Below are 102,592 nucleotides of genomic sequence, written 5' to 3'. Positions count from 1 at the left end.
CCAGAAGGCTGCTTTCCCCCGAGAATGCCCTTCGTGCCGCCCTTGAGGCCTGGCTAGGTCAACGCGCAGGAAGCAGTACCCCACAGAACCACCCCGCTTGTTGTGTTTTCTGACTCGGCTTGAGGTAAGTGTGTCTACGCGGCACCGGTTCGAGGTCGGATTTCGATCAGTTTCGTTCGGATTTCTCCAGAACGGTCCCGAGATCGCTCGGGTGCCGACCCTGCATTCGGGAGCGGAGTAGAAGCGGAGTCGAACCCTTCAACTCTTCAATATTCGGGTGGGATTTCGAGTAGACCGAGGGCTGCTTTCCCCCGAGATTCCCTTGAGTAGAGCAGACGTCTCGACCTTGCCCTAGAACGGAAAGAACACCGGGATCAACAAAGTCATCATCGCTAGCAGGACGATGGTGAGGGGCGTGCCCACTCGCAGATAGTCCATGGAGCGGTAGCCGCCGGCACCCATGACCAGGAGGTTGGCTTTGTGGCTGAAGGGGGTCATGAAGGCGGCCGAGGCGGCGACGCTGGCGCCCATCATGAACGGGTAGGGGCTAACTCCCATAACTTCAGCGGTTTGCAGAACAACGGGGGTGAGGAGCACCACCGCCGGGGCGCCGTCGAGACCTTGGCTGAGTAGGCTGGAGAGGACGATCAGGGCGGCCAGGACGGCGTGGGGGCCGTAGGGGCCGGCCAGTTCGCTGACCTGGTCGGCGATGAGCTGGGCGGCGCCGGTGCGCTCCATGGCAAGGCCGATGGGGAGCACCGCCGCCACCAGGAAGATGGCCCGCCACTCGATGGCTCGGTAGGCCTCCTGCATGGTGACGGCGCCAAAGAGCACCACTAGGGTGGCACTGGTGAAGGCGGCGACGTGGATGGGCTGGTAGCCGGTGACCACCATGCCGATCATCACCAGCAGGCCGCCGATGGCGATGGGGGCTTTGCGGGTACGGCGGGGCACTTCGGCGCCGGGGGAGAGCACCACGAAGTCCGGATCCGCCACCAGCCGCTGGATGCGTTCCCGGGGCCCCTGGAGGAGCAGGGCGTCGCCCACCCGCAGGGCGAGTTGCGCCAGGCGGGTGTGGATCGGCTGGCCCTCGCGCCACACGGCGAGCACCTGCAGGCCGTAGCGGTCGCGGAAGCCGAGGGCACCGAGGGTTCCGCCGACCACCGCCGAGCGCGGGGCGACGGTGGCTTCCACGATGCCGACGTCGTCCGATTCGAGGGCGTCGCCGGGCTTGCCCACTCCTTCTTCGAGTTCGATGTCGCCCAGGTCGACCAGGCTGGCCAGGCGGTTGGGCATGCCGGTCAAGAGCAGCCGGTCGTCCTCCTGGATGACCTCGTCCGGCGACAGAACGAGCAAGATGGAGTCGCTGCGCACGATGCCGGCGATGGCCGGGCCGGCGAGGTCGCCGAGGCGGCTGTCGGCCAGGCTGTTGCCGGCCAGCGGTGAGCCGGCGGGTACCCGGATCTGGAAGAGCTGATCGCGCATCGCGCTGAGGGCGGCGAAGCCCAACTCTTCGATCTCGGCATCCGGGATCTGCTGGATGCGTTCGAGGTCCTCCCGCGTGCCGAGGGCGAGGAGCCGGTCTTCCGCCTGCAGCTCTTCGGATCCCACCTGCCGCACGTGCAGCTCGTCGCCGCGCTGGAGGCCTATTACCACCAGCCCGTGATGCTTGCGGAAGTCGAGCCCCTTCAGAGTCTTGCCGACGAAGGCCGAGTTCGCCGGCAGGCGCATGCGGACGCCGCCGGACCCTCCCGAGGGAAGCGGAATGTCGGTGGTGGCGGCGGGGGTGACCTCGATGTCTTTGAGCTCGAGCATGGTGCGCAGGTCGCGCAAGCTGCCCTGCACCAGCAGGGAGTCTCCGGCCCGCAGCAGGGTGTCCGCCGCCGGCGCGGGCCGGCGTCTGCCGCGCCGCTCGATGGCGACCACCTGAGTGCCGAGGGCGGTGCCGAGCTTGGCTTCGCTCAGGGTCATGCCAGCGAGCGGCGAACCCTCTCGAACGCGTAGGGTGAACAGTTCCTGGTCGAGTTGGTAGACCTGCGCCAGTTCGCCGGCTTCGTGGAGCGCCGGGCCGTGGGTGTCGCGGGTGGGCAGCAGCTTGCGGCCGAAGGTGATCATGAACAGCACGCCGACGGCCAGCACCGGTAGGCCGATCGGCGCGAAGGAGAAGAGCGAGAAGGGCTCCATGCCGCGCTCTCGCAGCATCTCGGCGGCGAGGATGTTGGGCGGTGTGCCGACCAGAGTGGTGGTGCCGCCCAAGATGGCGCCGAAGGCCAGCGGCATGAAGAGGCGCGACGGCGACAGTTTCGCCTGCCGAGCCAGGGCCGCCACCGCCGGCATCAGCACCGCCGTGGCGGCGATGTTGTTCATGAAGGCGGAGAGCACGCCGGCGATCAGCATGAGGGTGATGATCAGCGGTATTTCCTGGGCGCCCACCCAGCGGTGGATGCGCGCTCCCACCATGTCCGCCAGCCCCGTGTGCAGCAGCGCCGCGCTGACGATGAAGATCGACAGCATGGTGATCACCGCTGACGAGGCGAAGCCCGTAAACGCCTCGTTCGGCTGCAGATAGCCGGTGAGGATGAGAAGGACCAGGCCGGCGAAGGCGGTCAAGTCGACGGGCAGTTTTTCGGTCAGGAACAGATAGACCATCGCCGCCAGCAGGACGAACAGGAAGCCGATTTCTAGGGTCATGACGCTCTCCGCGGGCTCAGCCGGCGACCTCTACTGCGCAAACACTTTCAGCGTCTTGCCGACGGTCTCCAGGATGTTGCGCAGTTCGTCGTAGTCCGGGTGGCGCATGCGCACCCAAGCGTTCGCCATGTAGCCGCCCTCGACCGGCTGGGTGGGGCTGCCCGGCGGCGGCAGGTGGGTGTCGATGACGCATTGGCCGTAGCGCCGCTGGAGTTCGTCGATCCCCTGGTAGCCGGCGATCCGCCCGTCGCGGTTCGGGCGCAGGGCGAGCATGCCGGCGGAGAACTGCCGCGAGGCCCGGTCGCCGCGGTGGCCGTGGACGATGGTCATCGCCCACTCGCGGTAGAGGTCGAGGCCGTTGGCGGCGGAGTAGATGTCCCACACGCCGACCCCCGGTGGCCGGCAGCCGATCTCCGAAAATTTGAGGCCCTTGGGCCCGAAGAACCACTCCATGTGGGTGGCGGAGGTGCCGATGCCGAGGATGCCCAGCACCTTACGGCCGAGGGTGCGCACCTCGCCGTAGCTTTCCGCGTCGACTCGGTTGGTGGTGATGAAGTAGGGGTTGATGGAGCGGTGCCGCATGGCGTCGAGCACCCGCGGGTAGTAGTGGGAGATGAACTCGTGCTCCGGCTTGCCGTCCACCGCCAGGGTGTCCCAGAAGCCTTCGTGGCCCTCGATGAATTCCTCGATCGCCACCGTGCCGCCGTGCCCCAGACGGTGTTCGTTGATGGCGTGTTCCAGGTCGCGGTCCGAGTCCACCCGCTGGGTGCCGGCGGCGCCGGCGCCGCTGCGGGGTTTGAAGATCAGCGGATAGCCGACCCGTTCGGCGAAGGCGCGGGCCTCCTGCGGGTCGTCGGTGCCGGTGGACTGGGCGCAGGGGATGCCGCCCTGACGCAGGGCTTCTTTCATCGCCGGTTTGTCGCGGCACAGCCAGGCGGTCTTCACCGAGGTGCCGGGAATGCCGCAGGCTTCGCGCACCTTGGCGACGGGCAGAATATGCGCCTCGACGGAGGCCTCCAGCCGGTCCACCCAGGGACCGCGCTTCTGGATTTTGCGCACGGCGTCGAGCATCGCGCCCTCGTGCACCACCGAGGGCACCTGCTCGTAACCGTCGAGCCAGGACTTGACGTCGTCGGACAGGTAGTCGACCGGCCGCTCGCCGATGCCGGTGACCCGCGCGCCGACTTCCTTCAGGGCGCGGACGTGCTGTTTCTGGTTGTAGGGAAAGCTCGGTTCGACAAAGAGAACATGCACGGGCGTTTCTCCTTTCCTATCCTATTCAGCCTGCCAGCCTTCGGTACAGTTCTTCGTAGATCTTGCCCTGGCGCCGCCAGGAGAAATCCTCGGCCATGCCGGCCCGCTGGATGCGCCGCCAGCTCTCCGGCCGGCCGTAGGCTTCGAGGGCCAGGTGTAGCGCCCAGTGGAAGCCTTGTTCATCGGCGTGTTCGAAGACGAAGCCGGTTCCTTCGCCGCTACCGGGATTCCACGGGCGGACGGTGTCCGCCAAACCGCCGGTCTTGCGCACGATGGGCGGCGTGCCGTAGCGCAGGCTGTACATCTGGTTGAGGCCGCAGGGCTCGTAGCGCGAAGGCATCAGAAAGATGTCCGCCGCCGCCTCGATGCGGTGGGCGATCTCTTCGCTGTAGGCGCGGATGAAGCACGCCTGGCCGGGGAATCGCCCCTGGAGAGCCTGGAAGCGCTTTTCCAGGCGCCGCTCGCCGGTGCCCAGCGCCACCAGCTGCACCCGGCCGGCGGCGAGCTGCTCCGAGAGGGCGTTGAAGGTCAGGTCGAGGCCCTTCTGGTGGGTCAACCGGGAGACCAGCCCGAGGAGCGGCCGGCCCTGGCGGTACTCCATGCCGAGGCCCTCGAGGAGCGACTGTTTGTTCTTCTCCTTGCCGGAAAGGTCGTCCGCCGTGTAGGGGTGGGGCAGGTAGGGATCGGCGGCCGGGTCCCAGTCGCCGTAGTCCACCCCGTTGACGATGCCGACCAGGCGATCCGAGCGCGCCCGCAGCAGTCCGTGCAGGCCGAAGCCGTAGGCCTCCGTCTGGATTTCCTGGGCGTGGGTGCGGCTCACCGTCGACAGGGCGTCGGCCCACAGGATGCCGGTTTTCAGGTAGCCGATGCGGCCGGCGTGGAGGTCGTCCTGGTGCAGGCGGCGGGCTTCCGAGCCGAGGCCCAGGTCGTCCAGGACCTCCGCCGAGAACACGCCCTGGTAGGCGATGTTGTGGATGGTCAGCAGGGTCCTTGTGTGGTCGAACAGCCGGTCCCAGCCGTAGAGCGCTTTCAGGTACAGCGGGATCAGCCCGGTGTGCCAGTCGTTGGCGTGGAGGATCTCCGGCGCCCATCCCATGCGCTGGCAACTCTCGATCACCGCCCGGCTGAAAAAGGCGAAACGCAGATGCTCGTCCGGTCCGTCGCCGTACAGGCTCGGCCGGTGGAAGAGGGCCGGGCAGTCGATCAGGTACACCCACAGGTTCGATTCCGGCAGCGGGGTGGTGAAGACGGAGTAGCGGAAACCGTGGGCTCCCAGGCGGATGGGCACATCCGTCAGGAAATCCACCCGATGGACCGGCGCGTCGCCCAGATCGATGCGCGAGTGGAAGGGCAGGAACAGGCGAACGTCGTGTCCGGCGCCGGCGAGGTAGCGGGGGAGGGCGGCGGCAACGTCCGCTAAGCCGCCGGTCTTGGCGAAGGGAGTGACCTCCGAGGCGGCGATGCAAATGCGCATCCAGGACCCCTAGACGACGGTGCCGGGCGGGATGGAGGCGCCGCGGTGGACGACGATCACCCCGTCGCGAATGGACCAGCCTTCGCCGTCCCCCTCTTCGATGCCCTTCTCGTTGGTCAGCACGCAGTCGTCGCCGATGCGGCTGTTGAGGTCGACGATGGCGCCGCGGATCCGGCAGCCGCGGCCGATGCCGACGGGCACCTTGTCGCGCGGGTCTTTCTCGAAGTCCGTCGCGCCCATCACCACGCTGTCCTCGATCACCGTTTCTTCGAGGATGATGGACCGGATGCCGACCACCGAGCGCGACACCTTGCTGGCGGCGACGATGCTGCCGTCGGCCAAAATGGAGCGGGTGGCCTCGCAGTTGCGGATCTTGCAGCCGGGCAGGAAACGCGGGTGGGTGAAAATCGGCCGGTCGGGGTCGTAGAGGTTCAGTTCCGGTACCGGCGTGGTCAGCTCCAGGTTGGCGCGGTGGAAGGTGCCGATGGTTCCGATGTCGCGCCAGTAGCCGCGGTGGATGAAACCGTAGCCCCGGTGGCTTGCCAGCGCCGCCGGGATGACCTCGCGGCCGAAGTCGTCATCCTCGCTGCCGTCGAGTAGCTCGTCGAGAACGCCGCGCTTGAAGACGTAGATGCCCATGCTGGCGAGGAGCATGCCGGGCTCCGCGTCCAGGGAGAGGGTGTCGACGGTCTCTTTGTCGAGGGTGAAACGGTTGATGACCTCCGGATCCTTCGGCTTCTCGACGAACTCCACGATCCGGCCGGTGCGGTCGAGGCGCATCACGCCCAGGCCCTGGGCTTCCGCTCGGCTCACCGGCTTGACCGCCACGGAGAAGTCCGCCTGGCGCTCCCGGTGCTCGCTGACGAAACTGTACAAATCCATTAAGTAGAGCTGGTCGCCGGACAGGATCAGGGTGTCTTCGGGGCGGTTGTAGTGCAGGCGCCGCAGGTTCTGGCGCACCGCATCGGCGGTGCCCTGGTACCAGTCGCGGTTGTTGAGGCTTTGCTCCGCCGCCAAGATGTTGACGAAGCCGGCGCTGAAATTATCGAAGCGATAGGTCTGGGCGATGTGCCGGTGGAGGCTGGCGGTGTTGAACTGGGTCAGGACGTAGACCTGTTCGATGCCGGCGTGCAAACTGTTGGAGATCGGGATGTCGATCAGCCGGAATTTGCCGCCGATGGGGACCGCCGGTTTGGCCCGATAGCGGGTCAGAGGCCATAGGCGAGTGCCCTGCCCTCCGCCGAGGATTGCGGTGACGACCCCTTTCATTTGGCACCCATTTGAGGGGCCGATCTTACCTAGAATCAAGGCGTTCGGCTAGTCCTTTGGGCCGGTTCGTCGGGCAGGGGAAGGGTGCCGGGGTGTTGTCGTGGGCCGGTCCATCGGGGGGACGGGTCGTCTGGGGCCGCGCGGGGCTTCTCGAACTACGGCGGGCTGGTCCCGCGCGGCGCGCCGCGAGCGCAGACCTTCCACGGCCTGCGACGATTCTTCTGAGCGCCCGCGGCCAGCTCCCTGACGACCCGTCCCCCCGACGGACCTCCGATGGTGGTTCCGGGGGGCACGCTGTGAGCGCTCGAGGTCCCAAGTTCCAGACGAAATGCTCCGCTTTCTTAAGGGTGGACTACTGGGAAGTAGGGTTCTGAAGGGGCCGCTCGCGAGCCTCCCTGGTTTGGGCTGGGGAAGGGCCGGTCAGGAGATGGGGCCCAGGGTCACTTCGACCATCTCTTTCGTCAGCCGGCCGCGGATGATTTCCACCACGGTGCCTTCGGCGTTGAGGAGGATGGTGTAGGGGATGGCGAGACCGCCCATTCTTTGGAAGACGGTTTCGTTGCCGATGAGCACCGGGTAGGGGAGGTGGCGGTCGGTGACGAAGGGCTGGACGATGTCGCGGCCTCGTTCGTCGAGGGCGATGCTGACGAGGTGGACTTTGGGGCTGGCGTGGAGCTCCTTGAGGAGGGGGATCTCACGGATACAGGGCTGGCACCAAGTGGCCCAGAAAGAGACGACGGTGGGGCGATTGGGAAGGTCCTGGGAGCGGACTCGCTCTCCGGTGAGATCTTCTAGGGCGAAGGTCGGAAGCGGGGCGCCCTCGGCGATCTCGCTCGATGGACTGCTGCAGGCCAGGGTCAGGGCGGCGAGGGCGAGCCCGAGTGGGCTGAGGGTGAGTCTCGGCGTCATGTCGGGTCTCCGAGGACGGGGCTCGGTTCGTTGGGGAAGATCTTGCCGCGGAAGATGCCGGGCCGTCTCCGGTAGAGCGATTGTAGATGGTCGGCCATACGCTGGCGCACCCGGGTGTTGATCGCGCGATAGGTGCCGGGGTCGTCGGCCGCCTCGGGACCGTACTCGCTCGCCAGGTCGATCGGCTCCAGCACTTCGATGTGCCACTTCGAGGGCAGCGGCAGGAGCGAAAGGGTCGGTGTGACCGGCAGGGTGGGCCATTCGCTCAGGCGCTTCCACCACGTCCAGTCGAGTTTGCCGAGGATGGGAAAGATCTCGGCGCTGCCGACGATGGTGATGGGGATGATCGGTACCCGGTGGCGCAGGGCGAAGCGCACGTAGTCGGGCCGAAATCTCGCCAACTTGTGAGCTTTCCGGTAGCTGCGAAAGGCGCCGCGGATGCCCTCCGGAAACACCGCCAGCAGCTCCTTTTGGGAGAGCGCCCAGTCGCCGTTTTCGCGGCACGCGTGGACGCCGCCGCAGCGGCTCATGTAGGGAGCCAGGTGGGGGAACTTGACCAGCGCCGGGTGGATCAGGAAGCGCGGATAACGGCCGAGGTCGCGGGCCAGGCGGTGGAGGATCATCACCCCGTCCCACGGTTGATGGCCGCGGTGGTTGCCGACCAGCACGGCGGCGCCCTGGCGCGGGATGTGCTCCAGGCCGCGCCACTCGATGCGCCACCAGCGGTTGTGCAGAAAACGGAAAAGGGTGCGGCCGAGGCGGTCGATGTAGGCGCGGTCGAGGCTGAACGGGTCGTACTCCAGCTCGTGGACTGGTCGGTCGAGGGTGGCCGGGGGAGCGCTTCCGGCCATCGCGCCCCGCCGGGCCGCGTCGCTGACGGTGAAGGGGTACCGCAGGGCCTCCACCGCGTCCGGCGCTTCGCCGCGCAGGCGGCAGACCGCGCGCAGAACGAAGGCCGGGAGCGGTAGCGGCCGGACGCCCGCCTGGCGCAGCGCTTTGCGCAGGGGGATCACGCCGTTCGGCGCCAGGTGCCAGGTGCCGGTGGGCCATTCGCCGGCGAGGGCGGCGCGAATTGCCGCGATCAGATCCTCCAGGGATAGGAGCTGCAGGGGCGGATCGAAGCCCGCCGGCACGGCGGAAAAGGAGCCGCCGAGGAGTCGGCTGAACAGGTCTTCGCCCTTTCGCAGGGGGATCGGGGTGGGGCGGAGGACGGTCACTTCAGCCTGCGACCCTGCCGCTTCGACGAGCGCTTCTTCGATCCGCCGCCAGCGGCGAGCGACGGGACGGCTCGGCGGCCGGCGGGGCAGGGCGTTTTCCGCCAGGTGGCCCGGCTGGCGGTGGCTCGGTTGGTGGACCAGGGCGCTCGAGACGAGAAACAGGCGGCGGGAGGTGTTGTTCCGGCTCCAATATCGGAGCTGGTCGAGGAGGACGCGGTCGGAATCCGAGAGGCCTTCGGCGAGGCGGCGAGGCGTGGTGCGGTCCGGCAGGACGAGGAGGGCGGCGCCACCCGCCGGCTCGGCGGCATCGAGGCATTCGACCTCGTAGGTTGGAGCGGCGCCGTCCGGTGGTCTTGCCAGAGCCTCGGCCAGGGCGTCGCCCAGAGCGTCTCCGGCGTGGGCCAGCAGCAGCCGGCGCGGTGAGTCGTCACGGACCGCGGCGACGGTGCTCACCGGTGGATCATCCGGCCGAGGTGACGCCGGGGGGCTCCGCGGCGCCGTCGACGGTGCGGACTTCGAGGCCTTCTCCTTCGACGATCTTCATTCGCCGACGCACCGGCAGGTTCTCGAAGGTATCGACCGCGCCGCTCGGCCAACGCACCGTCAGGCGATCGACCTTGGGCCGGTCGCCGAGGCCGAAGGACAGGCGGCGGTGGTGCTGCGAGGCATAGCTCGAGCCGGCGGCGACCACCTGGGTCTGGATGAGGTCGCCGGCCTCGAGGGTGACCTGGGCGCCGTAGCCGGAACGGTTGCTGGCTCGGCCTACCAGGTCGATGGAGATCCAACCCCAGCGCTGGCCGACGTCGTTGCGCAGCAGGGTGGGAGCGGCGCGCTCGACCCTGCCGCTGTCGCCGGGGTTCTGGTTGATGGCGAGGTCGAGATCGCCGTCGTTGTCGAAGTCGGCGATGGCGAGGCCGCGGGCGTCCTTGCCGTCGTCGGCGCCCAGGGCCATGGCGACGTCCGTGAAGCGCGGGATGCCGTCCTGCCCCAAGCCTTCGTTGCGCAACAGGTTGTTGGTCTCGTAGCCGTTCCACGACATCTCGCCGCGAAACTCGTCGCTATAGAAGGTGCCCTTTTTGTACTCGTCGATGTGCGCGACCGCGCCCAGGATGTAAGGCAGTCAAAGATCGTCGTAGGTTCTGCCGCTGATCCAACCGTTGTTGGCGTAGATGTCTTGGAGGCCGTCGTTGTCGTAGTCCAGGAAGGCCGAGCCCCAATACCAGCCGAAGGGGTTGGTGCCGGCGGTTTCGGTGACTTCCCGGAAGGCGCCGTCGCCGTCGTTCAGGAGCAGCGAGTTGCCCTTGACCATGCGGTCGCCGTAGTCGTGCCAGTCGGCCCCGGCGTAGCCGAAGATCTCCTGGTAGAGGGGGAAGTCCTCCCGCACGGTGCCCTGGCGCACGCTGTTCATCAGGTAGCCGTAGAGGGTGGTGGATTGGCCGTACCAGCGCTGGCCGGAGTGGACGTTCGAGATGTAGAGGTCGAGATCGCCGTCGTTGTCCGCGTCGCCCCAAGAGGCGCTCATGCCGAAGCCGAAGTCGAGGGCGCCGGCCTCGTCGCTGACGTCTGAGAAGCGCACGCTGCCGGTTGGGTCGGCCCCTTCGTTGCGCAGCAGGGCATTTCGGCCGAAGTCGTTGGCGACATAGAGGTCCTGGTCGCCGTCGCTGTCGTAGTCCGCCCAGGCGACGCCCAGGGTGAGACCGCCTTCCCGCACCCCGGCTTCGTCCGTCACGTCGGTGAACCGGAAGCCGCCGTCGTTTCTCAAGAGGGAGTTGCCCTGGCCGTTGCGGGTGTAGAAGAGAGTGGTCGGCAGGTCGACTCGCGGGTCGAGGTAGCGGCCGAGGTAGAGGTCGAGGTCGCCGTCGGCATCGTAGTCCGCGGCGCTCGCCACCACCACGAACTGCCGGCCGAGCTCCACTTCGCCGCTCAGGTCCGTGAAGCGGGGGATGCCCGAGGCGTCCGGACCGTCGTTGCGCAAGAGCAGGCTGCCGTCCATGAAGCGGCCGAGGAAAAGGTCGTCGTCGCCATCGTTGTCGAGGTCGAGAAACAAGGCCACGTTGACCGCAGAAATCTCCGCCGGCAACCCCGCTTCGGCGGTAATGTCGGCGAACTGGAGGTCGCCTTCTGAATCCGGACCGAGGTTCTTGTAGAGCCGCGGCTCGATGCCGTCGGCGAAGTAGAGGTCCACCCAGCCGTCGTTGTCGACGTCCGCGGCCGACACGCCGGCGGAACCGTAGGGCAGGATTTCGAAGACTTTCGGATCCCACTCGGGGGTCTTGAAGCGTGGGTTGAAGCGCGCCCGGTGGCCGATGCCGGCGGCCGCCGCAATGTCCGTGAAGCCGCTGCCCGCGCCGCGGGTGGTCACCCCTTCGAGGAGTTCCTGGCGGACGATGGCCCAACCTTCCGCCGAGGCGTTTTCGGAGCGCGCCAAGTGGAGGCGGAGCTTGGCCTGGCTTTCGAACCGCTTGCCGTCTTCGCCGCGGCCCCGCAGCCAGAGCACCGAACGCACGACGGCGTCGTCGTCGCCGTCCATGGTTTCGACCCGGCCGAGCTTGAGCTTGGCCTTCTCGAAGCTCTCGACGCCTTCGAACAGTGCCGCCATCTGCGCCACCGCCGCGCCGCGGTCCACCGCCGCGCCGCTCTCGGCTTCGCGCCAGTGGGCAACCTCGACGCCGCCGCGGTTGGAAACCGGTGCGGCAATCCAGCGGCCACCCTGTGGGTGGGAGTAGTCGTCCGCATAGCAGGCGGCGATGCGCTCGATATCTTGCTCTTTCAAGCCGGCGCCGAGTTCGTTCAGCAATTGGATGGCGGAGGTGCCAGTGGTAGCCAGCCGGTCCGCCCGCTCCTGGACGCGGACGGTGCTCCAGGCGACCGCGGCGACCAGCAGCAGAACCGGCAGAACGAAAAGCAGCATTTTCTTGCGTTGGTTCATGGCATAGGGGTCGCCCATCGGACGGAATCGTTCATGGGGAGGTCGCCTCGCTCCATTCTAGGGTCGTCGAAGCCCGGGCCGCGTTACTTGCGGCGGCACCGGCGAAGATCCGCTGTGCGACCTGCTGAGCCGAGACGATCACCGGAGTGATTCCGCCGCCGGGCCGCACCCAATGGCCCACCCGGTACAGGCCTTCGGCGGCGCCCTCGAGGCCCGGCCGGTCACTGCCGAGCTGGTCCGGTGACATCTCCCAGCCGAGCATCGCACCTTGGGTATTGCCGGTAAAACGCCAGGATGTGTGGGCGGAGGCGGCGGAGCGCACCACCACCCGTTGTTCGATGCCCGGCATCACCCGCGCCAGATGGCCGAACATCTCCGCCTCGACGGCCGCCTTGTGCTCCGCCCAGCGGCCCTCCGCCTCCAGTCGGGGGTAGTCGATCTCCTGGACCTTCTGCAGGATCACGATCTGCCCACCTTCCGGAGCTAGGGAGGGATCGTAGAGGGTCGGCGAGAAGATTTTGCAGATCAAGCCGTCGCGGCCCACCCGGTCCGGGTCCCAGTGGCGCCAGTAGTAGCCCTGGGCCTCGGCCAGCTCCGCCGGCGAGACGTCCGACAGGCCGATGTGGACGAGAAAGCACGGATAGCTCGGCCGCAGGTGTCGGTAGGTGCCGTCGCCGGTGGACTTCGGCCGCGAACCGCGATCGGTGGCGAGGAGGGTTCGGTCCGTGTGCAGGAGGTCGCCGTTCGACACCACCACCGGTGCCGCCACCCGGTACTCGCCGCGCAGCGTTCCGCGGTCCGTCGTCAACCGCACCCCCGCCACCCGGTCGCCCTCCACCTCGATGCGCTCGGCGGCGGTGCTCATCAGGATGTGCCCGCCGCGCGCCTCGAAGGTGCGGGCGAGTTCGTCGGCGAAGGCCTGGGAGCCACCCACCGGGTAGTAGTTGCCGAGGAAATACGACAGCCGCAGCATCGAGTCGAACACGAAGGAGGTGCGTTCCGGCGGCGATCCCCAGTGCGGGCAGTCGGCGGTCAGCAGAAGGCGGAGCTTGGGGTCGGAGATATGACGGTCGAGGGCGTCCGTCACGGTGAGCGGCGCCAGGTCGCCGAGGTGGGTCTCCGGGCGCTCGCGGAAGTACACCATCAGGCCCTTGGCGTAGGCCCGGCGGACGGCGGCGAAGAACTCATCTAGGGCTTGCCGCTGGTGGGGGAACTCATGGTCGAGGCGGCGGCGGTAGACGTCGAGTTCCGCCGGCACTTCGAATCGGCTGCCGTCTGGAAAGTGGAAGGTGTCCACCGGGTCCATCCGCACCCAGCGGGTGCGCACTCCGAGGTTCAACAGCAGCTTGCCGGTGAGGGTTTCCGGGTTGCCGAGGAGAGGGTAGAAGTGCGAGGCCGCGTCGAAGGTGAAGCCGCCGCGGCGGAAGGTGCTGCAGTAGCCGCCGACCATGTAGTGGCGCTCGACCAGCAGCACCGACAGGCCTTGCCGCACCAGCAGGTTGGCGCACACCAGGCCGCCGACGCCGGCGCCGATGACCACCGCGTCGTAGCGATCTTCGGGAGGTTGCCGGCGGAGACCCTTGAACCGACGCCTCATGAGCCTTCCGGGCTTTCCTCCGGGCGGTTGCGGCCATAGTGCTCGTGGGCTCCGACGAACTCGCCGCTGGCGATGGCGGCGGCCATCGAAAGATCGCCCGCCAGCAGGGTGGCGGCAGTGATCTCGGCCAGTTTGCGGGCGCCGCCGGTACCGGCGCAACGGAGCACCTCCAGGCATTCCCGCCCGGTGCCCGCGCCGGTGCCGCCGCCGACGGTGCCGAGGGTGAGGGAAGCGAGGGTGACGCTCGCTTCGAGATCGCCCTCGGTGGTGGCTTCGAGCTGGGTGAGGCCGACGCAGGAGTTGCCGACATTGGCGACGTCCTGACCGCAGGCGATGAATAGGGCGGTCAAACCGTTGGCGTAGTGCCCGCAGTAGCCCAGGGAGCCGCTGGTGAAGTGGCCGGCGACGGTGTCCCGCCACAGCGAGGCCATGTCCTCTGCGGTGGTGCCGAGGACCGTCCGCACCACTCGTCGGGGAAGCCGGGCGCCGGCCACCACCTTCTTGCCCTTGCCGCCGCGCAGCAGGGAGCCGGCCGGCCGCTTCTCGGCGCTGTAGCCGGAAAACACCAGGTAGCGCTCGCCGCCGACGCGCTGCAGGATCACCCGGCAGGCGGCGTCCGTCGCCTTGACGATCATGTTCATGCCGTGGGCGTCGCCGGTGGAATAGACGAAGTCCACGATCACCTTGCGGCCGGCCGGCAGGCAGGTCACGTCGAGCAGCCGGCCGTGGTGGGTCGTCGCCTCGGCGGCGGCGCGGATCTCGTCCAGGTGTCCCGGGAGCGCTCGGGCGAAATCGTGTGCCGCCGCGATGTCCGAAAAGTGGAAGATCGGGGAGACTCGGTTCGAGTCCAGATGGATCCGCGCCTGGGCGCCGCCGGAGCGGGTCAACGCCACCATGCCGCGCTCATAGGAGCGCACCAAGGCGCCTTCGTTGGTGGCGAGGGGGACATAAAACACCCCCTGGGCATGCTCGCCATGGACTTTCAGCGGGCCCGCCACCCCGAGGGGCGTCTGGGCCGCCCCGATGGGATTCTCGACATTGCCCCGCATCGCCGGGGCATCGACGGAAAACCGGCCGACGTGCTCCAGCCGCGCCCCGGTCCGTTCCTCCACCCACCGCCGACGTTCGTCGACCTGCGGCCGCTCGTAGCCCTGGCCTTCGTAGCGGGGAACGAGGCGAGCCCGCCGGGGCTTCAGAAGGATTTCGTCGTCAGGGTCCATTGGAGAGGCGGAGGTCACAGAGCGAGTATAGCGAGGAATATGTACGTATTTATTCTGCTTGGCGTTGCTAGGGAGAATCCAGGCTTTGTAGGAAGTCGCGAAGCGCAGACTCCAGCACCGGCAAATCTCTCGTGACGACCTCCCAGATGGTGTCTAGCTGGACCTTGCCGTATTCGTGGACGAAGTGGTTCCGAATCCCTTTGATTTTTCGCCATTCGGTTCCGGTTAGGCGAGCTTGAGTTTCGGCAGATACTCGATTGGACGCTTCGCCGAGAATCGCGATCGCATGCTGGACCGCATACGCCAGCTTCTTGTCGCGGGCCAGTTCGTCCAAAGAAAGCTCGCCCAAGAAACTTTGAGCGTCGCTAGCCGCTTCGAGCATCTCCCGAAGATAAGTCTCGTCTCTACGAGGCAACATAGGCGAGTTCGAGTTCGTTGCGGACCACGTCTTCGCGGAAGTATCGGCTGAGCTCCGGCACGGTGCGCAGGTTAACCTTTCGCTCCACGAGCGCGGTCAGATCTTGTTCGATTCCAACCAGATCGAAGAGGCTGATTCGGGCGTCGGACTCAAACTCCACCAGTACATCGATGTCGCTATGGGGTCCAAACCCGTTGTTGCGATCCGAGCCGAAGAAACCAAGTTTTCGGATCTTGTGTTCGTCGCAAAAAGCACGAAGGCGGTTCTCCGAAACCGGGAGACGGCTGAGCGGAAGGAGGGGGGGAAGAGTCTCCCCCGTGGGCACCGGCAGGAGATATCCGCTTCCTGTGACGTCGAACAGGAGCACCCGGTCTCGGAGGACGGAAACCTCGGAAAACTCTCGAGCGTTGGATTGCAAAGCGGGTTCTTCCCGGATCGCCGCCGCCAGCCGGGCCGGCAATTCGTGGACCGTCCAAGCTGTCGACACCCTCCATTCGGAATTGTCGTAGAGGAGCAACCGGTAGGCTGGGAAGGCGCGGTAGTCCTTCAACTTGGTGGACTTCTTCATCACCGAGGCGAGCGCCTCTGCTGTCCACCTACGTTCCGGCTCGTCGCCAAACGCGATCGGACCGTCCATGGCGATGCCCGGAAGCCGGACCGTTGTCCCTTCGAGGAGGGATCCCTCGGGTGCCTCCTCGAGTTTCGTCCTCGCTCTGGCGAACTCCTGCGAGATCACCTCGACAATCTCTAGCCCGAAGCGGTTGGAGCCCGCGATGACGTCGCAGTCCGGACTCTCGCCTTGCGAAATCCGTAGCGGAAAGTCGACCAGCCCGTGAGTCTCCAGGGTCCGCAGATAGTGGACGATGCAATAGCGTTCGCGGGCTTCGGTCGTTCGACCCTCCGTTTGGCGAGGAACGGAGATGTCGAGGGTACCCAGTTTCGCGCGCAGTTCTTGGCCGGTTTCTGCGGCCAAGGTGTTTCCGAAGGTTCCGAAGAATCCGTCCTCCATACCGCCATTTTAGCGCGGACACCGTTCGTTTCCGGTGTCCGCCAGGCCAGGTTTGCAGTGAAGAGTCTCGCGGCCCTCTGCCGGTGGGCCTAGTGAACAACTGCGCTGTCGCCGCTGCTGGACTCCGCCGCCGGCGGTGGGTCCGGTAGGGGCTCCAGGTGGCCGGTGCCCTTCAAGGTCGCCAGATCGATGGTGCCGTGGCAGCGCACCCGCTGGTAGTCGAGGGTGAGGTCGCCGACCAGCTTGACTTCGCCCTCGCCGGCGTCGAAGTCGGCGGCGGAGAGGTCGCTCGCCTCCGGGTCGAGGCGGACGCCGAGTTCGGTTCCGCCGCGGGTACCGGTGAACTTGAGATGGACATAGCCGCGGTCGAGACAGGCCTTGAAGAGTTTCAGGCTCGGCTCCGGCCGGAGGCTGGCTTCAATGGGCTGTTCGGTGGTCAGGCGTTCTACGAGGTCGCTCATGGGGGTCGATCTCCAGGGAGAGTTTTGACCGGCCGTACCGGTCTAGAGATAAATTGTGATACGACTATACAACGTGAGCCGAAGGTTTGCTTCTGCTCAGAGGTGAAGTTTTGGTCTTCAGTAGGTTCAGGTACTTCTGCGCGCTGTCGGCCGGAACGGTGGTTGACGTCGCTTCGATCGGAGCCGGCGCGGGCGGAGGAACACGGCAAGGTAGAGCACGGTAAAGGGGTCAGAAATGAAGTTTCTTCGCTTCATCGCCAGCCGGTCCGGCCGGGCGCGATGGATTCTCGCGTCGGCGGCGGCGATCGGTATTTTTAGCGGTGCCGCCAGCGTAGCGCTGATCGCCGTCATCCAGGCAGCCTTGAACGCCTCCGGGCCTCGGTTGGCGGGCATCGGCTGGACCTTCGCCTTTCTGTGCGTGTTGATCACCGCCACGCGAGTGCTGTCGGTGGTGTTGCTGGCCAAGCTCGGCCAGGGGGTGGTGCGGGAACTGCGGGTGGATCTCAGCCGGCAGATCGCTGCGGCGCCGCTGCGCCAAGTCGAAGAGCTCGGTCCCAACCGCCTCCTCGCCACCCTGACGGACGACATCAACACCATCTCTCAGGCGTTGGTCTTCATCCCGCCGATCTGCCTCAACGGCTCCATCGTCGCCGGCTGTTTCCTGTACCTGGGCTTTTTGGACCGCGGCCTGTTCTTGCTACTGCTCGCCGCCTTCGTCCTCGGCGCGGTGACCTACTTCATCCCGGCACAGCTCGGAATCCGCAAGTTCCACGCCGCCCGTGAACAGCAGGATGTCCTCTTCGGGTTTTTCGAAGGACTGTTGCGCGGGGCGAAGGAGTTGCGCCTTCATCGCCGGCGCCGGCGGGTGTTTTCGAACCTGCTCTCCGGAGTCGCTGACCTCGCCCGCAAGCTGCGGGTGCGGGCCGCCCTGATCTACTCCGCGGCGGAGGCCTGGGGGCGTTTGCTGATTTTTGTGGTGATCGGGGTTCTGCTCTTCGCCCGGCCGGACGCTCTGGCGGCGGATCGCGCAGTGCTGACCGGCTTCACTCTGGTGCTGTTGTTCATGATGGGGCCGCTGCAGGCGCTGTTCGATTCCATTCCCTCCTTGGGCATGGCGGAAGTATCCGCCAAGAAGGTGGCGAGTCTCGGCTTTTCCTTGGACGGCGGCACCATCGAGGATCTCGAGATCCTGCCGGAGAAGCGCCGGTCGTGGCAACGGATCGATCTGCGCGGTGTGTGCCACACCTACCGCCGCGAGGGGCAGGAGCACGACTTCCGCCTCGGACCCATGGACCTGTCCTTCGAGCCCGGCGAGGTCGTTTTCCTGGTGGGCGGCAACGGTAGCGGCAAGACCACCCTCGCCAAGGTGATCGTCGGCCTCTATCCGCAGGAGGAGGGCGAGATCCTGCTCGACGGCGAGCCGGTGGGGGAGCACAACCGCGACGACTACCGTCAGCTCTTTTCGGTGGTGTTCTCGGACTTCTACCTGTTCGATTCCCTCCTCGGCCTGGAGGCGCCGGACCTCGACGAGGCGGCCGGCCGCTACCTGCGCGAGCTGCAGATCGACCACAAGGTCGAGGTGAAGGATGGGCAGCTTTCCGCCACCGAGCTGTCCCAAGGGCAGAGGAAGCGCCTCGCCTTGCTCACTGCCTACCTGGAGGACCGCGACGTCTACGTGTTCGACGAGTGGGCGGCGGACCAGGATCCGGTGTTCAAGGAGGTCTTCTACCGGCGGGTGCTGCCGGACCTCAAAGCGCGGGGAAAGGCGGTTCTCGCCATCTCCCATGACGACCGCTATTTCCACTTGGCGGATCGGGTGTTCAAGCTCGAAGACGGCGCGCTTCGGTTCGCCGGCGAGGCCGACGATTTGGTGACCGATCCGGCCGCCCTCTCGGGCCTCGCGCCGGTAGGCTTCTGAAGCCCTTCGGTGGCGCCATCTTGTCCCGCTCGTCCCGTTGATGAACACCCTGATTATGTATAATTGGCTCTAGGCAGAATTATGTATTAAAAGGCAGGCATATTGTCATATAAGCGCACTTGCACGGATCAGCATATGAGGCCAACTTCCAGTCTCGGCGAGGCTTAGGCCGCTCCGGATGCGAAAGGAAACCATCGCAGCAATGAAAATACAGAAAGTAGATTCCGAGAAGTTCTACACGGCCTACGGTATCCGGTGCCAACAGGTGTATCCGTGGCAAGGCGTCACCGATACTCCCTTCTTCACCGCTTGGGCCGTGGTTCCGCCGGGCGGCATTGCCCGCGCCCACAAGCACCAGGAGCACGAGAGTTTCGTCATCGTCAAGGGCCGCGGCCGGATGACCATCGACGGCGAGAGCCGCGAGGTGGAGCCCGGCGACGTGGTCTTGATGGAGCCCTTCACGACCCACGAATTGGTCAACCTTTCGGACGACGAGGAGTTGATGTTCCTCGACCTCGCCTGGGAGGACTTGATCGAGGCGGTGGGGCGCAACGACGCCGCCCTAGCCAACGGCCACTCAAGCGGCGAGCCGACCCGCCGGGTGCTGGCGACGGCGACACCGCCGACGCCCAATGGCGATCTCCACGTGGGGCACCTGTCCGGTCCCTACCTGTCGGCGGATCTCTTTACCCGCTACCACCGCATGCGCGGCCGCGACGCCGCCTACCTGACGGGCGTTGACGACCACCAGAGCTACACCGAAGCCAAGGGGGAGGTGATCGGCGAGACGGCCCGTGCCGTGGCCGACCGCTTCGGCGACGCGATCGAGGGCACCCTCGAACTTGCCGACATCCGTCTCGACGTCTTTGCCCGGCCAAAGACGTCGCCGTACCACGTCGAGCGCACGCAGGAGGTCTTCCGCCGGATGGTGGACAACGGTTCCATCGTGGCGCGCGAGGCGCCGACGCCGTACTGCGTCTCCTGTGAGTGCTACCTCTTCGAGGCCTACATTGTCGGCCGCTGCCCGCACTGCGGCGAGAGTTCGCACGGCAACGCCTGCGAGCCCTGCGCTCGGCCCAACGACTGCGCCGACCTGCTGGACGCCACCTGTGTCCACTGCGGCAACACTCCGGAACTGCGGCCCTACAGGCGTTTCTACTTTCCCCTGGCGCCCTTCGCGGAGCGCCTCGAAGCCTTCTGGGATCGCACCCACATGGGGCCGCATCTGCGCGCCCTGTGCGACACCATGCTCGACGAAGGCCTGCCGGACATCGCCGTCAGCCAGCAGACCGACTGGGGCGTTCGGGTGCCGATCGAGGGCTACGAGGACCAGGCGATCTACGTCTGGTTCGAGATGGCACCGGGCTTCCTGGCCGCCACTGAAGAATTGGGAGAGGGGCGCGAGGACGCCTTCTGGCGCACCGACGATGCGGAGGTGGTGCAGTTCTTCGGCTTCGACAACGGCTACTTCTTTGCCGTTCTCTTCCCGGCCATCTTCATGGCCTACGACGAGGCCATCCGGCTGCCGACGACCTTCGTGACCAACGAGTTCTACCGCTATGAGGGTTCGAAGTTCTCGACCAGCCGGAACCACGCCATGTGGGGCCGGGAGCTGCTGGATCGGGTGCCGGCCGACGTCGCCCGCTTCTACCTCGCCTGGGACGGTCCCGAGACGGAGCAGACCAACTTCACCTTCGCGGAACTGCAGGACACCGTGGACCGCGAGCTGTCAAACCACTGGCAAGGCTGGCTCCACGATCTGCACGGGAAGCTGGCCGACAGCGACTACACGGTGCCTTCGACGGGCGCCTGGTCAGATGACCAGCAGCGCTTCTTTCAACAGTTGATCGATCTGGTGGCGGAGGCGGCCGCGGCCTATGAGGCGCGTTCCTTCTCGCCTCAGCGGGCGGCGAGGGTGGCCGTGGAACTGGTCCGCCTGGCGCGCCGCTTCAGCGCCGCCCAGACCCACTGGAAGGGCCTGCCCGGACGCTACGAGATATGGCGCACGGCCCTGGCCCTCGAGGTCCTGGCGGCCAAGACGCTGGCGATGATCACAGCGCCGTTGATGCCGTCCTTCGCCGACCGGCTGTGGCGCACTCTGGGGCAAGAAGGCTCCATCGAGAATGCCCGCTGGGAGGAAATTCCACAGTTTGTGCCCGGCGGCCGGCGGGTGAAGGGCCTGGATGCGCCCTGGTTCGCCGCTTCCGAAACCCTCGAGGTCGCGGCGAGCTAGTGCGCTCTCGCGTCTCGGACCGGAGGTGACGGATCCGATGGCGAATGCTTTCGACGGCTTGCCCGGCTCGGATTTGAATCGTCCGGCCGGGCAAAACTCAGATGGGTCCGGTGGCGGCGCTTTCACGCCGCCTTGGCCGACCCTCGTCCACCTGCTGAGGCAGCGCTCGAAGGGGAGTCTGGCCAGCAAAGCGGCCTACACCTTTCTCCACGATCAGCCGGGGGACGGCGGTGAGGAGCGGATCGCCGGCCGCCTGACCTTTGGTGAGCTGGATCGCCGCGCCCGGGAGATCGCGGCAGCGCTCCAGCAAGGCGATCTGCGCGGCCAGCGGGCGTTGCTGCTCTACTCCCCGGGCATCGATTTCGTGGCGGCCTTCTTCGGCTGCCTCTATGCCGGGGTGATCGCCGTGCCGGCCTTCCCGCCGACCTCCGTCCGCAGCCTGCCGCGCTTGCTGGCGGTAGCCGAGGACGCCCAGGCCGGCGTCGCCCTGACCACCGCTGAATTGGCGGCGCGCTTTCAAGGTCTCGCCGGGGCGGCGCCGGGGATGGATCGCATCCACTGGATCGCCACGGACACCCTGCCGGACGGCGCCGCCGACGCTTGGCGCGACCCGCGGGTGACCGGCGAGGACCTGGCCTTCCTGCAGTACACCTCTGGCTCCACCTCGGCGCCCAAGGGCGTGATGGTGTCGCACGCCAACCTGCTGCATAACGAGGAGCTGATCCGCCGCGCCTTCGGCCAGTCCGAGGAGTCGGTGATCGTCGGCTGGCTGCCGCTTTATCACGACATGGGGCTGATCGGCAACGTCCTGCAGCCGCTCTACGTCGGAGCCTCTTGCGTGCTGATGTCGCCCTTCGCCTTTCTCAAGGCACCGATCCGCTGGCTGCGGGCCATCAGCCGCTTCCGGGCGACCACCTCCGGCGGACCGAATTTCGCCTACGACTTGTCCGTCCACAAGGTTCCGCCGGCGCTGCGGCAGGGGCTGGACCTTTCCTCTTGGCGGGTGGCCTTCAACGGCGCCGAACCGGTGCGCGCAGGCACCCTCGAACGCTTCGCCGCCGCCTTCGAGCCGCACGGCTTCGACCGCCGCGCCTTCCAGCCGTGCTACGGCCTGGCGGAGGGGACCTTGTTCGTCACCGGGGAGCCGATCGCCGAGGAACCTCGGGTGCGGCCCTTCGATACGGCGGCCCTCGAGGAGGGGCGGGCGGCAGGAGATCAAGACGGCCGGCCGCTGGTTTCGAGCGGCAGCCTGGCCGCCGGCGTCGAGGCCGGTCAGCGGCTGTTGGTGGTCGATCCCGAGAGCGGCCAGGAACGGCCGGCCGGCGCTGTGGGCGAACTGTGGCTCACCGGCCCGAGCGTCACCGGCGGCTACTGGCGGCGAGAGGACGCGACGCGCGAGGTGTTCGGCGCCCGCCTCGCCGACGGCGACGTGACCCGATTCCTGCGCACCGGCGACCTGGGATTCGTGGAGGACGGCCGGTTGTTCGTCACCGGCCGCCTCAAAGACCTGATCATCCTGCGCGGCCGCAATCACTACCCGCAGGACATCGAGTTGACCGCCGAGACCAGCCATCGGGCCCTGCGGCCGGGCTGCTCTTCGGCCTTCGGCGTCACCGTGGATGATGAAGAGCGCCTCGCCATCGCCCTCGAAGTGCGGCCGGAAGTGGCCGAGAAGGGCGACCGCGAAACCCTCGCCGGGATTGTCGAAACGGTGCGCCGGGCGATCGTCGCCGGTCATCAGGTGGATCCCCACCGGGTGGTCCTGCTGGCGCCGCGCTCGGTTCCCAAGACCTCCAGCGGCAAGGTGCAGCGCCGTCTGTGCCGCGCCCGTCTGCTCGCCGATGAACTGCCGGTGGTGTACATGAGCGGCGGTGGTGACGAGGCACCAGACGATCCAGAGAATCCTTCCGGCGGCGGCGGAAGCGAACCGCCGGCCGATCCGGCTCAGCTCCGGATGCTCGAAGGGGTCTTGCTGCAGCAGGCGGCGAAACTCCTCAAGGTCGAGCCCGAAAGCCTCGACCGTGAGCAACCCCTGCCCCTCGACTCCCTGGCGGCGATGGAGGTGCAAGAGGCCGTCGAGGCGGCCTTCGGCGTGTCGCCACCGCTCGAAGAATTGTTCGACACGCCGACCGTCGCCTCCCTGGCGGCATGGATTCTGGAGGCGCAGAAAGCTCCGCCGGAGAAGCCGCCCTCCGCAGGACCGGCGCCGTCCACCGCGGAAGGGGCACCGGTTTCCGCGGCGCCGCGAGAGATTCCGCTGTCCATCGGCCAGCGCGCCCTGTGGTTCCTGGAGCGGGTGACGCCGGACGGTGACTCGAACCACATCGCCTTCGGCGGGCGGGTGGTCTCGGGCCTGGACTTTGAGACCTTCGCGGAGCCCTGGAGGCGAGTCGTGAAGCGCCATCCGCTGCTCTCCGCCCGGGTGGTGGAGGAGGGCGGCGAGGCGCGCCTGTCGATCGATCCGGAGATGGCTGTGGACCTCACCCGGGACACCTCCGGCGACCCGCTCGACGAGGTACTGCGGCGGGAAGTGCGCACCCCCTTCGACCTCGCCGAAGGTCCCCTGGCTCGCTGCCGCTGGATCGAGCGCGCGGGAGCGCTTGAGGATGACCGGCCGGTGCTGCTCTTTGTCTTCCATCACCTGGTGGCGGACCTCGGCTCGATGGCGGTGATCGCTTCGGAACTGGCGACCCTGCTGGAGGATTCAGCGGCCGAGCTGCCCGCTCCGGACGGCGCCTACGGCGAGTTCGTGGCCCGCGAATCCGATCGTCTGCTGGGAGCGGAGGGGCTGGCCGGGCAGGACCTAGCGCCGGAAGGCGAGCGCCTGGCCGGGTTCTGGGCCGCGGAGTTGGCCGATGTGCCGGCGCAGATCGAGCTGCCGGCGGATCGCCCGCGGCCGCCGGTGCAAAACTTCACCGCCGGCTACACCCGCTTCTTCGTCGCCGCCGACACGGTTGCGGCGTTGGGCCGTGCCGCCCGGGCGCAGAAGGCGACGCCCTTCGTCGCACTGCTCGCCGCCTTCCAGGCGTTCCTCGGCCGGTTGACCGGCCAGCGTGACTTCTGTATCGGCGCGCCGTCCTCCGGCCGCACGGCGGCGGAGGCTTCGCTGGTCGGCTACTTCGTCAATCCACTGGTCTGGCGGGCGGATCTGTCGCCCGTTGCGGACGAGGCGCGGGAGCCGACCTTCGGCGAACTGATCGCCCGCGCCCGGGGCCGGGTACGGGCCGGCCTGGACCACGCCGGCATGCCCTTCCCGATGCTGGTGGAGCGGGTGCGCACGGAGCGAGATCCCAGCCGTTCGCCGCTCTTCCAGGTGTGGCTGTCGCTGGCCCAGGGCTCTCCTTCCATGGACCGCGGCCTGGGCGCCTTCTTCCTGGGGGCCGACGGGGCCGCCCTCGACATCGGGCCCCTCACCCTCGACGCGGTGCCTCTCGAGCCGCTGGCGGCGCCTTTCGATCTGTCTCTCTCCCTGGCGCCGCTGGCGGATGAGGCCGGCGGTCGCGGCCTCACCGGCCTCTTCGCCTTCGCCCGAGAGTTGTTCGACCGCACCACCGTCGAGCGCTGGGCGGCGGCCTTCGGTCGCTTCCTCGAAGCGGTTGTCGCCGAGCCGAACCGCCCGGCCGCCGAGGTCTCGTTGTTGTCGCCGCCGGAGCGGCAGCAGGTGCTGCGCGAGTGGAACGAGCAACAGCCGGCTGCGGCGACGCCGAGCGGCATCCTCGAGCCCTTCCGGCGGCAGGTGGCGGCGCGGCCCGCAGAGATCGCCGTGTCGCAGGGCGACGACACCCTGACCTACGCCGAGTTGGACGCCGAAAGCGATCGCTGGGCGCGCCATTTCTTGAGCCTCGGCGCCCGGCCGGAAGAGCTGATCGGGGTGGCCTTGGAGCGTCGCCCGCACCTGCTGGTGGCCCTGTTGGCGGCGCTCAAGGCCGGCGTCGCCTATGTTCCCATCGACCCGACCTACCCGGCCGACCGGCTGCGCATGATGATCGAGGATTCCGCCCTGCGCTGGGTGGTCAGCCAGGGCGATCTGGTGGACCATCTGCCCCTCGGCGATGCCCAGCCGCTCCTCATCGACGGACCGCAACCGGCGAACGGTGGAGAGCCCCTCCCGGCTCTACCGTCCGCCGAGCGCGCCGCCTACGTGATCTTTACCTCCGGTTCCACCGGCCGCCCGAAAGGGGTGGTGGTGAGCCACGGTGCGTTGATCAACTTCTTGCTGGCGATGGGCGAGGCGCCGGGTCTCGGTGCGGACGATCGCTGGCTGGCGGTGACCTCCCTGTCCTTCGACATCTCGGCGCTGGAGCTGTATCTGCCGCTGGTGGTCGGTGGGCGGGTGGAGATCGCGCCGCGCGACGATGTGATCGACGGCCGCCGCCTGGCAGAGCGCCTCGCCGCCTGCCGAGCGACGGTGATGCAGGCCACCCCGGCCACCTGGCGGATGCTGATCGAGGCCGGCTGGACGGGCTCCTCGTCCCTAAAGATCCTGTGCGGCGGCGAGGCGCTGCCGCAGGATTTGGCGAAGGACCTGCTCGCCCGGGCCGCATCCCTGTGGAATCTCTACGGGCCGACGGAAACCACCATCTGGTCCGCCCGCTACCGCTGCCGGACGGCGGACGACGGGCCGCCGCCGATCGGCCGCCCGATCCGCGATACCCGCCTCGTCCTGCTCGACCGCCACCGCCGGCCGGTGCCGGTGGGGGTCGCCGGCGAACTGCTGATCGGCGGCGGTGGGCTGGCCCGCGGTTACCTCGGCCGGCCGGCCCTCACCGCCGAACGCTTCGTTCCGGACCCCTTGGCGGGCGCTGCGGGATCCGGCAACCGCCTCTACCGTACCGGCGACCTCGCACGTTGGCTGCCGGACGGCACCGTCGAATTCCTCGGACGCCTCGACCACCAGGTCAAGGTGCGCGGCTTCCGCATCGAACTGGGGGAGATCGAGACGGTGCTGTCGGCGGTGCCGGGGGTGGCGCAGGCGGTGTGTGCCGCCCGCGGCGACGGTGGCGCGGCGCGGCTGATCGCCTGGGCCACGGCGGACGCCGGCGCAGGCGTTGCGCTGCCGGACGAGGCGGACCTGCGCGCGGCCGCGCGCGCCCGCCTGCCGGAGTACATGGTGCCGGCCCGGGTGGTGCTGCTCGACGCCCTCCCGCTCACCCCCAACGGCAAGATCGACCGCAACGCCTTGCCGTCGCCAGAGCGCGAGGGCGGCGGCGAAGGCTTCGTCATTCCCTCCGCCGGCCTGGAGGAGACCGTTGCCGGCATCTGGTGCGAGGTCCTCGCTTTGGAAGCGGCGGGGGCGGACGACAACTTCTTCGATCTCGGCGGTCACTCGCTGCTCCTCGGGCGAGTGCGGGCGCGGCTGGAAGAGGAACTCGGCCGCTCCCTCTCGCTGGTGGAGCTGTTCCGCTATCCCACCGTGGCGACTTTGGCGGCCTTCCTGCGGGACGGCGCCGAGGACGGCGCGGCGGTCGCCGAGCGGGGCCGCCGGCGGGCCTCCCGACGACGCCGTCTCGGGGGGTCGGGGGCGGGCGGATCCGGAGCGGTGGCGGTGGTCGGCCTCGGTGGCCGATTCCCGGGGGCCGACGACCCGGCGGCCTTATGGCGCCTGCTGGTCGAAGGTCGGGAGGGAATCCGCGATCTCGACGACGAAGAGCTGGCCGCCGCCGGGGTGACGCGCCGCCAAGCCGCCCACCCGGCCTACGTCCGCCGCGCCGGCATCCTCGCCGACTTCGACCGCTTCGACGCCGGATACTTCCAGTACACGCCGCGGGAGGCGGAGCTGCTCGACCCGCAGCAGCGGGTGTTTCTGGAGTGCGCTGTGGCGGCGCTCGAAAACGCCGCCCTCGACCCCAGCCGATTCGACGGCGCCGTCGGGGTGTTCGCCGGCGCCGGCCTGAACGGCTATCTGCTGCATCAACTGATCGGCGAAGCGGGGAAGGACGGTGCCGCTGCATATCAAGTGATGATCGGCAACGACAAGGACTTCCTCGCCACCCGGCTTTCCTACCTGCTGGATTTGGCCGGCCCGAGCGTGGCGCTGCAGACCGCCTGTTCGACCTCCCTGGTGGCGATCCACCTGGCCTGCCGCAGCCTGCTGGCCGGTGAGTGCGACGCGGCGCTGGCCGGCGGCGTGTCCATCGCGGTGCCGCACCACGCCGGCTACCGATACGAGAACGGCATGATCCTGTCGCCGGACGGCCGTTGCCGGCCCTTCGCGGCGAACGCCGCCGGCACGGTGCGCTCGAGCGGCGCCGGGGTGGTGGTGCTGCGGCGCTTGGAGGACGCCCTGGCCGACGGCGATCCCATCCGGGCGGTGGTGCGCGGCACGGCGATCAACAACGACGGCTCGCGCAAGATCGGCTACACGGCGCCCTCCGTCGAGCGCCAGGCGGAGGTGATCGCCGAAGCCTGGGCCGCCGGCGAGGTGGATCCGGCGACGGTCGGCTACGTCGAAGCCCACGGCACCGGCACCGACAAGGGCGACCCCATCGAGCTGGAAGCGCTGGAGCAGGTGTTCGGGACAGCCCTTGGAGATCGCGAGACCCCTTGTGCCCTGGGCTCCGTCAAGTCGAACCTCGGCCACACCGATGCCGCCGCCGGGGTGACCGGCTTCATCAAGGCGGTGCTGGCGCTCGAGCACGGCGTGCTGCCGCCCAGCCTGCACTGCGAGGAGCCTTCGGAGGCGTTGCGCCTCTCCTCCTTCGAGGTGCCCGGCGAGGCGCGTCCCTGGGCCGCCGGCGAGGGTCCCCGGCGCGCCGGCGTCAGCTCCTTCGGCATCGGCGGCACCAACGCCCACGCGGTGCTGGAAGAGGCGCCGCAACGGCGGCCCTCCGAGGCGGAGCTGCCGGCCCGGCCCTACGAACTGCTCACCCTGTCGGCGGCGGATCCTGCAGCCCTCGACGAACTGGGTGAAGCTCTCGCCGACCACCTGCGCTCGCATGACGGAATCGCCCTGGCGGATGTCGCCTACACCCTGCAGGCCGGCCGCCGGGCCTTGCCGCACCGGCGCATCGTGGTCGCCCGGGATGCCGCCGACGCGGCCTCGGCCCTCACTCCGCTGGATGCCTCGCGGGTGCTCGAAGGGCAGAGCCCGGGCACTCCGCCGAAGGTCGCCTTCCTGTTCCCCGGCCAGGGCACTCAGCACGGCGCCATGGGCCGCGAGCTGTATGAGTCGGAGCCCACTCTCCGGCGCGAGATGGAGCGCGGCTTCGAGCTGCTGGCGGCGCGCTGCGATCTCGATCTGCGCGGTTTGCTGCTCGACGGTCTCGAGGTGGAGCGGCTCGACGAAACCCGCTGGACGCAGCCGGCCTTGTTTGTGCTGGAACACGCCTTGGCGGCGCTGTGGGAAAGCTGGGGGGTGAAGCCGGTGGCGATGCTCGGCCACTCCCTGGGCGAGTACGTGGCGGCCTGCCGGGCCGGTGTCTTCACCTTCGAAGAAGGGCTCGAACTGGTGGCCGCCCGCGGCGCTCTGATCCAGGCCCTGCCCGGCGGCGCCATGGCGGCGGTATCGCAGGCGGCGGAGGAGACCGAGCCTTCGCTGCCGGCGGAACTGTCCCTGGCGGCGGTCAACTCGCCGGATTCCTGCGTTGTCTCCGGACCGGCCGAGGCGCTCGCCGCCTTTACCGCCAACCTCGGGGGCGAAGGCGTCCGCTGCCAGCCGCTCCATACTTCCCACGCCTTCCACTCGGCGATGATGGAGCCGGTGCTCGAACCCTTCCGGCAGGTGCTCGCCGGGGTCGAGCTGAAGGCGCCGACGCGGCCCTTCGTGTCGAACGTCACCGGCACCTGGATCACCGCCGCCGAGGCGACAGACCCGGCCTACTGGGTGGAACATCTGCGCCGGCCGGTGCGCTTTGCCGCCGGCCTCGCCACCCTTGCCGAAAGCGGGGCGCTGGTGCTGCTGGAAGTCGGCCCCGGCGATTCCCTTGGTAACCTGGCCCGGCGGCAGGGCGAGGCGGTGAAGGCGTCGCGGGCGGTGCCTTCGATGCCCCATCCGAAGCGCCCGCAACCGGAGGCCGAAGCCCTCGCCACCGCCGTTGGCCGCCTGTGGCTGGCCGGCATCGCCACCGAGGCGGAGGGGCACTGGGCCGGTCGCCCTCACCGCGCCGTGGCCCTGCCGACCTACCCCTTCCAACGCCGGCGCCATTGGGTAGAGGCCGCTGCCGTGAGCCCTCGGCAGGCCGCCGGCGAAGGTCTCTTCGTGCCCTCCTGGCACCGCTCCGCGGCCCTGCCGGCGAAGGAGGTGCCGGAAGGTCGTTGGCTGGTGTCGACGGCAGGCACGGGATTCGGCGAGGAGCTGATCCGATGGCTGCGGGAGCGCGGCGGCGAGGTGGAGCTGATGCGCACCGCGGACGGGGCCTTCGACGGTGCCCAGGTCCTTTCCGGCGGCCCGCGCCAGATGGTGTTCCTGGCAGTCCCCGGAGCGCCGGAGGCGACGTCCGCCTTCGACGCCTGGATGGACCTCTGCCGTGCCCTTGCCGCCGGCTCGCCGCCGGAGGGGACGACCTTGACCTTGGTCACCGCCGGCGCCCATGCGGTGACCGGCGGCGACGGGCCGGATCCGGATCAAGCGGCCTTCGGCGGCCCCTGCCGGGTGCTGCCCCAGGAACTGCCCGGCCTCACCTGCCGGTGGATCGATCTCGACTCCCAAGAGCTGTCGGTCGACGGCCTCGGTGAGGAGTTGATGTCCGCCGGTGCGACGGTGGCGCTGCGCGCCGGCTATCGCTGGCAGCCGGCCTTCGAGGCGCTGCTCTCGGCCGACGAGGTCGTGGAGACCTTGCCCGCCGGCGGTACCTACCTGGTTCTCGGCGGCTTCGGCACGGTGGGCCGGTCGCTGGCGGGGGAACTGGCGCGCCGCGGTGCCGGCCGGCTGGTGCTCGTCGGCCGTTCAAGTCCCGATGCGGAGACCCTGGCGGAACTGCAAGCCCACGCCGTGGAGATCGTGCCCCGGCAGCTCGACGCCAATGATCCGGCGGCTCTCGCCGGTCTGCTTCGGGAGCTGGCGCCGGCGGGCTCCCTGCGCGGCATCGTGCACGCCGCCGGTCCCTCCGGCCGCGCCTCGGTGCGGCCCCTCGCCGCCGAGTCGCCGGCTACCTGGAAGGCCGCTCTGGCCGAGCGCCGGGCGGCCCTGAAGGCCCTCGGCGAAGGGCTGCGGGCGCTCGGCGATGCGGCCGGGAAACTCGATTTCTGTCTCGTTTGCACCTCCCTGTCGGCGGAGCTGGGCGGCGTTGGCTACGGCGCCTATGCCGCGTCTCACCGCTGGGCGGAGGCCTTCTGCGAGCGCCGCCGGCAGGAGGGCTCGGTGCGCTGGGTGGCTCTCGCCTGGGACCACTGGCTGGCAGCGGGTGAGGGCACCCCCGGTGGTGACGGCGGCGCTGAGGGAGGTCTCGGTCGCGCGGCGGCGGCGGAGTTGTTCTCGGCGGCCCTTGACCATCTCATCGCCGGTCCTCGGCTGCTGGCCGTTGCCGGCGATCTGACGGCGCGCTACGAGCGCTGGGTGGAGTCGCCGCCCCGCCCCAGCGCGGCGGTGGAGCGCCATTCCCGGCCGGATCTGCTCAATCCCTATGTAGCGCCTACCGGTGCGGTGGAGGAAGCGTTGGTGGCGGTGTGGGGCGAGGTGCTCGGGGTGGACCGGGTGGGTGTTCACGACAACTTTTTCGAACTCGGCGGCACCTCGCTCCTCGGTGTGCAGGTGATCAGCAGCGTCAACCAGCGTTTCGGGGTGGAGGTGCCCGCCGTCGGCCTGTACGAAGGGCCGACGGTCCACGCCCTCGCCCGGCTGGTGGAGGCGGCCGAGAACCCCGCGCCGGCGGACGAATCCCCGTCCGCCGGTGGCGAAACCATGGAACAGAGCCGCGACCGCGGCGAGATGCGGCGCCGGGCGGCAGCGCGAAGACGGACTCGAGCGTTCGCCCCGGTGCCGGCAGGGGGAGGTCGGTCATGAGAGGCGAGAACCGTGCCGAAGGAGATCTTTTCGGCGTCGCCATTGTCGGCATGGCGGGGCGCTTTCCGGGCGCGCCGGATCTGGGCGCATTTTGGCGCAATCTGCGCAGCGGCGTCGAGTCCATCCGCTTTTTCGATGACGACGAGCTGCGCGCCGCCGGGGTGCCTGAGGAGCTGATCGAGCACCCGCGCTACGTCAAGGCGGGCAGCGTGCTCGAAGACATTGACCAGTTCGATGCCCGCTTCTTCGGCTACGGACCCGGCGAAGCGGCGCTGATCGACCCGCAGCAGCGCCTGCTGCTCGAAACCGCTTGGTGGGCGCTGGAGAACGCCGGCTACGACGCCAAGGCCTTCGACGGCCCGATCGGTGTGTTCGCCGGCTCGACCCTCAGCTCGTACCTCTTGCACCTCGCCCTGAATGGGGGCCCTGGTGGGGGCGGGCTCGTGAGTTCTGCCTCTGCCGGCCCGGCCTTCATGGGCAACTCGCCGGATTTTCTCGCCACCCGGGTGGCCTACAAACTCGACCTTCAGGGGCCGGCATACTCGGTACACACCGCTTGCTCGACCTCGCTGGTGGCGGTGCATCTGGCCTGCCAAGCGCTGCTCGCCTACGAGACCGATATCGCCCTCGCCGGCGGCGTTTCGGTGCGGGTGCCGCACGACGCCGGCTACCTCTCCGAGGAGAGCGGCATCACTTCGCCGGATGGTCATACCCGGCCCTTCGACGCTGCCGGCCGCGGCACGGTTTTCGGCAACGGCGTCGGCATGGTGGTGCTGCGGCGGCTGGAGGACGCTCTGGCCGACGGCGACCGGGTGCTGGCGGTGATCCGCGGCTCGGCGACCAACAACGACGGCTCCGTCAAGGTCGGCTTCACGGCGCCTTCCCTGGGGGCGCAGGCGCGGGTGATCGCCGAGGCCCTGGCGGCGGCGGACGTCGATCCGGCGACGGTCTCCTATGTCGAGGCCCACGGCACCGGCACCGAGCTGGGCGACCCCATTGAAGTCGCCGCCCTGAGCCGCGCCTTCGGCGAGGCCCGAGACCGCTCCGTGCCGTGCGCCCTCGGCTCCGTCAAGTCGAACATCGGCCACCTGGACGCCGCCGCCGGCGTCTCCGGCTTGATCAAAACAGTGCTGATGCTCCGCCACCGGGAAATCCCGCCGAGCCTGCACTTCGAAACGCCCAACCCGAAGATCGACTTCGCCGGCAGCCCCTTCGAGGTGGCGACGGAGCGGCGCCCCTGGACCTCCAGCGACGGTCCGCTGCGCGCCGGGGTGAGTTCCTTCGGCTTCGGCGGCACCAACGTCCACCTGGTGCTGGAGGAGGCGCCGGCGCCGGAACCTCGCCCAGTCCAGGAGCAGGAACAGCTCTGGTTGCTCTCGGCGCGAACGGAAACGGCCCTGGCGACATCGGCGGAGCGCCTCGCGGAGCACCTCCTGGCGCGCGAAGACCTCGACCCGAACGGCGCCGCCTTCACCCTGCAGGTCGGCCGCCGGGCGCTGGCCGAACGGCGAGCGGTGGTCGCCACCGGGCGCGAGGAAGCGGCCGCCGCGCTGCGCGCGGGGCAAGGGCATACCTTCCGCTGCGACCGCGACGACCCGCCGGTGGTGTTTCTGTTCTCCGGCCAGGGTTCCCAGTACGCCGGTATGGGCCGGGAGCTGTACGAGTCCGAGCCGGTCTATCGCCGGTGGATCGACCGGGCGGCGGAGGCCTTCGCCGCGGGCGATTCCGGCGACGGCGCGCCCTTCGACCTCGAGGCGATCCTCGGCGAGGCGGACGACGAGGTTCTGCGCCGCACGGCCAACGCCCAGCCGGCGCTGTTCGCCGTCGAGCACGCCTTGGCGCGGCTGTGGATGAGCTGGGGCATTCGCCCGGCGGCGGTGCTCGGCCACTCCATTGGCGAGATCGCCGCGGCGGTGATCGCCGGCCATCTGCCGTTCGAAGGAGCGGCCCGGATGGTGGTGGAGCGCGGCCGGGCGATGGAGGCCTGCGAGTCCGGTGCGATGCTCGCCGTCGCCCTGGCCGAGGGGGCGGTGGCGGAGCGCCTGGCCGGCACGGCACTCGAGATCGCCGCCGTCAACGGTCCGGCGGCGGTGGTGGTGAGCGGGCCGGACGATGAAATCGCCGCCTTCGCCGCCGCGCTCGCCGGCGAACGGATCGACATCCGTCCGCTCCACACGTCCCATGCCTTCCACAGCCGTTCGATGGAGCCGGCGGCGGAGGCGCTGCGCAGCTTCCTCGCCTTGCAGGATCTGGCAGTCCCCGAGGGCGAGAGGGTGCCCCTCGTTTCGAACCTTTCCGGCGGTTGGATCTCTGCCGAAGAACTTGCTGCGGCGGATTACTGGGCGCGGCAGATTCGCCGGCCGGTGCGCTTCGGGGCGGGACTGGAGACGGCCCTGGCGGAACACGACGGGGTGCTGCTGGAGGTCGGCCCGGGCAACGCCCTCGGTGCCCTCGCCCGGCGCCATCCGACGGTTCGCGGAGCGGCCGGCGGCGAGCGGCCGGTCCTTTCATCCCTGCGCCACGCCCGGCGGAGCGAGAGTGACCGGTCCGTGATGCTCACCAGTCTGGGGCGGCTGTGGGGCGCCGGATGTCGGCCGAACTGGAAGGCGGTTCATGGCGGCGACTCGCGCCGGGTGGCGCTGCCGGGATACCCCTTCGAAAGGCAGAGCTACTGGGTGGGAGGCAGCGCCTCCGTCGCCACCGCGGGCGAGCGGGTGTCGGAACCTTCGATCGCCCACCAGCGGCCGGATCTGGGTCGCGCCTTCGCCGTGCCGGAGACGCCGACGGAGGAGACCCTGGCGGAGCTGTGGGGAGAGCTTCTGGGCGTCAGCGGTGTCGGGCGCTATGACGATTTTTTTGAACTTGGAGGCGACTCGCTGATCGCCACTCGCATGTTGGCGAGGGTGCAGGACCGGCTAGGCACCGCCATCCCCCTCGATCATCTGTTCGCCAGCCCGACCGTCGCCGGCCTGGCGGCGCAACTGCCGGAGAGCTCCGAGCCGGAAGCCGCGGTGACCATTCCGCGGGTTGATCGGAGCGCGGACCTGCCCCTCTCCTTTGCTCAGCAGAGCTTGTGGTTTCTTGCCCACTTCGATCGCACCGGCGGCGCCTACAACCTGCCCGGAGCGTTGCGCCTGCGCGGTCCCCTCGACGCGGATCGACTGGTCCAGGCGCTGGCGGCGGCGGTGGAGCGCCACGAATCTCTGCGTACCCGGTTCGTCGGTGAAGAAGGCCGGGCGCGGCAGGAGATCTTGCCCCAAGCCACCCTTCCCCTCCGCCGCATCGACCTGGCGGGCGCTGAGGGCGGTGAGGACGACCCGCTGGACCGGGCGCTGGCGCTGGCAGCGGAAGACGCTCGGCAGCCCTTCGACCTCAGCCGGGCACCCCTGGGACGGGCGCTGCTGATTCGCCTGGCAGCGGAAGATCATCTGTTCCAGCTCACCCTCCACCACATCATTTCCGACGGTTGGTCGTGGAACGTGCTGCGCCGGGAACTGGCCGCCTTCATGACCGGCGATCCGGAGCCGTTGCCGCCGCTGCCGGTGCACTACGTCGACTATGCCGCCTGGCAACGCGGAGCCGGCGAGGCCGACAAGGAGATGGCCTTCTGGCGTCAGCGGTTGAGCCCGCTGCCCCCGGTGTTGGACCTGCCGACGGACCGACCGCGTCCAGACGAACCGAGCTTTCGAGGGGAAACCCTGACCTTCGGGCTGGCCCCGGCCACCGTCGACGCCCTCGAAGGAGCGGCTCGGAAACAGGGCGCAACCCTCTTCATGGCGCTGCTGGCGGTCTTTGAGGTGATGCTGGCGCGGCTCAGCGGTCAGCACGCTTTCGCCGTCGGAAGTCCGGTGGCCAATCGCCAGCGCTCAGAACTCGAAGGGATCGTGGGGTTCTTCGTCAACTCGTTGGTCCTGCGGGCGGAGTTGTCCGACGATCCTTCCTTCGATCAACTGCTGACGCGGGTGCGGGACGATGCCCTCGAGGCCTATGCCCACCAGGGGGCGCCCTTCGATCGGCTGGTGGACGATTTGGTGGGGGAGCGTTCCCTCGCCCACACGCCGATCTTCCAGGTGATGTTCGGGCTGCACAATACGCCGCCGGCGGGGCGCGTTCCGGGCTTCGAAGTGGAGGTTCTGGAACCCGAAACGGGAACTGCCAAGTTCGATCTTACGGTGGGACTGCTGGCGGGACCGGACGGACTCTTCGGATCCTACGAGTACAGCACAGATCTGTTCGATCGCTCGTCGGCCGAGCGTCTTCTGGCGGAATGGCTGCATTTGATCGATGAAGTTCTCGCAGGCCCTGACGTGGCCTTCAGCGAGCTGTCTTCGATGACCCGGGCCGAGTTCCTGCAGGTGGTTTCCGACTCGAATTCGACAGACCTGTTCTGGCAGCGCACTCTGGCCGGTGCCGCGCAGGCTTTGGAGCTGCCCTGGGACCGTCCTCGAGGGGCTCAAAGCGGTGCCGCGAGCCGTATTGCCGGCGAGCTGGAAGTGCACTTGACGCCGGCCGTCGCAAGGGATCTGCGGCGCTTCGCCGACGAGCGGGAGGCGTCCCTGTTCACCGTCCTCGTGGCGGCCTTTTCCGCCCTGCTCGGACGCTATTCCGGACGTAACGACCTGCTCCTGGGATTCCTCGACGCCCAGAGCCATCGGGCTGAGCCGGAAGCTCCGACCGGGTCTCTCGTCCACCCGCTGGCCCTGCGCGTCGAATTCAGCGGCGCTCTTGCGTTCGCTGAATTGGTGGAGCGGGTCCGGGAGACCGCCCGCGCCGCCTACCAACACCGGGACGTGCCCTTCGACCGTTTGCTGGAGCTGATCGACCCGCAGAATGAGCTAGACCGCGCGGCGCCTTTCCAGGTGCTGGTGGCGACACGACCGTCCTCACCGCGGGAGCCGCTGTCGGAAGGTCATCGCTTCCCCGTCGGCGACCTGGCTCTGGAGGTCCGCCCGAACGACGCGGCGCGGCGCGATGACGATGCCGTGTCGCTGGCCTTCCGGTACTCCAAGGAGTTGTTCGACCGTTCGACCGTCGAGCGCCTCGGGGGGCATCTCGCGCAGCTTCTGACGACCGCCCTGGAGGACCCATCGCTGCCCTTGTCCCGCTTGCCGATTCTCGAGCCGGCGGAGCGCCGGGAACTGATCGCGGCGGACCGTCCGCGATGCCTCGACAGCGGCTCGGATACCGGCTCCTATGCCGGCGATGCCGCGTTGCACGAGCTGTTCGCGCAGTGCGCCAGCCAAACTCCGGACGCCATCGCTCTGACCTGGGGCAGCGAGGTGATGTCCTACGGTCGCCTGGCGGAGCGAGCGGAGCGCCTGGCTCATCGGTTGCTGGCCGTCGGCGTTCGCCCCGGGGATCGGGTGGGGCTGTCCTTGGAACGGGGACTCGACTTGCCCGTGGCCATCTTGGCGATTCTTCGTGCCGGCGCCGCCTATGTGCCGCTGGATCCAACCTACCCCGCGGACCGCCTCGCCTTCATCGTCAGCGATTCCTCCTTGGTGGCGGTGGTCGTCGTCGGGGAAGAGGCGGGGGCCTGGTTGCGGGACGAGCACGGGGATCTGCCGGTCATCGATCTCGCGACGCCCTTCAGCGAGCAAGAGCTGGCGGGGGTGAAGGAGCTTCCGCCCGGCGACCCCGATCGGCTGGCCTATGTCATTTACACCTCCGGCTCCACGGGACGGCCGAAGGGGGTGGGGGTGTCGCACCGTGCCGTGGTGCGCCTGCTGGAGACCAACTGGCCGGACTTTGCCTTCGACGCGGTGGACGTTTGGACTCTCTTCCACTCCTATGCGTTCGACTTTTCCGTCTGGGAGCTGTGGGGCGCTTTGACCTACGGCGGGCGTTTGGTGGTGGTGCCCTATTGGACGAGCCGCCAGCCGCGGGAGTTCGCCCGCCTGCTGTACGAGGAGCAGGTCACGATACTCAACCAGACTCCTTCGGCCTTCTTGCCGCTCATTCCAGAGGTCATCGCCCGGCGGGAGGAGTGGGGCGTGGCCCCCGCCCTGCGCGATGTGATCTTCGGCGGGGAGACCCTCGGAGTGCCCTTGATGAAGCCGTGGGCGGAGTGCTTCGGCCTGGAGCGGCCTCGGTTGGTCAATATGTACGGCATCACTGAAACCACGGTGGTCGTGACCAGCCGCCCGCTGGTGCCGGCGGATCTCGAGATCGGTCACCGTAGCCCTATCGGCTTCGCCCAGCGAGATCTGTCCCTGACGGTGGTGGACCGCTGGGAAGACCTGGCACCGATCGGAGTGGCCGGTGAACTGCGGGTGGGGGGGCCGGCACTGGCCTGGGGCTACCTCGGTCGCCCGGCGCTGACCGCCGAGCGCTTTGTACCGGACCCGTATAGCACTCATCCCGGCGCTCGTCTCTACCGCAGCGGTGATCTGGTCCGGAGGCTGCCCGACGGCGATCTCGACTATCTCAGCCGGATGGATCAACAGGTCAAGATTCGGGGCTTCCGCATCGAGCTGGGCGAGATCGAGGCGGCGCTGGCGGCGCATCCCTCGGTTCGCGAAGCGGCCGTGATCGCTCATCAGCCGGAGGATGGCGGGTCAACCCGACTGGTCGCCTATGTGACCTACCGGGACGCGCCAGTGGATGAAGATGAGCTGCTCGGGCACCTCGCGGAGAGCTTGCCGGAGCACATGATTCCGGCGGTCTACGTCGCCCTCGACACCCTGCCGCTGACCCCCAACGGAAAGCTCGACCGCAAGGCTCTACCGGAGCCCGAAGGGCCGCGGAGTGAAGGCGCGGGAGGTGTCTTGGAGACCTCGGCGGAGGTCCATATGGCCGAGATTTGGAGTGAGGTCCTGGGAGTGGAGAAGATCGGCCCCCGGGACAACTTCTTCTCCCTCGGCGGCGATTCCATCACCAGCCTGCAGGTCGTGGCCCGTGCCGCCGCGGCGGGGCTGCGACTCGACGTGCGTTCGATCTTCCGGCATCCCACTCTGGCGGCGCTGGCCGCCGCCGCCGATACGGCTCCCGATGGGGACTCCGGACGGCATGCGGAACAGGGCGCGGTGGTGGGCGAGTACCCCCTCTCTCCGATCCAGCGATGGTTCTTCGAAACCGCCACGGCGGATCCACAGCACTGGAACCAATCCCTGATCTTGGATGTCCACGAGGCTCTCGACATCACCGTCCTGGGCGCCGCTTGGGCCGATCTGGTGGCGCATCACGATGGGCTCCGGGCCCGTTTCGAACAGGGGCAGGAGGGGTGGTCAGTACGCATCGTGGCCTCTGCGAATCCTCCCCAGATCGCCGTATTCGAGCTCGAGTCACCGGCGGCGGACGGCTATCGGGTAGGACTGCAGGCGGTGCAGGAGAGCCTGGACCTCGTCTCGGGCCCACTGGTTGGGGTCGGTCTCTTCCGCTTCGGCGACGGTTCCGAACGGCTCCTTCTCACCGCTCACCATCTGGTGGTCGACGGTTATTCCTGGCGCGTCTTGCTAGAGGATCTGACGACCGCCTATGCGGCGCGTCTGCGGGGCGAGGAACCGATCCTGCCGCCGAAGACCACTTCCTTCCTCGAATGGAGCCGCCGGGTAGAACGGCAGTTCGACACTTCTGCCGAAGACGGTCTGTGGCGCGATCGGGAACTCGCCGAGGAACCGTATCCGGCGGACTTTCCGGCAGGTGACCGACTCGAAGCTTCGACGGTCCGAGAAGTCTGGGAGCTCTCTGAGGAAGCTACACTCGCCTTGCTCGATACGTTGACTCGGGTGACTCGGGCGGGCATCGACGAACTTCTGGTGGCCACCCTGGTCGCCGCCTTCCAACAGGCTCAAGGGAAGGTCGAGGGGAACGGCGCCGGCAACACGATGGCGTCCGAAAGGATGCGCATCGACGTCGAAGGGCACGGCCGCGATCTGCCCGTCGACGGGGTCGATCTCTCCCGCACCGTGGGTTGGTTCACCGCTCTCCACCCCCTCGACTTCGACTACCTTGAGAGCGGCGATACCCTCGACGTCCTTCGGCGGGTCAAGCAGGGGCTGCGACAGGCTGCGGCCGAAGGGAGCGGACCGGGCTGGTGGACGGCGGCGGGAAAGGCCGCCGCCGGCTCGGTGCTATTCAACTATCTCGGTCGTCTCGACGGACTCCTGCCGGAGGAGGGTCCCTTCAGTCCGACATCCGGCGATACGGGCCCCGTGCGCTCGCCACGGGAAGAGCGGCGGTACGCCTTCGAGGTGGATGCTGCCGTCTTCGACGGCCGTCTGCGGTTGACCTGGAACTACAGTTCTAGTCGGTACCGCGCGGAGACCGTGCGTGCGCTGGGCGATGAGATGGTCAGTCGGTTGCAGGCTTGGGTCGCCGAGCCGCCGCAGGTGCCTTGCCTAGTTCCGGCGGACTTCCCCTTGGCGGGTCTGTCCGCTGATGACTTGGACCGTGTTCTCGAGCGGCGGATCACGCCGCTCGATCTCTACCCGCTGACGCCGGTTCAGGAGGGCATGCTCTTCCACACTCTCTACCAGGCTGGAGAGAGCGGAAACGAGGGTGTTTTCGTGGAGCAACTGACCTGTGAGTTGGCCGGCGTCCTCGATCTCGGCCGCTTCCAAGAGGCTTGGAGCGCGGTGCAGGAGCGCCATCCGGCCCTCGCGACCTCTTTCCTGTGGCAGGGCCTCGACGAGCCGCTGCAGGTGGTCACGGAACCGCACCCTGCTGAAGTCGTGGTGCTCGAAGGGGAGGACGAAAACGCCTTCCTGGCGGCGGATCGCCGGCGGGGACTTGATCTCACCCAGTCGCCGCTCCAGCGCTGGACTCTCCTGCGGCGCGCCGATGATTCTTTCCTCTTCGTGTGGACCTTCCACCATCTGATCCTCGACGGCTGGTCCGCTGCCCGGGTTTTGGCGGAGGTCCTGGAAGTCTACGGCGGCGGAGCGGTGGAGAAGCTGCCGCCGGTGGCACCCTTCCGCGGTTATCTCGCATGGCTGGCGGAGCGAGACGGTGGGCGCGATGGGGAAGCGTCGTCGGACTTTTGGCGGCAGGAGCTCGCAGGTCTCCAGGCGCCGACGCCCCTCGGGATCGACCGCACCGCCCTCCAGGGCCGCAAAGGTGCGGGTCGCGGGCTCGCCGAGATCATCCTGCCTTCGGAGCTGGCCGGAGATCTCGCCCTCGCCGCCCGTCGCCACCAGTTGACCCTCGCCACCTTGCTGCAGGCCGCCTGGGCGCGACTGCTCAGCGCCTACTCGGGACAGCGGGAGGTGGTGTTCGGTGCCACCGTCGCCGGTCGCCCGGCGGATCTGCCGGGGGTGGAATCGATGGTCGGTCTGTTCATCAACTCGCTGCCGGTGCGACTGGAGGTACCGGCGACGGGCAACATCGTCGACTGGTTGACCGCCGTTCAAGAGCGCGCCGTCGCCCGCCGGCCCCACGAACACATCGCCCTCGGCCGGGTGCAGAGCCTGAGCGGCCTGCCGGCCGGCGAACCGCTCTACGAGAGCCTGTTGGTGATCGAGAACTATCCCTTCGACGACTCCCTGCGAGAGGCCGGCGGCCTCGCCCTCGGCGCGCCGCGCTTCCTGGAGCAGACCAACGAACCGCTGGCCCTGATGGCGACTCCCGGCGAGGAGTTCATTCTGCGCTTGGCCTGGGATCGCGCGCGCATTCCGGACGATGCGGGCCGTCGGGTACTCGATCACTTGCGGCAAGTACTCGAGGGCCTGGTGGACGCCCTCGCCGGTAACGAAACGGAAAGTGCCGCCGAGAACGACGCCGTTCGCCCGATCGATCTCGACCTGCTCTCCTCCGACGAGCGCCACCGCATGCTCGTCGAATGGAACGCCCTGGCGGGCGAAGGGTATGACGCCAGCGGGTTGCTGCAGGATCGTGCCGAATACTGGGCGCGGGAGACTCCCGATGAGATCGCCGTGGTGGGCGATGGCGAGACGATGACCTACGGCGCCCTCGACCGGTTGGCGAATCGTCTCGCCTGGCGCTTGCGGGACCTCGGCGTCGGGCCGGACGTGGCGGTGGGTGTCTCGATGGAGCGCACGCCGCGTCTGGTGGCAGCCCTGCACGGCATCCTCAAGGCAGGCGGTGCCTACCTGCCCCTCGATCCGGCCTATCCGGCGGAGCGCAAGGCGACGATGATGGCGCAGGCCGAAGCGCCGGTGCTGGTCACCGAACGCTCTTTGGCAGGCAGCTTGGAAGGGCCACAGAACGTCCTGATCGAAGAACTCACGGAGTCCGACACCGGCGAGGCCGTAACCCCTTTCCCCTGCCCGGCGACCAGCGAGAATCTGGCCTACGTCATCTACACCTCCGGTTCCACGGGTCGCCCGAAGGGCGTGATGATCCCGCACCGCGGCGTGGTCAACCGCCTGGCCTATGCGCCGTGGGTAGGTCACCTGCGCCCCGGCGACCGATATATCCACAAGGCATCCCTGGGCTTCGACGTGTCGGTGTTGGAGATTTTCCTGCCGCTCTACGCCGGCGGGCGGGTGGTGATGGCCCGTCCCGGCGGCCACCGAGAGCCCGCCTACCTGGCGGAGGTGATGCGGCGCGAAGGGGTCCATCAGGGAATCTTCACCCCGTCGCTGCTGCGGTTGCTGCTGGACGAAGAGGACTTTGCCGGCTGCGACACCCTGCACAGCGTCGTGTCCGGCGCCGAGGCCCTGCCCCCGGAGTTGGTGGAGCGCTTCTACGAACGCACCGGGGCGGTGCTCTCCAACCGCTACGGACCGACGGAGGCCTCCATCGCCGCATCCTCCTGGGACTGCGAGCCGGGGGCCGAGGAGATTCGGGTGCCGATCGGCCGGCCGATCGCCCGGGCGCTGCTCTACGTAGTGGACCGTCAACTGCGGCCGCTGCCGCCGGGGGTGCCGGGAGAACTGGTGATCGGCGGTCCGGGGCTGGCGCGGGGCTACCTGGCGCGGCCGGGCCTGACCGCCGAACTGTTCGTGCCCAACCCCTTCCCGGTGCCGGACTCCGCCGGCGGCGAACGCCTGTACCTCACCGGCGACCGGGTGAGCATTCGGGCCGACGGCGCCATCGAGTTCCTCGGCCGCCTCGACCACCAGGTCAAGATTCGCGGCCACCGGGTAGAACCCGGGGAGATCGAAGTGGCTCTGGAAGACCTCGATGCGGTCCGCCGGGCGGTGGTGATCGATCGTCGCGATGCCGCCGGAACCGTGCGTCTGGTGGCCTATCTGGAGGGCGAGGGGGCGGAGCCGATGGCGGAAGAGCTGCGCCAGGCTCTCGACCAGCGGCTGCCGGACTACATGGTGCCGGCAGCCTTTGTGGTGCTCGGCGCGCTGCCCCTCAACAACAACGGCAAGGTCGATCGCTCCAAGCTGCCGGACCCGTCCTTCGACCGCGCCGACTCCGGCCGCTCCTACGTGGCGCCGGCGACGCCGGCGGAGCAAGCGCTGGCGTCGGTGATGGAGGAGGTTCTTGGGGCCGAGCGGGTCGGCGTTGAGGACGACTTTTTCGAATTGGGCGGCGATTCGATCCTGTCGATCCGGGTGGTGTCCAAGGCGCGGCAGGTGGGCTACGAGCTGAACGTGCGGCAGATTTTCGAGGAGCGTACCGTCCGCCGGCTGTCTGGGGTGGCCGGCGAAGCGGCGCCGGAGGCGCGGGCGGAACAGGGGCCGGTCACCGGCGAGGCGCCCTTGACGCCGGTGATGGCGCGCTTCTTCGAGCGGCCGATGCCCAACCCCCAGTGGTTCAACCAGGCGCTGCTCCTCGATCTGCGCGAGGCGGTGCCGCCGGACCACCTGCGCCGTGCCCTTGCCGCCCTGGTCGAGCACCACGATGCCCTCCGCTTGCGCTACGAGCGGTCCGATGGGGAGGGGCGGCAGTGGTTCGGTCCGGTGGACGAGGCGGCACTGGCCTTCGTAACCGTCGATCTCGGCGACGTTGCCGATGAAGCCGCCAACCGGCGCATCGCGGAACACTGCGCGGCGGCCCAGGGCGGCCTCGATCTCGCCGCCGGTCCCCTGGTATCGGCGGTCTACTTCACGCCGCAGGGCGGACGGCCGGCGCGCCTGCTGCTGGCCGTTCACCACCTCGCCATCGACGGCTTCTCCTGGCGGGTTTTGGCGGAGGATCTCGAAACCGCCTGCCGCCAGCTCGCGAAGGGCGAGGATCTGCGCCTGCCCCTCAAGACCACCTCCTTCAAGGCCTGGGCGGAAGCACTCCACGCCGCGGCGATCGGCGGCGCCTTCGACGATGAGCGGGACTACTGGTGCCAGCAGGTGGCGGACGCCCCCGGCGCGGAAGCGGGCAGCGAAGCGACCGGCTGGGGACGCGTCGGCGAGGCCGAGCAGGTGGAACTCCGGCTCTCCGCCACCGACACCGCCGCCCTCGTCGAAGAGGTACCGAAGGCCTACGACACCGGCGTCGACCACGCGGTGCTGGCGGCCATCGGTGGCGTGTTGCAGGGTGATCGGCCGGAACCGCTGCGGGTGGCCCTCGAAGGCCACGGCCGCGACGCCCTAGCCCAGGTCCGGAGGGAACTCGACGTCTCTCGCACCGTCGGTTGGTTCACCACCATCTTCCCGGTCACCTTCGATCTATCCGGTGCCGATGGCCCCTTGGACCGACTGGTGCGGGTGAAGGAGACCCTGCGCCGGGTGCCCACCGGCGGCGCCGGCTACGGCGCGCTGCGCTACCTGGCGGGCGACCGAGACGGGGAGAACGAGCTGGCGGTGGCGCCGGCGCCGGTGCTGTTCAACTATCTCGGCCGGGTAGTGGCCGAGGGGTCCCTGCTGGCACCCTCCGGCGAGGATCCCGGCCCGACCCGCGACCCGGCCGGTTCGCGGCGCCACGACCTGGACCTCGATGCGGTGATCGAGGGCGATGAGCTGGTGATGCGCTGGCGGTTCCACCCGGAGCACCGCTCCGAGGCGGAGGTCCGCGCCCTGGCCGAGGCGGCTCGCGCCGACCTGCGCGCGATGATCGAAGCCTGCCGCGCCCCGGATGTCGGCGGTTACACACCGTCGGATTTCCTGGACGTGGAGCTCGACCAAGAAAGCCTGGATTCGATCCTGGCCCAGGTGGACGGCGGGACCGAGGATCCCGGAGGCGAACGATGAAGCGCCGCGGCATCGAAGCGATCGGTTACCTTTCGCCGGTGCAGCACGGCATGCTGCTGCACAGTCTGGAGGCGTCCGGAGCGGGGGTCTACATCGGGCAGACGAGCTGGCTGCTCGCAGGAGACCTCGACGTTGCGGCCTTCGATGGAGCCTGGGCGACGGTGGTGGAGCGCCACGCCGTGCTGCGCACGGCTTTCCTGTGGGAAAACCTCGACGAGCCGGTGCAGGTGGTCCACGAGAAAGTGCGGCTGCCCCTGGTGCACGAGGACTGGAGCGAGCTGCCGGCGGGGGAGCAGGAGGAACGCTTCGAGGCGTTGCTGGAGGCCGACCGGCACCGTTCCTTCGACCTCAAGAAGCCGCCGCTGATGCGGCTGATCCTGATCCGCCTGGCGGACACCCGCTTCCAGCTCCTGTGGACCAGCCACCACGTTCTACTCGACGGTTGGTCCAAAGCGTTGGTGCTCGGCGAGGTGGTGGCCGCCTACGAGGCGAAGACTGCCGGCGGTACCTTCCAGGCCCCGCGCCCACGCCCCTACCTCGACTACATCCGCTGGCTGCGGCAGCAGGACCTGGCGGCGCTGGAATCCTTCTGGCGGGACCGCCTGGCGGGCTACGACGAGCCGGTGCGGCTGGCCGAGAGCGCCCTCGCCGCGCGTACTCCCAAGGCGCCGGCGATGTTCGTCGACCAAGAGCTGGGCGAGGAGGAAACGGCCGCCCTGGAGCGCTTCGCCGCCGATCGCGGGGTCACCCTCGCTACCCTCACCCAGGCCGCCTGGGCGCTGGTGCTGCGGCGCTTCGGCGGGGTGGACGACGTGGTGTTCGGGTCCGTCATTTCCGGCCGGCCGCCGGAGATTCCCGGGATCGAGGGCATGGTCGGGTTGTTCATCAATACCCTGCCGCTGCGCCTGACGATGGCGGCGGAAGAGACCCTGGAAGGGGTGGTGCGGCAAGCGGCGGCGGAGCAGCTCCAGCTCTTGGAGGTTCAGCACAGCCCGCTGTTCGAGGTGTTCCGCTGGTCCGAGGTGGCCGCCGGCGAGGCGCTGTTCGACAGCATTCTGGTGTTCGAAAACTATCCCGTCGACCCCGACGCGGAGCGCGAGCGCGCCCTGGCCGTGGGGGAGCCGCGGGTCAACTCCACCACCAACTATCCGCTGACGGTGACCGTCGCGCCGGGAGAGCGCCTTGGCCTGGAGATCCAATTCGACGCCCGGCGCTTCGACCGCTGCGACGTGGAGCGTTGGCTGGAGCACTTCGGTCGCCTGCTGCGGGAGATCGCGGCGCAGCCGGAGCGTCCCTTGGCGGCCCTGGAGAGTCTGGCCGGAGAAGAGCGTCGGCAGGTGCTGGTGGAGTGGAACGCCACCGCCCGCCAGTATCCGTCGGCGACCTTGCCGGAACTGTTGCGCCGCCGGGGCGACGAGTGGCCCGATCGCGTGGCCCTGGTGATGGGCGAAGCGCACCTCACCTTCGGCGAACTCCTGCGCTGCGGACGTCGCCTCGCCGGCCACCTGCGAGCCGCCGGTGTCGGTCCGGAGACGGGGGTCGCCATCGGCCTGGAGCGTGGGCCGGAGATGCTGATCTCCCTGCTGGCGGTGATGGAAGCCGGCGGTTGGTATCTGCCCCTCGACCCGGCCCTGCCGGAGGAGCGCCGGCGTTTCATCTTCGAGGACTCCGGGGCGAGGCTGCTCCTGGGCAGCCGCCGGCAGGCCGGTCGCCTGCGCGCCACCTATGGTGAGGAGGTGGCCCTGTTCGCTGTCGAGGACGGTCTTGAGCACGAAAGCCCGGACGTCGCGCCGCCGGTCGAAAAGGCGCTGGAGATTCTCGGGCCGGAGCTGGCCGCCTACACCCTCTACACTTCCGGCTCGACGGGCCGGCCGAAGGGCGTGCAGGTGGCCCACCGGGCGCTGGTCAATTTCCTGGCGTCGATGGCGCGGGAGCCCGGCCTCACCGCCGGCGACACGCTGGTGGCGGTGACCACCCTGTCCTTCGACATCGCCGGCCTGGAGCTGTACCTGCCGCTCCTCACCGGCGCCCGGCTGGTGCTGGCGAGCCGCGCCGAGGCGAGCGACGGCGAGCGCTTGGGAGCCCTGCTGGAACACCATCGGGCGACGGTGATGCAGGCGACACCGGCCACCTGGCGCTTGCTCCTCGATACCCACTGGCAGGAAGCCGGCAATGGCCTCCGCCCGACGGCCGCCTTCAAAGTGCTGAGCGGCGGCGAGGCGCTGCCGCGGGAACTCGCCGACCGGCTGCTGACGGTCACCCCGGAGGTGTGGAACCTCTACGGTCCGACGGAGACCACCATCTGGTCGACGGTGGAGCGGGTGAAAGCCGGCGGCGGCGCCGTGTCCATCGGCCGGCCGATCGACAACACCGCCATCTTCCTGTTCGATCGCGGCGGCCGTCCGGGAGCCGTCGGCGTACCCGGCCGGCTGACCATCGGCGGCGACGGCCTGGCGCGCGGCTACCTGCACCGGCCCGCTCTGACAGCGAAGACGTTCGCGCCGGATCCCCTCGCCGGCAGGGCCGGCGGCGGCCCGGCCGGCGGCCGCCTCTACGACACCGGAGATCTGGCGCGCTACCGGCCCGACGGACGTCTCGATTTCCTCGGCCGCGGCGACTTCCAGGTCAAGATCCGCGGCTTTCGGATCGAACTCGGAGAGATCGAGGAGGCGCTGGCGAGGCACCCGGCGGTCGGTCAGGCGGTGGTGGTGGCGCGCGACGACCTGGCACCGGCCGGCGACGCGCGGTTGATCGCCTACCTGGTGGCGGAGGGCGCCGGAGACGAGGCGGCGCCTTCGCCGGACGACCTGTGGACTCACCTCGCCGAGCACCTGCCGGAGTACATGGTGCCGGCTCACTTCGTCGCACTCGACGCCCTGCCCTTGACCCCCAACGGCAAGGTCGACCGCAAAGCCCTGATGCGTTTGGACCTACCCGCCGATGCCCTGGCCGGCGAGGCGGAAGAGCCGCCGGCGACGGCGATGGAAGAGCAGGTGGCGGCGGTCTGGCGCGCGGTCCTGGGAATCGAACAGGTGGGCGCCCGGGACAGTTTCTTCCGCCTCGGCGGCCATTCTCTGCTCGCCACCCAGGTGGCGACCCGCCTGGCCCGTGCCCTCGGCCGGCCGGTGCCGCTGGAAACGGTGTTCGCCGCGCCGACGGTGCGAGAGCTGGCGAGCCGGCTGGAAGAGGCCTTCGGCGCCGGCGGCGAGAGTGTTGAGAAAGCGCCGGAGGACGCGCCGGCGGCGGTCGAGGATTCCCTGGCGTCCTTCCTGGCGGCCGAGCGAGAGGCCGATGGCGACGGCGATGGCTATGGGCCGCTGTCCTTCGCCCAGCGGCGCCTGTGGTTCATCGACCAGCTCGATCCTGGCGCCCCGACCTACAACATCATCATCGGCGCCCGCCTCGCCGGCCGCCTCGACGTATCGGTGCTGCGGGCCGCCGTCGGCGAGATTCAGCGACGCCACGAGGTGCTGCGGACGGTCTTCGAAGAGCATACCGGCGAGGCGGTGCAGCGGGTGCTGCCGGCGGCCGAGGCGCGGCTGGCGATGATCGATTTGACGGCTCTGCCGGAGGTCCGACGCGGGGTCGAGGCGCGGCGCCTCGGCGAGCGGGACGCCGGCATCGGCTTCGATCTCGCCCGCGGACCGCTGGTGCGCGTCCGGCTGGTGCGCCTGGCGCCGGAGAGCCACGAGCTGATGGCGACGATGCACCACATCGTCTCGGACGGTTGGTCGACGGGCCTGTTCGTGCAGGAGCTTTCGGCCCTCTACGACGCCTTCGCCGGCCGGCGGCCTTCGCCGCTGCTGCCGCTGCCGCTGCAGTTCGTGGATTACGCCCGCTGGCAGCGGCAGCGCCTCGCCGGCGCCACCGGTGAGCGCCTGGCGGACTACTGGCGGCAGGCCTTGGCCGGCGCGCCGCAATCGTTGGAACTGCCGTGGGACCGGCCGCGCTCCGCCGGCCAGGGTTCCAAGGCCCGCGGCGACAATTTGCGGGCGCCGCAGCCGGCCGCCTCGGTGCGGGATCTCCGGGCCTTCGCCGCCGGCCGGGAGGCGACGCCCTTCATGGTGTTGGTCGCCGTTCTCGCAGCGCTCCTGGCGCGCTACGCCGGCCGGGACGACCTCCTCCTGGGCACCCCCGTCGCCAACCGCAATCAGGTGGAGACGGAAGGGCTGATCGGCTACTTCGTCAATATGCTGGTGCTGCGGGTACAGCTCACCGGCGGCACCTCCTTCGAGGATCTGGTGACCTCCGTCCGCCGGCGGGCCCTGGGCGCCTACGAGCACCAGGACCTGCCCTTCGACCGGGTGGTGGAGCTGGTCGAGACGGAGCGGGAGCTCTCCCACGAGACCCTCTTCCAGGTGGTGGTGGCCGGCCAGAACATGCCGCGGGGCGAGTTCGCCCTGCCGGGCCTGACGCTCGAGCCGATCGACGAGGCCCATCCCATCGCCAAGTTCGACCTCTCCCTTTACCTGCTCGAAGACGAGGCCGACGCCGATCGCCTCGAGCTGCTCTACAACTACCCGACGGCGCTGTTTGACAACACCACCATCGAGCGCTTGGCGGGACACTTCCGGAACCTGTTGACGGCGGCCCTGGCGGAGCCCGGCCGCGCCCTCGAAGAGCTGCCGATCCTCGCCCCGGAGGAGCGCCGGGCACTCGTCGCCGCCGGCCGCGTCCGGGCGACCTTTTCCGGCGAGCCGGCGCTGCACGAACTGTTCGTGCAGCGGGCCGCCGCGGCGCCGGACTCCATCGCCGTGACCTGGCGGGACGAGGCCCTGACCTACGGCTCCCTGGCGGTGGAGGCGAACCGCCTGGCGCAGCGCCTTCAGGCGGTGGGAGTCGGCCCCGGCGACCGGGTGGGATTGGCGGTGGAGCGCGGCCTGGATTTGCCCCTGGCGGTGCTCGGCATCCTGCGCGCCGGCGCCGCCTATGTGCCCCTCGACCCGTCCTACCCGACGGAGCGCCTGGCGTTCATCTTGGAAGACTCGGCGCCCTCGGCGCTGATCGTCGACGGTGAGGTTGAGGGCGACTGGCTACCGCGCGGCGATGAGCCCGGGGCGCCGCCGGTGATCGATCTGGCGGTCCCGGTCAGCGCCGACGAAGAGGCCGCCAACGGGCGCCTACGGCCGCCGGCCGGCGACCCGGAGCGCCTGGCCTACATCATCTACACCTCCGGCTCGACGGGCCGGCCGAAGGCCGTGGGTGTGTCCCACCGCAGCGTCGTGCGCCTGTTCCAGGGGACGGAGCAGGACTTCGCCTTCGGGGCGGACGATGTGTGGACCCTGTTCCACTCCTACGCCTTCGATTTCTCCGTCTGGGAGCTGTGGGGGGCGCTCGCCTACGGCGGCCGCCTGGTGGTGGTGCCCTACTGGACCAGCCGTGAGCCGGCGGAATTCGCCGAGCTGCTCTCCGACGAACGGGTGACGGTGCTCAACCAGACCCCGTCGGCCTTCCTGCAGCTCATCCCGGCGGTGCTCGACGGGGACCAGTACTCCGATCTCGCCCTCTCCGAGGTGATCTTCGGCGGCGAGGCGCTCGACCCTTCGTCGCTCGAATCTTGGGTCGAGCAGTTCGGCATGGAACGACCCCGCCTGGTCAACATGTACGGCATCACCGAGACGACGGTGCACGTCACCTACCGGCCGCTGGAGGCGAAGGACCTCGACGCCGGGCACCGCAGCCCCGTTGGCGTACCGCTGCGGGATCTTTCGCTAGCGGTGGTGGACCGCTGGGGCGATCCGGCGCCCCTCGGCGTCGCCGGGGAGCTGCGGGTGGGCGGCGCGGGCCTGGCTTGGGGCTATCTCGGCCGGCCGGCGCTGACCGCCGAGCGTTTCGTGCCGGATCCCGCGGGTACCGTTTCGGGGGCCCGCCTCTACCGGAGCGGCGACCTCGCCCGGCGCCTGCCGGGCGACGAGATCGACTACCTGGGCCGGATGGACAGCCAGGTGCAGCTACGGGGCTTTCGGGTGGAGCTGGGGGAGATCGAAGCGGTGCTTGCCGAGCACCCGGGGGTGCGCCGGTCGGTGGTGCTGGTGGAGGAGTCCGGCAGCGCCCAGAACCTCGTCGCCTACTGGGTGCCGGTGGATGCGGAGGACCTTCCCGCCGCCGCGGAGCTACGCGCAGAGGCCGGTCGCCGCCTGCCGGACTACATGGTGCCGGGGCGTCTGGTGGCGGTGCCGGAGATCCCCTTGACCGCCAACGGCAAGGCGGATCGCGCTGCCCTCGCCCGCCTAAAGCCGCTGCAAGACGACGGTGACGAGCGACCCTTCACGGCGCCGCGCAACGCCGTCGAGGAACGCCTGGCGGCGATCTGGACGGAAGTGCTGGAGATCGAGCGGGTCGGCGTTGACGACGACTTTTTCGAACTCGGCGGCCACTCGCTGACGGCCACCCGGTTGCTGGCCCGGGTGCGGGAGTCCTTCCCGTCGGAGATCTCCCTCAGGGTGCTGTTCCAGGGACCGACGGTGGCCGCCCTGGCGAATCATCTGGCCGCCGTGCCGGGAATAGAGGGCGTCGACGCCTCGCCGGTCGCCGCTCCGCCGCCGATTCCCGAACGGGCGCCGGAGGCGGTGCTGCCGCTGTCCTTCGCGCAGCAGCGGCTGTGGTTCCTCGATCAGCTCGAGCCCGGGCGGGCGACCTACAACCTGGCGGTAGTGCTGGAGCTGGAGGGGCGTCTCGACCGCCGGGCCCTGGCCGCCGCCTGCGCCGCCATCGGCGAACGCCACGAGGTGCTCCGCACCCGCTACGTGGCCGGCGCCGACGGCCCGGTGCAAACGGTGGAGCCGGCGGCAGACCTGCCGCTGCCGTGGATCGATCTGTCGGCCTTGCCGGAGGAACGGCGCTCCGCCCAGCAGGCGATTCTCTTGGCGGCGGAAACCCGGCGCCCCTTCGATCTGGCGGCCGGACCGGTCGTGCGCCTGGTCGGCCTCCGCTTGGCGCCGGATTCCCACCGTCTCGCCCTGACCCTCCATCACATCGCCGGTGACGGCTGGTCGATGGGGGTGCTGGTCAAAGAGCTGTCGGCTCTCTACCAGGCGGCTCGCGCGGAGCGGCCGGCGGCGGCAGTGACTCCGCAACTGCCGCGGCCGGTGCAGTACGGCGATTTCACCCTCTGGCAGCAAGGCTGGCTGCGCGGCGAGGTGCTCGAAGATCAGCTCCGCTGGTGGTCGGACCGCCTCGGTGGACTGCCGCCGGTCCTCGACCTGCCGGCGGACCACCGGCGGACCTCCACTCCGAGCGCCGAGGGGAGCACCGTCTTCACCCGCTTGCCGGCGGCGACCTGGGCGGCCGTCGAGGCTTTTGGCCGGGAGCGTGGGGCCACCTCCTTCATGGTGCTGCTGGCGGCCTACCAAGGGTTGCTCCACCGGCTGACCGGCGAACGTCAGATCGTGGTCGGCAGCCCGGTGGCGAACCGCTCCCATTCGCGCCTCGAAGACTCCGTCGGCTTCTTCGTCAACACTTTGCCGTTGCCGGCGGAAGTGGCGGGCGACGCCTCCTTCGAACAACTGCTCGAACAGGTGCGCGACACCACCCTCGGCGCCTTTTCGCATCAGGACTTGCCTTTCGAGCGCCTGGTCGAGGCCCTGGCGCCGGAGCGCGATCTGGGCCACGAGGCCCTTTCCCAGACGGTCTTCGTGCTGCAGAACGCCCCCGGTGGCGCCCTCGAACTGCCGGACCTCGAGATCACCGTCCAGGAGCCGCTCCTCGGCGTTGCCAAGTTCGATCTGACCCTGCAGGGGGTCGAGGACGAGGACGGTCTGTCGTTGGCCCTCAACTATGCCACCGACCTGTTCGAGAAGCAGTCCGCCGAGGCGCTGCTCGAACGCTACGTGCGCCTCCTCACCGGAGTACTCGCCGCGCCGCGGCTTCCCCTGGCGGATCACGACCTGCTCTCCGGCGATGAACGGCGCTGGCTGTTCGAGGACTGGGGGGTGGGCGATGAACCGCCTTCGCCAGCCACCTTCGATGCCCTCTTCGGCGCCACCGCGGCGCGCATGCCGGACGCCATCGCCCTCGCCTGGGACGGCGGTGCCGTGACCTACGGCGGCCTCGCCGAGCGCGCCGACCACCTGGCTTCGGCGCTCCTTGCATCCGGGGTCAAAGCGGGAGATGTCGTCGGCACCTGCTTCCACCGCTCGCCCGATTCGGCCGTCGCCATCGTCGCTCTGCACCGCATTGGCGCCTGCTGGATGCCCCTCGATCCGGAGTACCCGCAGGATCGCCTGGCGACGATGATCGACGATGCCAAAGCCGTGCGCGTTCTGGTCCATCGGGGCCTCGAAGACCGGATCCCAGCGGACTCCTCGGTCGACGTTTCGGCGTTCGAGGAGATGTTCGACGGCAAGCCGTCGGCGGTGGATATCCCCGGCTCCAGCCTTGTCGACCGGGCCTACATCATCTTCACCTCCGGTTCGACCGGCCGCCCCAAGGGCGTGGCCGTGTCCCACCGCGGCGTGGCGGCGCTCTCCGGCATGAGCCGGCGCCCCTTCGGTTTCGACCTCGATGCCCGGGTTCTGCAGTTCGCTTCGCCGTCCTTCGATGCATCGGTGGTGGAGCAGCTCCCGACCCTCGCCAACGGCGGCACGGTGGTGTTTGCGGACCGCGAGGCGCTGATGCCGGGACTGGACCTCGTCAAGCTGTTGGAACGCCAGGCGGTGACCGCCGCGGTGCTGCCCCCTTCGGCGCTGGCGGCGATGCCGCTGATCTCCGGGGAGCGGACTCTGCCGGCCCTCTCCCACCTCACCGTCGCCGGCGAAGCGTGCCCGCCGGAGCTGGCTCGCCGCTGGGCGCGCGGCCGTATCTTCGTCAATGGCTACGGGCCGACGGAGGCGACAGTGTGTGTATCGAACGGCATCTTCGATCCGCAGGATGAGGGCCTCACCCTCGGCCGGCCGATCTTCGGTTGCCGGCTCTACGTGGTCGATACCGCCGGCCGGCCGGTGCCGCCGGGTTCGCCGGGCGAACTGTTGGCCTCTGCCGAGGGCCTGGCGGACGGCTACCTCGGCCAGCCGGCGCGCACCGCCGCCGCCTTTGTGCCAGACCCCTGGTCGGAGGTCCCCGGCGGCCGCCTGTACCGCAGTGGCGACCTAGTGCGCTTCCTCGCCGCCGGCCCCAAGCGCGGCGAGCTGGAGTTCCTCGGCCGCATCGACCACCAGGTCAAGGTGCGAGGCTTCCGCATCGAGCTGGGGGAGATCGAGGCGCGGCTGCAGGCCCATTCGGCGGTGAAGCTGGCCGCCGCCGTCGCCGCCGGCGAGGGGCTGCACAAACGGCTGGTCGCCTACTGGGTGGCGGAGCCGGGCCCGGCGGCGCCGGAGACCGGCGCCTTGAAGGCCTGGCTACAGGAGACCCTGCCGGATTTCATGCTGCCGGCGGTATTTGTGGAGCTGGACACCATGCCGCTGTCGGCCAGCGGCAAGGTCGATCGCCGTGCCCTGCCCGAGGCGCCGGCATTCGATGGTGCCGGCGCAGACTCCGGCGAGGCACCGCGCACGCCGTTGGAAGAGCTGCTGGCGGGTCTGTGGGCGGAAACCCTGCACCTCGATGCGGTGGGCGCCGAGGGTGGCTTCTTCGACCTCGGCGGCCATTCGCTGCTGGCGACGCAGCTCATGACCCGGCTGCGCGACTCCCTGGGCGTGGATCTGCCGCTGCGCACCCTGTTCGAGGCACCGACGCCGCGGGCGATGGCCGCCGCCGTCGAGCAGGCGCGCGGCGGGGTGGAGATTCCGCCGATCACCGCGGTCGCCGGCGACACCGACCTGGTGCTCTCCTATTCGCAGCTCCGCCAGTGGCTGCTGGTGCAGCTCGATCCGGAAACCTCCGTCTACAACATTCCGTCGGCGGTGCGCTTCACCGGACCGCTGGAACCGGCGGTACTCGCCGCCACCCTCGGCGAGATACGCCATCGCCACGAGTCCCTGCGCACGGTCTTCCGGCAGCATCGCGGTGAGCCCTATCAGCACATCCTGCCGCCGGCCGAGGAATGGCGCGACGAGATCGCCGCCCTGCCGCTGCTCGACCTTTCGACGCTGCCGGAAGAGCAGCGGACGGTCGAGGCCAACCGGCTGCGCAAAGCCGAAAGCAAGCGCACCTTCGATCTCGCAAACGGTCCCCTCCTGCGCACCACCTTGCTGCGCCTGACGGCGGTGGATCACGTGCTCTTGGTCACCTTGCACCACATCGTCGGCGACGGCTGGTCCCTGGGGGTGTTTACCCACGAACTCGGTGTGCTGTTCGAGGCCTTCGCGCAGCGCCAGCCTTCGCCGCTGCCGGCGCTGCCGTTGCGCTATGCGGATTACGCCGCCTGGCAGCGCCGCTGGCTCGCCGGCGAAGTGCTCGAAGGCCAGGTCGACTACTGGCGCGGCCGCCTCGGCGACGGCGGCACGGTGCTCCAGCTTCCGACCGACCGGCCGCGCCCGGCGGTGCAGACCCACCGCGGTGGCGAGGTGACCTTCCGGCTCCCGGAAGCCGTCGGCGCCGGCCTGGCGGCCCATGCCCGGACCAGCGGATCCACCCTCTTCATGGTGCTGCTGGCGGCCTTCAAGGTGCTGCTGGCGCGCTGGGCGCGGCAGGACGATCTGGCCGTCGGCTCCTATGTCGCCAATCGGCGCTGGCGGGAGATCGAAGCCCTGGTGGGCTTCTTCGTCAACACCCTGGTGTTCCGCACGGACCTGTCCGGCAACCCGGCCTTCGACGAGATTCTGGGCCGCGTCCGGGAGACCACTCTCGGTGCCTACGAACACCAGGACGTGCCCTTCGAGACCCTTTTGGAAGCTCTGCGGCCGGAGCGCGACCTCAGCCGGTCGCCCTGGTTCCAGGCGCTCTTCGGCTTCCAGAACTTCCATGTGCCGCCGGTCGACCTGCCCGGCGTCGAGGTTTCGATGCTCGACCTCCAGGGAGAGCCGGAGGTGCACTACGACTTCACCCTGTGGATGATCGAAGACCAGCAGTCGGACCAACTGCGGGGCAGCCTGCAGTACAACCGCGACCTGTTCGACGGCACCACCGTCGAGCGCATGGTGCACGGCTTCGAGCTGCTGCTGGCGGCCATCGCCGATGGCGAGGGAGGGAGGCTCCTGGAACTGCCCCTGGTGACCGCCGGCGAGCGGCAGCAGATGCTGCGCGACTGGAACGACACCGGCGCCGGCTTCCCGCCGACCTCACTGCACGCCGCCTTCGAGGAGCGGGCCGTAGCGCAGCCGGATGCCGTGGCGGTGGTGTGCGGCGACGACGCCCTGACCTATGGCACCCTCGACGCCCGGGCCGAGACCCTGGCCCGCTGGCTGGTGGCCCACGGCAGCGGGCCGGATATCCCGGTAGCGCTGCTGGTGGATCGCCATGTCGACCTGATGGTGGGGGTGTTCGGCATCCTGAAGGCCGGCGCCGCCTACATTCCGCTGGATCCGGCGAATCCCGCCGACCGGCTGAGCTACATCCTGGAGGACTCCCGGCCGGCGGCCCTGGTGACCGTCCGGCGGGTGGCGCGGCCGGAAGTCCCGGACGGGTTGCCGGTGATCGAAATCGACGATCCGGAGGCCCTGGCGACGGCGCCTTCGGGCACCTTGCTGCCGGTGCCTGCGCCGGAAAATCTGGTCTACATCATCTACACCTCCGGATCGACGGGGCAGCCAAAGGGCGTCGCCGTCGAGCATCGGTCCGTTGCCAACTACACGCGGAGCGCCATCCGTACCTTCGGCACCGGCCGGCGCGATCGGGTGCTGCAGTTCGTTTCCATCGGCTTCGACCACGCCGCCGAGGAGATCTATCCGGTGCTCAGCCGGGGCGGCGCTCTGGTGCTGCGGACGGAGGAGATGATCGCCTCGCCGGGGCACTTCCTGGACGTCCTCGGCGACCTCCAGGTGACCACCCTCAATCTGCCGACCACCTACTGGCAGGAACTGGCGACGGCCCTCGCCGAACGGTCCCACGGCCAGCCGGCGTCCCTGCGCCTGGCGGTGTTCGGCGGTGACCGGGCGATCCCGGAGCGGGAGGAGGCGTGGTGGCGGTGGGCCGGGCAGCGGTCCGCCGGTGGCGGTACGCCGCTGCGCATGATCAACAACTACGGGCCGACGGAAGCGACCGTCGTGGCCACCATGAGCGAACTGGCGGCGGCGGAGCGCCGGCCCTCCGGCGAGCTGCCCATCGGACGCCCGGTGGACGGCGTGCGTGCGCACCTGGTGGCGCCGGACCTGCGCCCGGTGCCGGTGGGCGCGCCGGGGGAACTGTGCCTCGCCGGCGCCGGCCTGGCGCGAGGCTACCTGGCCCGCCCGGCGCTGACGGCGGAGAAGTTCGTGCCGGATCCCTTCAGCCCGGAGCCCGGCCGGCGCCTGTACCGCACCGGTGACCGGGCGCGCTACCTGGCGGACGGCGAACTGGAGTTCCTCGGCCGCGTCGACCATCAGGTCAAGGTGCGCGGCTTCCGCATCGAACTCAAGGAGATCGAGGCGGTGCTGCGCGACGACCGGACGGTGGCTGAGGCGGTGGTGATGGCGCGCCAGGACGGCCCCGGCGAAAAGCGTCTGTGCGCCTACCTGGTAACGGCGGCGGGGCAGGCGGTCGATGGGTCGGCCCTGCAGCGCAGCCTAAAGAGCCGGTTGCCGGACTACATGGTGCCGCCGGACTACGTGGTGCTCGACGCCCTGCCGCTGACTTCCAGCAACAAGGTGGACCGCCAGGCCCTGCCGGCGCCGGACCGCGACCGGTCGCTGGCGGCGGGGCCCTGGGTGGCGCCGGTGGGCAGCGTCGAGGAAACCCTGGCGGCGATCTTCGGCGAGGTGCTGGAGATCGACCGGGTGGGCGCTGAAGACGACTTTTTCGAACTCGGCGGCCACTCGCTGCTGGCGACGCGGGTGATCGCCCGGCTGCCGGAGGCCTTCGGCTGCGAGGTGCCCTTGAGAACCCTATTCGAGGCGCCCACCGTGGCCGCCCTCGCCCGGCGCCTGGGGGAGTCGGTGCCCTCCGCTGCGCCGGCCGAGGCGATCCCGCCAGCGGATCGCTCGGAGCCGCTGGCGCTGTCCTTCGCCCAGCAGCGGCTGTGGGTGCTCGATCAGCTCGATCCGGGGAGCGCCGCCTACAACATACCGGCCGCCGTGCGCCTCGACGGCGATCTCCGGGTGGCGGTGCTCGAGGCCACCCTGCAGTCGATCATCCAACGCCACGAGACCCTCCGCTCGACCATCGAATCGGGCTATGAAGCGGGTCGCGATCAACCGCACCAGGTGATCCACCAAGATCTCCCCGGTGGCGGGCCGGTGCTGCCGATCGTCGACCTGACGGCCCTGCCGCCGGCGGTGCGCGAACGCTCCGCCCGGCGCCTGGCCTTCGCCGATGCGGCGCGCCCCTTCGATCTCGCCCGCGGCCCCCTACTGCGGTCCCATCTGCTGCGCATGGGCGACGACGAGCACCGGCTGCTGGTCAACCTCCACCACATCGTCGGCGACGGCTGGTCGGTGGGTGTTTTCGTGCGCGAGCTGTCGACCTTCTATCGCGCTCACCACCAGGGGGAGGCATCGCCGCTGGCGCCCCTGCCGCTGCAGTACGCAGACTTCGCCGCCTGGCAGCGCGGGTGGCTGACCGGCGACACCCTGCAGCAGCAGATCGACTGGTGGCGCCACCATCTGGGGGATTCACCGGCGCCCCTCGACCTGCCGACGGACCGGCCGCGACCGGCCACCCAGAGCCTCCGCGGGGCGGCCTTCGACGTCGTCCTCGAGGGCTTCGCGCCGCGGGTCCAGGCTTTCGCCCGGCGGGTCGGCGCCACCCCCTTCATGGTGCTGTTGGCGGCCTTCCACGGCCTGCTGTTCCGCTACAGCGGCCAGGACGAGATCGCCGTCGGCTCGCCCATCGCCAACCGTGGCCGGCCGGAACTCGAAGGGCTGATCGGTTTCTTCGCCAACACCTTGGTGCTTCAGTCGACCTTCGAGGATGGGCCGACCTTCCTGGAGTTGGTCACCCGGGTGCGCGAAACCACTCTCGGCGCCTACGCCCACCAGGACCTGCCCTTCGAGAAGCTGGTGGAGGAGCTGGAACCGCGCCGCGACCTGTCCCGCCACCCGCTGTTCCAGGTGATGCTGGTGATGCTCAACGCGCCCCAGGGCGACGCCGAGTTGCCCGGCCTGCGCCTCACCCCGCTGACGGCGGCGACTTCGACCGCCAAGTTCGACCTCAGCCTGTTGGTGTGGGAGCGGCCGCAGGATCTGGCCTTGCAGTTCGAGTACGACACGGCGCTCTTTGACGGCGCGACGGCGACGCGCATGATGGAGCACTTCCGCCATCTCCTCGACGCGGCGCTGACGGAACCGGAGAAGGCGGTGGCGCGGCTCAACCTGATGTCCGACATGGAGCGCCGGCAAGTGCTGGCGGAATGGAGCACCAACCCGTCGGTGGCGCCGACCACCCTGCACGATCTGTTCATCGCCGCCGCCCGCCGGTTCCCGGACGCCATGGCGGTGGTGTCGCCCCAGGGGCACCTTTCCTATGCGGAGCTGGACGAGCGTTCCGCGCGCCTGGCGGCTCACCTGATCGCCCGCGGCGTCGGTCCGGATCGCGCGGTCGCCCTGTGCATCGGCCGGTCGCCGGAGCTGGCGGTCGCGGTGCTCGCCATCCTGCGCGCCGGCGGCGCCTGCATCCCCCTCGATCCCACCTATCCGCGGGAACGCCTGGCCTTCATGGTCGAGGACAGTTCCGCCGCGGTGCTGCTGGCGGACCGCCGCTACGCCGCGCTGTTGCCGGAGAGTACGGAGCCCCTGTGGCTCGAAGAAGGAGGCGCCGAGGAGCCCTCCGCCGGCGGTTTGCCCACTGCCGGTCTGCCCGCTGCCGGTACGCCCTGGAGTGGGTTCCCCGTGCTGTCGCCGGACCATCTCGCCTACGTCATCTACACCTCCGGCTCGACCGGCAAGCCGAAGGGTGTCGCCATGCGTCACGGGGCAGTGGCGAATCTGGTGCGCTGGCAGGAGCGGGTGGGTGTGCCGCGGCACCGCCGCGGCCGGACCCTGCAGTTCTCGGCCCTCTCCTTCGACGTCTCCTTCCAGGAAATGTTCTCCGCCTGGTGCGCCGGTGGAACCCTGGTGCTGTCGCCGGACGAGGTGCGGCGCGATCCCTACGAACTGCTCACCCACCTCGAACGAGAGGCGGTGGAAACGCTCTATTTACCCTTCGTCGCCCTCCAGCAGCTCGCCGAAGGGGCCGCCGAGGAAGGGCCGCGCCATCGCCTCGCCCTGGTCGATCTGATCACCGCCGGCGAGCAGCTCCGCATGACCCCGGAGGTCCGCCGTCTGGTGGGTTCCCTGGGCGCGACGCTGCACAACCACTACGGTCCGTCGGAAACCCATGTGGTCACCGCCTGGACTCGCGATGCGGCGCGCGGCGCCCAGATCGGATGGCCGGACCTGCCGCCCATCGGCCGGCCGGTGGCGGAGGCCCGGGCCTACGTGCTGGACCCCCTCGGTCAGCCGGTGCAGGTGGGCCGCTCCGGGGAGCTCTACCTGGGCGGCAACTGTCTGGCGCGGGGTTACCTGGGCCGGCCGGCGCGCACCGCCGAGAGTTTCCTGCCGGACGCCTTCGGAGCCACTCCCGGCAGTCGCCTCTACCGCACCGGTGACCTGGTGCGCTGGTTGCCGTCGGGCGACCTCGAGTTCCTCGGGCGGGCCGATTCGCAGGTCAAGGTGCGCGGCTATCGGGTGGAGCCGGGCGAGGTGGAGCAGGCCCTTGGCGGCCATCCGGCGGTGCGCGAAGCGGTGGTGGCGGCGGTCGGCGAGGCGACTCGCCGGCGCCTCGTCGCCTGGGTGGTGCCGCAGGTTGCCGCCCGTGAGGGCGATGCCGGCGCCGACGCGGAAGGCCTCCGGGCTCACCTCGGCGAGCGGTTGCCGGAGTACATGGTGCCTTCGGCCTTCCAGTTCCTCGATGCCCTGCCCTTGACCCCTAGCGGCAAGGTCAACCGGCGGCTGCTGCCGGAGCCGGACGCCGTCGCGCCGGCTTCCGAGCGGGCCTTTGTGGCGCCGCGTTCGGCGGTCGAGGAGCGCATCGCCGAGATCTGGTGTGAGGTGCTGGAGGTCGATCGCGTATCGGCCCTCGACGACTTCTTCGAACTCGGCGGCCAATCTCTGCTGGCGACCCGCGTCGTCTCCCGACTGCGGAGGGTTTTCGGGGTTGAACTGCCGGTCCGGCGCCTGTTCGAGCGCTCGACGCTGGCTGGATTGGCCGAGGCAGTGGAGGCGCTGGATGACGCGGAGAAGGGCGAGGCGGACGCCGCTGCCGGCGTGGCGGCGGAGGGGGCCGAGGCGCTGACCCTGCGGGCGCTGCCGCGGGACACCACCGACCTCCCGCTGTCCTTCGCCCAGCGCCGCCTGTGGTTCGTTGACCAGTTGAGCCCCGGAGGCAACGCCTACAACATCCCGGCCAGTGTCCGCCTGCGCGGCACCTTGCAGGTGGCGGCGATGGCGGCGGCGCTCGAGGAGATCGTGCGGCGCCACGAGGCCCTGCGCACCACCTTCCGGCGCAAGGGCCGCGAAGCGGTGCAGACGATCGCGCCCGGGCAGCCGCGGCCGCTGCCGATGATCGACCTCACCGCTCTACCGGCGGATCGGCGAGAGGGCGAGGGCCGGTCCCTGGTGCTGTCGCAGAGTCTGCGCGGCTTCGACCTCGCCCGCGGGCCGCTGTTCTCCTATTGGTTGCTGCGCTTGACGGCGGAGGACCACCTGCTGTTCACCAATACCCACCACATCGTCTCGGACGGTTGGTCCATCGGGGTGTTGGTACGGGAACTGACGCTGCTCTACGGCGCCGCCGCCACCGGCGAACCCTCACCCCTGGCGCCGCTGCCGGTGCAGTACGCGGACTTCACCCTGTGGCAGCACCGGTGGTTCGACGAGGGCGCCCTCGAAGGGCAGATCGAGTGGTGGCGAGAACGCCTCGAAGGGCGTTTGGAAGCCCTGCAGCTACCCACCGATCGGCCGCGGCCGCCGCGTCAGGACTTTCGCGGCGCGAGCCAGGCCTTCCTGCTGCCGGACGAGCTGGCGGAGACGGCTCGCGCCTACGGCAAGGCGCACGGCGGGTCGCTGTTCATCATCCTGCTCACCGCCTTCCAGGCGCTGCTCTTCCGCTGGACCGATCAGCGCTCGATCGCCGTTGGCGCTCCTATCGCCAATCGCAACCGGGAAGAGATCGAAGGCCTCATCGGATTCTTCGTCAACACCCTGGTGCTGCGCGGCGATCTGGCGCCGGAGATGTCCTTCGCGGAGCTCCACGACCAACTTCGGGACACCACCCTGGGCGCTTACTCCCAGCAGGACGTACCCTTCGAGAAACTGGTGGAGGTGCTGGCGCCGGAACGCGATCTATCGCGCCAGGCGCTCTTCCAGGTGGCTCTGGTGCTGCAGAACGCGCCCCTCGACGACTTTGCCTTGCCGGCCCTCGAGGCGGAACCGGAGATGATCGCCGGCGACGTCGCCAAATTCGACATCACCCTCACCGCCTCGGAGACCGACGGCCGCCTGCTGCTGTCCTGGAACTGGGCCTCGGCGCTCTACGAGACGACCACCATCGGGCGCATGAACGAGGCGCTGGTCCAGCTTATGGCCGCAGCCCTCGGGGCGCCGGAGACCGCCCTCGGCAGACTGTCGCTGCTCGCTCCGGGGCGCCGCCAACAGGTGCTGTACGAGTGGCCCCAGGGCCCGGCGGCGCCGGTGGAGTGGGTGTCGTTGCCGGAGCTCTTCGGTTGCTGGGTCGACCGGCAGCCGGAGGCCCCGGCGGTTCGCTTCCGCGGCGCGCCGTCGAAGACCATGACCTATGGCGAACTGGACGAGGCGGTGCGCCGGGTCGCCGCCGGCCTCACCGCCGCCGGCTGCCGCCCGGGCGATCTGGTGGCCGCCCGCATGCCCCGCTCGGCGGAGTTGCCGGTGGCCTTCCTGGCGGTGCTGGCGGCCGGTTGCTGCTACCTGCCGCTCGATCCGGAGTACCCGCCGGAACGCATCGCCTTGATGGTGCGCGAAGCTCGGCCGGTCGCGGTGCTGGTACCGCGGCGACGCGGCGAGACCAACCTGGAGGAGGTACCGCTGCTGTCTCTGGAGGCAATCCTCCAAACCGGCCCCGATGCTTTCGAGGGGCGGCCGCCGGAGCCCGCCGGCCGCGCCTACGCCATCTACACCTCCGGCTCGACGGGGCGGCCGAAAGGAGTGGAGCTGAGTCACCAGGGCCTAGCCCTGTTGAGCGCGGAGCAGCGGCGCCTGCTGGCGGTGAAGCCGGGCGATCGCGTGGCCCAGTTCGCCGCCCTGTCCTTCGATGCGGCGGTGTGGGAAATGACCCTGGCCTTCGGTGCCGGCGCCACCCTGTGCCTGGCGTCAGCGGCGGAGCTGGTACCGGGGCCGGCCCTCGGTGCCTTCCTGGCGCAAGAGAAGATCACCGTCGCCACCCTGCCGCCATCGGTCCTGGCGCGACTGCCGGAGGACGAGCTGCCGGCGCTGCGCCTGTTGATCAGCGCCGGTGAAGCCCTGACTCCGGTCCTGGCGGAACGTTGGTCTGGGGGCGACCGTCGCCGATTGGTCAACGCCTACGGTCCGACAGAGACCACCGTCTGCGCCACCCTCGGCACCATCGAGGGATCCGACGCGGCGATCACCATCGGTCGTCCCCTGGCGGGCTTCACCGCCTATGTGGTCGACGGCGGCGGCGCCTTGGTGCCGGAAGGCGTCGCCGGCGAATTGCTCCTCGGTGGGCCGTCTCTGGCGCATGGCTACCTGCGCCGGCCGGCGATCACCGCCGAGCGTTTCGTGCCGGACCCCTTCGCTGCCGAGGGCGGCCGCCTGTACCGCACCGGGGATCGGGTGCGCTGGCGGCGCAACGGTCAGCTCGAATTCCTCGGTCGCCGTGACGAGCAGGTCAAGCTCCGCGGCTTCCGGGTGGAACTGGGCGAAGTCGAAGCCGCCCTTTCGAATCTGCCGGGGGTGGAGCAGGGGGCCGTGGTGGTGGTCAAAGGATCGCGCCTGGCGGCCTTTGTGGCGGCCGCTTCGGCCGGTGAGCGGGAACTGGTGGGAAGCGATCTGCGGGCGGACCTGAGCCGGCGCCTACCGGCCCATCAGGTCCCGGCCACCATCGAAATACTGGAGCGCCTGCCGCGCACCCCGGGCGGCAAGATCGATCGTGCCGAACTGCTGCGCCGGGCCGCTGCGGCCTCGCCCCCGGATGCCGATCGGGTTCCCCCCGCCACGGCGACGGAGCGGCTGGTGGTCGAGCTGTGGCGGGAAGCCCTAGGGCGGCCCGAGATCAGCGCGACGGCGGATTTCTTCGACCTCGGAGGCGGCTCCCTGGCGGCGGTGCGGCTGGTCGAGCGGATCCACGAGGAGACCGGAGTCTCGTTCCCGCTGCGGGTGTTCTTCGAAGCGCCGACGGCACGGCGGCTGGCGGCCCGCATCGACGCCGAGCGCACCGCTTTGCCGGTGACCCCGGCGATGGAACCGGCGGCCAGCGCCACCGTCGCGGCGCCGAAGGCGTCCGCGGCCGAGCCACCAGCGCTCCGGCCGGCGCCCCTTGCGGACGGCGAGGATGCGGTGCGCCGATGGATCCTCGAAGAGGTCAACGACACCGCCGTCGACTATCCCCGGGACCTGCCCCTGCACCGCATCTTCGAGCAGCGGGTGGCGGAAGATCCCGCCGCCCTGGCGGTCGTCGATGGGGACGAGACTCTGACCTACGGTGAGCTGGACCGACGGGCCGGCGCCCTGGCGCGCCGGCTGGTGGCCGGCGGCACCGAGCCCGGCGAGCTGGTGGGCATGTGCCTCGAGCGATCCTTCGATCTGGTGGTCGCCATTCTCGGCATCCTCAAAGCCGGCGCCGCCTATGTGCCCCTCGACCCGGCCTATCCGGCAGAGCGCCTCGCCTTCATGATGCGCGACGCGCGCCTGGCGACGGTGGTGGTGTCGTCCGCCACCATCGACCTCCTGCCGGAGGACGACGAGGTCGAGCTGCTGCTGCCGCGGGGTGCCAAGAAGCCCGTTTCGATCGACGTCGATGCCGGCTCTCCGGCCTATCTGATGTACACCTCCGGTTCAACCGGCAAGCCGAAGGGGGTGCTCATCACGCACCGGGGACCGGCCCGGCTGGCGTTGGGTAGCACCCAAACGCCGGTCCTCCGTGGAGACCGCGTCGCCCTGGCGGCGAATCCGGCCTTCGACGCCTCGACCTTCGAGCTGTGGTCGGCGCTGCTCAACGGCGCGACGCTGGTGGTGATCCCGCGCGAGACGGCCCTCGCCACCCCGGCCCTCGGGCGGGAGATCCGGCGGCGGGAGATCGACGTCGCTTTTCTCACCACCTCGTGGTTCCACCAGGTGGCCCGCGAGGCGCCGCAAGCGCTGGAACCGCTGCGGATGCTGGTCTTCGGCGGTGAATCCGCCAGTCCGGAGGTGCTCCGCGGCCTGCTGGCGGCGGGTTTCGGGCCGCGGCTGGTCAACGGTTACGGCCCGACCGAGAACACCGTCTTCTCGACCTGCGAGGTGGTGACGGAGATCGCGGAGGACGCCGACTCGGTTTCCATCGGCCGGCCGATCGCCAACAGCCAGGCCTACGTTGTGGACGGCGAATTCCGGCTCCATTTGCCGGGGGAGATCGGCGAGCTCCTGCTGGGCGGTGATGGCCTGGCGATCGGGTACCACGACCGGCCGGCGCTGACCGCGGAACGCTTCGTGCCGAATCCCTTCGGACCGGCCGGCAGCCGCCTCTACCGCAGTGGCGACGAGGCGGCCTGGCTCGAAGACGGCCGGCTGGCGTTCTTCGGCCGTCTCGATCGGCAGGTCAAGTTGCGCGGCAACCGCATCGAGCTGGGGGAGATCGAAGCGACCCTGGAAGAGCATCCAGCGGTGGCGTCGGCGGTGGTGGTGCTGCGCGAGGAGACCGGCGACCGGCGTCTGGTCGCCTTCCTGGTACCGGCGTCGGGTTCGGCCGGCGATGCTCTGGAGGTGGAAGGCCTGCGGGCGACGGTGACGGGACAGCTGCCCGCGGTGATGGTGCCGGCGGCCTTCGTTGAACTGGAGCGGCTGCCCCTCAATGCCAACGGCAAGGTCGACCGCCACGCCCTGGTAGAGATGCCCCTCGCCAGCGCATCGGGCCGCCGGGGGGAAGCGGGTTCTGAAGCGGCATTCGGAGCCCGCACCGAGACCGAAGCTCTGGTCGCCGGCATCTGGAGCGAGGTGCTCGGTGCTGACGATCTCGGCGTCGAAGACGACTTCTTCGCCCTCGGCGGCCATTCCCTCCTCGCCACCCAGATCATCGGCCGAGTGGAGGAGACTTTCGGTGTCGAGCTGTCCTTGGTGACGCTCTTTGAACAGCCGACGGTGGCCGGCACCGCTGCCGAGATCGACCGCCTGCTCGGTCGCGAGCCGGTTCCCCTAGCGGAACCGGAGGGGGCGGGAGCGTCGCCTTCGTCCGCGGCGGGGGCGACGCGGACCACCCACCGCACGGCGCCGCTGTCCTTCGCCCAGCAGCGTTTGTGGTTCCTCGATCGCCTCGATCCGGGCAACGGTGCCTACAACGTGCCGGCGGGGGTGCGCCTCCGCGGAAGGCTCGAGCCGGCCGCCCTGCAGGCGGCGCTGGCGGAGATGGTGCGCCGCCACGAAACCCTGCGTACGGTGTTTCAGCAGGTGGACGACCGGCCGGAGCAGGTGGTGGGGGAGTACCCCGCCGGTGAAGGTGCGTTGCTGCCGCTGATCGATCTCTCCGGCCTACCGGAGGCGCGGCGCGAGGCCTTGCCCGAAGCCCTGCTCGCTAGCGAGGGCATGCGGCCCTTCGACCTACAGCGCGGACCGACCTTCCGCTGCCGGTTGCTCCGCACCGCGGCGGACGATCACCAGATGCTGGTGGTCTTGCACCACATCATCAGCGACGCTTGGTCCATCGGGGTGTTCATCGCCGAGCTGTCGAGTCTCTACGCGGCGGCCCTGGGGGATCGCCGGTCGCCGCTGCCGGAGCTGCCCAAACAGTTCGGGGACTACGCCGAAGAACAGCGCCGGGTGATGACCGACGACCATCTGGCGACGCAGATCGACAAGGCCGTCGGCGATTTGGCGGACTACATCGAACCGCTGGAGCTGCCCACCGACCGGCCGCGGCCGAAGAACCAGAGCTTCGCCGGCAGGCTCTCCAGCTACGCTCTGGACGGCGGCCTCACGGGCCGCCTGGAGTCCCTTGCCCGCGGCGAGTCAGCAACCCTATTCATGGCGGTACTGGCGGCCTTCGGTGCGCTCCTCGGCCGCTGGTCCGGCCGGCGGCAGCTCGCCGTCGGATCGCCGATCGCCAACCGCCAGCGGGCTGAGGTGCGGAATCTGATCGGCTTCTTCACCAACACCATCGTGCTGCCGGTGGACCTCTCTCCGGCGGCGACCGACGACGAGGGCGCCGCGAGCCTCACCTTCCGGCAACTGTTGGCCCGCGCTCGGCGCTCGGCCACTGCCGGTTTCGGGCGCGGCGAACTGCCCTTCGAGCGCCTGGTGGACCGTCTGGAGCCGGATCGCGACCCGTCCCGCCAGCCGCTCTTCCAGGTGATGTTGGTGGTGCGCGGCGCGGGCGGTGAGGAAGGTCTCCACATGCCGGGTCTCGAGGTCGAGAGCCTGCCGGTCGCCAATCAGACCTCGAAGTTCGACTTGACCCTCTTCCTGTACGCCGGAGCCAATCATCTCGAAGCTCAGATCGAGTACGCCACGGCGCTCTTCGACGAGGCGACCATCGAGCGCCTCGCGGCGTCCTTCGAGCACCTTTTGCGCTCGGTGCTCGACGATCCCGACCGGCCCCTCGACAAGATCGACCTGCGCTCCCCGGAGGAGGTTCGCCAGATCGCTGAGTGGAACGCCGCTGGCGGTGCCCCGCTGGCGGGCGACTCGCCGATGACCCTCCACGGGCTGTTCGAGCGCCAGGCGCGGATCACCCCGAACCGGCCGGCGGTGATCGACAGCGAACGCTCTCTGACCTACCGCCAGCTCGGCGAGCGCTCCGCCGCCCTGGCCCGGGAACTGGTGCGGCGCGGCGTGCGGCCGGACTCCGCCGTCGCCGTCTGCCTCGACCGCTCGGCGGAGATGGCCGTGGCGGTGCTGGCGGTGCTGCGCGCCGGCGGCGCCTGCGTGGCTCTCGATCCGGCGTACCCGGCAGAGCGTCTGGACTTCATGCTGCGCGACCGCGCGCCGACTCTGTTGATCGCTTCGGCTCAGCGCCTGGCGGCCCTGCCGCCGGTGCCCGACGGACTGCCGGTGCTCGACGATCCGGCGGCGGAGCGCGCCGCCGACGACCTGGCGCTGCCGGCGGCGGCGAGCGGCGACCTCCTCGCCTACTTGATCTACACCTCCGGCTCGACGGGCCAGCCGAAGGGCGTGGCGATGCGCCACGCTGCGCTGGTGCAGTTGATCGAGTGGCAGCGGCGGCGCGACGTGCCGGCCGGTGCAGCCCGCGGCGAGGAAGTGCGGTCGCTGCAGTTCGCCGCCCTTTCCTTCGATGTTTCCTTCCAGGAGTTGTTCGCCACCTGGGCCACCGGCGGTACCCTGGTGACCATTGCCGAAGAGGCCCGGCGCGACGCCTTCGAGCTGGCTCGGCATCTCGAACGGCACCGCATCCAGGCCCTCTATCTGCCCTTCGTTGCTCTCCAGGGACTGGCCGAGGCGGTAGCCGCCGGCGCCCCGCTGCCGAGCCACCTGACGGATCTGGTGACCGCCGGTGAGCAACTGCGGGTGACGCCGGCGATCCGCACCCTTCTCGAGCGCCTGCCGGCGGCCCGCCTGCACAACCAGTACGGTCCGTCGGAGACCCACGTCGTCACCGCCTGGACCGGAGCCGGGAAGGCCGCCGCGCCGGAGCTGCCGCCGATCGGTTCGCCGGTGGCCGGCACCCGCCTGCACATTCTCGATCGCACCCTGTATCCGGCACCGCTGGGGGCCGCCGGCGAGCTGGTGTTCGCCGGCGCCTGCCTGGCCCGCGGTTATCTCGGCCGGCCGGCCGCCACCGCCGAGCGCTTCGTGCCGGATCCTTGGGGGGTGCCCGGTGCTCGCATGTACCGCACCGGCGATCTCGGCCGCTGGCTGGCCGCCGGCTCCGATGCCGGTTCGGTGGAGTTTCTCGGCCGCATCGACACGCAGGTCAAAGTGCGCGGCTTCCGGGTGGAACCGGGGGAGATCGAACAGGTCTTGACGGACCATCCGACGATCGCCCAGGCGGTGGTGGTGGCGCTGGGGGAAGGGGCCGAGAAGCGGCTGGTGGCCTACTTCACCGGTACGGCGGAGACCGCCCCCACGGCGGATGCTACTCCCTCCGCTGAGGAACTGGAGAGCTTCCTGGCGGAGCGGCTACCGGAGTACATGGTACCGGCGGTCTTCGTGCCTCTGACGGCCCTGCCGCTCACCCCCAGCGGCAAGATCGACCGCCGCTCCCTGCCGGACCCGGGGGCCGACCGGCGGGTGCAGGGGGAGCCGCCGGCTGGGCCGTTGGAGGAGACCATCGCGGCGGTGTGGAGCGAGCTCCTCGGCCTCGAACAGGTGGCAGCCCGGGAGAACTTTTTTCGCCTGGGCGGCCACTCCCTGCTCGCCACCCAAGTGGCCTCACGGCTCACCCGGCAGCTCGAACGCGAGATCCCGGTACGCGCCATCTTCGAGGCGCCGACGGTGCGCGCCTTGGCGCGGCGGGTTCAGGAACTGGCGGCCGTGGAGTCGACGGACGAAGACTCCGGCGGGGAAGACGTCATCGCCGGCGAAGGGCCGTTGTCCTTCGCCCAGCAGCGGTTGTGGCTGATCGACCGACTCGATCCGGGCAACCCCGCCTACAATTTGCCGGCGGCGATGGATCTTCTCGGTCCGCTCGATGTCCCGGCGCTGGCGGCCGCCTTGACGGCCCTGGTCGAGCGGCACGAGGGCCTGCGGACCCTCTTCGTGGAGGGTCGCGAGGGACCGCGGCAGAAGGTCGTACCGCCTTCCGCGCAGCGGCTACCGCTGATCGATTTGGCCGCCCTGCCGGCTGCCGTCGCCGAGGGCGAAGGGAGCCGCTTCACTCACCGCGAGGCGATCTATCGCTTCGATCTGGCCCGCGGGCCGCTGCTGCGCACGGTGCTGCTGCGCCGCACACCGGAAGTGCACCGTCTGCTGGTCAACCAGCACCACATCATTTCCGACGGCTGGTCGATCGGCATTCTGGTGGCCGAGTTGTCCGAGTTCTACGCCGCCGCGAGGGAGGGGCGCGCCGCGGCGCTGCCGGAACTCGCCACCACCTACGTCCACCACGCCAGCCGGCAGCGGCTGGTCGCCGGCCGCATGGACGAAGAGCTGGATTTCTGGCTCGATCACCTACAGGGCGGCAGCGAGCCGCTCGAGCTGCCGACGGATTTCCCTCGGCCGGCGGTGCAGAGCCATCGCGGTGCCGATCGCTTCCGCGCTCTGGATCCCGCCCTCTCCGCTCCCTTGCGGCAACTCGCCGCGGCGCACGACGCGACGCCGTACATGGTCTTCCTGACCCTCTTCGGAGAGTTGCTCGGGCGCTGGTCCGGCCGCCGGGACGTGGTGGTCGGCACGCCCATCGCCAACCGCCAGGAGGCGGCGACGGAAGGCCTGATCGGTTTCTTCGCCAATACCCTGGCGCTGCGCCTCGACCTCGCGGCCGAAGCGACCTTCGAGGAGGCCGTCGCCGCCACCCGGCGGCTGACCCTCGAGGCCTTTTCCCACCAGGATCTGCCCTTCGAGAAGCTGGTGGAGGTGCTGGAACCGGAGCGCGATCTGGCCCGGGAGCCAATCTTCCAGGTGATGTTCACCCTGCAGAACGTCGAGGGCCGGCGCCTGGAGCTGCCCGGCATCGAGGTGAGGATGGCCGATGCCGTGGGGCAGATTGCGAAGTTCGACCTGACCCTGCTGGTGACCGAGGCGGCGAACGGCTTCCATCTCTCCCTCAACTATGCAACGGATCTGTTCTCGGCGACCACCGCCGACCGCATGCTCGATCACCTGGAGACGCTGGTGCGAGAGGCGCTGGCGGATCCGTCCCGGCGGGTGGTGGACCTGGCGATGCTCTCGCCCACCGAGCGCCACCAGCTCCTCCACGAGTGGAGCACCACCGGCTCCTCCGGCGACCCCCTGGTGGCTTCGTTGCCGGAGCGGGTTCGCCGCAGCGCCGAGGCCCGGCCGGAGCGGGTGGCGGTGGTGGGCGATTCGGAGCACCTGACCTACCTTCGCCTGGTGAACGAGGCCAAGACCCTGGCCGGCCGGCTGACCGCCGCCGGAGTCGGGCCGGAGGTACGGGTCGGCCTCGCGATCGAGCGCTCGCCGGCGGCGGTGGTCTCCGCCCTCGGCATCCTGTGGGCCGGCGGCGCGTGTGTGCCATTGGATCCGGCGATGCCGACGGAGAGGTTGCGCTTCCTGATCGACAACGCCGGCGTCGCGGCGGTGGTCACCGAGGAGCGCTGGCGCTCCCGGCTGCCGCTCGAAGGCCTGCCGCCGGAGGCCGTGGTGACGATGAACCGAGGCGAGCCGATCGCCGCGGTGGGCAAAGGACTGGCGGCTCCGGCGGTTCTCGATGCGCGACAGCTCGCGTTTCTCTTCTACACCTCCGGATCGACCGGCCAACCGAAGGGGGTGGCCGTTTCGCACCGCAACATGGTGCGCGTCGCCCTCGATCAGGCCGCGCTCGGCGCCGACGAGGTGATTCCGCACCTGGCTACCCTGTCCTTCGATGCCGCGACCGTCGAGCTGTGGGCGCCGCTGCTGGCCGGCGGCCGCATGGCGGTGCTGCCGCCGGGTCCCCTCAGCCTCGAGGACCTGGGCCGGAGCCTGCTGGAACAGCGGCCGACCTCGATGTTCCTGACTTCGGGTTTGTTCCACCAGATGATCATGGAGCAGCCGGAGGCTTTCCAGAGCCTGTACCGCCTATCCGCCGGCGGCGAGGTGCTGAATCCCGCCACGGTGCTGCGGGCGCGCGATCTCCTGGCGCCGCGCGGGCGGATGGTGAACGTCTACGGTCCAACGGAAAACGCCACCTACACCACCTTCCATCCCCTGGCCCTCGACGAAACGGTGCCGGACACGGTGCCGATCGGGCGGGCGATCGCCGACACCTCGATCTACGTGCTCGACCGGAATCTGCAGGCGGTGCCGATCGGCGTGTGGGGTGAACTGTTCACCGGTGGCGAAGGGGTGGCGCGGGGCTATCTGGGACTTCCCGGGCGGACCGCCGAGAGCTTCTTGCCGAATCCCTTCGCCGGCGCGGGCGAGCGCATGTACCGCACCGGCGACGTCGTTCGCTTCCGCGCCGACGGTGCTCTCGAATTCGGTGGCCGCCGGGACCAGCAAGTCAAGATCCGCGGTTTCCGCATCGAGCCGGGAGAAGTGGAGGCGGCCCTCGAGGCGCTGCCCGGCGTGGCGAACGCGGTGGTCCTGGTCGAGCAGGACCACAAGGGCGACAAGCGGCTGGTGGCCTATGCCGCGGTGCAAAGGGAGAACGAGAGCGCGACCGTCGACGCCCTGCGCGACGGCCTCGCCGAACAGCTACCGGACTTCATGGTGCCGGCGACGTTCGTCCTCTTGGACCGCTTCCCCCTCGGCCCGACGGGCAAAATAGACCGCCAGCGCCTGCGGCGGGAGCACGGCCCCTCGCCCGCCGGATCGCCGGCCTCGCGCCAAGCTCCGAGGTCGGTGACCGAGGCCCTGCTGGTGGAGATCTGGAAGGGGCTGCTGGAGGTGCCCGCCGTCGGCGTCGAGGACAACTTCTTCCACCTCGGCGGCCACTCCCTCCTCGCCACTCAGCTAGTGTCCCGGCTGCGCGACCGCTTCGGTGTCGCCGTGCCTCTGCGCACGGTGATGGAGCGGCCGACCATCGCGCTCCTCGCCGAGATTCTGGATGCCGCCTCGAGGGACGACCTCGGAGCGGATCCGGTGCGCCGGAAAGAGCGTCCTGAGGTGCTGCCCCTTTCCTTCGCGCAGCAGCGCTTGTGGCTGCTCGATCAGTTGAATCCCGGCGATCCGGCCTACAACCTGGGGGTGATCCTCACCCTGGACGGTCGCCTCGACGGGCGCGCCCTGAGTACGGCCTTCGGAGAGATCGTCGAGCGCCACGAGGTGCTGCGATCGGTTTACGGCGAAGCGGCCGGGCGACCGACCCAGCGGGTCCTGGAAGCGGTGGCGGATCCGGCCTGGACGGTCGACCTCTCGGATTTGCCGAGGGCGGTCGCCGCCGCCGAGGTGACGCGCCTCTCCGCCGCCGAGGCGGCACGCGGCTTCGACCTCTCCCACGGTCCGATCCTGCGGGTCTTCGTCTACCGCTTGTCGGCGACGGAACACCAGCTCCAGACGACGGTCCACCACATTGCCGGCGACGGTTGGTCACTGGGAGTCTTCGTTCGCGAGCTGACGACCCTCTACCGGGCCTTCAGCGAGGGTGATCCTTCGCCGCTGCCGGAACTGCCTCTGCAGTACGCGGATTTTGCTCTCTGGCAGCGGGAATGGCTGAGTGGCGAAGTTCTCGAAGGGCAGCTCGCCTACTGGCGTCAGCGCTTCGACACCCTGCCGGAGCCCCTCGACCTGCCCCTCGACCGGCCGCGGCCGAAGGATCTTTCGACCTTCGGGGACCATTGGGGCGAGGAACTTCCGGCGGCCACCGTCGACGCTCTCGAAGCCTTCGCGGCGCAGCACGAGGTGACCCCGTTCATGGTCTTGCTGTCGGCCTTCGCGACATTGATGGCGCGCACCGGCGGTCGCCGGGATCTGGTGGTCGGTACGCCCATCGCCAACCGCAACCGATCGGAGATCGAAGGGCTGATCGGCTTCTTCGTCAATACCCTCGCTCTGCGGCTGGACCTGTCCGGCACGCCGTCCTTCGAAGACCTGGTGCTGCGCGTGCGAGACCGCACGCTCGGTGCCTACGCTCACCAGGATTTGCCCTTCGAGCGTCTGGTAGACGAGCTCAACCCCGACCGGAGCAGCGCGCGCACGCCGCTTTTCGAAGTGATGTTCTCGCTGCAGAACGCCCCGTCCGGCGATCTCGATATGCCGGATTTGAGGGTGCGGTCGTTGGGTTCCGGCACGCCGCGCGCCAAGTTCGATCTGATGGTCGACGCCACCCTGGGAAAGGGCGCGGCGGGCACCGCCTGGACCTTCCGCCGCGCCCTCTTCGACCGGCCGACGGTGGAGCGTATGGCGTTGGCCTTCGGCAGTCTGCTGGGTGCCGCCCTTGAAGCTCCGGAACGCTCCGTCTTCGAGCTGCCGATGCTGTGCTCCCAGGAGCGTCTGGAAGTGCTGGCGAGCGGGATCGCGCCGCGCAACGGCTCGAGGCCGGCGGCGACCTCCCTCGCCGAGGCGGTCTGGCGTCGCGCTCGCCGCCGTCCGAACGACCCGGCCCTGGCGGATGGCCGCCGGGGGCTGACCTTCGGCGAACTGGAAGGCGAAGCCCGGGCCGTCGCCGGGGGCCTCGCCGCCGCCGGCACGCGACCGGGCGATCGGGTGGGTTTGTGTATCGGTCGCTCGGTCGAGTCGGTGGTCGGTCTGCTGGCGATTCTCGAAGCCGGCGCCGCCTACGTACCCCTCGATCCTTCCCTGCCGGCGGGGCGCCTGGCGGCGATGATCGAGGATGCAGGGGTGAGCCGGGCGCTGGTGGTAGCGGCGACCGCCGGCACGGTGGAGGACGTGGTGCCGGGGGTGGCCGAGCTCGACCTCGACGAGCTGAAGGCGGCTGGCCGGGGGAAGGACGGGCCGGCGGCACCGGTGGACTCGAGCGGCGCTGGGCTCGGCGATCTGGCCTACATCATCTTCACTTCCGGATCGACCGGCCGGCCGAAGGGCGTGGCGATGAGCCACCAGGGAACCCTCCACCTGCTCGAAGGTCTGTCGGACCGGGTGTTCGAGGGCGAGAATCGGCGCCTGCGGGCGAGCCTCAACGCGCCGCTGGGATTCGATGCCTCGGTGCAGCAGATCGTGCAGCTAGCGCGGGGACACGCCCTGCGGATCATCCCGCAGGAGGCGCGGCAGGACGGCGCGCTGCTCCTCGCTCTGCTGGCCGACGAAGAGATCGAGGTCTTTGACACCACTCCGGCGCAGGTCCGCATGCTGCTGGCCGCTGGCCTGCTCGAAAGCGGTCACCGGCTGCCGGACATCTGGCTGGTGGGCGGTGAGGCGATCGAGCAGGATCTGTGGGAAATCCTGACCGCCTTACCGGCGAAGGTGTTCAACGTCTACGGGCCGACGGAATGCGCCGTGGACACCACCGCCCGGCGCATCGAACCCAGGTGCGCCCGGCCCAGTCTCGGGGCGCCGCTGCCGGGGGCAACGGTGCGGGTGCTCGACGATTTCCTGGAGCCGGTTCCGGTGGGGGTGGTCGGCGAGTTGACCATCGCCGGCCGCGGTGTGGCCATGGGGTACTGGGGCCGGCCGGCGCTGACCGCCGAGCGCTTCGTGCCGGATCCCTTCGGGGGACCCGGCGCCCGCCTGTATCTGAGCGGCGACCTGGCCCGCTGGAGCGGCGGCGCCGTCCGCGAGCTGCAGTCCCTTGGCCGGCGCGACGGTCAGGTCAAGGTGCGCGGCTATCGCATCGAACTGGGCGAGATCGAGTCCGTGCTGCGGAGCGACCCGGCGGTCGCCCAGGCGGCGGTGGTGGTGCGGCAGGACCGGGGTCTGGATCGACGACTGGTGGCCTACGTGGTTGCCGAATCGCCGGATGCCCTCGAAATCGGAACGTTGCGCGAAGGCCTGAGGGCGAGGCTTCCGGAGTACATGGTGCCGGCGGCCTTCGGGGTGCTCGACGGATTGCCCCTCAACGCCAGCGGCAAGGTCGACCGGCGAGCCTTGCAGGCACCGGACATGGCGCCCACGGAGTTTGCCGGGGAGGGTGAGTTCATCGCTCCGCGGGACGAGCGCGAGCAGGCTCTTTGCGCGCTCTACCGCGAGTTGCTCGGGGTGGAGCGGGTCGGCATTCACGACGACTTCTTCGATCTCGGCGGCCATTCGCTCCTCGCCACCCAGCTGGTGGCCCGGGTGCGGGCGCGGATGGGTGTCGAGATGCCTCTGCGGTTGCTCTTCGACCATCCGACGGTGGCCGAACTGGCGCCGCTCCTCGCCACATCCCACCGGGCCGGGGCCGAAGGACCGCGCCGGCGGTCGAATCCGGAGGTGGCCGCCCCGATGTCCTTCGCCCAGCAGCGCCTCTGGCTGATCGATCGCATGAACCCCGGCGACCCGACCTACAACTTGGGCGTCGCTCTCGATTTGCGAGGCGGCCTCGACCGGCCGGCCCTGGCCGGCGCCTTCCGCGAAATCGTGCGCCGTCACGAAGTTCTGCGGTCGGTGTTCGGAGCCGGCGATCCGACGCCGATCCAGGGAGCCCTGCCGGCGGCGCCGGAGATCTTCGCCTCGGTGGATCTACGGGCGCTGCCCACGGCGCGGGCGCGGCAGGCGGCGGACGAAGGGGCGCGCCGGGCGGCCCTCCGCGGCTTCGACCTGAGCAGCGGGCGGCTCCTGCGGGTGGTGCTGTTCGATTTTCCGTCCGGGGAACCGGATCTTCCGACGGCGCGACTCCAGGTGACGATCCACCACATCGTCAGCGACGGTTGGTCGATGGGGCTGTTCATCCGCGAGCTGACGGTGCTCTATGGGGCGCTGCTCGAGGGCCAACCCTCGCCGCTGCCGGAGCTGCCCTTGCAGTACGCCGACTTTGCCGACTGGCAGCGCGGCTGGCTGACCGGTGAAGCCCTGGAGGAGCAGCTCGCCTACTGGCGTGACCGCTTCGCCTCGCCGCCGGAGCCGCTCGAGCTGCCCCTCGATCGACCGCGGTCGGCGACCCTCGATCCGGCCGGCGGCCTGCGGCAGCATTTCTTCACCGAGGGCTCCGTGGAGGCGATCGAAGAATTCTGCCGGCGGCACGACGTGACGCCGTTCATGGTCCTCCTGTCGGTCTTCGCGACGCTGATGGCGCGCACCGGTGGGCGGGCGGATTTCGTCATCGGTAGCCCGATCGCCAATCGCAATCGGGCGGAAGTCGAGGATTTGATCGGCTTCTTCGTGAACACCCTGGCGCTGCGGTTGGATCTCACCGGTGAGCCCACCTTCGAGACCCTGGTCCAGCGGATCAAGCAGGTCACCCTGGGGGCCTACGACCATCAGGATCTCCCCTTCGAACGCCTAGTGGACGAACTCAACCCGTCCCGCAGCATGGCGCGGACGCCGCTGTTCGAAATCATGTTCTCGCTGCAGCGGGATGCCGGTGACGCGCTGGAGCTGCCGGGGGTGGAGGTCTTCCAGCGGGAGACCGAGGCGCTGCCGGCGAAGTTCGATCTGACCGTCGATGCGGTGGTTGGCGAGGGCCGTGGCTGGACCACCTGGCTCTACCGCAGCGCCCTGTTCGACGAATCGACTATCGATCGCCTGGCGGCCCAGTTCAATCACCTCCTCATCGCCGCCCTGGCTGAGCCTGAGGCCTCGGTTTTCGAGTTGCCGATGCTCACCCCGGCGGAGCGCGCCGAGGCGCTGCTGCGGGGTGCCGCGCCAGAGCCGCTGCCGGTGCTGCCGGAGGGAAGCCTGGTCGATGCGGTGTGGACCGAGGGCGGGCGGGATCCCACCGCCTTGGCCGTGTGGGACGACCGTCAGGAACTGACCTTCGAGGCCCTGGAGGAGCAAGCCCGGCGGGTGGCCGGCGGCCTGCGGGAAGCCGGCGTCGAGCGTGGCGACCGGGTGGGGATCTGCCTCGAGCGGTCGGTCGCCCAGGTGGTGGCGCTGCTGGCCATTCAACAGGCCGGGGCGGCCTATGTGCCGCTCGATCCCTCGCTGCCCGCGGACCGGCTAGCGGCGATGGTCGAAGACGCCGGTACCCGCCTCGCGCTGGTGGAGGAGGGGACCGCCGGATGCCTGGCCGCGGTGGACTCCTCAGAGGAAATACCCTTCGCCCGCTGCGCCGGCGCGGATCCCCTCGCAGGGCCGAGCGGTACCGGTCTCGACGACCTCGCCTACATCATCTTCACCTCCGGCTCGACGGGTCGCCCCAAGGGCGTGGCGATGAGCCACCGGGGGGCGCTGCATCTGCTTGCCGGTCTGCGCCAGCGGGTCTTCGCTAACCTTCCCGCCGGCCGGCCGCGCGCCACCCTCAACGCGCCGCTCGCCTTCGACGCCTCGGTGCAGCAGATCGTGCAGCTCGCCGCTGGTCACAGCCTGCGGGTGATTTCCGCCGAAGCACGGCAGGACGGCGCGGCGCTTCTCGAACTGCTGGAGCGTGAAGAGATCGACGTCTTCGACGCCACCCCGGCGCAGGTGCGCATGCTGCTGGCGTCGGGCCTCGGCGCCGAGGAGCGGCGCCTGCCGGGGATCTGGCTGGTCGGCGGGGAAGCCATCGAGCAGGTCCTGTGGGATGGTTTGGCGGCGCTACCGGTCGCCGTCTTCAATGTCTACGGACCCACCGAGTGCGCGGTGGACACCACCGCTCGCCGCATCGAGTCGAGCTGTCCGCGCCCGAGCCTCGGTGCCGCTTTGCCCGGGGCGACGGTGCGAGTGCTCGATCCGCACCTCGAGCCGGTGCCCGAAGGGGTGGTGGGGGAGCTGGGCATCGCCGGCCGCGGTTTGGGCCTAGGGTACTGGGGCCGGCCGGCGTTGACGGCGCTTTCCTTCGTGCCGGATCCCCACGGTGAGACCGGCTCCCGCCTGTACCGGAGCGGCGATCTGGCCCGCTGGGTGCCGTCCGCCTCCGGTGACTTCGAACTCGAATCTCTCGGCCGCCGAGACCACCAGGTGAAGGTACGCGGCTATCGCATCGAGCTGGGGGAAATCGAGGTCGCCCTGTCGGCCGTTCCGTCCGTGGCCCAGGCGGCGGTGGTGGTGCGCCAGGAGGCGGGCGACCGCCGAATTGTCGCCTACGCCACTGCCCGATCAGGGGTAGAGCTCACCGCTCAGGACCTGCGCCGGAGCCTTGGCGAACGGTTGCCGGAGTACATGGTGCCGTCGGCCTTCGGCCTGCTGGCGGAGCTTCCGACCACCGCCAGCGGCAAGATCGATCGCCGGGCGCTGCTCGCCGCGGAGTATGCGCCGACGGAATTCCAGACCGGTGAATTCGAAGCCCCGCGGGATTTCCGGGAGCGCTTCCTGTGCCAGCTCTTCGAGGAACTCCTCGGCGTCGAGCGGGTGGGGATCCGGGACGACTTCTTCGCCCTCGGCGGCCATTCCCTGCTGGCGACGCGGTTGCTCGGGCGGGTCGAGGAAGGACTGGGGATCGGCCTTTCTCTGCGTGCCATCTTCGAAGCGCCGACGCCGGCAGCCCTGGCGCTGCGCTGCGGGCGCGAGGCCGCGGACGACGCCTCGTCCGAGGGTCGGGAGTGGTCGGCCCTCCACCCGCTGTCCTTCGGACAGCAGCGCCTGTGGCTGCTCGATCGCCTGGAGCCGGACGGTGCAGCCTATCTGGTGCCCTCGTCGCAGCGGTTCCGGGGCGACCTCGATGTCGAGGCCCTGGCCGGCGCCCTGGCCCACATCGTCCGGCGCCACGAAGTGCTGCGGACCACCTTCCAGCGGGTTGGCGACCGCCCCGCCCAGCAGGTCCACGAGGGGGAGGACGCCAGCCCGCCCCTGAGGCGGGTCGACCTCTCGGGGCTGCCGGATCCGCTGGCCGAGGCGTTGCGCCTGGGCCGACGGGACGCGCGGCGCCCGTTCGATCTGGAGCGCGGTCCGGTGGCCCGGTTCACCCTGCTGCGCCTGGCTCCCGAGGATCACGTGCTGCTGCTCGCCCTGCACCACATCGTGAGCGATCTGTGGTCGATCGGGATCTTCGTCCACGAGCTGAGCCTGGGCTACCGCGCGGCGGTGCGGGGCGAGGCGGCGGCGCTACCCGACCTCAGGACCACCTACAAGGATTACGCCCGCTGGCAGCGCAACTACCTGAGCGGTCCGGTGCTCGAAGCTCAGCGTGGCTATTGGTTGAAGCGTCTGGCCGAGGCGGGCGAACCGCTGGACCTGCCGACCGATCGGCCGCGGCCGGCGGTGCAGGATCTGCGCGGCGCCAGTCGCTTCTTCGAATTCTCCAAGGGCGCCCAGGAGACTCTTCATGGGGTCGGTCGGGAGGAGCGCTCGACCTTCTTCCAGGCGGCGATGGCGGTGTTCTTCACCTTCCTCTACCGCTATACGGGGAAAGGAACGCTGCACGTCGGCACCCCGATCGCCAACCGCTCCAAGGCGAACGTGCAGGCGCTCATCGGATTCTTCACCAACACCCTGGTGTTGCAGGGCAAGGTTGAAGGCGGTATGACCTTCCGCTCTCTCCTGCGGCAGGCTCGGCGGCGCACCCTCGAGGCGTACCAATACCAGGAGCTGCCCTTCGAGGGGCTGGTGGAGGCCCTGCAGCCGGAGCGAGACCTGTCGCGCTCGCCGCTGTTCCAGGTGATGCTGGTGGTGCGGCCCGGCGATCAAGCGGCCCTGGATCTGCCGGGCCTCAGCCTCGAGACCCTGCCGATGGAGGGGGTGACCTCCAAGTTCGACCTGACCTTCTTCTTGCAAGAGGGCGGCTACGGGGGCTTCATCGAATACGCGACTGCGCTGTTTGACGAGAGCACCGTTGACCGCATGGGATCGCACTTCGCGGCCCTCCTCGCCGCCGCCGCGAAGAACCCGGACGAAGCGCTCCACCGGCTGCCGATGACGAGTGAGGCCGAGCGGCGGCAGATTCTGGAGGACTGGAGCGAGAGCGCCGAGGTCGATCCAGCGGCCGGCGATGAAGGCCTGCACGCGGTGTTTGAGCGGCGGGCGGCCCTCGAACCCGACCGGTTGGCGGTCGAGGCCGGCGATTCGCTGTTGACCTATGGCGCTCTCGAAGGCGAGGCCAATCGGCTGGCGCACCATCTGCGCCTACTTGGCGTGGGCATCGACGAGCCGGTGGGGATCTGCGCTGAACGCAGCCATGCCCTGGCGGTTTCGACTCTGGCGGTGCTCAAGGCCGGCGCCGCCTGTGCGCCCCTCGATCGCAGCTATCCCGGCGAGCGCCTGAGCCGGATGATCGACGATGCCGGGATCGGCTGGATTCTGGCCGATCCGGCGCCGGCAGGGGAGCTTCTGGAGGCACTCTCCCTGTCGTCGCCGGATCGCCGTCCGCGCGTTCTCGATCTCGCGGACCGCGGCGCCTGGGCCGGCCAGCGGGCAGATCCGCCGCCCTCCTCCCGCGCCGCGGCGGGCGAGCGCCTGGCCTACGTGGTGTTCACCTCCGGTTCCACCGGCCGGCCGAAGGCGGTGGCCATGCCGCATCGGGCGCTGCGCCAGCTCGTCGCTTGGCAAGGCGGAGCGGCCGGCGCCGGTGAGGGTCTGCGTACCCTGCAGTTCGCGGCGGCCAGCTTCGACGTCTTCTTCCAGGAATTGTTCACCACCTGGGCCGAGGGCGGCACCCTGGTGCTGGCGGCGGACGGCGAACGCCGCGACTCCTTCGCCCTGAGGCACCGCCTCGACGAAAGTCAGATCGAGCGCCTGTTTGTGCCCTTCGTCGCCCTCCAGGGGCTCGCCGAGGCGACCTCCGGGAACGCCACGGAGGCGCTCCGGCAGGTCATCACAGCGGGCGAGCAGCTACGCATGACGGGGACCGTACGCCGCCTCGTGGGGCAGCTCGGGAAGGGTTTGCCGAGTGCCCTGGAAAACCACTACGGACCAAGCGAAACCCATGTGGTGACCGCCTGGCCACTGGCGGCGGGCGAGGCCGCCGCGGCGCCGGATCTCCCGCCCATCGGGCGGCCGGTGAGCGGCACCCGCATCCATCTGGTGGACCGCGACGGCGAGTGGGTGCCGCTGGGAGTGGCCGGTGAGATCCAGATCGCCGGCGCCGGCCTCGCCCGCGGCTACCTCGGACGCCCGCGGCTGACGGCGGAGCGCTTCGTGCCGGATCCTCACGGCGACCCTCCCGGAGCTCGGCGCTATCGCACCGGAGACCTCGGCCGCTGGCTCGCCGGCGGCGAGATCGAGTTTCTCGGGCGCGTCGACACCCAGATCAAAGTGCGCGGCTTCCGGGTGGAGCCCGGCGAGATCGAGCAGGTGCTGGAGGCCCGGCCGGAGGTCCGCGAGGCCGTGGTGGTGGCGCAGGGGGTTGCTGCGAACCGGCGACTGGTCGCCTTCTACGTCCCCGACGGCGGCGAAGAGCCGGTAGATTCCGAGATCCTGGTCGAGGCTCTCCGCCATTCTCTGCCGGCTCCGTTGGTGCCCTCGCTGTTCGAAGCCCTGTCGGCTCTGCCGCTGACACCGAGCGGCAAAGTCGATCGCCGGGCCCTCGAAAACCGGCGGGTCAGCGCCCACTCCCGCGACGAACGCCCCCAAGGTTTGTTGGAGGAACGCATCGCGCTGATCTGGCGGCATCTTCTCGACCGGGACGAAGTGGGTGCGCGGGACGACTTTTTCGCTCTCGGCGGACATTCTCTCCTCGCGACCCAGCTTGTCTCCCGGCTGCGGGACCAGCTTGGCGTGGAGCTGCCGCTCAAGGATCTCTTCGAGAACCCGACCGTCGCCGGCTTGGCGCGCTGCCTGCGGGCGGCCGGTGGGCGGCCGGTGCTGGCGCCGGCCGAGCCGCGGTCGGGGGACGATCCGCCGCCGCTTTCCTTCGCGCAGCAGCGCCTGTGGTTCATCGAACGATTCGAACCGGGGAGTTCCGTCTACAACCTCGGTTCCGCCGTCCGCCTGAAGGGCGACCTCGACGTGGCGGCCCTGGCCGCCGCCTTCGGAGAGATTCTGCGCCGTCACGAGAGTCTGCGGACGACCTTCGAAGAGATCGACGGCGTTCCCCGGCAGCGCATTCACGGCACCGTCGCGCCGGCCCTCTGCTTGGTCGACCTGGCTCGCCTGCCGGAAGCTCGGCGGGAAGCGGAACATCGGCGCCTGGTGGGCTGGGAGGCGCGGCGTGGCTTCGACCTCGTCGCCGGCCCGCTGGTGCGGGCGGTTCTCATCCGCCACCATGAGGCCTTCCACGGCCTGCTCGCGACCCTGCACCACATCGTCTCCGACGGCTGGTCGATGAGCCTCTTCGTGCGCGAACTGTCCGCCCTCTACGCGGTGGCGACGGGCGAAGGGCCGCGCCGTTCGCCGCTGCCGGAACTCGCCATCCAGTATCCGGACTTCGCCGCCTGGCAGAACGGCCATCGGGTGCGGCAGGTGCTCGATGAACAGCTCACTTCCTGGAGTCGGCGCCTGACGCCGCTGCCGGAGCCCCTCGATCTGCCGACGGACCGTCCGCGCCCGGCTGAGCGGGGTGCCGGGGGCGGCACCTTCGACACCTGGCTGTCGCCCGAGGCCAGCATTACCGTCGAGGAGCTGGCCACCCGCGCCGGAGCCACGCCTTTCATGGTGCTGCTGACGGCCTTCCAAGTGCTGCTGGCGCGCTTCGCGGCCCAGCGTCGCCTGGTCATCGGCACCCCCATTGCCAACCGTCACCGGTCCGAGCTGGAAGAGTTGATCGGCTTCTTCGTCAACACCCTGGCGCTGCCGGCGGATCTCTCCGGGGCGATTTCCTTCGAGTCCCTGTTGGCGGAGACGCGCACCATCGCTCTCGACGCCTTCGCCCATCAGGACCTTCCCTTTGAGCGCCTGGTCGAAGCGCTAGAGCCGGTGCGCGACCCGTCGCGGTCTCCGATCTTCCAGGCCATGTTCGTACTCCAGAACACGCCCCAAGAGGGGCTTCAGCTACCGGGACTGACGGTGGAGGCGGAAGCCGTCGAGGCGCCGGTGGCAAAGTTTGATCTCACCCTTGCGCTACATGGCGTCGAGGACATTGGTACCGACGCGACTGGCACTGCCTTTGGTGCGTCGTGGAATTACCGGGCCGACCTCTTTGACGGCGCCACCATCGAACGTATGGCGCGCGCCTTCGACTACATCCTCAGAGCGGTGCACACCACGGCGGAAGAGTCGTGCAGCGCTCGCTCTGTATGGGAGATTCCGCTCTTGAGCCCGAACGAGCGTCATCAGATCCTGTCCTCCTGGAGCACCCTTTCTGCGGCCGGACCGTCGTCGCACGATCCGCACGGGCTCTGGGAACCCTTGCACTTGCGTTTTGCGCGGCAGGTCGCCGAGCGGCCGGAGGCGCCGGCGATCGACTTTCGAGGCGACCTGTGGAGCTACGCCGAACTCGATGCCCGGGCCGCGGCGGTGGCGGCGGCATTGCGCGACCTCGGCGCCGGTGCGGAAAGCCGCGTCGGCCTGTGCGTGGAGCGATCGCCGCAGTTGGTGGCGGCGATCCTCGGCATCCTCAAGGTCGGTGCGGCCTACGTACCGCTCGATCCGGACTATCCCCAGGAGCGTCTGGAAGGGATGATCGAGGACGCCGACGTGGCCCTGCTGGTGGCCGACGAGCGAGGCCGTAGGGCGCTGCCCTGGGTCACCGTGCCGACCCTCGACCTCGACGCGGACGGCCTCGCCGATGGCCTGCCCGAGGGCGAGGGGGCCGCCGCCCACCGCGGCGATCCGGACCACCTCGCCTACGTGATGTTCACTTCCGGTTCCACCGGCCGGCCGAAGGCGGTGGGCGTAACCCACCGCAATGTGGCGCGGCTGGTGTGCTCCAACCCCTTCATCGATTTCGGGCCGGAGGAGGTCTTCCTGCTGCTCGCGCCGGTGTCCTTCGATGCCTCCACCCTGGAGCTATGGGGGGCGCTGCTGAACGGCGGGCGGCTGGCGGTAATGCCGCCGGGACCCCACGGCATCGAGGAAATCGGCCGGGAGCTCGAGGAGCGTGGAGTCACCACCCTGTGGCTGACGGCGGGCCTGTTCCACGGCTGGGTGGAGGATCGTCCCGAGAGTCTGGCGGAGGTGCGCCAGCTCCTCTCCGGCGGCGACGCCCTGTCGATCCCTCACATCGAGCGCATGCGGGCGGCGATGGCGCCCGGCGGGCGCCTGATCAACGGCTATGGCCCGACGGAGAACACCACGTTCACCACCACCCACCGGATCGGCGAAGGCGAAGTGCTGGTGGGCTCCGTGCCGGTGGGGCGGCCGATCGGGCACACCACCGTCTACATCCTCGACGACCAGCTCGAACCGGTGCCGGCGGGGGTGTGGGGTGAGCTGTACAGCGGCGGCGACGGGGTGGCCCGGGGCTACCTCGGCCGGCCGGCGCTGACCGCCGAGGTCTTCGTGCCGGATCCCTTCGCAGGGGCCGGTGGACGGCTGTACCGCACCGGTGATCGCGCTCGCTGGCGAAATCCGGCCATCGCCGGCGACGCCCCGGTGATCGAACTCGGCGGCCGTCGAGACCACCAGGTCAAGGTGCGCGGTTTCCGCATCGAACTGGGAGAGATCGAAGCCACTCTCAGCTCCCAGCCGGCGGTGCGAGAAGCGGTGGTGACCGCCCGCCAGGACGCTTCCGGCGACAAGAGCCTGGCGGCCTGGATCACCCTCGTCGAAGGGGCCTCCGCCGCTGCCGTGGAGTGGCGCGAATCCCTGCGCGAGACCTTGCCCGATTACATGATTCCCGCGGTGATGACGGTGCTGGATGATCTGCCGCTCTCGGCCAACGGCAAGGTCGACCGCCGGGCGCTGGCCCGCCGAGAGATCGTCGATGAAGGGCCGGCGGCTGTCCGGGTGGCGCCGCGCAATGAAGAGGAGTGGCACGTCGCGGAGATCTGGCAAGGTCTGCTGGCGGTGCCACAGGTCGGCGTCCACGACAACTTCTTCGAGCGCGGCGGCCATTCGCTGCTCGCTACGCAACTCGCCTCGCGGTTGGGCCAGCGGTGGCACCGGGAAGTGCCCCTGAAGGTGATCTTCGAGGGGCCGACCATCGCCGAGTTGGTTGCCTGGGCGGGGGTGGAGACCGGCACGCCGGTGAACGCCGGGATCGCCGGAGAGAGAGAATTGCCGCCGATCGAGGCCGCCGGACCGGATGCGGGCCCGGCGCCGTTGTCCTTCGCGCAGCAGCGCCTGTGGGTGATCGATCGCCTGGATCCGGGCAATCCCACCTACAACATCCCGGTGAGCCTGCGCCTCACCGGCGACCTGCGGGTAGACGCCCTGGCGGCCGCCCAGTCGGAGATCGTGCGCCGCCACCAGGCCCTGCGCACCGCCTTCGTCGAGATCGAGGCGGATCCGGTGCAGCAGATCGCGCCGGCGGAACCGCTGGCTCTGCCGCTGATCGATCTCACCGCCCTGCCGGAGGAGTGCCGGGAGGCCGAGGGACGTCGCTGGCTCGCCGCCGATGCGATGAGTGGCTTCGATCTCTCCCGTGGTCCGCTGGTGCGAGCCTTGCTGGTGCGGGTGGCTGCGGAAGAGCATTTCCTCCAGGTCAATCAGCACCACATCGTGTCCGACGGCTGGTCGATGGGCATTCTGATGCACGAGCTGTCCAGCCTGTACGCGGCGGCCGCCGCCGGCGAAGCCTCGACGCTGGCGGAGCTGCCGCTGCAGTACACCGATTTCGCGCGCTGGCAGCGGCGCTGGTTTACCGGCGAGGTGCTCGAAGGCCAACTCGAGTTCTGGACCGACACCTTGTCGGAGGATCCCGAGCCTCTCGATCTGCCGACGGACCGGCCGCGGCCGCCGATGCAGAGTTTCCGCGGTCAGGACGCCTTCCGCTGGCTCGACGAAAGCATCGGTCGCCGCTTGGCGGCCTTCGGCCGCGAGCACCGGGCGACGCCCTTCATGGTGCTCCTCGCTTCCTTCGCAGGCCTGCTGTCGCGCTATTCAGGTCAGTCGCGGGTGGTGGTGGGTTCGCCCATCGCCAACCGGCATCACATCGAGCTGGAGGGCCTGATCGGCTTCTTCGTCAACACCCTGGCGCTGCCGGCGGACTTCTCCGGCCGGCCGACCTTCGCTCAGCTCATCGACCAGGTGCGGGAAACGACCATCCAAGGCTACGCCCACCAGGATTTACCCTTCGAGCGCCTGGTGGAGAAGCTATCGCCGGAACGCGATCTTTCCCGAGAGCCGATCTTCCAGGTGATGTTCTCGCTTCAGAACCGCGCCAGCGGCGACGGGGCGCTCGCTCTGCCGGGCCTCGAGGTGGCCAACCTGAAGACCACGGCGGAGGCCGCCAAGTTCGATCTCACGTTGACCGCGTCGGAAGCCAATGCCGGCTTCGGCCTGTCCCTCAACTACGCCGAGGATCTGTTCGACGCCGCCACCATCGATCGCCTTTTGGCCCACCTCGAGGCCTTCATCGAGGCCGGCCTGGAGGAGCCGGAACGGCGGGTTGCGGCGCTGCCGCTGCTGAGCGACGAGGAGCAGCACCAGATCGTCACCGCCTGGAACGACACCGCCACGGACTTCCCTCGCCAGTCGAGCGTCGCCATGGTCTTCGAGGCCCAGGCCGACGCCACGCCGGAGTCCATCGCTCTGGTCTACGAAGAGGACCATCGCACCTACGCCGCCCTCGATGCCGATGCCAACCGCCTGGCGCGCTGTTTGGCGAAGCGCGGAGTCGTCCCCGGCACCCGGGTGGGCCTGTGCGTCGACCGGTCCCTCGACCTGATCGTGGCAATGTTCGGCATTCTCAAGGCCGGCGCCACCTACGTCGCCCTCGACCCGGCGTACCCGCCGGAGCGCCTGGCTTTCCTGGTGGAGGATGCGGCGGTGGCGGCGCTGGTGATCGGCGGTGCCGACACCGCGGAAGTGCTGGCCTCGAACCCCTCGATGGCGGCCTTGCCGCGCCTCGATCTCGACCTGGACCGGGACGAGATCTCCGCCGCGCCGGCGGATCGCCCGGGCATCGCCGTGCCGCCGGAGCAGCTCGCCTGCGTCATCTACACCTCCGGATCCACCGGCCGGCCGAAGGGCGTGGGCATTCCCCAGCGCGGCGTGGTGCGGCTCGCCTGGTTCGAGACCGAACGCACCCCCAACCCGGTGCGCCTGTACTTGTCGCCGATCACCTTCGACGCTTCGACGGAAGAGATCTGGTCGCCGCTTCTCACCGGCGGTCGTCTGACCGTGATGCCCGCCGGACCGATCGATCTCGATGCGCTGGCGAAGCTTCTCGAGGAGCTGGCGCCCACCACCCTGTTCCTCACCGCCAGCCTGTTCCACGAGATGGTGGCGGAGAAGCCGGACGCTCTGCGCGCCGTGCGACACCTGCTCTCCGGCGGCGACGTTCTGGCGGTGCCGCAGGTGTCGGCGGCCCGCGACCTGCTGGCGCCGAACGGGCGCATGTGCAATGCCTACGGCCCGACGGAGAATTCCACCGATACCACCTTCCATCTGGTGGCGCCGAACGAGGAACTGGTCGGCACGGTACCCATCGGCCGCGCCGTGTCCAACACCACGGTCTATGTCCTCGACCGGGAAATGAATCCCTCGCCGATCGGCGTCTGGGGGGAACTCTGTACCGGCGGCGACGGCCTCGCCCAGGGCTACCTGAATCAGCCGGCCCGTACCGCCGAGGCTTTCGTGCCGAATCCCTTCGCCGGCGCCGGCGAGCGCATCTACCGCACCGGCGATCTTGCCCGCTTCCGCCTCGACGGGGTGCTGGAGTTCCGCGGCCGGCGCGACCATCAGGTGAAGGTGCGGGGCTTCCGCATCGAACTGGGCGAGATCGAGACCGCCCTCGGCCACCTGCCGGGGGTCGAGCGCGCCGCGGTGCTGGTGCGCGAAACGGCCGGCGACAAAGCGCTGGTCGCCTGGGTCGCCGGGGAGTCGGACCTGGATGCGGCGCACCTGCGGGCAAGGCTGGCGTCGGCCCTGCCGGACTACATGGTGCCCGCTGCCATCGTCCTGCTCGACGAGCTGCCGGTGACCCGCCACGGCAAGATCGACCGCCGCGCCTTGGGCCGGCTCGAGCCGGAGCTGGAAGGCACCCTCGCCGACCGGGTGCCGCCGCGCAATGTGCTCGAAGAAGAACTGGCGGGCATGTGGCGGGAGATTCTGAAGGTGGACGAGGTGAGCGTCTTCGACGACTTCTTCGAGCGCGGCGGTCACTCGCTCCTCGCCACCCGGCTGATGTCGCGCCTGCGGGATCGCTTCCGGCAGGAGATTTCACTGCGTTCCTTCTTCGAACAGCCGACGGTGGCGGCTCTGGCCGAGCGCCTCAATTCCCGGAGCGATATCCGGAAGGACGCCCAGGTCATTCAGGCCCTCCTCGGGGCCGACGGTCATGCGCCGCTGTCCTTCGCGCAGCAACGCCTCTGGTTGATCGATCGCCTCCAGCCGGGGAATCCCACCTACAACGTGCCGATCAGCTTGCGTTTGGAAGGCGATCTCGACGAAGCCGCCCTAGGTGCTGCCCTGATCGAGATCGTGCGTCGGCACGAAGTCACTCGCACGTTCTATCGCGACGTCGCCGGCGAGCCGGTGCAGGTCGTGCAGCCGGTGCCGGAACGGGTACTCGAGGTGGTGGATCTCAGCGCCCTACCGGTCGAGCAGCGTCCGCAGGAAGAGGCTCGGGTATTGCTCGCCCACGGCCTACAGCCCTTCGACCTCACCCGCGGGCCGGTCCTGCGGGCGGCGCTCATCCGGCAGGGCGCGGGGCTTTGCTCCCTCTCCCTGGTGATGCATCACATCGCCTCCGATGGCTGGTCCATGGGAGTGATCGCACAGGAGATGTCGGCCCTCTACGAGGGATTCCATCGCGGCGCGCCGATTCCTCTCGAACCCCTACCGCTGCAATACGGCGAATTCGCCGCCTGGCAGCGCAATTGGTTGCAGGGAGAGACCCTCGACCGGCAGCTCGCCTTCTGGGTGGAACACCTCGGCGGCGTGGCGCCGGCACCGCTGTCGCTGCCGACGGATCGTCCGCGACCGGCCATGCCGAGCCACCGCCCCGGCCAGGTCATCCGCCTTTTGCCGCCGGCGGCGGTCGCGGACCTGCGGGGCTTTGGCGAGACGCACCGGGCGACCCTCTTCATGATCATGCTGGCGGTTTTCGGAGTGGTCCTCAGTCGCTGGGCGGGGCAGTCTTCGGTGGTGATCGGCACGCCCATCGCCAATCGCGGTCGCTCGGAACTCGAAGGGCTCATCGGCTTCTTCGTCAACACCCTGGCGCTGCGGGTGGAGCCCGCCGGCGCTGCGGCGACCTTCGGGGATCTCGTTCAGCAGGTGCAGGGGAACGCGCTGCGCGCCTTCGGTCATCAAGACCTTCCCTTCGAGCGCTTGGTGGAAGCGCTCCATCCGGAGCGCGACCTGTCCCGGGAACCGATTTTCCAGGCGATGCTGTCGGTCGAGAACGCCGATTCGTCGAGGCTCTCCCTGCCGGGGATCGAGGTCTCCTTCCCGCAGCAGCCGTTGATGCCCGAGAAGTTCGATCTCAGTTTGTCGGTGTCCGAGAGCCGTGAGGAAGTGGGCCTCTCGGTGACCTACGCCACCGACCTGTTCGATCAAACCACGATGCAGCGGTTCCTCGATCACACGGTGCGTTTCCTGTCCGCGGCGGTCGCGGATTCGAACCGGCCGCTGGCGGAGATCGACCTGTTCGGCTCCGAAGAGCGGCAGCAGCTGGTCGTCGAGTGGAATGCCCGGCCGGCTCCCGAGCCCGCCGGCGAAACACTGCACGAGTTGTTCGTGGCGCAGGCGCGGAGGACCCCGGAGGACATCGCTCTGGTCACCCGAGACGAGTCGCTGACCTACGAAGAGTTGAGCGGGCGGGTGCGCCGCCTGGCGGCGCTCCTGCAACGCGGCGGCGTGGGGCCGGAAGTGCGGGTGGGAGTGTGCGCCGATCGACGGGCCGCCACCGTCGTGGCGCTGTTGGCGATCCACCAAGCCGGCGGTGCCTACGTTCCCCTCGATCCGGCCTATCCCGAGGAGCGGCTGCGTTTTGTCGCCGAGGACGCCGCTCTGGCGGTGATTTTGACGGACGGTTCGCTGCCCGAGGGCGTCGCCGGCAAGAGCCTCGTGTGGCCCCTCGAAGGCCCCGCAGGAGACCTGGAAGGGATGCTCGCTGGAGCGGCGGCCTCTCACGCCGCAGCGACGGCGGACTCGCTGGCCTACGTCATCTACACCTCTGGCTCTACGGGCAAGCCGAAAGGAGTGGCGATCAGCCACCGCAGCGCCGTCGGGCTCTGTGATTGGGCGGCTCGCGCCTTCAGTGCAGAGGAACTCTCCGGTGTGCTGGCGGCGACCTCCTTCAGCTTCGATCTCTCGGTGTTCGAGCTGTTCGCTCCGCTCACCTCCGGCGGCCGAGTGATCTTGGTCCGGGACGGGTTGGAATTGCTCGACCATCCCGCCGCCGACCAGGTGCGGCTGATCAATACGGTGCCCTCGGCGATGACCGAACTGTCCCGGATGAAGGCGCTGCCGGCCAATCTCCTCACCGTCAACCTGGCCGGCGAAGCGCTGCCGGCGCAACTGGTGCGGGATCTCAAGGCCCAGGGCGTGGCGCGGGTGATGAACCTCTACGGTCCCTCCGAGGACACCACCTACTCGACGGAGGCCGAGGTCGATGGCGTCGTCACTCCGCCCATCGGCCGACCGCTGCCCGGCAGTGCCGCCTACGTGGTGGATTCACGCCTCCAGGGTTCGGCCATCCGGCTCCAGCCGCAGGGTGTGCCCGGTGAGTTGCTGCTGGGGGCCGGCCAGGAAGGCCCTGGCGCCCTCGCTCGCGGCTACCTCGGGCGCCCGGCGCTGACGGCGGAGCGCTTTGTGCCGGATCCCTTCTCCGGCGTGGCGGGCCGGCGTCTCTATCGCACCGGCGATCTGGTGCGCTATCGCGCCGAGGGCGAGCTGGAGTTCCTCGGCCGCCTGGACTTCCAGGTCAAGATCCGCGGCTTCCGCATTGAGCTGGAGGAGATCGAGGAGGCCCTGCGCGCGAGCCCCACGGTGCATGCGGCGGCGGTGGTGGCGGCGCCCGACGCAGTCGGTTCCCCACGCCTGGTCGCCTACGTCGCCGCCGCAGTGGAGGCGGGCGGAGAGTCGCTGGACGAACGGACCCTGCGCTCGGAGCTACGGGAACTTCTGCCGGAGTACATGGTGCCTTCGCTCATCGTGCCGTTGGCAGAGCTGCCGACCACTCCCAACGGCAAGGTCGACCGCAAAGCACTCAAAGCCCAGGCCGCGGCCGCTGACGAAGCCGCCATGGCGGTGCGCGCCGAGCCGGTGGCGCCACGCAACGAGCTGGAGCAGAAGGTGGTGGCCCTGTGGCAGGAGCTCCTCGGCCGGTCCAAGATCGGAGTCTACGACGACTTCTTCGAACTCGGCGGCCACTCTCTCCTCGCGCTGCGCCTCACCTCTCGCTTGCGCGACCAGTTCCAGCGGGAGGTGTCCCTGCGGAGCTTCTTCGAGGCGCCCACGGTGGCCTTCTTGGCGAGTCGCCTCGACCGGTCCGAGGTCAGTAGCGGACCGCCCCTCGAACGGCGTTCCGCCGCCGAGCGACAGGCTCCTGCGCCCCTTTCCTTCTCCCAGCAGCGCCTGTGGCTGCTCGATCGCCTGGAACCCGGAAGCTCCGCCTACAACGTGCCGATTTCCGTCCGCCTCTCCGGCGAGCCGGACCTCGCCGCCCTCGACGGTGCCCTGGCGGAGATCGTGCGCCGTCACGAGGTGACCCGCACGGTCTATCGCGAGGTCGATGGCGAGTCCGTTCAGGTGGTTCAGCCGGCTCCCGCGTGGGTGCTGCACCGGGTAGACCTCGATGGCCTACCGGCGGCGCGGCGGGAGGCCGAGGAAGCGCGGTGGATGGCGGAGGTGAGCTGGCTGCCCTTCGATCTGGTGGAGGGGTCGGTGCTGCGTGCTGTCCTCCTCCGGCTGAGCGCGGAGAGCCACAACCTGTCCATCGTCATGCACCACATCGCCTCCGACGGCTGGTCCACCGGGGTGATGTCGAACGAGCTCTCGATCCTCTACGGTGCCCTGTCCAAGGGGGAGAAGCCAGCCCTCGAACCGCTGCCGATCCAATACGGTGACTACGCCGCCTGGCAGCGTGAGTGGTTGCGGGGGGCGGCCCTCGAGCGCCAGCTCGACTTCTGGGTGCAGCACCTGGGTGGCGCCGCACCGCCGCCCCTATCGCTGCCGACGGACCGTCCCCGGCCGACCCTTTCGAGCCGCCGCGGTGGATCCGTCTTCCGGCCGCTGCCGCCGGAGGTTGCCGCCTCCCTCAAGGCCTTTGGAGAGGCTCGCCACGCCACCCTCTTCATGCTGCTGCTGGCGGCCTATGGCGCGGTCCTCGGTCGCTGGGCGGGGCAGTCTTCGGTGGTCATCGGTACGCCCATCGCCAACCGCCAACGCTCCGAAGTGGAGAACCTGATCGGCTTCTTCGTCAACACCCTGGCGCTGCGGGTGGAAACCGCCGAGGGCGAGACCTTCGAGCAACTGCTGGACCGGGTGCAGGACGCCACCCTCGAAGCTTTCGGCCACCAAGACCTGCCCTTCGAACGGCTGGTCGAGGAGCTGCAGCCGGTGCGCGACCTGTCCCGGGAGCCGCTGTTCCAGGCGATGCTGGTGGTCCAGAACGCGCCGGATGAGCCGCTGGACCTGCCGGGCCTCGAGATCTCTCTGCCGCCGGTCTCGCAGGCGCCGGAAAAGTTCGATATCAGCCTTTCGGCGGTGGAGGTGCCCCTGCGCGGCGGCGGCGCGCACGTACAGCTCTCCCTGAGTTACGCCGCCGATCTGTTCGATTCGGCGACGGCGGAGCGGCTGCTGGAGCACCTGGAGCACCTCCTCGGCCGCGCCGTGGCGGCGCCGGACCGGCCGGTGCGCGACATCGACCTGCTGGGCGAGGCGGAGCGGCAACAGCTCCTCGTCGAGTGGAACAGCCGGCCGGCGGTGGCTCCGACCGGAAACACCCTGCACGGCCTATTCGCGGCCCAGGTGGCGCGGACACCGCGGGCGGTGGCCCTCATCACCCGCGACGAAACCCTCACCTACGAGGATCTCGCCCGGCGCGCCGGGCGCCTCGCCGGGCGCTTGCGCTCCCTGGGGGTAGGACCGGAGATCCGGGTGGGGGTGTGTGCCGGCCGCCGGGCGGACACCGTCGTCGCGCTGCTGGCGGTGCACCAGGCTGGCGGTGCCTACGTGCCCCTCGATCCGGCCTATCCGCTGGAGCGTTTGAAGTTCCTGGCAACGGACGCGGATTTGGCGGTGATCCTCACCGACGGTTCGCTGCCGCCGGGGGTCGGCGAAGGCACGGCGGCGGTGCGCATCGATCAATCCCTCGACGAAACCGACAGCGGGACGATCTCCGTTGATCTGCCGGGGGACTGCCTGGCCTATGTGATCTACACCTCCGGCTCGACGGGCCGGCCGAAGGGCGTGGCGATGACCCACCGTAGTGCCGTTGCCCTGTGTGACTGGGCCGCCGGTGCCTTCGATGCGGCGGAACTTTCCGGCGTGCTGGCGGCGACCTCCTTCAACTTCGATCTGTCGGTGTTCGAGCTGTTCGCTCCGCTGACCCGCGGCGGCCGGGTGATCCTGGTCGAGGACGTGCTGGAGCTGAGAGATCACCCGGCGGCGGAGCAGGTGCGGTTGATCAACACAGTGCCCTCGGCGATGACCGAACTGGTCCGCATTGGCGCCTTGCCGGCGAGCCTCACCACCGTCAACCTGGCCGGCGAGGCCTTGCCGGCGAGCCTGGTCAAGGACCTCACGGCCCACGGGGTGGCGCGGGTGATGAACCTCTACGGTCCCTCCGAGGACACCACCTATTCGACGGAAGCGGAGGTCGATGGCGCGACGCCGCCGCCCATTGGCCGGCCTTTGCCGGGCACCAGCGCCTACGTGGTCGACGGCGCTCTGCGCATCCAGCCACTGGGGGTACCCGGCGAACTGCTGCTGGGGGCCGGCCGCGGTGGCGACGATGCCGCCAACAGTTCAGAGCGGGGCAGCCTGGCCCGGGGCTACCTCGGCCGACCGGCGTTGACCGCGGAACGCTTCGTTCCGGATCCCTTCTCGACGGTTCCGGGGCGTCGCCTCTACCGCACCGGCGATCTTGTGCGCTACCGGTCGGATGGCGAGCTGGAGTTCCTCGGCCGCCTGGACTTCCAGGTGAAGATCCGCGGTTTTCGCATCGAGCTGGGGGAGATCGAAGAGGCGCTGCGGGGGTTGCCGGCGGTGCACGGGGCGGTGGTCGCGGCGCGGCCGGATCCCCACGGAGCGCCGCGGCTGGTCGCCTATCTCGCCGCCGAAGAGGACGCCTTCGCCGAGAGCCAGGTGCGGACGGAGCTACGCGCTTCGCTGCCGGAGTACATGGTGCCGTCGCTCTTCGTGCGCCTCGACGAACTGCCGATGACCCCCAACGGCAAGGTGGATCGCAAAGCCCTCGCAGCGATCGATCCGGTCGGCGCCTCCGCCGGCGGTCTTCGATCAACCGATCGAGTGGCGCCGCGCAATGAGCTGGAGCGGGAGCTGGCGGTCCTGTGGCAAGAGCTCCTCGGCCACCCGCAAATCGGGGTCCACGACGACTTCTTCGAACTCGGCGGTCACTCGCTCCTCGCCCTGCGGCTCACCTCTCGCCTGCGAGATCGTTTCCAGCGGGAGGTGACCTTGCGGAGCTTCTTCGAGGCGCCGACGGTGGCCTCCCTGGCGCGCCGCCTCGACCGGTCCAGTGTCAGTAGCGGGCCGCGCCTCGAAGGGCACTCCACCGGCGAGCGGGGAGCGCCGGCGCCGCTCTCCTTCTCTCAGCAGCGCTTGTGGCTGCTCGATCGCCTGGAGCCCGGCAATTCCGCCTACAACATTCCGACCTCCGTGCGTCTCTCCGGTGACCTGCACATCGCCGCCCTGGAAGGCGCCCTGACGGAGATCATTCGCCGCCACGAAGTCGTTCGCACGGTCTACCGCGAGCTGGAGGGGGAGCCGATGCAGGTGGTGCGGCCGGTTCCGGATCGGGTACTGCACCGGGTGGATCTCGATGCCCTGCCGACGGCGCGGCGGGAAGCCGAGGAAGGGCGGCTGGTGGAGCGGTTGAGCATGCTGCCCTTCGACCTGATGGAGGACGCGGTGCTGCGCGCCGTGCTCGTCCGCATGGACGTGGGCTACCACAACCTGACCCTCGTAACCCACCACATCGCTTCGGACGGCTGGTCCACCGGAGTGCTGGCGAACGAACTTTCGATTCTCTATGGCGCCCTTTCCAAGGGGGAGATTCCCGCCCTCGAGGCACTGCCGATCCAGTACACCGACTACGCCACCTGGCAGCGGGAGTGGCTGCAGGGGGCGGTCCTCGAACGCCAGCTCGAATTCTGGGTGGAGCACTTGGGCGGCGCCGCGCCGCCACCTTTGTCGCTACCGACGGACCGGCCTCGCCCGACCCTGGCGAGTCGCCGTGGCGCTGCGGTCCACCGGTCGCTGCCGGCGGCGGTCGCCGACGCCCTCAGGGCTTTCGGCGACGCTCGCCACACCACTTTGTTCATGCTGTTGCTGGCGGCCTACGGCGTGATCCTCGGTCGCTGGGCGGGGCAGTCTTCGGTGGTCATCGGAACCCCCGTCGCCAACCGCCAGCGCTCGGAGGTCGAGGCGCTGATCGGCTTCTTCGTCAACACCCTCGCCCTGCGGGTGGAAACCGACGAGGACGTGACCTTCGAGGAACTGATGGACCGGGTGCAGGATGCCACCCTCGAAGCCTTCAGCCACCAGGACCTGCCCTTCGAAAAGTTGGTCGAGGTGCTGCAGCCGGTGCGCGACCTGTCCCGGGAACCGCTGTTCCAGGCGATGTTGGTGGTGCAGAACGTGCCGGACATTCCGCTGAACTTGCCGGGTCTCGAGATCTCTCTGCCACCGGAGCCGCCGGACCAAGAGAAGTTCGACCTCAGCCTGGCGGCGGTGGAGGTGCCCCTGCGCGGCGGTGGAGAGTTGGTGCAGCTCACCTTGAACTACGCCGTCGACCTCTTCGATCCGGCGACGGCGGAGCGGTTGCTCGAGCATCTGGCGAACTTTCTCGACCGCGCCATCGCGGCGCCGGACCGGCCGGTGCGGGATTTCGATTTGCTGGGTGAAGCGGAACGGCAGCAACTCCTGGTCGAATGGAACAGCCGACCGGCGTTGGCTTCCACCGGTCCGTCCCTGCATCGTCTATTCGAGGCCCAGGTGGCTCGGACGCCCCAGTCGGTAGCCCTGGTCAGCCGCGACGAAGCCCTGACCTATCAGCAGCTCGACCTCAGGGCCGGGCGCCTCGCCGGGCACTTGCGCTCCCTGGGCGTGGGGCCGGAAGTGCGGGTGGGGGTGTGCGCCGGCCGCCGGCCGGCGACGGTCGTCGCCCTGCTGGCGGTGCACAAAGCCGGCGGCGCCTACGTGCCCCTCGATCCGGCGTATCCGCAAGAGCGGCTGGAGTTCCTGGCGACGGACGCGGACCTGGCGGCGATCTTGACCGACGGCTCGCTGCCGCCGGAAGTCGGCGAGGGCACGGCGACGCTGCGCATCGATCAACCGCTGGAGGCCGGCCGGCAGACGGAAGCCGCCGCCGAGGCGATTTCCGCCGACCTGCCGGGGGATGCTCTGGCCTACGTGATCTACACCTCCGGCTCGACGGGCCGGCCGAAGGGCGTAGCGATGACCCACCGTAGCGCCGTTGCCCTGTGTGACTGGGCGGCGCAAGCCTTCAGCGCGGAGGAGCTTTCCGGCGTCCTGGCCGCCACCTCCTTCAACTTCGACCTGTCGGTGTTCGAGCTGTTTGCGCCGCTCACCCGCGGCGGCCGGGTGATCTTGGCCGACAACGTGCTGGAACTGAGCGATCATCCGGCGGCGGAGCAGGTGACCTTGATCAACACGGTGCCGTCGGCGATGACCGAACTGGTGCGGGTGGGTGCTCTGCCGCCGGCCCTCGTCACCGTCAACCTGGCCGGCGAGGCCCTGCCGGCGGGCCTGGTCAAGGAGTTGAAGAGCCAGGGCGTCCGGCGGGTGATGAATCTCTATGGTCCGTCCGAGGACACCACCTACTCGACCGAAGCAGAGGTTGACGGCGCGACGCCGCCACCCATCGGTCGGCCGTTGCCGGGTACCAGCGCCTACGTGGTCGACGGTGCGTTGCGCATCCAACCGTTGGGAGTTCCCGGTGAGCTGCTGCTCGGTGCCGGTCGTGGTGGAAACGAAGCCGCCCGTAGTCCAGCCCGGGGCAGCCTCGCCCGCGGCTATCTCGGCCGGCCGGCGCTGACCGCGGAGCGCTTCATCCCGGATCCATTCTCGACCGTTCCGGGACGCCGCCTCTACCGCACCGGCGATCTCGTGCGCTACCGGCCGGACGGCGAGCTGGAGTTCCTCGGCCGTCTGGACTTCCAGGTCAAGATTCGCGGTTTCCGCATCGAGCTGGGGGAGATCGAAGAGACGCTTCGGGCTCTGCCGGCGGTGCGGGCGGCGGTGGTCGCGGCGCAGCCGGATCCCCTCGGAGCACCGCGCCTGGTGGCCTACTTGGCCACCGACGAAGACTCCCTCGACGAGAACCGCGTGCGCAAGGATCTGCGCGCTTCGCTGCCGGAGTACATGGTGCCGTCGCTCTTCGTGCGCCTCGACGAACTGCCGACGACCCCCAACGGCAAGGTCGATCGCAAGGCGTTGGCCAAGATCGACCCCACCACGGGCACCGCCACCGGCCTCGCGGCCGGCGAGCGGGTGGCGCCGCGCAACCGTCTGGAGCGGGAGCTGGCGGCTCTCTGGCAAGAACTTCTCGGCCGCCCGGAGATCGGCGTCCACGACGACTTCTTCGAACTCGGCGGTCACTCGCTCCTCGCCCTGCGCATGGTGTCGCGCATCGAAGGGGAGTTGGGTGTGAAGCTGCCGTTGTCGATCCTCTTCGCCGAGACCTCCCTCGAAGGTCTGGCGGCGGTGATCGGCCATCAGCTCGCCTCCCTGGAACGGCGCGAAGCCTCGGCGCCGGCACCGGAACTGGTGCCGGTGCAGGGGGAGGGTGACGGCCTGCCGCTGTTCTTCGTCCACGGTGCCGGCGGCGGCGTGTTGGCCTACGCCGAACTCGCTCGGCGGTTGGGGCGCGACCAGCCCTTCTGGGGCCTCGAGGCCCGCGGCGTGGAAGACGGCGAGCCGCGCACCCGCATCGAAGACATGGCCGGCGCCTATGTGCGAGCCCTGCGGGAAATCCAGCCGGCGGGTCCCTACCGGGTCGGCGGTTGGTCGATGGGCGGGGTGATCGCCTTTGAGATGGCGCGCCAGCTACGCGAGCAGCGGGAGGACGTGGCGCTTCTGGCGCTGGTCGATGCCTGGCCGGCGACGGCGGTGGACTTCGATCTCGACACCGCCGCCGTGCTCGCCGGCTTCGCGCGCGAACTCGGCCTGCCCTCGGGCCTCGATGCGGTGTTGATCGAGCGCCTGGAAGGGGTTCACGACTTCGACCGCACTTTCCACAAACTGGTCGAAGAGGCCACCGCCGCCGGCGCTCTACCGGCGGAGCTGGGTCCGGAGCGGGTGCTGCGCCTGTTCCGGGTCTACCGCGCCAACCTCGAAGCCCTTGCCGACTACCGGCCGTCGTCCTTCGACGGCCGAGCGGTTCTGCTGCAGGCAGACGGTGAGAGGGAAGCCCTGGAGCGCCAGCGCGAAGCCTGGCAAGGGGTGACCGCCGGCCTGCGTTCGGCGGCCGTGGGAGGAGATCACTTCTCGCTGTTGCGCAGTCCGCGGGTGGAAGAACTGGCCCGTCAACTCGAACGCTATCTGGGAGACACCGGAGCACGGGTCGTCGAACCGATCCGCTGACGAAAGGAAGACATCATGGAATCGTTGATTCGAGACTTGAAGCACGCCCTCCGGGGCCTCCTCAAGAACCCCGCCTTCGCCGGCATCGCCATCCTGACCCTGGCCCTGGGGATCGGCGCCAACGCGGCGATCTTCAGCGTGGTCAACGCGGTGGTGCTGCGGCCTCTGCCCTACGACGATCCGGACGAGATCGTCGTGCTGTGGGAGGAGAAAGACGGTCGGCCGTGGACCGTCTCACCGCCCAACTTCCGCGACTGGCAGGAGATGAATCGGTCCTTTGAGTCCATGGCGCTGGTCGATCCGGTGACCCTCACCCTCACCGGCGGCGACGAGCCGGAGCTGCTCCTGGCCATGAAGGTGTCGCACGAGTTCTTCGATGCCCTCGGCGCGCAGCCGGTGGAGGGCCGGGGATTCCGGGCGGAGGAGGAACAGGCCGGAAGGGAGCGGGTGGTGGTGATCAGCCATGAGCTGTGGCAGGGACGTTTCGGCGGCGATCCGGCCATCGTCGGGCAGACCATTCCGCTGAATGCCGACACCTTCGAAGTGGTCGGCGTGATGCCCGAATCGGCTCGCATTCCCTATCTGTCGGATCCTCAGCTTTTCGTGCCGCGCGTCATCACCGAGTATGAAATGACACCGACGGAGCGCGCCACGCGGCTCTTCCGGATCTTGGCGCGGCTCAACGACGGCGTGAGCCTGGAGCAGGCCCGTCAGGACATGGACCGGGTGTCCGAGCGCCTGGCCCAGGAGTACCCTGCCGCCAACAAAGGCTGGAAGGCCGGCATGTCGCTGCTGATCGAGGACAGCCTCGGACCGGTGAAGAAAAACCTCTACTTCCTGTTGGCGGCGGTCGCCGTGGTGCTGTTGATCGCCTGTGCCAACCTCGTCAACCTAGTGTTGGCACGGAGCACCGGCCGCCAGCGGGAGATGGCCTTGCGCATGGCCCTGGGAGCGGATCGCCGGACCCTGGCCCGCCAGATGATGACCGAAACCCTGGTGTTGACGGCGGCCGGCGGAGCCCTGGGCCTGCTGCTGTCCACCTGGGTGCTCAAGATCATGGTGCGCTTCAGCCCGCGCACCATCCTGCGCTTCGAAGAAGTGGGCATCGATGGCCCGGTGCTGCTCTTTACCCTCGGCGCCACGCTGCTGTCGGCGCTGCTCGTCGGCCTGCTGCCGGCCTTGAAGGGAGCGCGCTTCGCCCTGGTGCCGGCGCTCCAGGAAGGCGGCGCCCGCAGCGCCGGTTCGGTTCGCCACAATCGCTTCCGCAACGCCCTGGTGGTGGCCCAGACGGCGCTCCTGATGGTGCTGCTGGTAGCCGGCGGCCTGGTGGCGAAGAGCTTCTACAAGCTGCAGTCCAAGGATCCGGGATTCCAGTCGCAAGACCGGGTGATGATGAGCGTTTCGGTGCCCTCCGCCAAGTATCCGGATCGCGAGGCCATCGCTGAGTTCTACCGCCGCGCCCTCGAACGGGTGCGGGCGATTCCCGGCGTCAAAGAGGCCGGCGGGCTGACCACCCGGCCGCTCAACCTCGGGGGCCTCGAACTGCAGTACTTCGTCGAGGGGCGACCGACGCCGGATCCGGCGGACGTGCCCACGGCGGCCTTCGATCTCGCCACCCCCGGTACCTTCGAAGCCCTCGGCGTGCCGCTCAAAAGCGGTCGCCTGTTCAGCGACCGCGATCGGGTCGACTCACCGCCGGTGATGATCGTCAACGAAACCCTGGCGCAACTGGTGTGGCCGGCGGAGAGCGCCGTCGGCAAGCGCATCAGCACCGCCGGGCCGGCGGGACCCTTCGCCGAAGTGGTCGGGGTGGTGGGCGATGTGCGCGAGTCCGGCATGGAGCTCGATCCGCGTCCGGGCTTCTATAAACCGCATCCGCAGATGGCTTACCCGTTGCCCTACCTGCAGATTGTCGTGTGGGGGGAGCCGGGTCGCGTCGACACCCTGCCGTCAGCCGTCCGCTCGGCCATCTGGGAAGTCGATCCGGACCAGCCGGTGACCCGCAACGTCACCCTCGATCGCTTCGTCGCCGATTCCGTCGGCCGCCAGCGGTTCGTGCTGATCATTCTGCTGGCCTTCGCCCTGCTGGCTTTTCTCCTCGGAGCGATCGGCATCTACGGAGTGGTGAGCTACGGCGTGTCCCAGCGCAAACAGGAGATCGGGGTGCGCATGGCCCTGGGCTCCTCGGCCGGCGGGGTGCTGCGCTGGGTCCTCCAGCGCAGCCTGATCCCGGTGGCCCTGGGGATTGTGCTGGGGATCGTCGTCTCCCTGCTCGCCGGCCGCCTGCTCGAAAGCCTGTTGTTCGAAGTCGGAGCCTCCGACGCGGCGACCATTGTCCTCACCGCCCTGGCCCTCGTCACTGTCGCCCTGGCGGCGATCCTCATCCCCGCCCGCCGGGCCTCGGCGGTGGATCCGGTGATCGCCTTGCGAGATTGAGGGCCGCCCGGTGCCGCCGCCCGTCGGGTAGAACCGTCGGGCGGCAGGCGCCCGGATCTTCTGAAGGACGCACCGGTTTTCCGACGGAGCCGAATGCTAGGCTTCCCGTTCCCATCTCGGTCCTTCGACCAGGGGCTGCAGCGAGATCCGGCTGAATCTTGAGGAGAGATCCATGGCGCGCTATCGGGTGTATCGGGGAAACTGTGTGGCGAGAAGAAGTTCGACCGAGGAGAAGGCCGGCGGGCGGATCGGCTGGATGCTCGCCGCCGCCTTACTGCTGACCTTCGCCGGGCTCGGAGCAGAGGCTCAGATCTCCGCGGCGACGGAGGTGGCGGCCCAAGGTGGCTTCGACGGAGCCATCGGGGTGACCCACGCCGGCGACGGGTCCGGGCGCCTGTTCATCCTGCAGCTCGACGGGGTTATTCGCATCTGGGACGGCACGGAGGTCCTGTCGACGCCCTTCCTGGACATTGAATCCTTGGTCCTGAGCGGTGGGGAACAGGGCCTGCTGGGGCTGGCCTTCCACCCGTCCTACGGCTCCAACGGCTACTTCTACGTCAACTACACGAACCTCGGCGGCGACACCCAGATCGTGCGCTACTCGGTGTCGGCTGCCGATCCCGACGTAGCGGATCCCGCCTCGGCACGGCCGGTCCTGTCCTTCGTGCAGCCGGCGAGCAACCACAATGGGGGCGATCTGCACTTCGGGCCGGACGGGTACCTGATGATCAGCTCCGGGGACGGAGGTTTCGACTGGGCCAACGGGCAAGACGACTCGACCCTGCTCGGAAAGCTGCTGCGGATCGATGTCGACGGCGATGATTTTCCCGCCGATGCGGCGCGGAACTACAGCATTCCGGCAGGCAATCCGCTGATCGGCGTGGCCGGTGCGGCGGAGGAGATCTGGTCCATGGGGCTGCGCAATCCATGGCGTTTCTCCTTCGATCGCCAAACCGGCGATCTCTTCATCGGCGATGTGGGGGAGGGGGGCTTCGAGGAAGTCAACTTCGCGCCGGCGGCCGATGCGGGGACCAACTTCGGCTGGCCTTGCTTCGAGGGAGACCAGGTTTTCGATTCCACGGCGCCCGGCTGCGGCGGGAATCCGGTGTTCGATCTACCCATTCTCGAATTGGCCCACGGCGCTCCGCCGGACAACAACTGCTCGATCATCGGCGGATACCGCTACCGTGGAACGGACTTCCCGGATTTGCGCGGCGTCTACTTCTACAAGGATTGGTGCACCGGCAAGCTCTGGGCGGGCACCGAATCCGGCGGTTCCTGGACGGCGGAACTGGTGGAGACCCTGCCGGGATTCAACTACACCGGATTCGGCGAATCGGACACCGGCGAACTCTACTTAGCCGGAGGGTCGACCCTGCTACGCATCGTCGACCCCACCGCCGCCGCCGACCTGATCTTCCGGGACGGCTTCGAGAGCGGCACCGTATCGGCCTGGAGCAGCGCCGTTCCGTAGCGGTGAAGGGCTGGGAATGTCAGGTCAAGGTATCGTTCGATCCGCCCACGACGTCCCGAGTGCGGAGTACCCTAGCGTCGAAGTCACAGGCACCGTCGCACTGATAGACGAGATTGGCGATGGCGTTGGCGCCGGTCCCAAAGGTGAGCGCCGTGTGGCCGGAGAGGCCCACAGAGCCCGGGCGGCCCATGCGGTGGGGGACGCGGTCCTGAGTGAAGACCACGCCACTGTCATACGGGTAGACGATGGCGGCGAGCATGCCGTTGTCATGATTCAAAAGGTAGCCGGGCTCGACGAAGCCGAGCCCGGTTGCACCGCTCAAATCCTTGCCAATCAATGGTTTGACATTCTCCTGGCCCCGCATAATGAGGGTATGTCTTGGCAGGGACAGCACGTTGGTGTTGCTACACTAGATTCAACTTTCCGATCAACTCATCCATTACCAAGCCCCTGAAGTTGGGTTCGTCATCCTCTCCCAACCCATTCTCAAGCATTTCCTCCAGCAGCACTGAATCGCCCCGGGTCTTTCGGAGGCTGAGTTAGTTGAGTCCCGCAGCGACGGGCTGGTGTTGCTGTTTTCGGTAGTAGTTTGCCTCGTGTTCGACAGGCGGCAGGTAGCCGATGGGTTCGAGAAGTCTCTTGTGGTTG

The 102,592-nt window shown here is 69.4% G+C and carries 21 protein-coding genes; 7 read left to right on the top strand and 14 right to left on the bottom strand.

Going from position 1 to position 102,592, the window contains the following annotated elements:
- Positions 1 to 351: 351 nt before the first annotated feature.
- From AAF481_15550 to AAF481_15490, 13 genes are all read right to left on the bottom strand, one after another.
- Positions 352 to 2,691 carry an SLC13 family permease gene (locus AAF481_15550; protein ID MEM7482591.1) on the bottom strand — a complete coding sequence of 780 codons (2,340 nt, stop codon included), beginning with the start codon at positions 2,689 to 2,691 and terminating at the stop codon, positions 352 to 354.
- 30 nt (positions 2,692 to 2,721) lie between these two features.
- On the bottom strand, positions 2,722 to 3,945 hold the full coding sequence (locus tag AAF481_15545) for an ATPase (GenBank protein MEM7482590.1): 1,224 nt from the start codon (positions 3,943 to 3,945) through the stop codon (positions 2,722 to 2,724).
- 25 nt (positions 3,946 to 3,970) lie between these two features.
- On the bottom strand, positions 3,971 to 5,419 hold the full coding sequence (locus AAF481_15540) for a glycogen synthase (protein ID MEM7482589.1): 1,449 nt from the start codon (positions 5,417 to 5,419) through the stop codon (positions 3,971 to 3,973).
- Between the two features lie 9 nt (positions 5,420 to 5,428).
- On the bottom strand, positions 5,429 to 6,688 hold the full coding sequence (locus AAF481_15535; GenBank protein ID MEM7482588.1) for a sugar phosphate nucleotidyltransferase: 1,260 nt from the start codon (positions 6,686 to 6,688) through the stop codon (positions 5,429 to 5,431).
- Between the two features lie 420 nt (positions 6,689 to 7,108).
- Positions 7,109 to 7,597, bottom strand: a complete 489-nt coding sequence (locus AAF481_15530; protein MEM7482587.1) for a TlpA disulfide reductase family protein — start codon at positions 7,595 to 7,597, stop codon at positions 7,109 to 7,111.
- Positions 7,594 to 9,267, bottom strand: coding sequence for a 1-acyl-sn-glycerol-3-phosphate acyltransferase (locus AAF481_15525; GenBank protein MEM7482586.1), 1,674 nt, complete (start codon positions 9,265 to 9,267; stop codon positions 7,594 to 7,596). Before AAF481_15525 ends, AAF481_15530 begins: the two co-directional genes overlap by 4 nt.
- Positions 9,268 to 9,274: 7 nt before the next feature.
- The gene (locus AAF481_15520) at positions 9,275 to 9,853 is read right to left on the bottom strand and encodes a CRTAC1 family protein (GenBank protein ID MEM7482585.1); all 579 of its coding nucleotides are present in this window, start codon (positions 9,851 to 9,853) and stop codon (positions 9,275 to 9,277) included.
- 81 nt (positions 9,854 to 9,934) lie between these two features.
- Complete coding sequence (locus AAF481_15515) at positions 9,935 to 11,761, bottom strand: VCBS repeat-containing protein (GenBank protein ID MEM7482584.1); 1,827 nt, start codon at positions 11,759 to 11,761, stop codon at positions 9,935 to 9,937.
- A gap of 13 nt (positions 11,762 to 11,774) precedes the next feature.
- Positions 11,775 to 13,340 (bottom strand): NAD(P)/FAD-dependent oxidoreductase, encoded by a 1,566-nt coding sequence (locus tag AAF481_15510; protein ID MEM7482583.1) that lies wholly within the window; start codon positions 13,338 to 13,340, stop codon positions 11,775 to 11,777.
- Complete coding sequence (locus AAF481_15505; GenBank protein ID MEM7482582.1) at positions 13,337 to 14,578, bottom strand: hydroxymethylglutaryl-CoA reductase; 1,242 nt, start codon at positions 14,576 to 14,578, stop codon at positions 13,337 to 13,339. The genes AAF481_15510 and AAF481_15505 overlap by 4 nt, the downstream gene beginning before the upstream one ends.
- A 49-nt stretch (positions 14,579 to 14,627) precedes the next feature.
- Positions 14,628 to 14,942 carry a HepT-like ribonuclease domain-containing protein gene (locus AAF481_15500; protein ID MEM7482581.1) on the bottom strand — a complete coding sequence of 105 codons (315 nt, stop codon included), beginning with the start codon at positions 14,940 to 14,942 and terminating at the stop codon, positions 14,628 to 14,630.
- A 22-nt stretch (positions 14,943 to 14,964) separates the two neighbouring features.
- A complete protein-coding gene (locus AAF481_15495; protein ID MEM7482580.1) occupies positions 14,965 to 15,951 on the bottom strand; it encodes a nucleotidyltransferase domain-containing protein in 987 nt (328 codons plus the stop codon).
- Between the two features lie 125 nt (positions 15,952 to 16,076).
- A complete protein-coding gene (locus tag AAF481_15490) occupies positions 16,077 to 16,448 on the bottom strand; it encodes an MbtH domain protein (protein MEM7482579.1) in 372 nt (123 codons plus the stop codon).
- Between the two features lie 235 nt (positions 16,449 to 16,683).
- Between AAF481_15490 and AAF481_15485 the strand changes: the two genes are divergently transcribed.
- The 7 genes from AAF481_15485 (at position 16,684) to AAF481_15455 (ending at position 101,944) form a co-directional block, all read left to right on the top strand.
- A complete protein-coding gene (locus AAF481_15485) occupies positions 16,684 to 18,366 on the top strand; it encodes a cyclic peptide export ABC transporter (protein ID MEM7482578.1) in 1,683 nt (560 codons plus the stop codon).
- A 202-nt stretch (positions 18,367 to 18,568) separates the two neighbouring features.
- On the top strand, positions 18,569 to 20,599 hold the full coding sequence (locus AAF481_15480; protein ID MEM7482577.1) for a class I tRNA ligase family protein: 2,031 nt from the start codon (positions 18,569 to 18,571) through the stop codon (positions 20,597 to 20,599).
- 37 nt (positions 20,600 to 20,636) lie between these two features.
- The gene (locus AAF481_15475) at positions 20,637 to 30,539 is read left to right on the top strand and encodes an amino acid adenylation domain-containing protein (protein ID MEM7482576.1); all 9,903 of its coding nucleotides are present in this window, start codon (positions 20,637 to 20,639) and stop codon (positions 30,537 to 30,539) included.
- On the top strand, positions 30,536 to 43,579 hold the full coding sequence (locus AAF481_15470) for an amino acid adenylation domain-containing protein (GenBank protein ID MEM7482575.1): 13,044 nt from the start codon (positions 30,536 to 30,538) through the stop codon (positions 43,577 to 43,579). Before AAF481_15475 ends, AAF481_15470 begins: the two co-directional genes overlap by 4 nt.
- A complete protein-coding gene (locus AAF481_15465; protein MEM7482574.1) occupies positions 43,576 to 98,034 on the top strand; it encodes a non-ribosomal peptide synthase/polyketide synthase in 54,459 nt (18,152 codons plus the stop codon). Before AAF481_15470 ends, AAF481_15465 begins: the two co-directional genes overlap by 4 nt.
- 15 nt (positions 98,035 to 98,049) lie before the next feature.
- Positions 98,050 to 100,470, top strand: a complete 2,421-nt coding sequence (locus AAF481_15460) for an ABC transporter permease (protein MEM7482573.1) — start codon at positions 98,050 to 98,052, stop codon at positions 100,468 to 100,470.
- Between the two features lie 172 nt (positions 100,471 to 100,642).
- Positions 100,643 to 101,944 carry a PQQ-dependent sugar dehydrogenase gene (locus AAF481_15455; GenBank protein MEM7482572.1) on the top strand — a complete coding sequence of 434 codons (1,302 nt, stop codon included), beginning with the start codon at positions 100,643 to 100,645 and terminating at the stop codon, positions 101,942 to 101,944.
- Between the two features lie 19 nt (positions 101,945 to 101,963).
- Here the strand turns inward: AAF481_15455 and AAF481_15450 are convergent, their stop codons facing one another.
- Positions 101,964 to 102,281: a hypothetical protein gene (locus AAF481_15450; GenBank protein MEM7482571.1), complete on the bottom strand. Its 318-nt coding sequence runs from the start codon at positions 102,279 to 102,281 to the stop codon at positions 101,964 to 101,966.
- Positions 102,282 to 102,592: the final 311 nt, after the last annotated feature.

This window comes from Acidobacteriota bacterium, assembly GCA_039030395.1.
Classification (GTDB): domain Bacteria; phylum Acidobacteriota; class Thermoanaerobaculia; order Multivoradales; family JBCCEF01; genus JBCCEF01.
The sequence above is the reverse complement of the archived record's forward strand: the minus strand, read 5'-3'. Positions and strand labels throughout refer to the sequence as shown.

Bases quoted from the DNA above. Each gene is read 5' to 3' on its own strand.
- AAF481_15550 (MEM7482591.1), bottom strand. From the start codon at position 2,691: ATGACCCTAGAAATCGGCTTCCTGTTCGTCCTGCTGGCGGCGATGGTC.
- AAF481_15540 (MEM7482589.1), bottom strand. From the start codon at position 5,419: ATGCGCATTTGCATCGCCGCCTCGGAGGTCACTCCCTTCGCCAAGACC.
- AAF481_15535 (MEM7482588.1), bottom strand. From the start codon at position 6,688: ATGAAAGGGGTCGTCACCGCAATCCTCGGCGGAGGGCAGGGCACTCGC.
- AAF481_15530 (MEM7482587.1), bottom strand. From the start codon at position 7,597: ATGACGCCGAGACTCACCCTCAGCCCACTCGGGCTCGCCCTCGCCGCC.
- AAF481_15520 (MEM7482585.1), bottom strand. From the start codon at position 9,853: ATGTCGTGGAACGGCTACGAGACCAACAACCTGTTGCGCAACGAAGGC.
- AAF481_15515 (MEM7482584.1), bottom strand. From the start codon at position 11,761: ATGGGCGACCCCTATGCCATGAACCAACGCAAGAAAATGCTGCTTTTC.
- AAF481_15510 (MEM7482583.1), bottom strand. From the start codon at position 13,340: ATGAGGCGTCGGTTCAAGGGTCTCCGCCGGCAACCTCCCGAAGATCGC.
- AAF481_15500 (MEM7482581.1), bottom strand. From the start codon at position 14,942: ATGCTCGAAGCGGCTAGCGACGCTCAAAGTTTCTTGGGCGAGCTTTCT.
- AAF481_15490 (MEM7482579.1), bottom strand. From the start codon at position 16,448: ATGAGCGACCTCGTAGAACGCCTGACCACCGAACAGCCCATTGAAGCC.
- AAF481_15485 (MEM7482578.1), top strand. From the start codon at position 16,684: ATGAAGTTTCTTCGCTTCATCGCCAGCCGGTCCGGCCGGGCGCGATGG.
- AAF481_15480 (MEM7482577.1), top strand. From the start codon at position 18,569: ATGAAAATACAGAAAGTAGATTCCGAGAAGTTCTACACGGCCTACGGT.
- AAF481_15475 (MEM7482576.1), top strand. From the start codon at position 20,637: ATGGCGAATGCTTTCGACGGCTTGCCCGGCTCGGATTTGAATCGTCCG.
- AAF481_15470 (MEM7482575.1), top strand. From the start codon at position 30,536: ATGAGAGGCGAGAACCGTGCCGAAGGAGATCTTTTCGGCGTCGCCATT.
- AAF481_15465 (MEM7482574.1), top strand. From the start codon at position 43,576: ATGAAGCGCCGCGGCATCGAAGCGATCGGTTACCTTTCGCCGGTGCAG.
- AAF481_15460 (MEM7482573.1), top strand. From the start codon at position 98,050: ATGGAATCGTTGATTCGAGACTTGAAGCACGCCCTCCGGGGCCTCCTC.
- AAF481_15455 (MEM7482572.1), top strand. From the start codon at position 100,643: ATGGCGCGCTATCGGGTGTATCGGGGAAACTGTGTGGCGAGAAGAAGT.